This is a genomic window from Streptomyces yatensis, from assembly GCF_018069625.1.
GTDB classification, from domain to species: domain Bacteria; phylum Actinomycetota; class Actinomycetes; order Streptomycetales; family Streptomycetaceae; genus Streptomyces; species Streptomyces yatensis.
The window spans coordinates 10,022,118-10,135,104 of sequence record NZ_CP072941.1 but is presented as its reverse complement, the minus strand read 5'-3'; the positions used below and the strand labels follow the sequence as shown (position 1 = coordinate 10,135,104).

Sequence of the window (112,987 nt, the reverse complement as noted above, 5' to 3'; positions counted from 1 at the left end):
TGACGGTGACCTCGGCGGTCGCGGTGTATCCGTCAATACCCCCCTGCTTCCACGGCTTGGCCTCGCTGACCTTGATCTTGGGCTTGTGGTCCGCACCCCCGTACGCGGCGAAGCCCCAGTTGCCCGCCCAGTTACGAGCGTTCTCCTGGAGGGTGCCCTCCTTGCCGCCGCCTGTGGTGCCGACGGTGGCGAGCTGCCCCTTGCCCGCCTCACCGACGGCCTTGGGGTTGGGACTCGAAGCGCAGCCGCCCTCACGGTAGTTGGCGGCCGAGGTCATGACGACGATCGGCTGGCCGTTCTCGTCCGTGTAGGAGAGGGCCGTGTTCTCATCGAATACCCGCCACTTCTTGGCCTTGGCCGGCACGTCATAGCGGAAGTGGTGCTTCTGCGCGGTCTGCGTCTGCCATCCCGCGACCGACGGCTGATCGCCCGCAGGGCCCGACGGGGCGGAGGACGGGGACGACCCCGCCGAGGGCGCCTTCGACTCCGCGGCGCTGGTGTCCTTGTCGGTGGCCTCGCCGGTGTCGTCGTTGCATCCGCTCAAGGCGACGGCCATGCCGATGCCGATGGCCGCGATCAGGGTCTTCTTCGTTCGCCGGGAGGATATACGGGTGGACTGCGGGTGCTGAGCGATGGGCTCGATGATCTTTGAGTGAGACATGATCGGCACTCTAAGCCAGTCGCGTTGCCACCCGTTTCCCACGTGGACGACCCACTGCGAGATGGATACCGGCTCGTGACACATCACACGAAGCTGATACGCGCGGCTCGGCTCACGACGTGCCGCTCAGGCCATCGCTCGGCTGGTGCCCTCGCTCGAGCGCCGGTCAGCGGGGGCTGGCCGGGGCGGTCGGGCAGCACGCCGGGGAGACTGCCAGGCGGTCCATCTGAGCTGACCAGACGCAGTATTGATATCTCAAGCAGCACGTGGAGGTTGGATGAATGTGGACAGGTCCATGTACCGGGACGCGACCGAGCTGGCCGAGCTGATCAGGACACGGCAGGTGTCGGCGGTCGAGGTGGTGCGGGCACATCTGGACCGGATCGACGAGGTCGACCCACGGCTCAACGCGATGGTGACGGTGCTCGGCGATCAGGCGCTCGCCGCGGCACGCGCCGCCGATGAGTCGGTCGCGGCCGGCGCCCCGCTCGGGCCCCTCCACGGTGTGCCGTTCACGGTCAAGGACGCGCTGGACGTCGAGGGCGTCGTGACCACGCGTGGCTCCGTGCTCTTCCGCGACCATGTCGCGGCGGCCGACGCGACCGCGGTGGCGCGGCTTCGGGCAGCCGGTGCGATTCCGCTGGCCAAGACGAACCTGCCCGAGTTCTCCTACTGGACCGAAACCGACAACCTGCTCGTCGGCCGGTGCCGCAACCCCTGGGATGTCGAACGAACACCCGGCGGTTCCAGTGGCGGCGAGTCGGCCGCGATCGCCGCCGGGATGTCACCGCTCGGGCTGGGCAGCGATGTCGCCATCTCGGTGCGTGGCCCGGCGCATGACACCGGGATCGTCGCCCTGAAGGCAACCCGGGGAAGAATTCCGATCACCGGACACTGGCCGGAGGTTCCCCGTCGCTACTGGCACGTCGGCCCGATGGCGCGCAGCGTGCGGGACATAGCGACCTCGCTGCGCGTTCTGTCCGGGCCCGACGGAGCGGATGGCGAGGTGCGGCACTCACCGCCCCACACCGACGCCCCGAAGGAGGTGGCCGGGCTGCGCGTCGGCTGGTTGGCCGAGCCCGGATTCGGTCCCGTGGACCGTGAGGTGGCGGCCACGGTCTCGGCCGCGGCCGATGCGCTGCGCGAAGCCGGCTGCACGGTCGAACCCGCTCCCCTGGAAGCCCTGGAGGCGGTGGACGGGACCGAGCTGAGCGCCATCCTGTTCGCCGCGGAGACGGCGCCGTACTTTCGGCGAGTGGCCGCCGGCCGTGAGTCCGAACTGCACACCGTCATGCACCGCACGATCGCCGCTCCCGGGGTGGCGTTGGACGACTACATCGCCGCGCAGCAGCGAGTTGAGGAGCTCGGTTCGCTGTTCGCCGGATACTTCGAGCGCTACGACGCGCTGCTGTGCCCCGTGTGCCCCGTACCGGCCCCGCCTCATGCGCGGCGGACTCTCCGTGTCGGGGACCGGACGGTACCGGCGAGCGGCATCATGCGCGCCACCGTGCCGTTCAACCTCACCGGCCTGCCCGCGCTGTCGTTGCCGTTCGGGGCCACCGGCGACAGGCTGCCGATCGGTGTCCAGCTCGTCTCCCGCTGGTTCGACGAGACGACCGTCCTGCGGCTGGGCGCGGCGCTCGAGTCGGTCAGTCCCGTCCGCCACCGCTCCCCCGGCCTCGCCCGCCGCTGATCCCTCGCCCGCGCACGGCGTCGGCCCCGGTCAGGCCCCGTCAGGCCGCGCCGTCGCGTCGGCACGATCGTCGCCGCCGGTCATCCGGCCCGGTGGACAGTTTCCGTGACGGGCAGGGCGGTCACCAGCCGCTGATGCGATGCCAGACGGCTTGGACGGCGGGTGCGTCGGTCGCCGTCCGGCCACTGTCGATGACGTGGTAGCCGCGGTGTTGTGCGGCCGTGGCGCAGGCGTGGTTGGGCAGGACGCGCAGACGGGTGCCGATGGGCAGGTCGGGCAGGGTGGCGCCGTCGCGGGCGGTGATGGTGCCGTGTTCCTGGCTCGCGGCGCTCATGACCAGGCCGGGGATCGGATGCCCCGCCAGGTCGGTGACCAGGCCGTATCCCTGGTCCTGCGGCTGGGCCGCCGTGCCGCGGTCGCGCGACATCGCCATCCAGCCGCCGTCGGTGACGATCCAGCCGTACTCGGGACGATGTCCGATGACGGTGACGACGACCGACAGCGCGAGGTCGTCGACCTGGCACACTCCGAGACCGGCCATGACCAGGTCGAAGAAGACGTAGTTGCCCGCGCGCAGTTCGGTGACGGCGGTGAGGTCCTCGGCGGCGTGCGCCGTGGGTGTCGAGCCGACGCTGACGGTGGCCACGGGCAGGCCGGCGGCACGCAGTTGCTCGGCGGCGGCGACGGCGGTGTCGCGTTCGTTCTTCGCCGCCAGCCGCTGCTCCTCCGCGGAGTAGGCGAAGTAGGACTCGCCCGCGTGGGTCAGCACACCGTCCAGGCATCCGGCGTCATGCAGGGTGCGACCGATGGCGAGGAGGGCGGGGGCGTCGGTCTTGAGGCCGCCGCGGTGGCCGTCGCAGTCGATCTCGATCTGCGTGGGGATGCCGATGCCGTCCCGACGGGAGGCTTCCGCGACGAAGCCGGCCTGCTCGGTGCTGTCCAGCAGGACGCGGAGGGTGACACCGCGGCGCAACAGGGCGATCACGCGGGGAAGTTTGTGGGGAGCGATGCCGACGGCGTAGGTGATGTCGGTGTAGCCACCGTCGGCGAACGCCTCGGCTTCGGCGAGCGTGGAAACGGTGATGGGGTGGGGCGCGCCGCCGTGCATCAGGGCGGCGACGTCAAGGCTCTTGGCCGTCTTGACGTGCGGTCGCAAGGCGACGCCGAGGTGGTCGGCCTTGGCCGCGAGGCGGTCGATGTTGCGCAGCGCCTTGTGTATGTCGACGACCGCGAAGGGGGTGTCGGGGTCGGCGAGCGTCCTCGCGGTGGTGGAGGGGGTGGAGGTCATGGGGTGAGGTCCGTCTTCTCGAAGGTTGTTCCAGGTCTCCCGGATCGCTTGCACGCCGTCGCCCTGGGCATGGCCCGCGTCCCGCGGTCACATCATCAACGAATCATCAACGAAAATTCCACTTCTAGACGATAGCGCTAGAGCATGTGTCCGGGCGGGCCGTCCAGCAGAAAGGCCGTCCGGCCCGGACAGGTGCGACGCCTCGGCGGGTGGGCGCCGGGATCGCTCCGTCTGGGCCGCCCCGGCCTTGTGCTCAGGAGACGGGCGCGTGGTGGTAGTCCGCGGCGGCGAACCGCCTTGCCCAGCTTGACGAGAGACTCCGGGGCGTCCAGACGTTCCATGACTGCCTCGATGAAGACGCGCCGGTCGCGGTCGCTCCTGGCCGTGTCGAGCGCCGCCGCGAGGGTGTCCTCGGTGTCCGCCCTGGTGGTGATGGCCAGGTCGGGTTACGCCCGGCCGGGCGCGGGCCCGCTCATGGCGGGGTGACGCGAGGGGCTACCGCGGTCACCTGGGCGCCGGACAGCTCGTCGAGGGAACGGCCGCGGGTCTCGACCCGGAAGGCGAAGGTGATCAGGAAGCCCAGGGCACAGGTGGCGGCCACCCCGAACAGCAGTGCGCTTTCCCCGACGGTGGACAGCAGGACCGGGAAGAGGAACGTCCCCAGGGCGGCGCCCAGTTTTCCGCATCCGGCGGCGAAGCCGTGGGCCGCGGTGCGCATCTCGGAGGGGAAGACCTCGGCGGGCAGCGTGAAGGTGGTGGCGTTGGGCCCGAGGTTCATGAACAAGTTGAACAGCCCGAAGCCGACGACGACCATGCCGAGGTGGGCGTCGGCCCCGCCCGGGAGCTGGTTGCCGACGGCCAGGACGCACAGTGCGAAGGCCATCATCAGGCTTGTCGTCGGCGTGGTCTTGGTGGTCATGGTCCTCACCAGGCCGGGAGCGCGTCATGGGCATTCGGGCGCCATCCTGCGGCAGACCGGGCGTCACACGCGGGCGACGGGCGCAACGACGCCCCCCGACGCACGCGGACGGCCCAATGCCTGTGGGGGACTAGGCGTGTGGGCATGGCTGGGCCGGTCGGCCGTACGACGTGGTACGGCCGACCGGCCCAGAGTGGCGTTCGCCGGGTGCCGGGCTCAGGCGGAGGCGAGGCCGGCCTTGAGGGCGGTGGTGAGGCGCACGATGCGCTCGGCCTGGACGCGGGCGGCCTCACGGGTGGTCTGGTCGACGGGGTTGCTGCCCTGGGCGTCGACGTGGGAGGTGCCGTACGGGTTGCCGTCCGCGAACTTGGCGGGGTCGGTGTAGCCGGGGGCCACGATGATGCCGCCGAAGTGGTGGAAGGAGTTGTACAGGGCGAGCAGGGTGGACTCCTGGCCGCCGTGGGTGGTGGCGGAGGAGGTGAAGCCGCTGTAGACCTTGTCGGCGAGCTTGCCCTCGCCCCACAGGCCGCCGAGCATGTCGATGAACTGCTTCAGCTGCGAGGCGACGTTGCCGAAGCGGGTGGGGGAACCGAAGACCACGGCGTCGGCCCATTCGACGTCGTCCGGGGTGGCCTCGGGGATGTCGGCGGTGGCGGCGGCGTTGGCGGCCCAGGCGGGGTTGGAGTCGATCGCGGCCTGCGGGGCCAGTTCGGCCGCCTTGAGCAGGCGGACCTGGGCACCGGCCTTCTCCGCTGCCTGGGCTATCTGCTTGCTGATCTCGGCGATCGTGCCGGTGGAGGAGTAGTAGACGACGGCTACCTTGATCGGGGCGCTCACGGTTGTGGTCTCCGTTCCGTTGGAGTCGTTCGTGCGATTTCGGTTGAAGATGCCCATGCCGGATTTCTTCCTGGTCGGTCCGTGCCCGCCGACCCGGGCACTAGTTGAACCGTAAACCATGCATAGGGCGATCAGCACCCCACTGGCGACGGGAATGATTCGGCTCGCGATGTTGTATAACGTTCAACTACATCACCGGGTCGACACCCCCGGCCGCACGGACAGAAAGGACACCACCATGGCCTCCCAGCTCGACATCCGGCGCGCCAGCGAGCGTTTCCACACCCGCGCCGGCTGGCTCGACTCCCACCACTCGTTCTCCTTCTCGCGCCACTGGGACCCCAAGAACACCCATTTCGGGCTGCTGCTGGTCTCCAACGACGATGTCGTCGCCCCCGGCACCGGCTTCGAGACCCACCCCCACCGGGACATGGAGATCATCACCTGGGTGCTCGACGGCGGCCTCGTCCACCAGGACTCCGAGGGGCACAACGGGGTGATCTACCCCGGCCTCGCCCAGCGGATGAGCGCCGGCACCGGGATCCTCCACAGCGAGAAGAACGACTCCTGGACCCTCACCGGCCGGCCTGAGCACAACGACCCCGTCCACTTCATCCAGATGTGGACGATCCCCGACGAGTCCGGTATCCGGCCCGGCTACGAGCAGCTCGACATCAACGACGAACTCGCTCTCGGCGGCTGGGCCACGCTCGCCTCCGGCATGCCCGGGCACGGCAACCAGCGGGCGATCGGCATCCGGCAGAAGCATGCCGCCCTGCACGTCGCCCGCATCCGCCCCGCCGAGACCCTGGAGATCGTCACCGCTCCCTTCGTCCACCTCTTCGTCGCGCGCGGCAGCGCCGAGCTGGAGGGCGCAAAGGCGCTGGCCACCGGTGACGCGGTCCGTGTCACCGGCGCGGAGGGCCAGCGCGTCACCGGCGGTCCCGACGGCGCCGAGGTGCTCATGTGGGAGATGAACGCCGCGGTCTCCATGGCCTGAGCCCGGCGCCTCGGGCCTCCGTCACCCCGCGAGCCCGCAGCTACGCAGGAGGCTCGCCGACCGGGACGTCGTCCGTCCGCGGTGCGGCTTCGGGATGGCGGGGCGGGACGACACGCGGCCGTCCGCTCCTGCCGAGGGTGTTGCGGGTGCGGCAGTGGAAGGCGAGGAGGGCGATGAGGGCGGCGGCGGTGAACCATCCGGCCTGGATGGCGAGGTACTTCGGAAGCGGAGTGGTGGAGAACCCGGCGCCGGTGGCGGCCTGCATCGCACCGTAGGAGGGCAGATAGCGCACCACGCCGCCGTCGGAGCTGGAGCTGTAGAGGGGATTTTGCAGGGCGAGGTCGATCACGCTGGTCATCACGATGGCGAACATGCCCTCCACCTCGCGGCGCAGCAGTGAGCCGAAGGCGACGCCCAGGGCGCCATAGGTGATGCCGGCGCAGAAGAGGGCGGCGGCGAGCAGGACGGGCTGTTCGGGGGCCCAGAAGGTGCGGGTGAGGAGGGTCGCGTAGGCGGCCACGGCGGCGGAGGCCAGCGTCAAGGAGGTGAGTTTGGCGAGGACGAGATGGCTGCGGGGGTAGCCGGCCAGGGCCAGTCGGCGGTCGAAGTGGCCGCCCGCGAAGGAGGCCGCGAACATCATGAAGCCGACGATCAGGGTGACGGCGTTGAGTGCGCCGGTGATCTCGGTGAGCTGGTTGCCGTGCGGGGTGAGCAGCCGGCCGGTGGCCCGCAGCCGGAAGCGGGTGTTGGTGCTGGGCACGGACCAGAACGCGAGCGCGGTCCACACGGGGATGAACAGGGCGATGAGGACCATGGCGAAGCGGTTGCGCAGGTGCTCGATCAGCGCGTAGCGGGCCGCCGTGAGGAAGAGGGTGCGGTTGCGGCGTAGGGCTCGGGGAGGTGTCATGCGGTGGGCTCCGCGCTCTGCGCGTGCAGACGGCCCCCGTCCAGGCGCCACAAGGTGTCGAGGCGTTCGGCGTCGTAGGCGAGGTGGGAGACCACGAGGACCGAGCGGCCGTCCTCGCGCAGCCGGGTGGCCAGGTCCCAGAACCGCTGGTAGGTCTCCCAGTCGAAGCCCTGGTAGGGCTCGTCCAGCAGCAGGGTCCGCGGGTTGTGCATGAGGGCCAGGGTGAGGTTCAGCTTCTGCCGGGTTCCGCCGCTGAGGACTCCGGCGCGTTCGTCGGCGTACTCGCTGAACCGGAGTGCCTCCATGACCTCTTCGGCTCGCACCAGGTCACTCAGGCCGTAGGCGACCTTGAAGTACTTCAGGTGCTGGCGGACGGTGAGCGCGTCATTGAGGACGGCTGCCTGCGGGCAGTACCCGAAACCGCCGTAGTGGCGGACCGTGCCGCGATCGGGGGCCAGTTCGCCTGACAGGATCCTCAGCAGGGTCGTCTTGCCCGCACCGTTCTCCCCGACGATTCCGGCCAGTACACCGGGGCGCAGTCGCAGGTCGACACCGCCCAGCACGGCACGCCGGCCGTAGGCGTGGTACACGCCGGTCACCTCCATCGAGGGCCTCCTCCCCTTGGCGTTCCGCTATAACGAGCGGGCGGCGTCGAGGGCACGGTGAGGACCCGGAATCCGGGCCGCGCTGTCATCCGATGAGGTGGGGCCGGTGAACAGCACCCGGAGAGCGGGGTGCGGACGTCTAGGTTTCCGGCATGACCATCTCCGCGTCCCGTCCCCCGGCACAGGACCCTTCGCAGGCCGCACCGCGGCACACCGCCGGTCCAGCGCCCTTCGGCCTGCCGCATCCTTCGGCCGGTGCCGAGGCGTGGTATCTCAACGGGCATCTGCGCGACGAGAGCGGCGACGAGTACACGTGGATGATCAGCGTGCTGAAACACCACGACCTGCGGGACCCCGCGGCCGGTCCCGGGTACGGCGTGGTGTCCACCTGCTCGGGCCCGGCAGGGGTCTCCCACGGCGCCTGGCTCACGCCCACCATGCACCGCGCGGTCCGCGAGGCGCTCCGCGGCGACACCGCGCAGGATCACCGGGTCCGCGAGGCGCTGGCGGAGGCCCTCGCCGAGGGCCCGCTGCTGCCCGACCGGCTGCTGGCCGAGCCGGTGGTGGCGTCGGCCGACACGCTGAACATGTCGTTCGGGGACGTGGCCGCGCTGCGCCGCGAGGAGGACGGCGGATTCCGCCTGGCCTTCCAGGCAGGGGAAGACTTCGAGCTTCTGCTCACCCCCGTCAAGGCCGCGGTACCGCAGTTCGACGCCCAGGGGCGCTATCCGGGGCGGCTTCCGACCGACGCGGACGCGATGACGTCGTACTTCGTGCCCCGGCTGCACGTCCAGGGGACGCTGCGTCATGCGGACGGCACCCAACGGCGGGTGGCGGGGCACGCCTGGTTCGAGCAGGACTGGGGCAGCACCTACTACGACGTCGAGCGGGCCCCGGGAACGCCGGACCACACCTGGGAGTGGGCCGGTATCCAGCTCGGCAACGGCTGGGAGATCGGCTGCATTCACGCGCGCAACACCGACCCCGCCACGGGTGCCACCACGCCGGCGTCCACCCGGGCCACGGTGGTCGCCCCGGACGGCGGGGTCAGCTACCACGACCTGGACTGGCAGCCAGTGCGCCACTGGACCTCACTGGCCACCCTCAACACCTACCCCACCGCGGTGCGTGTGCGCGTCCCCGACCTCGGACTGGATGCCGAGGTGATCGCTCCGGCGACGGAGGGCGAGGTCCGTACCCTGATCGTCGGACGCGCCTTCTGGGAGAGCCCCGCCACCGTGCGCGGCGTCATGGGAACCACGCCGGTGGCCGGCACGGCGTTCCTGCAGACCCTCCCGACCAACACCATCGGCGATATCGAGCACTACATGCGCCGCACCCACGACATCGCCCGGGCGGAAGCCGCCGCGCTCTATTCCACCGATGCCACCGACGAGACCGCGCTGGGCCTGCTCACCGGCACCAGCGGCGGCACGGACCTGGACACCGCCGCCCGGATCCGCCTCCATCATGCGGTCGCCGCTCCCGTGCTGCACCTGCTCGACAACCCCGGACGCTCCTGGCGCCCCTACGTGGCCGCGGCCGTCCTCTGTCTTCTCGGCGCCGACCCCGAGCGCTACCGGCCGCTGACCGCGGTCACCGAGCTGCTGCATGTCTCGGCGCTGGTCATCGATGACATCCAGGACAACTCGCCCACCCGGCGCGGCCGTCCGAGCGTCCACGAGGTCTACGGCACCGCTCCGGCGATCACCGCAGGCACGCTCGGCTACTACACCTTCGACGCCCTCATCCAGCGCGTCCCGCAGGCCGACGCCGCCACCATGCTGCGCATCTACCGGCTCTATCTGCGAGACCTGCGCGCCGCCCACGCCGGTCAGGCCCTGGACCTCGCCGGGCACCACACCGCGTTCGACCACGCCGTGGCCACCGGTGACGCCCGCCCCCTCCTCGACCAGATCCGCACCGCCCACCGGCTCAAGACGGGCATGCTCGTCCGCAGCACCGCCGAGGTCTCCGCGATCCTCGGCGGCGCCGAGGAGACCCAACTCGACGCGATCTGCGCGTACTTCGAGGCCGTCGGCATCGCGTACCAGATCACCGACGACGTCTTCGACCTGTACGGGCAGTGCACCCCCGACGAATACCAGCAGGGCATCACCACCCGCTCCCCCGCCGAAGACCTCCGCAACGGCGAGGTCACCTACCCCGTGGCCCACGCCACCGGCCTCCTCGACACCGCCGGCCGCCAACGCCTGCGCGACGCCCTGCGGCAGCGCTCCGACACTGGTGCGCTCCAGGCGTCCGACCTGCTGATGCGCAGCGGAGCCCTGGACGCGTGCATGGCCGAGGCCCGCGAACTCGTCGACACGACCTGGGAAACCCTCGCCCCCCTGCTCCCGCCGACCCCGCACAAGGCCATGGTGCGCGCACTGGGCTGGTACGCCGCCCAACGCGAAACCGACCACACCCCCCGGACGACGGCCCTTGGATGACCGCGGAGCAGTCCGCGAACAGGCCGAACGTACCGCTCCACATGGTGTCCCTGGGGCTCGGTGCCTCCCTTGACAGCGGTATTCGGACCGAAACACACTCTTTCAACTAGCCAGAATATGATGCTGGCCAGACCAGTTACCTCAGAAGACCCAGCGTCGGGCGAGGAACAGCGGCCGCGGTTGGAGGAGCGATGGCAGGAGCATGTTGCGCCCCCACATCAGGGGGCGATGGGGAGATGCCCGAGCCGTCCGCCGTGCGGCTCCAGGCGCCGGATCGGGACCGGGCGCAGGGGCTGCGCGCCATGCTGCGCATCCCCGGGGGGACGTATCTGATGGGAGGCGACGACGCCGACGCGTTTCCCGAGGACGGTGAAGGCCCGGTCCGGGCGGTGCGGCTGTCGCCGTTCCTCATCGACGCGACCGCTGTCACCAACAGGCAGTTCGCGACGTTCGTGCGCAGCAGCGGCTACCGCACCGATGCCGAGCGCTACGGCTGGTCCTTCGTGTTCTACGCACTCGTCCACCCCGACGCCCGGCACCTGGTGCGCGACGGCACGGTGGCGGAGGCACCCTGGTGGCTCGCGGTGGACGGGGCGTGCTGGCGGGCGCCCTACGGGCCGGGGTCGTCCTGGACCGAGCTGTCGAACCACCCCGTCGTCCATGTCTCCTGGCGTGACGCGTCCGCCTACGCGACATGGGCGGGCAAGCGGCTGCCCACGGAGGCGGAGTGGGAGATGGCGGCGCGTGGCGGTCTGGAGCGCGCCCGCTTCCCGTGGGGGGATGAGCTCCAGCCCCGGGGGCAGCACCGCTGCAATATCTGGCAGGGACAGTTCCCGCAGGTCAACACCGGCGAGGACGGGTATCTGGGCACCGCGCCGGTCAAGACCTACCGGGCCAACAACTTCGGCGTGTACAACACCTCGGGCAATGTGTGGGAATGGTGCTCCGACTGGTGGAGCACCACATGGCACGCGGCCGACCGCCCCGAGACCCGCCGGGATCCGGCCGGACCTCCCGCCGGTGAGGCGAAGGTGATCCGGGGCGGCTCCTACCTGTGCCACGCGTCGTACTGCAACCGCTACCGGGTCGCCGCGCGCACCTCCAACACACCCGACAGCAGCACCGGGCACATGGGGTTCCGCTGCGCGGCGGATCTGCCACCGCCACGCTGACGGACCGCCGGCACAGCGCACCCATGTCCCTGCAAAGGAGCGTCCTGGATGACCAACGCCTCTCCGCATCCGCCGTCCGCGAGCGGCACATTCCACGGCAGGATCGGCACGACCTACGAGGAGTCCACTCCGTGGTGGCCCGAGCAGCCGGCGCCGCCCGAGGACACGCCCAATGTCGTGGTCATCGTGCTCGACGACGTCGGCTTCTCCGACCTCGGCTGTTTCGGCTCGGACATCGAGACCCCGGCCATGGACGCCCTGGCCACCGGCGGCCTGCGCTACACCAACTTCCACACCACCACGCTGTGTTCGCCGACCCGGGCCTCCCTGCTGACCGGCCGCAACCACCACTCGGTGGGCATGCGGATGCTGTCCAACTTCGACACCGGCTTCCCCAGCGGCCGCGGACGGGTCACCAAGGCCGCCGCGATGCTGCCCGAGGTGCTGCGCGACAACGGCTTCAACACCATGGCCGTGGGCAAGTGGCATCTGGCTCCGATGGAGCAGACCACCGCGTCGGGGCCGTACACCCAGTGGCCGCTCTCCCGCGGGTTCGAGCGCTACTACGGATTCCTGGAAGCCGAGACGGACAGCTTCTATCCGGAGCTGTTCTACGACAACCATGCCGTGGCTCCGCCCAAGACCCCGGAAGAGGGCTATCACCTCAGTGAGGACCTGGTGGACCGGGCGATCGAATTCGTCACGGACCAGACGTCGGTCACCCCCGAGAAGCCCTTCTTCATGTACATGGCCTTCGGTGCGGCGCACGCCCCGCACCAGGCGCCGCAGGAGTACCTGGAGAAATACCGGGGCCGGTTCGACCACGGCTGGGACGCCGAACGCGCGACCCGGCACGCCCGCCAGATCGAACGGGGCATCCTGCCGCCCGGCACCGGACTGGCCCCGCGCAACCCCGGAGTCGAGCCCTTCGACGAGCTGTCGGACGACGAGAAGAAGCTGTCCGTGCGCCTCCAGGAGGCCTATGCGGCGATGCTCGACCACACCGACCACCACATCGGCCGGTTCATGGAATTCCTGGAGCGGATAGGCCGGCTGGAGAACACCATCACCATCCTGCTCTCGGACAACGGGGCCAGCCAGGAAGGCGGCCAGAAGGGGTCGCTCAACCCCACCGCGTTCCAGAACGGCCAAGCCGAGGACTTCGACGAGATGGTCGCGCGCATCGACGAGATCGGCACCACGCGCGCGCACGCCAACTACCCCTGGGGCTGGGCACAGGCGGGCAACACACCCTTCAAGCGCTACAAGCAGAACACCCACGAAGGCGGCGTCCGCTGCCCGCTCATCGTGCGGTGGCCCCGGGGACTGCCGCGCACCGACGAGAACCGGCAGCAGTTCCACCACGTCAGCGACATCGTGCCGACCCTCTTCGAACTGCTCGGTCTGCGGGCGCCCGAGATCTACCACGGCATCCCGCAAATGCCGATCCACGGCACCAGCATGGCCTACACCTTCGACGCGCCGACCGCGCCGACGCGCAAGGAGGCCCAGTACTTCGAGATGTTCGGGCACCGCGCGATCTGGCACGACGGCTGGAAGGCCGTCTCCTTCCACCAGCGCGGAACCTCCTTCGACGACGACCAGTGGGAGCTCTACCACCACGACACCGACTTCTCGGAGTGCGACGACCTGGCGCAGGAGCGGCCCGAGCAACTGCAGAAGATGATTTCCCGCTTCTGGGTGGAAGCGGGAAAGTACGATGTGCTGCCCCTGGACGACAACGGCTTCGCCTACCGGGCGAAGATTCCGCGTCCCGGCTCGCCGCGCAGACGCACCACCTTCACCTACTACCCCGGCATGGCCCATCTGCCCGGCGCCGCGGTGCCCCCGGTGATGAACCGCGCGCACCGCATCACCGCGCACGTCGACCGGGCCGCCGCGTCGGACGAGGGTGTCCTGGTCTCCCTGGGCAACATCAGCAGCGGATACGTCCTGTACGTCAAGGACAACCGGCTGGTCTACGAGTACAACTTCCTCGGCACCCGGTACACGGTGACCTCGTCGGAGGAACTCCCGACCGGCCCGGCGGAGCTGACCTTCGCCTTCGACAAAACCGGTGACATGAAGGGCGTCGGACACCTGTACGTGTCGGGCAGGCCGGTGGGCACCGCGGACATTCCGCGGGTCCTCCCCCACTTCCTGGGCTGGCAGGGCCTCGACATCGGCCGGGACACCCTGTCGCCGTCCTCACCCAGCTACGACGGCGAATTCGGGTTCACCGGAAAGCTCGAGAAGGTCGTCTTCACGGTCGCGCCGGACGAAGAGAGCATGGAGCCCTTCGAGCGCATCGACTGATACGGCCTCAGGCCCCTTCCTCCGGGTGGAATGCAGGAGGAAGGGGCCTGAAGGTGTCCGGCGCTCCGGTCAGTTGGGCGGCGTATAGCGTCCGTCGATCGCCGTCCAGCCTCCGTCCACGAAGAGCTGGCTCCCGGTGACGAAGGATGACGCGTCCGAGGCGAGATAGACGACGGCGCCGGCCAGCTCATCGGGCCGCGACCAGCGGCCCAGGGCGCTCTTGGCCGCATAGGCCTCGGACCATTCCGGTACGGCCCTGATCTGCGCGGTCAGCGGCGTTTCCACGACGCCCGGGGCGACGGTGTTCACCCGCACGCCCGACGGTCCCAGCTCGGCCGCCGCGGTCCGCAGCAGCTGGACGAGGCCGGCCTTGGTGGCCGCGTACACCCCCTGCCCCGGTTCGACGGCCACCGCGCGGATCGAGCTGAAGCCGATGATGCTTCCCCCGCCACGTTCGGCCATGCCACGGCCGAACGCCCGCACCAGGTCGAAGGAGGCGCGCAGATTGAGCCCCACCACCCGGTCGAACTCCTCCGCCGTGTAGTCGAGCAGATGCTTGCGCACGTTCGTCGCGGCGGTGAAGACGAGGACGTCGACGGCGCCGAGCTCCTCGGCGGCACGCGCGACCCCCTCGCCGTCGAGCACATCGAGGGCGTACGCCGACATCTCCCGGCCCATCGACGCCGTCTCCTCGGCGGCCGTCAGATCACGGTCGGCGCACACCACCGTGGCGCCGTGCGCGGCGAGGGCCAGGGCGCTCTCCCGGCCGATTCCACTGCCCGCGCCCACCACGACGGCCTTGCGGCCGTCGAGCCGGAACAGACGGGAGTAGCTGTTCACCGCATCGGTGCGGTCGTTGTCTCGCATGGTCCTCACGGCTTCTTCGTCGTCGGACGGATCACTGCCATACGGGTCACGGTGAGCTCTTCGATGGCGAACCTCGGGCCCTCCCGTCCGGCCCCGGAGTCCTTCACACCGCCGTACGGCATGACATCGGAACGGAAGCCGGGAACCTCGTTGACGACCACTCCGCCCACCTCCAGGCGGTCGAGAGCGGCGAACGCGGTGTCCAGGGCGCTGGTGTAGACGCTCGCGTGCAGTCCGTAGCGCGAGTCGTTGACCAGGTCGAAGGCGGTCTCCAGATCGGGTACCGACCGTACGGCGACCACGGGGCCGAACACCTCCTCGTCCCAGACGGGGAGGGCGCGGTCCACATCGAGCAGCACGGTGGGCTCGATCACACCATCGGTGACCGATCCTCCGGCCACCAGCGACGCCCCCGCCTCCACCGCCTCGGCCAGCCACGCGCGCACCCGCTCGGTCGACCGCTTGTCGATGAGTGCCGAGACGCGGGTCTGCGAATCGCGGGGGTCGCCCACGGCCACCTGGGCCACTCGCTCCGCCAAACGGGCCACGAACTCCTTGCGCACGGAGTCCACCACGATGACCCGCTGCACGCTGATGCACGCCTGGCCCGACGCGTAGTAGCCGCCGCGCACCACCGCGTCCGCGGCGGCGTCGAGGTCGGCGTCGGCGGCCACCACCAGGGCGGCGTTGGAGCCGAGTTCGAGCAGCACCTTGGTGGGTGCCGCGTCCCGGGCGATCTGGTGGCCGACGGCGGCGGAACCGGTGAAGGACACCGCCCCGATCCGGCGGTCGGTGGTCAGCGCGATGCCCACCTCGGGGCCCCCGGTCACCAGCTGCACCGCGGCCTGGGGGGCGCCGCCGGCGCGCAGCGCCTCACGGAGGAGGTGCACCAGCCACAGGGTGGCCAGCGGGGTCTGCGGGGCGGGTTTGACGATGATCGGGCAGCCGGCGGCCAGCGATGGGGCGATCTTGTGCGCGGCGAGCAGCAGCGGATAGTTGAAGCCCGCGATGCCCACCACTACGCCGATCGGCTTGCGGGTCCAGAAGCCGAGCAGCCCCTCGCCCGACGGCAGCAGGTCCAGCGGCACCGTCTCCCCGTGCAGCCGGGCCACTTCCTCGGCCGCCGTGAGCAGGGTCAGCAGGGTGCGGTCCACCTCGACCCGGCAGTCGACCAGCGGCTTGCCGGTCTCCAGGACGAGGAGCCGTTCGAAGTCCGCGCGCCGGGAGGTGACCGCCTCGTGGGTGGCGAGCAGCGCCGCCCTGCGTACGTGCGAGGGGAGCCGGCCGACGCGCTCGCGGATCGCGAGCGCCGCGTCGACCGCGTGGCGGGCGAGGGAGGCGTCCCCGATCGGCGCCCCTGCGACGAGCGTCCCGTCGTAGGGGAAACGGACGTCCTCGGTGGCGGGTGCCTCCACCCAGGTGTCGCCGATGGGAAGACCCTCGGGAAACTCCCTCGCCACGGGGCTTTCGCCGGCGGGTTCGGCATGGGTCGTCACGGTTGGTACTCCCGGTTGAGGTCGGCCGCCGACACTCCGGACAGTGCCTTGCCCAGTGTGGGAACGGCGGAGATCAGCCTGCGTGTGTAGGGATGTCGCGGGTCCTCGTACACCTGCTCCGTGGCCCCGCTCTCCACGATCTGCCCGTGGTGCATGACGGCGACCCGGTCGCACACATGGCGGACCACGGACAGGTCGTGGGAGACGAAGACCAGCGTGAGGGACAACTCCTCGACGAGGTCGGCGATGAGGTTGAGGACCTGGGCCCGTACGGACACGTCCAGGGCGCTCACCGGCTCATCGGCCACGATGATTTTCGGACGGGGGGCCAGAGCGCGCGCGATCGAGATGCGCTGCCGCTGGCCGCCGGAGAACTGGTGCGGATACCGGTCGGCCGCGTCGGCTCGCAGGCCGACGGCCTCGAGCAACTCGGCCACCCGCTCGCGGCGGTTCCCGTGGCCCTGCGCGACGAGCGGCTCGGCCACGATGTCGCCGACCCGCATGCGCGGGTCCAGTGAACTCATCGGGTCCTGGAACACCAGCTGGAGCCGCTCGCGGACGAACCGGAGCTGTCTCTCCCGGAGCCCGGTGATGTCCCGGCCGTCGATCGCGACACTGCCGCTGGTGGGGCGGTCGAGCCCGGCCAGGATCCGCAGCAGGGTCGACTTGCCGCACCCCGACTCGCCCACGATGCCGAACCGTTGCCCCGGCGGGACGTCGAAGCTGACGCCGCGCAGCGCGTGCACCGGCGGGCTGGGGTGGCGCAGCGAGGTACGGGGCCGCCGGTAGTCGCGGGTGATGTCGCGGACGCTGATGGCGTCCGCCGGGCCGGTTCCCGGCCCGGGGGCGAGGGGGGCGCTGGTCGGCTGCTCAGCCACGGCCGGCCTCCTGGTTCGTGGGGGTGCCGGTCCCGGACACCGGATGGAAGCAGGCGTAGCCGGAGTCCGGCCCGGTCGCGACCCATTCCGGCCGGGTGGCGCACACCTCGGTCGCCTGGCCGCATCTGTTTCTGAAGACGCATCCGGCGGGGAACTGTCCCGCGGGCGGCACCGACCCGCCGATGGTGACCAGCCGGCCGCGGTCGTCGACCACGGTCAGGTCGGAGGCGCCGATCAGGCCCTGGGTGTAGCGGTGCCGGGGGCGGGTGAACACCTCCCGGACCGGGCCGGACTCGACCACCCGCCCGCCGTACATGACCATGACCCGCTCGCAGGCGGTGGCCACCACGGCCAGGTCGTGGGTGATGAAGAGCATGGCCGACCTGCGGTCCTGCACGCCCCGCACGATCAGGTCGAGCACCCGCGCCTGCACCGTGACATCGAGTGCGGTGGTGGGTTCGTCGCAGACCAGCAGCGCGGGGTCGTTCGCGAGGGCGATGGCCAGCACCACGCGCTGCCGCTGGCCGCCGGAGAACTGGTGCGGGTAGGCATCGGCGGCGACCGCGGGGTCGGGCAGTCCCACCTGGTCGAGGAGCTCCACGGCGGCGGCGCGAGCGGACGCGCGGTCGGGCCTGGTCCGGTGGATCAGCAGGACCTCGGCGATCTGCCGCCCGATCTTCATCGTGGGGTTCAGAGCGGTCATGGGCTCCTGGAAGACCATGGCGATCTCCTTGCCCCGCACCCGGGACATCCGCGCCTCGTCGGCCCCCACGAGGTCGTGGCCGACTCCGGCGAGCCGCACCGAGCCGGTGGCCCGGAGCTCCTCGGGGAGCAGCCCCATGACGCTCAGCGCGGTCAGCGACTTGCCCGACCCCGACTCGCCGATGAGGCCGACCCGTTCGCCCGCCCGGATGGTGAAGTCGACGTCCTCGACGAGCTTGCGGCCGCCCACCGCCACGCCGAGATTCCGCACGGTCAGCACATCGTCGGGAGAGCCGGGAGAGCCGGCGGAGCCCGCCGCGGAGGCCGGTGCCGTCTCAGGTGCCGGGGTCATCGGCGGTCCTCCATCTTGGGGTCGAAGCGGTCGCGCAGACCGTCACCGAGCAGATTGAATCCGAGCACCGCCACCGCGATCGCGATGCCCGGAAACACGGCGAGCCGGGGGGCGATCGACAGCATCTCCTGGCTCTCCTGCAGCATCCGGCCCCAGGACGGGGTGGGGGGCGGGGTGCCGAAGCCCAGGAAGGACAGCGCGGCTTCGGCGAGTACGGCGATGGCGAATCCGACCGACGCCTGCACGATGACCAGACCGCTGACGTTGGGCAGAACATGCCGCAGGGCGATGGCGAACGGCCCGCGGCCCGCCGCGCGCGCGGCGATGACGTATTCGGTCCGCATGACCTGCAGCGTGCCGCCGCGGATCAGCCGGGCGAAATGGGGGATGGACGCGATGCCGATGGCGACCATCGCGACCAGCGTGCCGGCGCCGTACACGGCGGAGAACATGATGGTCAGCAGCAGCGCCGGGAAGGCAAGAATCAGATCGTTGCCGCGCATCAGCAGCTCGCCGCACCAGCCGGGCGCCATTCCGGCGACGATGCCGAGGGGCACTCCGACCAGGGCCGCGACCCCCACCGCCACGAAGCCGACGAAGAGCGTGGTGCGCGAGCCCATCATGATCTGGCTGAACACGTCGCGGCCGAATTTGTCCGTGCCGAACCAGTACTCCGACGACGGCTTCGCCAGCCGCGCCGCGGGGTTCACCAGGGTCGGGTCGTGCGGGGTCCACACGAAGGACAGCAGCGCCATGCCCAGTACGACCACGACGATGAGACCGCCCACCAGGAGGCTGCCCGGCACCCGGCGGCGCCGCCGACGGCCCTCGGGCGCCGCGGACGCGAGCGCGGCTTCCGTGTCCGTAGCGCTCATGACGCACCCACCCTCAGCCGCGGGTCGATCAGCAGATAGATGATGTCCACCAGGAAGTTCACGAGCAGCACCGCCGTTGCGATGATCATGACCACGTCCTGCACCAGGATGAGGTCGCGGTTGGAGACGCTGTCCAGCAGCAGGCTCCCGAGACCGGGGATGACGAAGACCCGTTCGATGACGACGGCGCCCACCAGCAGCGTGGCGAGTTGCAGCGCCAGGACGGTGACCACGGGCACCGCCGCGTTCCGCAGGCCGTGCCGCAGCAGCGCCTGCGTCGGACGGAGCCCCTTGGCCCGGGCGGTGCGCAGATAGTCCTCCCTGAGGACGTCGAGCACGGCGCTGCGGACATAGCGGGTGAGCACGGCCCCCTGCACCACGCCGAGGGACAGCGCCGGCAGCACCAGCTGTTTGAGGAACAGGACCGGATCCTCCACCGGAGGTGTCCAGCCGTTCGCCGGCAGCCACCCGAGCCCCACCGCGAACACGGTGATCAGGAGGATGCCCGCGAGGAAGGCCGGGACGGCCACGCCGATCTGGGACAGGGCCGAGAGAATGAACCCGGACGGCTTGCGGTGCCGCACGGCCATGACCATGCCCAGGGGGATGGCCAGGATGCAGGCGATCACCATCCCGGTGCCGACGAGCCACAGGGTGACCTGGAGGCGGTCGGAGATCTGCGGGCCGATCGGCGCGTGTGAGATGTAGGAGTTGCCCGGGTCGAAGGTCACCAGTCCGTGGATCCAGCTCAGGTACTGGTCCACGAGCGGCCGGTCGAGCCCGAACTCCTCGCGCAGCTGCGCCACCGCGGTGTCGGATGCGCTGGTGCCGAGTGCGACGCGTGCCGGATCCCCCGGCAGGACCGCCATGAACGCGAACACCAGCACGGAGCTCACGGCAAGGCCGGCCAGGAGGATCGCGATCCGCTGCGCCAGACGGACGATCATGGGTTGAGGCCGCCTTTCATGACCGGCCCAGGCCGGTGAGATCCAGTGACTCGGAGACGGTGTTCACCGGCAGCCCGGTGATGTCCTCGTTCGCCACCATCAGGTTCGGGAGCAGGAACAGCCAGTCGGCCGCGGCGTCCTTGGACAGCAGCCGGGCGGCCGCCCGCATGGAGGTGATCTGCTCCTGCTGGGTGCCCTGGTCCGCCTTCTTCAGCAGCGCGCGGAATTCGGGGCTGTCGTAGCGGGTGTAGGAGGTCTTGCTCCCGAACACCGCCTGCATGTCGCGGGGTTCCACATGGCTGATGATGGACATGTCGTAGTCGGCGTTCTTGAACACGGTGGTCAGCCAGGCGGCGGGGAACTCCAGTTGGTCGAGCTTGACCTTGAACCCGGCCTGTTCGAGCTGGCTCTTGACCACGGTGCCGCACGCGGTGGCATAGGGCAGCGTCGGAAGCCGCAGCCGCAGTGTGCGGCCGGCCTGGCCGGACTCCTCGAGGAGCTTCTCGGCCTTGTCGCGGTTGTACGGATAGGCGTTGGTGAGGTTCTGGTACCACGGGTCGGTGGGCGGGACCATGCTGCCGATGAGCTTGCCGCGGCCCGCCCAGCAGGTGTCCATCAGGGCCTTGTGGTCGATGGCGTAGCGGACCGCCTGGCGGACCTTCGGGTTCTTCAGCGGACCCGAGCCATTGTTGAGGGAGAGGACCACCTCGCCGTTGGTCGTGCCCTCGATGACCTTGTACTTCGGGTTGTTCGCGAACCGGTACAGGGAATCCGGGGACTGCATCGTGCCGATCACGTTGATGGTGCCCGTGAGCAGCGCGTTGTTCATGGCCGTCGGGTCCTTGAAGTACTTGAGGGTGACCGACGCGAAGTGCGGCTTGCGCCCCCAGTAGTCATGGCGGCGGCCGAGCGTGATCGAGTCGCCCCGGTTCCACTTCTTCACCACATACGGGCCGGTGCCCACCGGCTCGGTGGCCAGCTTGTCCACGCCGGTGCGGCTGAACATCGCGCCGACGCGGGTGGTCATCCGGTACAGCCAGTCGTTGCTCGGCCTCTTCAGGGAGACCTTCAGTTCGGTGGGCGACACCGCCCGCGCCGTGTCGACGACGTCCATCTGGGCCTTCTGCGCGATGGTCCAGTCGGAGCTGACACGTTCGATGGAGAATGCGGCGTCCTCGGCCGTGAACGGTGCGCCATTGCTGAACCTGGCGTTCTTCACCAGCTCGAACGTGTACGTCTTGCGGTCCTTGGACAGGCTCCACGACGTGGCCAGTTGCGGCCGGATCTTCCCGGACTGGTCCAGCTTCACCAGGTTCTCGTAGACGTTGTTGAGCAGTGCCTGCGAGATGGCGGCACCTTCGGTCTTGGTGAAGTCGAAGTTGGCCGGCTCGGCGGTGAGGCCGATGTTCAGGGCGTTCTTCCCGGTGCCGCCGGATGCCGTGGACCCGGCCGAGCAGGCCGCCAGCAGCAGACATGCGAACGCGGCCGCGAGGGTCCCGGTCCCCCGGGCCGGCCGCCTGGAATCTCTCATAGGTACTACCCCTGGCTTTCCATCGTGTGCAGGACGGCGGATGCCACCTCGGCCGTGCTGGCGTCGCCGCCGAGGTCGGCCGTGTGGTGCCGGGTGTCGCGCAGGGTGGCCGCCACCGCGTCGCGCACGCGGCGAGCCGCGCCGGCGTGTCCGAGGTCGTCGAGCAGCATCGCGCCGGAGAGCATGCATGCCACCGGATTCGCCACACCCTTCCCGGCGATGTCGGGTGCGGAGCCGTGCACGGGTTCGTAGACACCCGGCACGTCCGCGCCCGGAAGGACGTTGGCACTGGGCGCCATGCCCATACCGCCGGCCAGCACCGCGGCGAGATCGGACAGGATGTCGCCGAACAGGTTGCTCGCGAGCAGCACATCGAGGGATCGCGGATCCTGGATCATCCGGGCGGCCATGGCGTCGACCAGCACGGTTTCCAGCCGCACCGCCGGATAGTGCTCGCCGACCTCGCGCACCACCCGGTCCCACAGCGGATAGCCGTAGCGCATCGCGTTGGACTTGGTCACCAGACACAGATGTCCCGACCGCCGGCCGGCCAGGGCGAACGCCTGGTGCGCCGCCCGCTCGATGGCGCGACGGGAGTGCACCGCGACCTCGATGCCGAGATCGTGTCCGCTGCCGGCGTGCGCCATCCCGCCGGCGCCGACGTACTCGCCCTCGGTGTTCTCCCGCACGATCACCAGGTCCACCCCATCGGTGTCGCGCACCTTGGTGGGAACGCCGGGGAACGCGCGCACCGGGCGGAGGTTCACGGCGAGGTCGAGCTGCTGCCGCAGGCCGATGATCAGGCCCCAGACCAGTTCGTGCTCCGGCACATCGGGACGTCCGACGGCGCCGAACAGCACGGCGTCCGCCTGCTTGACGAGGTCGGCCGCGTCGGCCGGCATCGCCGCGCCCTGCCGGAGGTACCGCTCGCCTCCCCAGTCGTACGAGGTCACATCGAGCCGGTGGCCTTCGGCCTCCAGCGCGCTCCGGAGCGCGGGCACGGTCGCCGCGACGACCTCAGGGCCGATTCCGTCGCCCGGTATGACGGCGAGCCGCACCACCTCGGGGTCCCCCGTCATGGACGACACCTTTCTTTGTGACTGGCCTGACCAGTAAGCTCATTTGCCAGGTACCGTGACGACTGAAACTGCTGTTGTCAAGGGTTCGAATTTCCCAGGTATCGCGAGGGGCACCTCCCAGCGGTAACCGGGGGAGAAGGAGACTGCGGGTGCTCACGGAACAGGCCCTGGCCACCATGCCGGCCGTCGAGATGGTGGCCCGATTCGCTGACCGCACGTTGTCGCCGGTCCAGGTCCACGACGCCGTCCAGTCGGTGATCGAGGCGCGCGAGAGCGTGCTCAACGCGTTCTGGGTACGGGATCCGGAGGCGTCCCGCAAGGCGGCCCTGGCCAGTGAGGCCCGATGGGCGGCGGGGGAACCCCTCGGGCCCATCGACGGCGTACCCGTGACACTCAAGGAGAACGTCGCCCGCAGGGGTGTCCCCATGCCCTCGGGCAACGCGGGGACCGAGCCGGTCGTCCCCGAGGCGGACGCGCCCATCACCGCGCGGGTCCTCGAATCCGGCGGGGTGGTCCTCGGGTCGACCGTGATGCCGGACTGGGGCATGCTCTCCTCGGGGGTCTCCAGCCGGCACGGCATCTCACGCAGCCCCTGGAACGCCGCCTGGACCACGGGCGGTTCCAGCTCCGGTGCGGGGGCCGCGGCCGCCGGGGGGTACGGTCCGCTCCACGTGGGCACCGACATCGGGGGATCGATCCGGCTGCCGGGCACCTGGCTGGGGCTGGCCACGCTCAAGCCCAGCTACGGGAGGATCCCGCTGGACGCCCCGTACCTGGGGCGCGCCGCCGGTCCCATGGCGCGCACCGTGGCGGACGCGGCCCTGTTCATGGGTGTGCTGAGCCAGCCGGATCCCCGGGACTGGACAAGCCTTCCGCCGCAGGACATCGACTGGTCGGCGCCGGCCGGCGAGGTGCGCGGACTGCGGGTGGGGGTGCACCTGGACGCCGGCTGCGGGGAGCCGTGCGACGCCGAGGTCCTCGCCGCGGTGAACCGCGCCGCCGCGGTCTTCGAGGCGGCGGGAGCCGTGGTGGAGCCCGTCGAGCCGTTCATGCGCCAGGACCTCCTGGACGACCTGGATCTGTTCTGGCGGGTGCGGTCCTGGAACGACCTCCGCGCGCTGACGCCCGAGGCCGGGCAGCGTGTCCACCCCCACATCATCAGGTGGTGTCAGGGCGGCGCGGACGTGCCGGGCACGCGGGTGCTCGAGTGCTACCAGCAGATCATGCGCATCCAGGCGCGGACCGTGGCGGCGACGGACCCGTACGATCTGGTGCTCTCGCCGGTGGCTCCGGTGGCGGCGTTTCCCGCCGAGCAGCCGATGCCGTTCGCGGGGGATGCGAAGACCATGGCCCACATCGGCTTCACCGCGCCGTACAACATGTCCGGGCAGCCCGCGGCGACCGTCAACTGCGGCTTTACGGCGGACCGTCGACCCGTCGGGGTGCAGATCGCGGGGCGCCGGTTCGACGATCTCGGCGTTTTGAGGGCGGCGGCGTGGTACGAACGGAACCGGCCCGCCGACGCGGTCCCGGACTGGCCGGACAGCGCCCCCGGTGCGCCCACCGGGGAGAAGACGACATGTACCACGCTCGAAGGGAAGAAGCCGTGAGTGACGGTGCACAGTTCCGGCAGGTCTCACCGGTACGGCTCTACCAGCGCATCGTCGAGCAGATCGAGCAGGCGATCGCGCGAGGTGACCTCAAGCCCGGTCAACGGCTGCCGAGCGAACGGGAGTTGGTGACGCAGTTCGGGGCGAGCCGGCCCACCGTGCGGGAGGCCCTGCGCGTGTTGGAGAGCAACGGCCTCGTCCGCTCGCGCCCGGGTGATCCGAACGGGCCGGAGATCCTGCCGTTCTCCCCGGCCGGCCTGACCAAGGAGATGACCCGGCTCGTCCAGTTCGACAATGTGTCGATGGCCGAGTTGATCTCGTTCCGCATGATCCTCGACGGCTCTGCGAGCCTGCTGGCGGCTCGGCTGCGCTCCGAGGAGGAGCTGTCCGCCATGGAGCGGACGCTCGCCGTCATGTCGGACGCGATCGAGGCGGGGTACGAGGAGTTCAGCAAGGCGGATGTGGCATTCCACGAGGCGGTGGCCGTGGCCAGCCGCAACTCCCTCATCGAGGTCTGCAATCAGGTGGTCCGGGGCGCCGTCCTCTCGCTGATCTCGGACAAGGTCGCCCATGCCCGCAACAGCACGGCGCTCATGCGGGAGTCGCTCCGCCACCACCAGGAAGTGCTGGAGGCGATCCGGGTACGGGACGGCCAGGCGGCGGCCCGCATCTCGCGGCGCACGCTCTACGACTATTACGCCGGCTACGTCCCCGAGGACGAACAGGGGCCGCTGCTGGCGCTCGTGGACGACGAGGAGACGTCCACTCCTCGGCCGTAGGCGATCGGGAGGCGCCGTTCACGGCCGGCGACCGGCGTCTCATCCGCGCTCGCGCAGATACGCCTCCAGCTCCGCGGCCCCGTTCAGCATCGCCCGCCCGCGGGCGGACAGCCGACCGTGCCAGCCGCACAGGGTGGCCTGCAGCGGCTCCAGCCCGCCGGCCGCCCGCACCTGGGCGATCAGCGGGGCGATCTGCTCCAGCAGGTAGCCGCCGCGCCGGAGTTGGTGGGCCAGCCGGGCGTCCCGTACGGCTGCCTCGTCGTAGACGCGGTACCCGGTCAGCGGGTCGCGGTGCGGGCGCACCAGCCCGGCACGCTCCCATGTGCGCAGCGTCGCGGGCCCGATGCCGAGCTTTTCCGCCAGCGGCCCGATGAACGTGCCGCCAGAGCTGGACACCGCCGCCGGACCGGACCCCGCATCGGGCTCGGGTGCCGTGGTGCGCTCCAGGTCGCGGAGGGCGGTCTCCACGGCCTTCAGGGTCCGGCGATCGTCGAGGAGCTGGGCGTGGCTCTCGTCGATGAGGCGGAACGCCTCCTCGGGCGAGCCCTGGTTCACGGCCCGCATGATCGACGTCGCCGTCCGGTGGCCGTGGCCGGGCACCAGGGCGAGGAACGCGCGCAGGGCCGCCGCGTGCAGCGAGGTGTAGGTGCGGTAGCCGTGGAGTGTGCGCCCGGCCGCCGGAAGGATGCCGGTCTCCTCGTAGTTCCTGACCGCCTGCGTGGACAGCCCGTGCGCACGCGCCAGATCGACCGGCCTGAGCCGCTCGCCGCTTTGAAGGTTTCGTCCCATGGTTCTGCCGATATCGCGTAGAAGTTTCAACCGAAAGTTCAACGATACCGTTGAAGGCATGGCTACCGACATCAAGGACACCGCCCATGCCGTCGAGGCCGCCGCCGTCATGCGGCTGCTTCCGGCCCGGCCGCGGCTGCTCGCCCTGGGCGAGCCCACCCACGGCGAGGACACTCTGCTCGACGTGCGCAACGAGCTCTTCCGGCAGCTTGTCGAGCAGGAGGGCTACCGGACGATCGCGATCGAGAGCGACTGCCTGATGGGCCTGGTCGTGGACGACCACGTCACCTCGGGCACCGGCACGCTCGACGAGGTCATGGAGCGCGGATTCAGCCACGGCTGGGGCACCTCCGCGGCCAACCGCGAGCTCGTGCGCTGGATGCGCGCGTACAACGACGACAGGCCCGCGTCCGAGCGGATCCGCTTCGCCGGTTTCGACGGACCGCTGGAGATCTCCGGCGCCGCGAGCCCCCGGCAGGCCCTCACCGCACTCCATGGCTACCTCGCGGATCGGGTGGACGCGGACCTGCTCCCCTGCGGCGGGGACACGCTCGACCGCCTGCTCGGCGCCGACGACCGGTGGGCCAACCCCGCCGCGATGATGGACCCGACCCAGTCCGTGGGGCGGTCGGCCGAGGCCCGGGAGTTGCGGCTGCTCGCCGACGATCTGGTGGCACTGCTCGACACACAGATGCCGCACCTGCTCGCGGCCAGTTCGCGGGACGACTGGGACCGGGCGTGTCTGTACGGGCGCACCGCCACCGGCCTGCTGCGCTACCACTTCTGGATGGCCGACACCTCACCGGCCCGCATGACCTGGCTGGTGAGCGTGCGGGACCGGATGATGGCCCACAACCTCCTCGCCCTCGCGGAACGGGGCCCGGCCCTGGTCCATGCCCACAACGGTCATCTCCAGCGGGCGAAGAGCACGACACGGATGGGCGGGATGCCGCTGGAGTGGTGGGGCGCCGGTGCGCTGGTGAGTGCCCAACTCGGCGCGGGATACGCCTTCGTGGCCACGGCGCTGGGCACGATCCGGCACCAGGGAGTGGGTACTCCGCCGCCGGACACCGTCGAGGGACTCCTGTACACGCTCCCGGAGGACCGCTGCGTCATCGACGCCCCGCGGCTGGCCACCGCCCTCGGCGACACGCTGCCCGCGCACCGCGGATCCCCCTGGTTCGGCTACGCCCCGTTTGACCCGGCCCATCTGGCCGGCACTGACGGCATGGTGTTCGTCAAGGACGTTCCGCAGAGCTGACCCGCTCTACTTCTTCGGGCTGAACGCGGCCCAGGGGCCGAGGGCGAACCCACCGCTCGTCCGCCGGACTTCCAGGGCGCCCGCACCGCCGAAGTGCGCCGGGACGAGCAACTCTCGTTCATCGGCTGCCCGCCCGAGAATCCGGCGGCGGCTGGCCACCGCTTGTTCCGGGGCCAGGCAGGCGTCGCTGTTGCAGCAGGGCTGGAGAATCTGCACCGGGCTGTGCAGCAGATCTCCGACGAAAACCGCCCGGTCGCTCCCGGAGGCGAGCCGCAGCACGGACGAACCGGGGGTGTGGCCGGGCGCGGACTCCAGGGTGAGGTGTTCGTCGATGCGGTGGCGGCCGTCCCAGAGCACGGCCTGTCCGGCCCGGTGGATGGGCGCGATGCTGTCTTCGTAGATCAGGCGGTCGACCTCCCGCAGCCCGTTCCCCTGCGCATGGCCGGGGCCGTAGTGGGAGTCGTCGGCGGCCGGGATGAGGTATTGGGCGTTGGGGAACGTCGGCACCCACTCCCCGTCCGCGTCCACGGTGTTCCAGCCGACGTGATCGACGTGGAGATGGGTGTTGACGACGACGTCGACGTCCCGCGGGCGCACACCGGCCCTCGTCAGAAGACCGAGGAAATCACCCTGGCACTGGTGGAAGAACGGCGCCATGCCGGGCCGCTCGCGCCCGTTGCCCGCTCCGGTGTCCACCAGGACGGTCCGCCCACCGCTGCGCAGCACCCACGTCTGCAGGGCAACCACCGTCCGGTCGCTGTCCGGCTCCCAGTGGTCCGGTGCCAGCCAGTCCTCGTTTTCCTTCCACACATCGGCGGTGGCTCCCGGGAACATGCCGGAGGTGGGCAGGAACGGTCTGTGCCACTCAATGATCCGGATGACCTCGACATCCCCCAGCACCATGCTCTGCACCCGCTCGTTCTCATTCATCATGTGCTCGACTCTAGGAACGGCCGAACGATCCCCTCAATGCGCATGCGGCTCAGCGAAATACGCATCCGTCTCATGTCTCATACGGGAGCTATCCTCGGCGCATGGATGTGGTGAGCGACGCGATCTCTGCCGTGCACCTCGGCCATCCGCGGTCCCACCGGGTGCGGACGAGTGGGAGTTGGTGCGCGCGGCTGGACCCGTATGACGGTGCGGGCTTCTACGTCGTCGTGAAGGGCTACTGCTGGCTGTTGACCGACGGCGGCACCGTGGTGCCGCTCGGCGTGGGTGACGCGGTGCTGCTGCCCCATGGCACGGGCCATGTGATCGCCGACTCCCCCGTCGATGCGGCGGTGGCGAAGGAGAAGGCGGTGCCGTTCGAGCAATGGCTCGTGGCGGAAGGGCCGCGGGCCCGGCCTGATCGCTACAAGCCTGATCACTACGAGCCTGATCACTACGAGACCGAGATGCTCTGCGGCACGTACTGGCTCGACTGCAGCCGTATGCACCCGCTGATGGCGGAGCTGCCCGAGGTCGTCCACCTTCCCCGCCGAGTAGGCGGCCACCTCGAACTCCGTGCCGCGATCGACCTGCTCGCCGGTGAGCTGGACGAGAGCCGGCCCGGCTCCTGCGTCGCGCTGCCGAACCTGCTCGACCTCCTCCTCGTCTACATGATCCGCTCCTGGATGGCCGAGACCACCTGCGGCGCCTGGCCCGGCGCACTGGGCGACCCGGTGACGGCCGCCGCCCTGCGGGCGATGCACTCCAACCCGGCCGCGCCATGGAGCATTGACCGCCTGGCGGCGGAGGCGGGCGTCTCCCGGCCCACCCTGGCGCGCCGGTTCACCACGCTCGTCGGCCGCCCTCCGATGACGTACCTCACGTGGTGGCGCGTGATCCTTGCCGCCACCTTGCTCCGAGACACTCCCGATACCCTGGCCACCATCGCCGGCCGGGTCGGCTACGGCAGCCCGTACGCGCTCTCACACGCCTTCGAGAGGGAGTTCGGCACGACACCGGGGCGGTATCGGGCGCAGGCCGCGGCAAGGCCGTCTCGTGAGCCCAACAGGGTGTCGCAGGCAGGGAGTTGAGTTGGACAGCGCACAGGACGCGCAGGACACGGCCAAGCGGCTGCGAGCGATCGGGGACGAGCTGTCGGATCGTTTCTACGAGCGGGCCGACGTGGTGCGGACGCTGGTGGTGACGCTGCTCGCCGGGCAGCACTCGCTGGTGCTCGGCCCGCCCGGAACGGCGAAATCCGAGATGGCCCGGGAACTCACGGGCCGGATCGAGGGGGCGTCCTACTGGGAGATCCTGCTGTCGAAGTTCACCGCGCCGACGAGGATGTTCGGTCCCATCGACGTCGCCGCGCTGGCCCGGGGTGAGTACCGCCAGGTCTACGACGGCCGCGCCACGACCGCGCATGTCGCGTTCATCGACGAGATTTTCAAGTGCTCCACGGCGGCGCTGAACGAGACGCTGGGCTACCTCAACGAGCGGATCTACCACCCCGAGAGCGGCGGCGAGCCGATCCGCTGCCCCTTGATCGGGGCCATCACGGCGAGCAACGAACTGCCCAGCGGCGAGGATGCGGCCGCGATCTACGACCGGCTGCTGGTGCGGATCGAGGTCGGATATCTGGAAGACCCCTCGAACTTCGCCGCGCTGGTCCGCTCCGCCGTCAGCCGCCCGGCGGCACCGGCCCGGACCACCGTCGAGCTGGCCGCCTTGCGGCACGCCGTGACCGAGGCCGTCCCGGCCGTCGTGGTCCCCGACGCGATCGTGGACGCGGTGTGTACGCTGCGGGCCGCCCTGCGCCGTAAGGAACTCGTGGCCTCCGACCGCCGCTGGCGGCAGGCGGTGGGTCTGCTCCAGGCGTCCGCGTACCTCGATGGCCGTCCAGCGGTCGCCGAGACCGACCTGACGGTGCTGACCCACGTGTTGTGGAACTCCCCCGCCCAGCGTCCGACCGTCGAGCGCGAGGTGCTGCAACTGGTCAACCCCGACGCCAAGGAGGCGCTCGACCTGGCCGACGCCCTCGAGGAGCTGGAGGCCCAGCTCGACGCCATGGCCGGGCAGTCCCGCGAGGCGCTGAGCGAGTGGGTCATCAAGAAGGCCCACAACCAGCTCGCTATGGCGGGGAAGCGGCTGGAGAAGCTGCGCCAGGACGCGGCGAGCGCGGGCCGCTCCACGGCCGCCATCGACCGCGTCACCGGCCGCCAGCGCGCCGTCCGCGCCCGCGTCCTCACCGAGGCCCTCGGCGTGGACGCGAGCACGGTGCAAACCCAGCTCTGAACACCGGGGGCCAGGAGCATGGACGAGACACCGGACCGGACAACGGGCCGGCTCGACGAGCTGGCGAGCCGGGCCGGGACATGGCTGGGCCGGTCCGCCGCCGCTCCCGAGCGGCACACCGCGGCCGTGATCGCGGACCGGTTCGACCGGATCACCTGGCGAGACACCTACGAGCAGTCGGCCGGACTGCGCGAGGTGGCCGAGGAGCTGAACGGGCGTTACCACTACACCACCGACCTTCTGACCGATGTGTTCCTGGCCGCCTACAAGGTCGGTCCGCGGCTGCGCGAGCGCGCGGAGATGGATCCCTCCCGGCTGGTCAACCACCAGGTCATCACCTCGCTGGTGGCGTCAGTGGAGTTCGCCGAGCTGCGCCGGGAGACGGCCGGCGATCCCTACGCCGCCGCCATGGCCGTGCTCGCCCAGGCCGCCGCGTTGCGCGGGATGCTGGAGCGCTCGCGGACGGCCCAGGAGCGGGCCGAGCGCGCGAAGCGGGCCCAGCGGGACGCCGAAGGCGTGGCGGACGCCGTGAGCGAGGCGCTCCAGCGGGCCGCCGACGAGGCGGCCTGGTCCAACGGGGTCGGCACCGTCCCGGCCCCGGCCGCCGACGCCGTACAACGCGCGATCGCGGCAGCCGAGACCGCCGACGCCGCAGCGCGGCAGGCCGCCCAGGACGCCGCGCGGGCCCTGGCGGCCGCCCGCGGCATCCGTGCCGCCGCACGGAACGCGGCGGCGAAGGCCGCCCGGGCCGTGCGGGAGGAGGCCGCGCTGATGCGGGCATGGGGCGTTGGCCCCGGCGAGCTGGAGCGGATGCCGTTCGACCGGCGCGCCCGGCTCGCCGAGCGGCTGCGCAGCGGCCGTCTCGCACGGTGGGCCGAGCTGATCGGCCGCTTCCGGCAGATGGCCGGCGGTGAGCGCGCCCGTAAGGTGGAGAACGCCACCGGGGAGCTGGTCGGCGTCACGCTCGGCGATGACCTCTCCCGCGTCATCCCCTCCGAGCTGGCCAATCTCGGCCTGCCCGACCTGCGTGCGGTGTTCGCCGCCCGCTACGCCGCCGGGGAGCTGATGGTGTACGACACCCAGGGGGAGCACACCACCGGCCGGGGCGCCATCATCGCGTGCGTGGACACCTCGCACTCCATGTACGAGGCGGGGCCCGGCGGAGTCACCCGGGAGGCGTGGGCCAAGGCGTGTGCCCTGGCGCTGCTGGATCAGGCCCGTCATGCCAAGCGTGACTTCGTCGGCATTCTGTTCTCCGCCGCGGACAAGATCCAGGTGTTCCGCTTTCCGTCCGACCGGCCCGCCGGCATCGCCCGGATCCTCGACTTCGCGGAGACCTTCCTGGGCGGCGGCACCAGCTATCAGACGCCGCTGACAGCGGCCCGCGAGCTGCTGGCGGAGGAGTTCAACGACACCGCCCGCACGCGCGGCGACATCGTGATGATCACCGATGACGAATGCGGCGTCACCGAGGAATGGATGCGCGGCTGGAACGACGCCAAGCATCAGTTGGGCTTCCGGGTCTTCGGCGTGGCCATCGGCGCCCCGCGCGCCGCCGAGGCCGGCTCGGTCCTGGAGGCCCTGTGTGACAACCTCCGCTCCATCGAGGACCTCACCGAGGTCCACGCGGCCGCCGACCTCTTCCGCGTGATCTGACCCGGCCTTGGAATTCACTGGTGGCCCAGGTGCTCGCCGAAGAAGCCGGCGAGCTTCTCGAGGGCGGGGTCCACGTACTGCTTCTTGTCGTAGAGGTCGACATGGCTTGCGCCGTTGATCCAGTGGATCTCCTTGGGCCCGATGGCCCGCTGGAACGCTTCGACGCTCATCCAGGAGGTGACGGCGCGGGCGCCGACGATCATGAGCAGAGGGCGTTGCCCGATCAGCGGGATCGGGGTGAAGGCGTCGAAGGTGGCCATCTTGTCGATGCTGGTCCAGGTGAAGAAGCGCGCCGAGCGGGCGTGTCCGGCTCGCGGGGTGCGGTAGTAGTCGAAGCCCTCGGCGCCGTGTTCTCCGCCGAGCGCGCGGGCCTGCTCGGCGGTGTCGGGGAAGAGGGTCAGGACCGGCGGCGCCTCACCATGAGCCTCGGTGGTGCGTGCGTGCGCCGCGGCAGCCAGCATGCCCTGGAACACGGACGGGTCCTGGGTCCCGTCGGCCCCCAGGCGGAACTGGCGGGCGATGTCGACGGCACTGACCGTGGCGACGGCCTTGATGCGGTGATCGCTCGCGGTGGCGGGCAGTGCGTAGCCACCGGAGGCGCAGATGCCGAGTGCGCCGATGCGCTCCGCGTCGACGTCGCCGCGGGTGGTGAGGTGGGAGACGGCCGCCTTGAGGTCCTCGACGCGGTGGGCGGGATCCTCCAGACCGCGCGGCTCGCCGCCGCTCTCGCCCTGGTGGGCCGCGTCGAAGGCGAGGGTGACGAAACCCCTCTCGGCCAGGCGCCGCGCGTACAGACCGGCGGCCTGCTCCTTCACACCGCTGCCGGGGTGGCCGACGACGATCGCCGGGCGCGGGCCCGGTGCCGGGGTGTCGGGAAGGTAGAGGTGGCCGGCGAGCGGGATGCCGGCACTGTCGAAGGTGACGTCGGTCTTCGCCACGGGATGCTCCATGAGTGCTCTCTCGGCGGGGCCGCACCTGTGCGGTGGGCTCCGCGCCCGGCACACCGCCGGGCACATGTCCACCCTCGGCGCGGCTCCGGGCACGCAAAAGGGGCACGTTCCTGGCTGGGAAGAAACCTGCCCCCTCACCATGGGTGCCGCTCACGCGAGAATGGGGAGCATGACTCCGGCACCCGCTCCCCGCGATCTCGGAGCCTTCCTCAAGGCTCGCCGAGCACAGCTGGCTCCGCGGGATCTGGGCCTGCCCGAGACCGACTCGCATCGCAAGGTCGCGGGACTGCGCCGCCAAGAGGTCGCCCAGCTCGCGGCCATCAGCGTCGACTACTACACCCGGCTGGAACAGGGCCGGGTCCGAGCATCCGTATCGGTGCTCGCCACCCTCGCCCGCGCGCTGCGCCTCGACGACGACCAGCAGAAGTACCTCTACGAACTGGCCGGCAGGTCCGACGCGCGGCCGCGCCGTCGACGGGCGCCCGCGCAGCGCATGCGACCCGCCATGCGGCGCCTGCTCGACCAGCTCACGGGCTCCCCCGCCGTCGTTCTCGGCAAGCGGATGGACATCCTGGCCTGGAACGTCGCCGCCGCGGCCCTGTTCACCGACTTCTCGCTGACGCCACCGGGGCGGCGCAACTACATCCGCCTGCTGTTCACGGATCCGGTCGTCCGCGCCATGCACCGGGAGTGGGAGCACGACGCCCGCGACGCCGTCGCCGCCCTGCGCATGGAGGCCGCGGCGGATCCCGACGACCCCGAGCTGGCCCAGCTCGTCGGCGAGCTGTCCGTCCAGGACGCCGACTTCCGCACCTGGTGGGCCGAGCACCGCGTCAACAGCCTCAGCTACGGCACCAAGCACTACCGGCATCGGCTGGCCGGTGACCTGACACTGGACTGCGATGTCTGGAGCAGCCCCGACGGCTCAGGGCAGCGCCTCATGGTCCTCACCGCCGAGCCCGGCACCCCGTCGCACGATGCCCTGCGCATCCTCACCGCCTGGACGGCCGCGTAACGCCGCAGGACGCGCGCACACCTTGGATTCCAAGGGAGAAGGCCGGTTCGAATCGTGAAACAACTGTGCCGTTTGTTCACGTTCCCGGCCTGACTCGTTGGCCATCGGCAGGTTGTCCGGACGAGTGGGCCGATCACAGTTCCCGGTGTGAGTGCGACCAGGTATCTGGAGATCGCGGAGCAGTTGTCCGCCGAGCTGGCCGAGTGCGCCCGTGGCACACGGGTCGCCAGCGAGGCCGAGATCGCCCGGCGGTTCGGCGTGGGCCGGGCCGCCGCACGGGCGGCCGTTCAGGAATTGGAGCGCCGATTCGTCGTCCGCCGGACCCAGGGGTCGGGCACGTTCGTCAACCGGCGCATCGACTACGTCATCTCGCGCAGCGTCCCGCCGTCGTGGTCCACCACGATCGCCGCGGCGGGCGCCACACCTCGTGCGCTGGTCAAGTCGGTGCGCACGATCCCCCTGCCCGCGGGGCTGGCGGACAGGTTCGAGCGGCCCGCCGGGTCGCCGGTGCACGAGGTGGTGCGCGAGTTCTACATCGACGACCTCCTCGCCTCCTGGACCCACGAGTGGATCCCGGTGGACGAGGTGCCGCACCTGGATCTGGCACTGCACGCGGTCGACTCCGTCGATCTCGTACTCCGCCAGACGGTGCGGGTGCGGCCGATGCGGGCCTGGTGCCGGGTCAGCATCGACGTGCCCCCGGCGGAGGTCCTGCGGGTCCTGCGCATGGAGAGCAGCCAGCCCGCCTGGCTGGTGGAGAGCGTCAGCCGGGACGAGGCGCTCGGCAACGTCCTGATGTGCAGCCGTACCTGGACCCGTGCCGACGCCGTCCGGGTCGTGGTCGAACTCGACGAACAGGCGGCCACCGGTGACGAGGTCGCCACACCGCGGAGAGTTGTCACACCGCAATGAACCAGGAGAACCAGGAGAAGCAGTGACATACGTCATGAGCAGGGAGCATCGCTGTGCCCTGCTGGCCGAGGCCGAGAGGGCCGAACTGATCGAACTGGCCGATGCCTGCATCGCCGACGGCGCGCAGGTACGGGTGCTGGTGGGGCCCGAGGTCGGGTGCGTGACCGCGCAGGTCCGCGAGCCGGTCCTGGAGCAGCGGTTCCTGCTCGGTGACGTGCTGGCCTGCCGGGCCGAGGTGGAGCTCGCGGGCCACCGCGGCTGGGCCATGCGTCTCGGGGACGACCGCGCGGCCGCGCTGGCCGCCGCGGTGCTGGACGCCGAGGCGCAGTGCGGCCGCCCCCGGACCGCCGAGATCGACCTGCTGTGCGAACGCGTCGCGGAGCGCCGCGAGCGGCGGGAGAGCCAGGAGTGGGCGGAGCTCGCCCCGACCGTCGTCGCATTCGAGGAGCTGACGTGACCGCCGTGGAAACAGAGCCGGCACCCGCCGCCGGCGCCGCCGGAACCGCGGAACTGGTGACCGCGGCCAAGCTGGGCCCGGCCCAGGCCCAGGGCGTCTTCCGCGCCGTGCTCGACGCCCTGGCGCGGCCGGGCACGGTGACCCGGTTCCCCGCGGACGCCCCCGGCGCGGTGCCGCCCGCGCTGCTGCCGGTCCTCGCGCTCGCGGACCTCGGCACCGGTGTCCGCGTCCTGGAGGATGAGGGCTCGCACCGCTGGTCGGACGTGGTGAGCGTGGCCACCAACGCCCCCGCGGTGCCGCTGGAGGAGGCGCGGCTCGCCGCCGCCGTACGGCCCGTCACGGCGGAGGAGATCCGGCGGCTGGCCCGGGGCACCGCCGACGCGCCGGAGGACGGCGCCGTGCTGTGTCTGCCGGTGGCCGCGCTGGAGGGCGGGCCGTCCACCTGGCGGCTGTCCGGGCCCGGCGTGCCGGGTGAACGGGACATCGCCCCGCAAGGCGTGCCGGACGGGTTCGTGGCGGCGCGCGCCGAGGCCGTCGGCGGTTTCCCCGCGGGGGCCGATCTGCTGCTCGCCACCCCCGACGGCCGCGTCATGGGCCTGCCGCGCAGCACGACCGTCACGATCGTGGCCGATGCCACGACCGGCGCCGTGGCCGATGCCGTGGCCGAGGAGGAGGACTGATGGGGTACTCGGGAGCACGCGGAGGACTCGAGGCGATTCTCGCCGCCGAGGACCTGGTCCGCCGCAAGCGGGACCACGCGCCCGCGCCGTGGTCGTCCACCGAGCAGATCACCGCCCGGTTCCGGCTGGCCGTCGACCGGGTGATGGGCGAGGCCGGGCTGTACGACGAGCCCACCGCGGCCGACGCCTTCCGGCAGGCCGAGGGGGACACCCTGGAGGCATCGCACCTGCTGCGCGCGCAGCGGTCCACCCTGCCGCGGCTGGCGGTCAGCGAACCCGTCGACCCGGGCGAGATGACCGTGATACGCCGCATCGTGCCGGCGTTCCGCGAGCCCGACGGACCGCAGCTGCTCGGCCGCACCTCCGACTACACCGGCCGCCTGCTGGAGCGGCCCGACGGCCGGCCGGAGCCGGACCAGGAGGACCACGCCGGGACGAGTTCCGCGGAGCGCACCGAGGAGCAGCGCAGCCCCCGCCGGTTCATGGACCTGCTGCGGAAGATGGAGCTGCTCGCCGAGGGGCGCACCACCGACGATCCGGAGCCGCACGACATCACCCGCAAGCCCGCCCGGCCGCCCGCCGACCGCTCCGCCGTCCTGGCCGCCATGGCCCGCGCCGAATCCGGTGCGCTGGTGGCGCTGTGGTACCGCTCGATCCTCGGGCCGGACGGCGATGTGCACGAGATCACCCTGGGCGAGCTGCGGCACGGCCGGCTGCCGCTGCGGGTCCGCCACCCGCACACCGGGAACCCCGTCGCCGTAGGCGAGTTCCGGGTCACCGAGGCCGAGGCCATCGAGGACCTGGACGGTGCGGACGAGGACCGTACGCGCTTCGACATCGGCTACGGCCTGTGCTTCGGGCACAACGAGCGCAAGGCGATCGCCATGGCCAACCTGGACATCGCCAACCGCCGGTTCGGCCGCAGCGGGCCGCTGGAGCAATTGCTGCTGCTCACCATCGACGGCCTCGACTCGGGCGGCTTCCTGGAGCACCTGAAGCTCCCCCACTACGTCACCTTCCGCTCGATGGTCGAGCGCAAGCAAGCCATGCGGGCCGCCGCCGAGGCGGGAGAGGACCCGCCCGCGCGGGCCGCCGAGCCCGCCGGAAAGGACTGCCGATGAGCACGACGTACGACACACCGCAGGTGTCCGGGATCGGCGCGCTCGTCGCCGAGGCGGACGCGGGCAGCCCGCCTGCCGGGATCCTCGACGAGGACGCCAAGCGGGAGATCCGCCGGGCCGCGCTCGCCGCGGTCTGCGTGCCCGGCTACCAAGTCCCGTTCGGCTCCCGGGAGATGCCGGTGGCGCGCGGCTGGGGCTCGGGCGGACTGCAGATCACCCTGGGGGTGATCGGCGCCGAGGACACCGTGAAGGTGATCGACCAGGGCGATGACGCCGGGGTCAACGCCACCAATCTGCGCCGGATGATCGCCGGGACCACCGGGTGCGGCGAGTCCGCCGACACCCGGGAGGCCACGGTCGTACAGACCCGGCACCGCATCCCCGAGGAGGCCCTGGGCGCCCGGCATGTGCTGGTCTACCAGGTGCCGGTGCCCGAGCCGCTGCGCGGTGTGCAGAAGTCGGTGGCCGAATGCGCGCGGATGCACGCCGAGGGCGACTACTCCGCGATGTGGGTCAGCCTCTACGAGGACATCGTCCGCAACGGCATGATCACCGCGAGCACCGGCTACCCGGTGCTGGTCGGCGGCCGCTATGTGATGGCGACCAGCCCCATCCCGCGCTGGGACGTGCCACGGCTCCACGAGGCCGAGCACCTCAATCTCTTCGGCGCCGGCCGGGAGAAGCGCATCTACGCGGTGCCCCCGCACACCGAGGTGCGGCCCCTGACCTTCGACGACGTGCCCTTCGAGGTCGAGCACGAGCCGGGCGGGCGCTGCAAGTTCTGCGGCAGCGACGACGTCTACCTCGTCAACGCCGGTACCGAGGGCGCCTTCGCCTGCAGCGACACCGAGTGGTGCGCGCGGGTCCAGGCCGGGGACGCCGACACCGGCGCCCACCGGGAGCGCGCCCCGCTGGCGCTGCTGCCCGATCCGGCAGTCCGCGCGGGTCGCCGGGGCGCGCCCGTGACCCCTGCCGTCGCGACGGACGACGCGCCGGCGCCCGCCCGCAGGACCCGGGCCGACGGTCCCGAGTGGGCCCTGCGCGTCGACGGCATCGGCAAGGTGCACGGCGCGGGTGGCGCGTCGGCCGTACCCGGCACGGGTCCCGAGCACGCCACCGCGATCAGCCCGTCCACCGGTGCGGTGGTCGCCGCCTGGGACGTCTCCTTCGACGTGGCGCCGGGCGAGGCCCTGGGCCTCATCGGCGAGTCGGGCTCCGGCAAGTCCACCGTGCTGCGCTGTGTCATCGGCGACGAGCCGGCCACGGCCGGACAGGTCCACCTGGCCTCGGTGGACGACGGCGCGTCCGAGGTGCTCGCGCTGCCCGCGGCCGTACGGCGGCGGCTGCGGATCGACTCGATGGCCGTGGTCTACCAGGACCCGGCCGCCGGGCTCGACCTGCGCGTCTCCGCCGGCGGCAATATCGCCGAGCGGCTGACCGCGGCGGGCTGGCGCGGCTATCACGCCATCCGGCGCCGCGCGGCGGAGCTGCTGGACCGGGTCGAGGTGCCGCTGTCCCGCATGGACGACCCGGTGCACACCTTCTCCGGCGGCATGCGGCAGCGCGTGCAGATCGCCAAGGCTCTGGCCACCGAACCGCCCGTCCTGCTGCTCGACGAGCCCACCACCGGTCTGGACGCCTCCGTCGCCGCCGGTGTGCTCGATCTGCTGCGGAGCCTGCTCGCCGAGCGGGACGTGGCCGCCGTGGTCGTCAGCCACGACTTCTCGGTGATCGAGGCGCTGACCGACCGCACGCTGGTCATGCAGATGGGCCGGGTCGTCGAACAGGGCCTGACCGACCAGCTCTTCCACGATCCCCACCACCCCTACACCCAGCGGCTCGTCGCCGCCGCCCGGAGGTGAGCCCGGTGAACACCACCGCCGACTCCACCCACTCCCCATCCGAGAACCAGGGCACCGTGCTGTCCGTACGCGCCCTGTACAAGTCCTTCACCCTGCACAGCATCGACGGGCGGACCGTGCCGTCGCTGCGCGGGGTCGACCTCGATGTGCACACCGGCGAGCACGTCGCCCTCGCGGGCCCCAGCGGTGCGGGCAAGTCCTCGCTGCTGCGCTGTGTGTACCGCACCTACCTGCCGGACTCGGGTTCCGTACGGCTGCGCACGCCGGCCGGGACGGTCGAGCTGACCACGCTGCCCGACCGGGAGATGGCCCGGCTGCGCGGCCGGCAGTTCGGCTATGTCTCACAGTTCCTCGCCGCACCGCCGCGCACCGGCCCGCTGGAGGTCGTCGCGGCGACCGCCCGGCGGCGCGGGCTCGACCGGGGCGAGGCGAGGGAGGCCGCCGCGGCCGCGCTGCGCCGGCTGAACCTCGACGAGACGCTGTGGGACGTCGACTGCGGTGTCCTCTCCGGCGGTGAGCGCCAGCGGGTGAACCTCGCCGCGGGCACGGTGCAGCCGCCCCGGCTGCTGCTGCTCGACGAGCCGGTCTCCGCGCTGGACCCGGCCAACCGGGAGGCCGCGCTGGAGCTGGTGGACTCGCTGGCGGGGCAGGGCGTCGCCGTCCTCGCCGTCTTCCACGACATGGACGCCATCCGGCGGCTGGCGTCCCGGGTGGTATTCGTCGGGGACGGACGGATCGCCCGGCAGGGCGCGCCGGAGCAGATGCTGGAGGCCGCGGCATGAACACGGGACTGGTGAGCAGCGGGCCGGCCGAGGCGCCGGCCCAGGGCTGGACGCTGGGCGGCCCGCCCCGGGACTATGTGCTGGGGCACGTACGGGCGGTGCTGCCGGACCGGCTGCTGGACGACGCGCTGGTCGCGGTCCGGGACGGCCGGATCGCGGCGGTCGAACCGCACCCGGCCGGTGTGGAGGCCGATGTCGACGGCCAGGGGATGCTGTGCCTGCCCGGTCTGGTGGATGTGCACAGCGACGGTCTGGAGAAGGAGCTGCTGCCGCGCCCCGGGGCCGAACTGCCCATGGAGTTCGCGCTGTTGTCCTTCGAGGGCAAGCTGCGCGCGGCGGGTGTGACGACGGCGTTCCACGGCGCGGCGTTCGAGGAGAGCGGTGGCCGCGGGATGCGCCGCACCCTGGAGAGCGCACGGCGGATCTGCGCGGCCGTGGAGAGCCGTGGCGACGACGGCCTGGTGGACCACCGGATCCTGCACCGGCTGGACATCCGCTGCCCGGAGGGTCTGGCCGGGCTGCGGCAGCGGCTGGCGGAGATCGGTGGCGCCGCCCGCGGGCCGGTCCTGGTGTCGCACGAGGACCACACGCCGGGCCAGGGGCAGTACGCGGACCGCGGCTACTACGAGCGGTATCTGGTCGGCACCCGCGGGGTCACCGAGGAGGAGGCCCGCGTCTACGTCGACCGGCTGATCGAGGACCGGGACGGCCGGCTCGACGTCCGCGAGGAGGCGCTGGAGTGGCTCGGCGAGCAGGCCGGGGCGGGCCGGATCCGGCTGCTCGGCCACGACCCCAGCTCGCCCCGGGAGATCGAGGAGCTGTGCGACCGGGGCGGCTCGGTCGCGGAGTTCCCCACCACGACGGCGGCCGCGAAGGCCGCACGCGAGCACGGCATGCCGGTCGTGATGGGCGCGCCGAACGTGCTGCGCGGCCACTCCCACAACGGCAACGCGTCCGGCCGTGAGCTGGTCGGCCGCGGCCTGGTCACCGCGCTCGCCTCCGACTACCTGCCGTCGGGGCTGCTCTCGGCGGCGCTGCTGCTCGCCGAGGACGGGCTGGCGTCGCTGCCCGAGGCGGTCGGCCTGGTCACCGGCGGCGCCGCGGACGTGGCCGGGCTCCCGGACCGCGGCCGGCTCGTGCCGGGTCTGCGGGCCGATCTGGTGCTGGCCGAACCGGGCCGCCCCTGGCCCGTCGTCGCGGCCGTCCTGCGCGCGGCCCCGGGAGCCCCGGGAGCCTTTGGAGGTGACGCGGCATGAGCGGCCGGATCCCCTGGCCGGTGCCCCAACCGCACCTGCCCTCCGGCGTCCACCCGGCGCTGGCGGAGGCGACCCGGGCCGCCACGGACGCGTTCCGCGCCGCGCGCGAGGCGTACGACCGGGCCCAGCTGGCCGAGAAGGTGCAGGTCGGCGCGGACGGTACGCCCACCATGCGGCTGGACATCCTGGTGGACACCGCGATCGCCGAGGTCGTCAACGCCCACCGGATCAATCTGCTCAGCGAGGAGCTGGGCCATATCGACAACGGCTCCGCCGTCACCCTGGTCACCGACCCGGTGGACGGCACGGCGAACGCCGCCTCCGGGGTCCCCCTGTCCGCGTTCGCGGGCGTCATCGCCGTGGACGGGGTGCCGAAGGAGGCGCTGACCAGCTGGCTGGACACCGGGCGCTGCTGGCACACGGTGGCGGGCCGGCCGTCGCCGTACCGCACGAACGGCCGCACCGAGCTGGACGGCGCGGCGGTGAGCCTGCTGCGGCCGCAGGCGCATATCGCCGACGCGTGGTGGCGGGTGGCGACGCGGGCGGCCAGGATCCGCATCCTGTCCACGAGTTGCCTGGAAGCGGTGCTGGTGGCCGAGGGGTCGACGGACGCGTTCGCCGACGCCGGCTCCGACACCCACCGGATCGTGGACCTGGCGGCCGCGATGGTGACGGTCCCCGCGGCGGGCGGCGCGGTGATCGATGTGCACGGGCGACCGCTGGAGATCGACCCCGACCTCACCCGCCGCTGGTCGGGTGTGGTCGCGGCGACCCCGCGGCTCGCGGAGGAACTGGCGGAGACCATCCGCGGAACGGAGGACCGATGACCGGCGGGATTCCCGCTGCCCCGCTCACGGGCGAGGAGCTGACCGCACTCGTCGACGGCCTCGCGGGCCTGCCCTACGGCGGAGAGGCCGTCGACCAGCGGACCCACGCGCTGCAGACGGCCTGGCTGGCGAGGGACGCGGGCGCGGACGACGAGCTGGTGGTGGCCGCGGCGCTGCACGACATCGGCCGGGCCCGGCCGGTCCGGGCCGAACACCCGGGCCTGCCGCACGAGGTGGCGGGCGCCGAGTTCGCCCGGCGCCGGGTGAGCGAACGGGCGGCGTGGGTCATCGCCCAGCACGTACCGGCCAAGCGTTATCTGGTGGCGACCGATCCGGCCTACCACGCCCTGCTCAGCCCGGCGTCGATCGCGTCCCTGAAGGTCCAGGGCGGCCCGATGGACGAGCACGAGGCGACGGAGTTCGCGGCGCATCCGCTGTCCGCGGACGCGGTCGCGCTGCGCCGCTGGGACGACGCGGCAAAGGACCCGGACGGCCCGCGGCTCACGATGCCGGAACTCCTGGCGGCCCACGCCCGCTGCGTCGAGGCGCGGCGGACCTGACGGCGGCGCCCCGGGAGCAGCTGCACCGAGGCCGCCCGTCGCCGGTCGACTGGGAGAGGTAGTCGCCGACGGAGGCGCCGAGCGGGCGGGTGAGGCGTAGGCGATCCAGAAGCGCCACACCGCGTGGGTTGGACGACGGCACAACGTGCGAGGGAGTCACATCGCCAGTGGCAGCCGCAGGACCAGCCGGGCTCCCGGGCCATCGCCCTCCACCGCCACCCGGCCGCCATGATGAGTGGTCACATCCCGCACGATGGCCAGCCCCAGCCCGGAGCCGCCGACGTCCCGGCTGCGGGCGTCATCCAGCCGGGTGAACCGTTCGAAGACCCGCTCTCGGTCGACGGGTGCGATACCGGCACCGTCGTCCTGGACACTCAGCACCGCCTCCTCACGCGCGGTGTCCAGGGTGACCTCCACCCGGTGGCGGGCATACCGGACGGCGTTGTCGAGCAGATTGCGCACGGCCCGGGACAGGGCGTCCGCGTCCCCGCGGACACGGGCGGGGCGGATGCGGCCGCGGACGACGGCCACACCGGGGCGGACGTGCAGCCGCCCCACCTCGGCCCGCACCAGGTCGTCCAGGTCGACATCGGCCGTGAGCGCGGTAGCCGGAGTGGCGTCCAGACGGGCCAGCCGTACAAGGTCGTCGATGAGCCGGCCGAGCCGGACCGTCTCCTCCAGCAGATCGGGCAGCCGGGCCGAGAAGTCGGTCCGGGGGTGGCGGGCGGCGGTCTCGAGTTCGGCCCGTACGGCAGCCACCGGGCTGCGCAGCTCGTGCGCGGCGTCGGCCACGAACTGCCGCTGATGAGCGGTGGCCTCGTCGAGCCGCGCCAGCAGATCGTTGAGGGTGGCCCCCAGCCGCCTCATCTCGTCGGCGGCCGGCGGCAGATCCAGCCGACGGTGCAGATCGGTGGCGGTGATCTCCGCGGCTTGGCGGCGCAGCCGCTCCACCGGCACCAGCGCCCGCCCGGTGATATGCCATCCGGCGGCGGCGAGCAGGGCCGTCAGTACCGGAAGGCCCACTGCCAGCTCGGCGACCAGCTCATCCACGCTGTGGTCGGCCTGGGCGGTGGCGAGCCCCACGTACACGGTCTTGGGGGCGTGCGTCGATCCGGCCGACACGGTGGCGACGCGGTAGGTCCCCTGGTCGCCCAGCGGGACCCCGTCGGCGGTGCGCACCGACGGTTCGCCGCCGGGGTCCGGTTTCAGCGTCCGGAACAGCGCGGGTTCCCCCGTGACGTTCCCGGACGCCGCGATCACCCGGCCCCGGTGGTCGACGATCTGGGTCACGTCGTCACCGGTGCCGGAGGCGGGCAGCGGCCGCACCGCCCGGCCCTTGTCCAGGTCGGCTGCGATGATCAGCGCACGCTGGCGGGCGCTGTCGTCCAGGCTGCGGATGAGAGAAGCGTGCTGGCTGACCACCAGCAGCGCGCCCGCCAGGAACAGACCGAGCGCGGTGACGAGCGTGGCGGCGAGTGTCAGCCGTATCCGCAGGCCCAGCCCGCGCCAATGGGGGAGCCGGACGCGCGTCCCTGATGTCGCCGGGACCCTGCGGGGGGCCAGGGGCACGGCGGGGGTCTCCATGGGTCACCTGCCGTCGGCCGCGAGGCGGTATCCCGCCCCGCGGACGGTTTCGATCGACCGCACCCTGAAGGGAGTGTCGATCTTGCGTCGCAGATAGCCGATGTAGACCTCGACGACATTGGGGTCCAGATCGAAGTGCTCGGCCCAGACATGGGTGAGGATCTCCTGTTTGCTCACCACCTGGCCCTCGTGGCGTACCAGATATTCGAGCAGCGAGAACTCACGGGTGGTCAGCTCGATGGGAGTACCGGCGCGCACACAGGTGCGGCCTCCCGGGTCCAGGAGGAGGTCCCCGACGCTCAGGACCGGAGGTCTGGGGCTGTGGCCGCGCCGGATCAGGGCGTGCAGCCGGGCGGTCAGGACGACGTAGGAAAAGGGTTTGGTGAGGTAGTCGTCCGCGCCGATGTCCAGCCCGTCGGCCTCGTCGTACTCGCCGTCCTTGGCGGTGAGCATCAGTACGGGGGTCCAGTCCTCGGCGGCCCGGAGCCGCCGGCACACGTCGTAACCATTGACCCGCGGCAGCATGATGTCCAGCACGATGGCGTCATAGGCGGTCTCGCCGACTCTGTACAGCCCCTCCTCCCCGTCGGTGGCGAGGTCCACGGCGAATCCCTCGGTGGTGAGCCCATGGACCAGGGCGCGCCCCAGCATGGGATGGTCTTCGACGACGAGGACACGCATATTGCACCTTCCCCTCCCCCTACCCCCCAAATGGTCTTTTTCAGCGTAAGGGGGCCGCGGGACGGCGAGCTGAGAGCCCGCTGAGAGACCCCGGAGCGTCCGTGACCTCCGTCACTCCACCTCAGGCTCCTCTCAGCTGCCCCGGCGCAGGATGAGCGTGTTCCGGATGGAAGGTCCGTCCGGTGCCGAAAGCGAAGGTTGAACATGAACACGCGCAAGAAGGCAGCCATACTCGCTGCGTCCGCCGTAGCCATCGTCACGACCGTCATCGGTGGCGGTACCGCCATGGCGGCCACGCAGCCGTCCCACCCCTCGTCCTCGGTGTCCGCCACGGCGCAGAAGCCCACCCCTCCGGGCCCCTCCCCCTCGAAGAGCGGCGGCGAGCACGAGAAGAAGGGCGAAAACGAGCAGAAGGGCGAGAGCGAGAAGAAGGACGAGAGCGAGCAGAAGGGCGGCCAGGAGGACGGCTCCGGCGGTCACCACGACTCCGGCTCCCGGACCAACCACGAGTCCGAGGGCGACGAGTAGGAAGAAACCCCGGACCTCACCCGAGGCGGGCGGTCGTCTTCGGCCGCCCGCCTCATCCGGTGACGGCTCACTCCGGTGGCGGCGGTGGCTCCATGACCGGCAGCAGCAGGGTGAAGGTGGTTGGCGCCGTCCGGGCGAGGGTGAGCCGCCCCCCTGCCGCCTCGGCCATTTCCCGTGCCAGCGTCAGCCCGATGCCACTGCCGGCCCGCGATGTCGTCGCCCCCCGCTCGAAGACGGCTCGCCGGTCGAGCGTCAGCGAGCCCTCATCGGACACGTCCACGGCGACCGCGACGCCCATCTCGCGCACCGTGACCTCGACCGCGCCGCGGCCGTGACGCAGGGCGTTGTCCAGCAGGACGTCCAGGATCTGTTCGGCGGTGCGGTCGGGGATCCACAGATCTTCCCCGCCGGGCTCGACGCCGAAGTCCAGACGACGGCCCTCGGCGGCGAATGTGCCGTGCCAGCGGCGCTCCACCCCCTCGACCACCTCGGCAGTGGGCCGGGCGGTCGCGGGAACGCCGGGGTGCGACGCCCTGGCCAGCCGCAGCACCTCGTCCACCGTCTGCTGAAGATGCCGGACCTGCTCCAGGGCCTCGGTCACCGCCGCTCGCAGATCCGCGTCGGGATCGGCGGCGGCCGCGTCCAGACCCAGCTGCAGACCGGCCAGCGAGGTGCGCAGCTGATGGGAGGCGTTGGAGGTGAAGTGACGCTCGTGCTCGAGCCATCGGGCCAGGCGCTCGACCATGGTGTTCTGGGTACGCGCCACCTGGTCGATCTCGGCGATCGCGCTGCCTTCAGCGCGCGCGGTCAGATCCCCGTCCGCCACCGCTCCGGCCTTCTCCGAGAGCGCCTCCAACGGTGCGGTGAGCGTGCGCGCCTGCCGGCGTGCCACCACGACGGCCGTGACCAGAGCCACCAGGGCGGTGCCGGCCAGGCCGAGCCAAGCCAGGATGACGCGATACCAGACCTGAGATGTGCCGGTCGAGGCGCGGACCACACCGATCACCTGCTCCCCGGTCGCTATGGGCACGGCCACCACGAGCTGGTGGTCGGCGCGCCCCCGGGCCGCCGCCCCACCCCGGGCCGCCCGGGCGATCGCGTCCGCCCTCCTGGGACCACTGCCGTCGCGCAGCCGCCCGGAGAGGTCGTACACCCCGACATCGGTCCCCCGCTCATGGGCGGGGAGTTCCACCTGGTCGCCCGCCACGAACTGCGGGGGCACATGGATGGCGGCCGCCAGGGCCACGCGTTCCAGCTCATCGCGCTCGTCCGCGAAGAAGGACGTCTGGATCCCGAGCGCCAGCGGCGTGGCGAGGAGGACGAGTGCCACCAGCACCGCCGCCACTGCCACCCGCATCACACGCTGTCTCATTCGCCCATCATGAGCGCGGGCGCGCCCCGGCGAGGCCGAAGCGAGGATGTCACCGGCCGGTTTTGCCGTCGTCTAACCGTCGTCATCGCGAGCGTTTACCGCCTCCTCCCTAGCGTCGGAGACCACCAGCGGTTCGCCTATGTGGAGGACACCATGAACAAGCGGGCCATCCTCGCCCTTCCCGCCGTCGTAGCGCTGACCACCGGGGTGGTCGCCGGCTGCTCCGGCTCCGGCGGGGGCTCCCACAGCGGTTCCAAGGCCCCTTCCGGCTCGTCGTCCACCCAGCGGACCGGCCCGGCCCCCGCCGAGTCCAACCCGCCGGGCGACATCCCCGACGACCAGGTGTACGTCGCCTATCGGCCGCCCGCCGGCGGGTTCACGGTCAAGGTGCCGGAGGGCTGGGCCCGCTCCTCCACCCCCGGGACCACCACCTTCACCGACAAGCTCAACACGGTCGAGGTCGCGCAGAGCTCCACCGGGACCGCGCCCACCGTCCAGTCGGTGAGGGCGGGCATGGTCCCCGCCCTCCGCAAGCAGGCCACGCACTTCGCCCTGGGCGGCGTCACGACCGTCCACCGGAAGGCCGGACAGGCCGTCCGGATCACCTACCGGACGGACTCGGCCCCCAACCAGGTGACGGGCAAGAGCGTGCGGGACTCGGTGGAACGTTACGTGTTCTTCCACAACGGCCGGCAGGTCGTTCTGACGCTGACCGGCCCGACCGGCGCCGACAACGTCGACCCCTGGCGCATCGTCAGCGATTCGCTCCGGTGGCAGTGATGACCACCGCCTCCACAGCAGCCGCACGGACCGACGGGGCGGCCGCCCTCGAGGCCAGGGAGCTCTACCGGTTCTTCCGCACCGGAGAGGAGGAGACCCTCGCGCTGCGCGGGGTGTCCCTCCATGTGCAGCGCGGTGAGACCGTCGCCGTCGTCGGGCCTTCCGGTTCGGGCAAGTCCACTCTGCTGGCGTGCCTGGCCGGGCTGGACGAACCGGCCGGAGGTGATGTCCACGTCGGCGGGGAGCGGATCAGCCACCGCCCCGAGGCCCAGCGGGCCCGGCTGCGCGCCCGCCGCATCGGGGTCCTGCTGCAGTCCGGCAACCTCATCGCCCACCTGGACGTACGGGAGAACATCCGCCTCGCCCAGGCGGCCGCCGGACGGCGCCGTGGCGGTGCGTCCGATATCGCCGCCCTGCTCGACGGGGTGGCCCTGCGCGGCCGGGCCCACGCCCTGCCGCATCAGCTGGCCGGTGGTGAACTGGCCCGTGCGGGGCTGGCCGTCGCCCTGGCCAACGACCCCGATGTGCTCCTCGCCGACGAGCCCACCGGCGAACTGGACGGACGGACCGAACAGCGCGTGCTCGACCTGCTCAAGAGCCGGGCCGACGCCGGCCGCGGCGTTCTGGTCGTCACCCACAACACCGAGGTCGTCGGCTTCGCCGACCGTGTGCTCGTCCTGCGCGACGGAAGGATCCAGCCGTGAACGCCCCCGGCACCGGCACCCCCCTCATCGACACCCTCGTCGACTGCCGCGACGCCGCCCGCACCTACGGCCAGGGCGAGCACGCCGTCGTGGCGGTGCACGGCGCCACCTGCCAGGTGCGGGCCGGCGACCGCATCGCCATCATGGGCCCCTCCGGGTCCGGCAAGTCCACACTGCTGCATCTGATGGCCGGGCTGGAGCGGCCCACCAGCGGGGAGATCGCCTGGCCTGCCCTCGGCCACCCCGCCACGGCCCGGGACATCGGCGTGGTCTTCCAGTCCCCGAGCCTGATCCCGGCCCTCGACGTGATGGAGAACGCCGCGCTGCCGCTGGTGCTGTCGGGCACCTCGGAGTCCGAAGCCCGCCGCCGCGCGCTGTCCGCCCTCGACGCCGTCGGCGTCGCGGACCTCGCCGACAAGCTGCCCGAGGAACTCTCCGGTGGACAGGCGCAACGGGTGGCGGTGGCCCGAGTGCTCGCGCTACGCCCGAGGGTGGTCCTCGCCGACGAACCCACCGGACAGCTCGACCACGCCACCGGACGCCTTGTGGTGGACGTCCTGCTGGACACGGCGGCCGAACTGGGCGCCGCGCTCGTGGTGACCACCCACGATGCCACCGTCGGCGAACGCCTCACCGAGCGCTGGCCCATGCACGAGGGGCGGCTGGCCGCCACGGGTCCCGCTCCCGCCGCCTCCGGACCGCGCACCGCGCCGCGGGCGCGGCCGAACGCGACCCAAGGAGAGACGTCGTGATCATCACCTGGCTGTCCGGGCTCGTCCGGCGCCGCAGTGGCCGGCTCCTCGCCGCCGCGCTCGGCATCTCGCTCGCCGTGGCACTGGTCGCCGCGCTCGGCTCCTTTCTGACCGCCTCCAAATCCACCATGACCGACCGCGCGGTGCGTTCGGTCGCGGTCGACTGGCAGGTCCAGATCCAGCCGGGCGCCAAACCGGCCTCGGTGCTGCACACCGTACGGTCCGCACCCGGCACACACACCGCGCTCCCCGTCGGATTCGCGCACAGCACCGGTTTCCACGCCAAGACCGGCGGATCCACCCAGAGCACCGGCCCGGGGGTCGTGCTCGGCCTGCCACCCGGCTACCGCACCGCCTTCCCCGGCGAGATCCGGCAGCTCACGGGCAGCGCTTCCGGGGTGCTCATCGCCCAGCAGACCGCGGCCAATCTGCATGTCGCCCCCGGGGACACCGTCACCATCGGCCGCCCCGGAGGCGGACCGGCCCATGTGAAGGTGGCCGGAGTGGTCGACCTGCCCCAGGCCGACTCCCTCTTCCAGAAGGTCGGCGCCCCTCCCCAGACCCAGCCCACCGCGCCACCCGACAACGTCATCCTGTTGCCCGCCGCACAGTTCACCAGCACCACGGCGCCCATGAAGGCCGCCGACCCGGCCGCGGTCGCCACACAGATCCATGTCGCCCGGGACGCCCGGCTGCCCGCCGACCCCGCCGCCGCGTACACCGCGGTGACCGGCGCCGCCCACAACACCGAGGCGCGCACCGCCGGCGGCGGGCTGGTCGGCGACAACCTCGGCGCCGCGCTGGACAGCGCCCGCCAGGACGCCCTCTACGCCCAGATCCTCTTCCTCTTCCTCGGCGTGCCCGGGGCAGTGCTGGCCGCACTGCTGACGGCGGCCGTGGCCGGCGCCGGCGCCGGGCGGCGCCGGCGGGAACAGGCCCTGCTGCGCACCCGCGGACTCGGCCTCCGCCAGATCGCCGGCCTCGCCGTGACCGAGGCCACCGCCGTCGGCGTCACCGGCGGGCTGCTGGGCCTCGGCATCGCCGCGGGCGTGGGCCGGGCCGTCTTCGGCACGGCGTCCTTCGGCTCCACTGCCGCCTCCGCGGCCGGCTGGTTCGCGCTGGCCCTGCTGCTGGGGCTGGTCATCGCCGCTGTGGCCGTCCTGGTGCCCGCGGTGCGCGACCTGCGGCAGGGCACCGTCGCCGAGGCCCGCCGGGTGGTGGGCCGGGCCGGCGCCCCGAGCTGGATGAAGTTCTACCCGGACCTGATCCTGCTGGCCGTCTCCTACTTCGTCTTCCGCGCCTCCAGCTCCAACAACTACTCCCTGGTCCTGGCGCCGGAAGGCGTCCCCACCATCTCCGTGTCCTACTGGGCCTTCCTGGGACCGGCCCTGCTCTGGGTCGGCTCCGCCCTGCTGCTGTGGCGGCTGGTCGCGCTCGCCCTCACCCACGGACGCCGCCCACTCGCCCGGCTGGTCCGGCCGCTCACCGGCACTCTGGCCGGAACCACCGCGGCGAGTCTGTCCCGGCAGCGCCGCCCGCTGGCACGGGCCGTCGTCCTGCTCGCGCTGGCCCTCTCCTTCGCCGCGTCCACCGCCTCGTTCAACTCCACCTACCGGCAACAGGCGGAAGTCGACGCCCGGCTCACCAACGGCGCCGATGTGACCGTGACCGAGTCACCGGGTTCCCACGCCGGGCCCAGCGCGGCCAACCCTCTGGCAGCCGTCCCGGGGGTGCGCCACGTTGAACCGCTCCAGCACCGGTTCGCCTACGTCGGAGCGGATCTGCAGGACCTGTACGGGGTTCGGCCGTCCACCATCACCTCCGCCACCTCCCTCCAGAACGCCTACTTCAGCGGTGGCAGCGCCAAGAGCCTGATGTCCAAGCTGGCCGCCCGGCCGGACTCTGTCCTGGTCAGCGAGGAGACCGTCAAGGACTTCCAGCTGGCCCCCGGCGACACGCTCAAGCTGCGGCTGCAAGACGCCCGCACCAAGACGTTCCACACCGTGCCGTTCCACTACGCGGGCATCGTCAAGGAATTCCCCACCGCACCGCGCGACAGCTTCTTTGTCGCCAACGCCGGCTACATCGCCAAGACCACGGGCAGCGACGCGGTCGGGACATTCCTCGTCGACACCGGAGGCGGCAACCAGAAGGCCGTCGCCGCGCGGCTGCGCCACCAGCTCGGCACCAGTGCGAAGGTCACCGACATCACACAGACCCGCTCCGCCGTCGGCTCCAGCCTCACCTCCGTGGACCTGTCCGGGCTCACCCGGATCGAACTCGGCTTCGCTGTCCTGCTGGCAGCCGGCGCGGGCGGCATCGTCCTGGCCCTTGGCCTCGCCGAACGCCGCCGCACCTTCGCCATCGCCACCGTCCTCGGCGCCACCCGCCGACAGCTGAAGGGGCTGGTCTTCAGCGAGGCAGCCGTACTCACCGCGGCGGGGCTGGCCGGGGGCGCGCTCATCGGCTGGGCCCTGACTCAGATGCTCGTCAAGGTGCTCACCGGTGTGTTCGACCCACCACCGGACACCGTGGCCGTGCCCTGGCCGTATCTCGCCCTGACCCTGGCGGCAGCCTTCGCGGCCATCGTCGGCGCTGCCCTGAGCGGCGTCCGCAGATCCACCCGGCCGGCCGTGGAAGAGCTGCGTGAACTCTGACAGCGGACCGTCCGCGCGCCCCAGGACAGCCACCCGCCCTACGCTTCTGAGCATGCGGACGACAGGGGTCAAGGACTCGGTATCCATACTGTTCATCGAGGACGACGAGGTCATCGGGCGGCATGTGGAAGCAGGTCTGCGCTCCCACGGCTACGCCGTGACCTGGACCCGGACCGGCGGCTCCGGCCTGGCCGAGGCCGACCGGAGCCCCATCGACGTCGTCCTCCTCGACCTCGGCCTCCCCGACATGGATGGCATCGACGTGGCCCGGCAGCTGCGCGACGAACACCCCGACGTCCTCATCCTCATCCTGACCGCCCGCAGTGAGGAGATCGACGTCATCGTGGGCCTGGACGCGGGCGCCGACGACTATCTGGTCAAACCCTTCAGCCTGACCGTGCTGCTCGCCCGTCTCCGCGCCCATCTCCGCCGCCGCCCGCCCGCCCCGGCGGGGCCGGGCGAACCGGTCCGGATCGGGGGTCTGACCGTGGACATCGCCGCACGCCGCTGCCTCCTCGGCGATCGGGAGGTCGAACTGCGCCCCAAAGAGTTCGACCTCCTCGCCATCCTGGTCCGGCATCCGGGGGAGGCGGTCTCCCGTGAACTGCTCATGGCGGAGGTGTGGGACGAGAACTGGTTCGGGCCGACCAAGACGCTGGACGTCACCATGTCCTCGCTGCGCCGCCGACTGCAGGTCGCTGCTTCTGCCGCACACGCGCCCGTGGCTCTGCCCGCCCTCACCACCCTGCGGGGACACGGCTACCGGCTCGACCCGCCCGGGCCGCCGGATGGCAACTGACGCCTTGTCAGTGTCCGGGTCACAGATCGCCGTCGTTGCAGGTCGGGGTCGTGTTCCGCAGTGCACTCCGGTGACGTCCCGTCAGGTGCGGGGATCAGTTCGTGGGACGCACCTTCGCCAGTGAAGCGGTCGTGAAAAGGGCGCGCAGGTCGTCGAAGGCGCGGGAGAGATGCGCGTCCAGGCTCTGCGAGGGGTCTTCGATCCAGGCCCCGGCCGCCTGATGAAAGGCGGCCCAGCCGGTCTGAGCGGCCAGGCCGGCCAGCCGGTCGGCGACACCGCGCTGCCGCAGCGCCTCCGCCACGGCTTCGGTGAGCGACGCGGCCTTGGCCAACTCGCGTTCGCGGAGCGCTGGTGTCCTGGCGATGACTTCCAGCCGCGGTTCGGAGAACGGGCGGTTCTCCTCCAGGATCCGTCCGGCTTTCCGGAAGGCGCGGAGCAGTATCTCGAGGGGCCGCAGACCGTCGGGCGCTTCGGCCACGGATTGCGTCAGCTCGGCGCGCAGGTCGGCTTCGCCGTGGAAGAGCACCTCGCGCTTGTCCGGGAAGTGCCGGAAGAACGTGCGCTCGTTGACTCCGGCCCGGGCGGCGATCTCAGCCGTGGTGGTCTGGTCGAACCCCCGCTCCCGGTACAGCTCCAGCGCCGCCTGCTGAAGGCGGCGGCGCGCTTCCAGTCCGCTCCGTGGCACTCCCCGAGCCTATCGCGTCATGTCAGTGACCGACACCACATTGCGCCAGTCACTGGCACTACGCGTAGAGTCAGCGACTGGCGCTACGTAGTGCCAGTCACTGACGTTAAGTGGGAGAGTGTTCATGCATGTCTTCGTCACCGGTGGTTCCGGCCTGACCGGCCCCGCCATCGTCACCGAGCTCGTCGCGGCCGGGCACACCGTCACCGGCCTGGCGCGCTCGGATGCCGCCGCCGCCCGGCTGGCGTCGCTGGGCGCCACCCCGCACCGCGGCTCCCTGGACGACCTCGACAGCCTGCGGAGCGGCGCCGAAGCCGCCGACGGCGTCCTGCACATGGCCTTCGGCGGTGACTTCGCCGACCCCGACGACATGATGCGGCGCGACCGGACCGCGATCGAGACGCTCGGCCGAGCGCTGGCGCACTCGGGCAAGCCGTTCGTCAGCACCTCCGGCACGCTGGTCATGCCCCTCGGCCGGGAGAGCACCGAGCGGGACGAGCCCGACCCGGCCGGGATCGCCGGATTCCGGATCCCGGGCGAGCGCGCTTGCCTGGGCTTCGCCGCCCAGGGAGTGCGCGCGAGCGTGGTCCGGCTCGCCCCCACCGTCCATGGCCCCGGGGACTACGGCTTCATCGGCATGCTCGTCGCCACCGCGCGCAAGACCGGCATGTCGGCCTACGTCGGCGACGGCGGCAACCGGTGGCCCGCGGTGCATCGGCTCGACGCGGCGAGCCTGTTCCGCCTGGCCTTGGAGAAGGCCCCCGCGGGCAGCGTGCTGCACGGGGTGGCCGAAAGCGGCGTCACCTTCAAGAGCATCGCGCGGACGATCGCCCGAGCCCTCGATCTGCCCGCGGTCTCGCTGACCCCGGACGAGGCCGCCGGGCACTTCGTCAGCCCGTTCATGGCCACCGTCTACGGCATCGACGCGCCCGTCTCCAGCTCGTACACCCAGGAGCTGCTCGGCTGGTCACCCACCCACCCGACACTCATCGACGACCTGGAGCACGGAGACTACCTCGTCACGCCGGCGTCCTGACCGCCTCGCGCAGGGCGGACTGGAGGTCAGCGGAACCAGACCAGTACGGGGACGCGGATCTCGCGGAGTTCGGGGAGTACGACGTATTCGAAAACGATCGGCTCCCCGCCGATCTGCAGGCTGTACCGGGCGCCGAGGTCGTCCATCGGGTCGCCGGGCGGCCGCCGGTCGCGGTCGATCGCGCCGCCGACTTCGAGGGCCAGCGCGCTCAGGAAGTTCACCACCTTCTTGGAGAGGTCCGGTGGCATGTCGAGCAGCGTCTGTGCGGGGATCTCCTCGGTCCACACCGCCCAGCCGCGGCGCGGCTGGGCGGTCATCGGCTGATTCCCTCGAGCTGGTCGGCGAGGTCCTCCACGGAGACCAGGCGGGTCCCGGCGGCGGCGTTGGCACGGCTCTCCGCCGCGCCGGGGGCGCTGTCGAGCATGGCCGCCTTCCACCACTTGCGCATGATGCCGGGAACCGTCTCCTCTTCGGCGGCCAGGACCTCGGCGTAGAACTGGGCCCGGTTCGCCCCGGTCAGCGCATCGCCGATGCCGTTGATCGTGTTCGGGATCGCCGGGATCCTGCGGTCGGTGGGGTGTTCGGGCTGTGCGCTCATCTCCGAGTTCCCTTCCCCGCATCGGGTGTGACGTTCCGCGGCCCCAGTCGAGACGCCTTCGCTCGGGCTCGGGTCATTCTCTCGCAGGACGGGTGCCCCATGGGGCTCCGTGGGAGATCAGGGTAGTCGGTGGGGGCGTACGGGAGCGCGGCACCGCGAACGCCGGCACCGCGCCGAAGCGGATGGAGTTCCCGCTGCCGGAGGCTCAGACCACCCCGGATCCAGCGCCGCGGATGAGATGGACGGCGAGCTGTGTTTCGGTATTACTGGTGTTGACGGCATGGATGAAGCCGTGGGCTGTGCGGTAGCGCCCGGTGCCTCCGGTGATGGCCAGGGTGATGTCACCGGGACCCGCACCGGTGATGGCGAACACCCCCTGCACGGTGAGCTGGCCCTCGGACAGCGAAAGGGTGATCTGACACTGCACGTCACTCGTATCCATGGGGTTGGTACGGGTCACCGTGCAGGCCTCGTCGAATCGGCCCACCGTGACGTCGGAACGCAAGAGGTCCCCGCTGACGATGAGTTGGTCCCCTTGGCTGTTCCCGGGAGGGGCCACGTCGACGGAGTTGGTCTGCGTGGGCCTCGCCGTCAGAAGGAAGACTTCTTCACCATGGCGAGGCGGCAGGGGGCCGGTGGTGTCGGCGGCCGGCGCGGCGGCCGCCGCCAGAGGCGCACAGCAAAGGGCAGCCGCCAGACCGGCTGCCGCGCTCAGAACAGAACGTTTGACGTGGGGCATGGTGCTTCTCCCGCGAGGGCATGGGGCGGCCGGTGACCTCGTGCCACCTGAGGTGCCGATTCCCAGGTCAGCATCTGGTGGGTGGCGCGCCACAGCTACTTCAGCTGGGCATCCAGGTGATCACTGGCCGGCGGTCGCAGAAAAAGGCGGGCAGAAAGCCCCTGGGCGCCGCTTCACGAGACGCAACGGAGGAGGTCAGGGCGTCCGGGGCGGCCGCGCGGGGGCGGGCGGGCGAGTTCCGGTTGTAGATATATGCGATTGTGTCGCGCGGAACGCGTGCTTCCGCGCTGCGGCCGTGCCACACTGAGGTTGGCCCTCACCGCATCCCCCGTCGGTGAGGGCCACTTTCGTTTTCCGGCCCCTGGTAGACGGCGATGAAGCATTAATTCCGCTCTGCCCGCACTGCCGTGCCCCTTTCAGACGCGAACGCGGGTAGGGACTCCCCCACCTCGCTCCGGGGGCTTGCCGGAGTGATTGAGGCCGACGCCGCATGATCCGCTGTATGCATCATCGTGCGAAAGAAGGCGGATAGGTGAAGGCTCGAATCGGATATTCCGCTTGGGTGGCGGGTGTGGTGCAGTTCTTCGCGGTCCATTGGTTCGTCGAATCGGCCTGGGCGCGACCGTACAGTTGGGCAAGGAACAACATCAGCGACCTGGGAAACGCTCACTGCGCTCTGCAGTCCGATCCCGAGCCACGCTATGTCTGCTCGCCCGAACACGCCGCGATGAACGCGTCGTTCATCACACTGGGAACGCTGCTCGTCGTCGGCACCGCCCTGACTGGCGCTCTATGGCGCCGAGGCTCCACCTCGGCCGTGACCCGATGTCTGTTGGCCGGTGCCGGCGTCGGTTTTGTGCTGGCCGGGCTGGCGCCCGCTGACGTCCATGAGAACCAGCACGTCCTGGGCGCCCTGCTCATCATGGGAACGGGCAACATCGGTCTTTTTCTGACGGGAACCAGGCTGGCGGAAGATGTTCCGGTTCCCCTGCGCCGGCTGACCACTTTGCTGGGAATCACCGCGCTGACGGCCTTCGGGCTCTTTCTCTCCGGCCACTATCTCGGGCTCGGTATGGGAGGCATGGAGCGGGTCGCGGCCTTTCCTCTTCTGGCGTGGGCGCTGGTGGTCGGCGGCCGTGGTCTGTTCCGCCGGAAGACCCGCCGTACGCCGGGCACCGCGCCGGAAATGCGTAGCGCCCGGGCGCCCCAGGGACAATGAGACATCAGTTGTGGCGCTTGCTCCAACGGCCATTCGGGCAGGGTGCGTTGATCCGAACCGGCTCCCCTAAGATCGCCTGACCGGCCGTACGGATTCGAGGAGGCGCTCGCCAGTGGTATTCCAGGTGCGTGGTGTCGTCCTGCCGGAGCGGGAAGAGCGGTCCTTCTGGATTGACGGGGACCGGCTACGGACCGACCCCGTCCCCGGCGCGGAGCTCGTCGTCGACGGCGGATGGCTGCTGCCCGGCCTGGTCGATGTGCATACGCACCCGGGCACCGAGGACGTCGACGTCCCGTTCAGCGATGACACGCTCCGCCGGCACCTGACCGAGCATCGCGACTCCGGCGTACTGCTGGTCCGGACACCCGGGTCCGCCGCGCGCATACCGAGCTGGGTGGACGAGGAGCCGGAGATGCCTCGGGTGCGCTCAGCCGGACGGTGGCTGGCCACTCCGGGCCGCTTCTTCCCCGGCTTCGGGCGTGATGTGAGTGAAGCGGATCTGGTGCGGGCGGCCGTCGAGGAAGCCAAGGCGTCCTCGGGCTGGTGCAAGGTCATCGCCGACTGGAAGTACGACGAACCGGCGCTGCCCCAGGACGTCCTCACCTCCGTGGTGCACGCCGTACACGCGGTCGGCGGCCGTGTGGCCGCCCACTGCCAGACCGCCGACGGCAGTCGCCGTGCCGTTCAGGCAGGCGTCGACAGCCTGGAGCACGGCATGCACCTGGACCCTGGCCTGATCGATCAGATGGCTTCCCAGGGCACCGCGTTCGTCCCGACGCTGAGCGTCTTCGGCGCCGGAGCCGACCGCAGGCGCGCCCAGGAGCCGAGCGCCCGTCGCGACTGGTGGTTGGCCGGCTGGGAAGGCATGCTGCCGAACGTCAGGGCCGCGTGCGAAGCCGGCGTCACGGTTCTGGCAGGCACTGACAGCTTCCCCTGCGGCAGGGTCACGTCGGAGGTCGAATGGCTGATACGCGCCGGGCTGTCGGCGGAAGCAGCTCTCGGTGCGGCGTCGTGGGCAGCCCGAGCCTGGCTGGGGCTGCCCGGACTGGTCGAGGGAGGCCCCGCCGACCTCGTCGCCTATGACACCGATCCGACTCTCGACAGCTCGGTTCTGGCCCATCCCAGCCGCATCATTCTGCGTGGCCGGGTCATCGCCTGAGGGGCCGGCTGTCAGAGGTGGGCACGGCCCGGAGCGGCGCCTACCGCAGCGCCGGGACCGTTCGTGACACCCGCAGTTCCGTGAGATACCGCTTGGTGACCCGGCCTCCGTACCGCCCCTCGATCAGCCGGGCGATGCACTCCAGCAGCCCCTCCCTGGCCTGCGGCGGCAGCGCCCGGTGGCCGGAGTAGGTCCGCAGCACCGCCAGGTACTCCGCCGTGGTGTACGTCAGGTCCCACGCGTAGCGCCGGAAGCCGACGGGTCCGAAGCGGCCGCTGCGGTCTCGAAGTCCGCCGTCACGATCTCCACCGCTTCGAACCCGGCCAGCTTGCGCCGGGCGACGGCGGCCATGTCCGCGCCCAGTTCGACGGCCGTGATCCGGCAACCGCGCTCGGCGAGCGGCAGGGTCGCCTGGCCGGTGCCCGCCCCCACCTCGAGGACACGACAGCCGGGCCCGGTGCCGGCCACCTCGGCGAGGTCGTCGAACAGCTCGGGCGGATACCCGGGCCTGGCCCGGTTGTACAGCTCCGCGTCCTCGTCGAAGATCCGGCTCAGCTGGACACGGCGCGTTTCATCGGGCCTGTCGTCGCGCATGGCAGCACACTAGGGCCTGACCGGCGCGGATCCGGCACGGATCACCTCCACAAGAGCGGCTGCTAGCGTCCTGCCGTGTGAACGACAGTGTGTACGTGGGCAATGCGGGCAAGGATGCGGCGCTGGACCGGGGGTGGCTCCTCGGACACTTCAAGGACGTCGGCGATCCGCGCCACAGCGAGTCCGTGGAGATCAAATGGGGCGTCCACCCGCGGGGCGACGAGCGAGCGCAGTGGGTGAAGGGCGAGGAACGCACAGCGCTTCTGGTTCTCATCAGCGGACAGTTCCGCGTTGAACTGCCCGGGCGCAGCGTCCTTCTGGAAGAGCAGGGTGATTACGTCGTATGGGGGCGCGGAGTCGACCACTCATGGTTCGCGGAGGAGGAGTCGGTGGTACTGACTGTTCGCTGGCCGTCCGTGCCCGGCTACGCGGTGGCGGAGGGGAGCGGGGCACGACCGCAGAGCTGAGCTTGAAAGAGCGTTCCGGCGGTTGATACCGCTCAACCGCGTGGCGTCAGTCGGGTTTGGGTCGCCGCCGTGCGGGCGAGGTCGCGGCGGATGTACCACTCGGTGGACACCAGTTTCGCCCGCTCGGTTGGCGGGAGTGCCGCAAGCCGGCCCGGCAGCGCTCCCCGCTCCACTTCGGTGCGGTGGGCGAGTACAGCGCCGAGCTTCTGTTCGAGCCAGGGACTGGCATCAACCGTCGCGGTGACCCACTCATCGGGGACGCTGTACATCGCCTTGTCTCCCCGGACCAGGTGTGCGCCCAGCGCCTGCGCGGCCGAGTGTGGGTGCGTGGCCAGGTAGAGGGCGCTCGGCTGCCAGGGCGCGCCGGTGTCCGGGTAGAGCCGGTCCAGCCCGGCGGCCTCGACTGCGAGCGTGGTCACCCGGTGGGTGTGGAGGTGGTCCGGATGGCCGGTCAGCCCGCCATAGGCGTCATGGGTGACGACGATGTCCGGTCGGAACGCCCGGATGTGCGTGACCAGCCGACGCACCGACTCATCGAGCGGCGCGTCGCAGAATCGGACGCCGCCCGGAGCCGAGTGTGGGGCCCGGGCGTCGGCGTAGCCGAGCATCCGTGGCTCACCGGCGCCGAGGATGTGGAGCGCCTCGGCCAGCTCCGCCGCGCGTGGGGTGTCCTCTGCCCAGGTCGCCGTGACGACGGCGGTTCGCGCTCCCGCGGCCGCGTGCTGGGCGAGCACGCCACCCGCCGACAGGGACTCGTCGTCCGGGTGCGCGAACACCGCGAGGAGGCTCGGATGTGGCATCGTCGGGTCACCTTCCGGTGGGAGTGCTGGGATCGGTGGGCTCGGCGGGTTCAAGCGCCGCTTGCGTCCCGGTGGGGTGGGCCTGCGCCTTGGCGATGGCCTGGGAGATGACCTCCTGCGGGGACAGGCCCGTGTGCTCGACCAGCGATCCGAGCAGTACGGCTCCGAGCAGCGCGGAGCTCTGCCCCAGCTGGGTGGCGAGCCCGGTGAACTCGTCCCAGCCCGCGATCATCTGCTCGACATCCCCCGTCTTGGTCGCCCGGACGAAGGTCGCTTCGGCTGCCTCGAGTACATCGCGGTAGAGCTCCGCCGGCGGCTCCTCGCTGGGCGCTCCGCCTCCGGTCGTTCCCCGGTGCACATGGAGCATGGCCGTGCCGACCCGGTGATGGAATTCGAGTCGGCGGGCGTTCATGTCGCTCGGCGCCTCGCGCTCGTACAACCGCGCCGTGCCGTCGCCACTTGCGGTGGCGAGGAGAGTGCCATCAGGTGAGAACGCCACCGACCGCACCCAGTCGGCGTGGCCGGTGAGGGGGGCGCCGACCGGTGTGCGGGCCTGCCGGTCCCATAGTCGCACCGTGTGGTCATCGCCTCCGGTGGCGAGAAGCGCGCCGTCAGGGGAGAACGCCACCGCGTAGAGCCAGCTGACGTGTGCGGTGAGGGGGCCGCCGACCGGAGTACGGGCCTGCGGGTCCCACAACCGCACCGTGCGATCGCCACTCGCGGTGGCGAGGAGGGTCCCATCGGGAGAGAACGCCACCGACCGCACCCAGCCAGTGTGGCCGGTGAAGGGATCGCCGACCGGAGTACGGGTACGTGGGTCCCACAACCGCACCGTCTGGTCGCCGCCTCCGGTGGCGAGGAGCGTCCCGTCGGGAGAGAACGCCACCGCGTGGACCGCGCCGGTATGGCCCGTGAGGGGATCGCCGACCGGGGTACGGGTGCGCGGGTTCCAGAACCGCACGGTGCGGTCACCGCCTGCGGTGGCGAGGAGGGATCCGTCGGGCGAGAACACCACCGACCGGACCGTGCTGGTGTGGCTGGAAAGCGGGTCGCCGACCGGCGTGCGGGTGTGGCGGTCCCACAACCGCACCGTCCGGTCATCGGCTCCGGTGGCAAGAAGCGCTCCATCAGGGGAGAACGCCACCGCGTAGACCGCTCCGGTGTGGCCCATGAGGGGCTCGCCAACGGGCGCGCGGGTGCGCGGATCCCACAACCGCACCGTCCGGTCGCCCCCTCCGGTGGCGAGCAGCGCGCCATCGGGAGAGAACGCCACGGACCGGATGGTGCTGCTGTGACCGGTGAGGACAGCGGATCCCGGGGAGAACGATGCGATTGCGGAGGGCGCAGGTGGATCGTCAAGAGGCTGACCGGGCGGGAGACCGTCTGCCGCCTCCCTCGGCGGTGGCTGGGGTGGCGTCGCCTCGGCCGATGCCGGTGTGGGAGCTTCAGCCGCAGGCGGGTCACCTTCCGCCGGTGCTACTGCGGCCGGTGTTCTGCGGCGTGTCGGCTTCGCGGCGGCGATGGCCGTCCAGCGGATACGCCACGTGTCCAGCTCATGGGACCGGTTTCCGGGCGGCTCGCATTCCGCTCCCCACTCGTCCCATGACATCAGGGTGCGCACCAGCCACATCAGCTTGTCCCGGCTGACGTACCGGCCGCTGAACGCCGCGCTTTGCGTGGAGATCGGTAAGGACGCCTCCAGCCCGAACATGCGCGCCGCGCGTGCCTCGATCGAGCGCAGTGACGGATTGCCTCGCCGCAGGCGCAACTGCGTGAGTTCCGCTGCCTGTTGGCGCAGCAGATCGTCATATGTACCAGTGCTGACCGCCGCCTGGTGCTGCCGCGTCACGTCCACCGTTCCCCACGTTCCCCCACGTGTTGCCGTGGAGAGCCAGGGTAGAGCCCTGGCCACGGAACGGTACCGAACTTGCCGGAACACCGCCGAACGGTCCACGGCACGGGGGAAGCGTTCGACCGAACACGGCTGCCGTTCGGTGGTGTCGACCCGCTGATCAGACTTCTGCGGAGTTGTTCGATCCCTGCAGGTGAGGGCGGCGGGCAGGCTCAGAGTGGGGGCATGACCAGCACTCAGCCGCCGCAACCGGTCCATTCGTCGCCGAACGATTCCGCCCCGGCGGAGCCGTTCCTGTCCGTTCACACCACCGTCGTCCTGCTCACCGCGCTCGTCATCGGCCTCGTCATCGGTGGCCTCACCGCCCTCACCGGCGTGTCCGTGCCCGCCGCCGTGATCGCCGGACTGACCAGTGCGGGCGCCGGCGTTCCCGTTCTGCGCACACTGATCCGGTGATCCCGCGTGGCGCGGTGCCGGGTCCGGCTCAGTGTGCGTCGGCCACCAGCTCCTGGTGGACGAAATCCACCAGCAGTTCGCGCATGGTGCCGATGGTCATGCCGGGCACTCCGGTCAGCACCTGGATCGCCGCGCCGTCGGTGAGCGCGGTCAGCCGCAGTGCGACGACGTGCGGGTCGGCGTCCGCGCGGAAGACTCCCTGCCGCTGGCCGCGCTGCACGATCCGGCGGACGGTCTCCTGCCAGCGTGCGTAGTACTCGTTGTGGGCGGGGCGGAACTCGGGGCGGATGGTGGCCTCGGCCCAGTACTGCAGCCAGATGGCCCACTCGTCCCGGACCTGGCCGACCCGTGGCAGCTGCATGTCGATCAGCTTCAGCAGCCGCTCGTGTGCGTTGTGAACGGCGCGCAGCTGGGTGGACTGGCGCGCGAACGCCCGGTCGACGCAGTACTTGAGGGCCTCTGCCAGTACGTCGTTCTTCCCCGGGAAGTAGTAGTGCACCGTGCCGGTGCTGGTGCCGCAGACCTTGGCGATGTCGGAGATGCGCACGGCGTGGAAGCCACGCTCGGCGATCAGCTGCCACGTGGCGTCGAGGATCCTCGCCCTGCGGTCTTCGTCGGTCCTGGGCTCCGTCTTCGTGCCGGTGCTCACATCGTCTCTCCATTCCTCGGTCCTGGCTCCCCGTCCGCGCCAGGGCTCAGCGTCCGGTCATGGCGCTCAGCGTTCGGTCATTCTGACCGAAGCGTCAACTCCTCGGCAAGTCCCGCGAACACGGTGAACTCCCGTTCTTCCCTGGGAATTTTCTCGCCGTACCCCCTTGACGCCGGTCTCGGTCGGAAGGCTAACTGACGCATCAGTCAAACCTTTGGCTCACAGATCGAGGAGGCTCTGTGCGGACTGATCAACCCGCGCCGCCGGGCAGCGGACTACGGCCGGATGTCCACACCGGCAAGGTCGCCCTGGTGACCGGCGGAGGCACCGGCATCGGCCGGGCCACCGCACTGGACCTGGCCGCCGGCGGAGCGCGCGTCGTGGTCTGCGGGCGCCGCCCGGAGCCCCTGGCGGAGGTCGCCGAGGAGATCGAGGCCCTCGGCGGCTCCTGCGTCACGGTGTCCGCGGACATCCGCGAGGAGGGCGGTGTCACCAGGGTCGTCGACCACGCACTCGAGGCGTTCGGCCGCGTCGATGTCCTGGTCAACAACGCGGGCGGACAGTTCACTGCGCCCGCCGAGGAGATCAGCCCGGGCGGCTGGCGGGCCGTGCACCGGCTCGCCGTCGACGCCACCTGGGCGATGACCCGGGAGGTCGCCCGCCGGGCGATGATTCCACAGCGCTCCGGCGCCGTGTTCTTCATCGCCTTCTCTCCGCGCCGCGGCATACCCGGCTTCGCCCATGCCGCCTCCGCACGGGCCGCGGTGGAGAACCTGGCGGCCGGGCTCAGCCTGGAGTGGAGCCGGTACGGCATCCGCACCGTGTGCGTGGCCCCCGGCACCATCGCCACCGGGGGCCTGGACGACCACTACACACCGGAGGACCGGGAACGCTGGGAGCGGTCGGTGCCGCTGGGCAGACTCGGCCGGCCCGAGGACGTCTCCGGGCTCATCTCCTTCCTCGCCTCCCCCCAGGGCTCCTACGTCACCGGCACCACCGTTGTGGTCGACGGCGGAGCGGACGCCTGGGGCGCCGGGCACCCCGTGCCCGGCCTCGCCACACCGGAACCCGACCTCCCCACGCCGGACTCGTCCCCTAAGGACCACCCATGACCCTCTCCGCCACTGAGCGGCGCGTTCCGGAACGCGATCTCGGACCGCTGTTCTCACCGAACGCGGTCGCCGTCATCGGAGCCAGCAACGACCAGACCAAATGGGGCAACTGGATCAGTGTGCAGGCGCTGCGCATGCGGCAGCGGCGCCCGGTGTACCTGATCAACCGCCGTGGTGAGCCGGTGCTCGGCGAGCGTGCCTACCGCTCCATGGCCGAACTCCCCCAGCGCGCCGACCTCGCGGTGATCGCCGTTCCGGCGGCCGGGTTCGAATCGGCGGTCGAGGACGCGCTCGCCGCCGGGGCACGTGCCATCGTCGGCATCACCGCGGGCTTCGCGGAACTCGGCATCGAGGGCGAGGCGCGGCAGAAGGCGCTGGCCCGGCGGGTGCGCGAGGCGGGTGCCGTGCTGCTGGGCCCCAACTGCCTGGGCGTCCTGGACAGCGGCAGCGAACTGTATCTTTCCTCCAATCCCCTGCCGCCCGGCCCGGTGGGCCTGATCTCGCAGAGCGGCAACATGGCCCTGGAGCTCAGCCGGATCCTGGCCGAGCGGGGGCTCGGCTTCTCCCGCTTCGCCTCCCTCGGCAACCAGGCCGACCTCACCGTCGCCGATCTCATCCGGGCCTACACCGTGCACCCGGAGACGAAGCTGATCGCGGTGTACAGCGAGGACTTCGGCGACGGCCGCGACTTCGTGGGGGCGGCCGCCGAGGCCACCACGATGGGCAAGCCCGTGGTGCTGCTCACTGTCGGCGCCAGCGAGGCGTCCGTACGCGGGGCCAAGTCGCACACCGGGGCGCTGGTCAGCGACAGCTCGGTGATCGACGCGGCCTGCCGGGCCGCCGGGATCGACCGGGTGGCCAGCCCCCGTCAGATGGCCAGCCTGCTGGAGGCGCTGCATCTGTTCGGCGCGGCCCCCGCCCGCAGGGTTGCGGTGCTCGCCGACGGCGGTGGCCATGCCTCGGTCGCCTGTGACCTGGCCGAGCGGTACGGGTTGTCCGTACCGGAGTTCGATTCCGAGCTGTCGCGGCGGCTGCGAGACCATCTGACGCCGTCGGCGGGGGTGGGCAACCCGGTGGACCTCGCGGGCATGGGTGAGCGGGACGTCACCTCCTTCGCCCGGGTGCTGGGCGATCTGCTCGACGCACCGGACACCGACTCGGTCCTGATCACCGGCTACTTCGGCGGCTACGGCGAGTACAGCGCCGCCCTCGCCACCTCCGAGATCGAGACCGCCGCCGAGATGGGCGAGCTGGTACGCGACCGCTGCAAACCGGTGGCCGTTCACACCATGTACCCCTACAGCGACGCCGCCGAGGAACTGCAGCGCCGCGGTGTCCCCGTCTTCCGCGCCATCGAGGAAGCGGCACGCAGCCTCGGGATGCTGGCCCGGCGCACCCCCGCCGACCCCGCGCTGCGGCCCCTGCCCGACCCACTGCCGCCTGTGGCGGACGACGGCTACTGGAGCGCACGGGAGCTGATCCGCGCCGCGGGTGTGCACTTCCCGGCGGCGCGCCTGGTCACGACCGTGGACGAGGCCGTTAAGGCGGCCCGCGAGATCGGCGGCAGGGTCGTGGTCAAGGCGCTCGGCCTGCTGCACAAGTCCGACTCCGGCGGTGTCGCGCTCGGGCTGGAAGGCGATTCGGCGGTCGGCACCGCCGTGGCCGACATGGCCGAGCGGCTGTCTCCACCGGGGTACTGCGTCGAGGCCATGGCGGATCCGCGCGACGGTGTCGAATTGATCGTCGGTGTCCGGCGCGACCCCCGCTTCGGGCCGGTCACCATGCTCGGCCTCGGCGGGGTCACCACCGAGGTGCTGCGCGACGTGGCCTTCGCGCTCGCCCCGCTCACCCCCGGGCAGGCCCGTGAGCTCCTGGGCCGGCTGCGCTCCGCGGCCCTGCTGCACGGCGTGCGTGGCCGCCCCGCCGTCGATCTCGATGCACTCGCCCACACCATCGCCGTCATCACCGAAGTGGCGGCGGCCCATCCGGAGATCTCCGAGCTGGAAGTCAACCCGCTGCTCGCCACTCCGCGCGGATGCCAGGGCCTGGACGCCCGCATCGTCCTGGGCTGACGCCTACACGGCTGACACACACAGCTGACACCCACCGGCTGACACCCACACGCAAGAGCGCTCGCTCGCGCCACATCAACTCGCTCGCGCCACGTCGACGGAAGGCGCGCGCCATCGACAGGAGGAAACACCGTGGAATTCGCCCTCAGCCCCCGTCTGGCCGAACTGAAGCAGCGTGCCGCCAGCCTGACCGGCAAGATCATGCAGTTCGAGGACGAGTGCGAGGCCAACAACGGTCTGCCGCCCGAAGCCCACGCCGTCATCCGCGACGAGGTGCTCGCCCATGGCCTGCAGGCCATCAACATGCCCGCCGACTGGGGCGGCGCGGGCCTCACGATCCTGGAACAGGTCGTCGCCCAGGACGAGTTGGGCAAGCTCACCAACGCCCTGTGGGACGCGGTGTGGCGGCCCGCCAACTGCCTCAGCGCCTGCACTCCCGAGCAGCGCGAGCGCTACCTCGTCCCGGACATCGAGGGCCGCCGCCGCGACGCGGTGGCCATCACCGAGGAACACGCCGGCTCCGACCCCTCCCGGATCCGCACCACGGCCACCCGGGACGGCGACGGCTACATCCTCAACGGCGAGAAGTGGTTTGTGACCGTCGGCGACGCGGCGGACTTCCTCATCGTCCTCGCCTATGTGCGGCCGGACAACGAGCCGACGATGTTCCTCGTCGACAAGGACACCCCCGGCGTCTCCGTCAAGCGCACCCCCCGCTACACCCACACCTTCGTCTACGAACACCCCGAGTTCCTCTTCCAGGACGTCCGGGTCGGCCCGGACGCCGTTCTCGGCAGGATCGGCGAGGGGTACGACCTGACCCGCGACTGGTTCACCGAGGAACGGCTGATGATCGCCGCGCGCACCATCGGCGCCGCCGAGCGCGCGCTGCGGCTGGCCGTCGACTGGGCCAAGGAGCGTGAGCAGGGCGGGGATGTGCTGATGAACCGTCAGCTGATCCAGGGGATGATCGCCGACTCGGTGACCGAGATCGCCACCAACCGCGCCTTCACCCACCAGGTGGCCTGGGAGTTCGACCAGGGTGGCGACCGCAAGACCCTGCACGCCAAGGCCGCCACCGCCAAGCTCGCCGCCTCCGAGGCGTCCAACCGGATCGTCGACCGCTGTGTGCAGATCTTCGGCGGCCGCGGCTATATGCGGGACATGCCGGTCGAGCGGCTGTGGCGGGAGCTGCGGGTGGACCGGATCTGGGAGGGCACCTCCGAGATCCAGCGGCTGGTCATCGCCAACGAGGTCGGCAAGCGCGGCCTGGACGACCTGCTGTCCTTCACCGCCGGGAGCTGACCGGCGCCATCCGGCGGCAGGGGCCGTACGGCCACGCCCACGGCCCCTGCCGCCGGCCACCCCACTGTCGCCGCCGCTCGACCAGGTGGCGCGGCAACGACCGTCAAGCAACCAGGCAGGAGAAGCCAGCGCCATGACCATCACCGACACAACGCCCACCGCCTCCCCGGACGCCGGCACCGTGGAGATCGAGCGCACCGGCGAACACCACGACATCGCCGTCCTCACACTGCGGCGCGAGCGGAAGCTCAACGCACTCTCCACCCATATGGAGTCCGTCCTGCTCGACGCCCTGCACGGCCAGGAGGTGCGCACCAGCCGGGCCGTGGTCGTCACCGGAGTGCCGCGCGCCTTCTCGGCCGGGGCGGACACCGGCGAGCTGCGCGAGATGACCCCCGAGAGGATCGCCGAGTACTACCGCTCCTCCGGCGCCGTGTACGAGACGTTCGCCGCCCTCCCCCAGCCCACGGTGGCGGCCCTGTCGGGCTACTGCATCGGCGGCGGACTGGAACTGGCGCTGGCCGCGGACATCCGGGTGGCCGACCCGGACACCGTCTTCGGCCTGCCCGAGGTGGGCATCGGCATTCTGCCCAGCTCCGGCGGGGTGACCCGGCTGGTGCGGGAGGTCGGACCGGCCCGCACCCGCGATCTGGTGCTGCGCGGCCGCCGCTTCGGGGCGCCGGAGGCGTACGCCTGGGGGTTGATCGGCGAGATCGCCGAAGGGGGCGGCGTGCGGGAGAAGGCGGTGGAGATCGCCACGGAGCTTGCCGCGCAGCCACCGCTCGCCGTCTCGGTCGCCAAGCAGGTGATCACGGCGGCCACCGATGCCCCACGCGAGGCGGCGTTGCTGCTGGAGCAGCTCGCGTACGCCGCGCTCAACCGAACCGGCTGAACCGGTCCGCCGCGACCACGACCGTCAGGGGGGATCCGCAACCACACGCCCATCCACACTCGCGCCCGGGAGAAACCGCATGGCAGTCAGCACCAGCAAGGAGACCGAGACACCGGACACGCCGGGCGCCGCCCGGCACCGGCCGGTCATCGAGAGCCGGTCGATCGACTATGTGCCCCTCGCCGAACGCCACGGCAAGGTCTGGCACCTCTTCCCCGTGTGGTTCGCCGGGGACGCGCATCTCGCCACCATCGCCACCGGCGCGATCGGGGTGGCGCTCGGCGGGAACCTGATCTGGACGGCCATCGCCATCGTGCTCGGCAATGCGCTGGGCACCTTCTTCATGGCGTTCCACTCCACCCAGGGCCCGCAGCTGGGGCTGCCCCAAATGGTGCAGTCCCGACCGCAGTTCGGGTTCGTCGGGGCGCTGCTGGTGTGGGTCGTGGCACTGGTGACCTACATCGGCTACACGGCCTTCAACCAGGTGCTGGTCGGCTCGACGATGGACCACCTGGCGGCCACTCCCCCGTCGGTCAGCTACATCGCCTACGCCGTGATCGGCATCGTGCTCGCCGTCGTGGGATATGACTTCATCCACAAGGCGTCCCGGTGGCTGACGTATCTGACGGGCGCGGGCCTGGTCGTGTTCTCCGTGGGCATCGTGGTGGTCGCCCCCTTCAGCGCGGACCAGCTCGATCTGAGCGCCTTCACTCTCGCTCCCTTCCTGATCCAGCTGTTCCACGCCGCCGTCTACCAGCTCTCGTGGTCCATCTATGTCTCCGACTACTCCCGCTATCTTCCGCCGACGGTGGGGGTGCGCTCCTCGTTCTGGTGGACGTATCTGGGGGCGGGCTTCGGTGGCGCGTGGATGATGCTGGTGGGGGCGGTGGCCGCGGGGCTGTTCCCGAAGCTGGGCCTGGTGGATGCCGTGGTCAAGGCCGGTGACCAGCTGTTCTCCGGTTTCGGTGTGGTGCTGTTGCTGTTGTCGGTGATTCCGCTGTTCACCATCGGCACCCTCAACTTCTACGGCGGCAGCCTCACACTGCTCTCCAGCATCGACTCGGTGAAGCGGGTCCCGCTGACCCTGGGGACCCGCGTCGCCACACTGGTGGTCATCGGCGTGGTCTCCACCGGGCTCGCCTTCAGTGCCAACGATGACTTCCTGACCACCTTCGGGGACTTCCTGATCGTCCTCGGCTACCTCTTCACACCGTGGACCGCGGTCAACCTGATCGACTTCTATGTGGTGCGGCGTGGCCGCTACTCGATCCGCGAGATCTTCAATCCCCATGGCATCTACGGCCGGTGGAACTGGCGCGGGCTGACCGCCTATGGCGTCGGCTTCGCCTCGATGCTGCCGTTCGCCGTGATCGGCGACGCGGAGGGGCCGCTCGCACACTGGGTCAAGGGCGCCGACGTCACCATGCTGGTCGGACTCGCCGTGTCGTCCCTGCTCTATCTGGTGCTGTGCCGCTCGCTCGACATCGACGCCGAGCGCGCCGTCATCGCGTCCGCCGACGCCGGTCTCGACCCGGACCACGCCGGACACCAGGCGGAGGCCGGACACCACGCATGATTCGCCGGTGAGAAGAAAAGAAATGGGCGATCCATGCCATTCACCACAAAGATTGCCTGTGATCCACATCACAGGCAACATCTCCGCACCCCTGTGGAATGATGCCACCGTTATTGGCATCGGATGACGGTATGGCGCATCGCATCTTCAATGTTTTGGCCAGCCGTAACCGGGGGAGACAAGAATGCCGACGATGATTGTCATCGGACACAGGGACGGTCTGGACCAGGCACTGCGGCACCGGGGCTTGGATCCCTTCTATATCGTGCAGGCCCCCGTGAACACACCAGAGGGCCGACGCTTCAGGTGTGTCACCGACATGGAGAACGCCCAGGAGATACTGCGCGCGGTGCTCTCCGCGCATCTCGATGATGTAGCAGGAGTGCTGACCGTCCATGAAATGGGCGTCTTCGGGGCAGCCTATCTGCGGCAGCAGTTGGGCCTTCCCGGCAACACCGACTCGAAGGCAACGCTCTATTTCCGGGACAAGTACCTGCAGAAGAACAAGTTGCCGCCGCGGGTCAAACGAGCACGCTGCCGATATGTGCCCGTCGGCACCTCCTTCACGGATCTTGCCAACGACCTGGGGGACGTCTTCGTGGTCAAGCCGGCGACCGGCGCCGGCGCCCTTCGCACCAGCATCGTCCGGTCCCCGGACGAGTACGCGCAGGCCCTGAGGCCGTTCTCCGGGCAGTCGGATGTCGAGATCGTCGCCGAGTCCTTCATAGACGCCCCGGAAGTCTATATGGACGGCATCTGGAGGAACGGCGAGCTTCAATGGTCGTCCATGAGCCGCAACCACATATCACCGCTGAGTGCCGTACAGGGCGGCGTCCTGGCCGCCCACATATTGGACAGAAGGCGGTATACATCGCTGTTCCAGCAAGCGGAGACGCTCGCCGGGCAGGCACTCACAAGCCTTGACGCACCGGATTGCGTGTTCCACATGGAAGCGTTCACGGAGGAATCGGGACTGACGTTCGGTGAATGCGCCATCCGTCTCCCGGGGGCGCTCTCCCCTCAGGTCAACAAGCTGACATTCGGGGTCGATCTCTTCGACGTCGAAATCAGCCTCGCACTCGGGGAAGAGGTGACCCAGCCACCGGACAGCGGCGACCCGGATCGCTTCTACGGCTACCTCCTTCTCCGTCGCCCGAAGAGCGGCAATCTGACGCGGAGAGACTTCGAACGCCACTTCTCTTTCGATGAGATCCAGTATTCTTCGTCACCTGATGCCCCGGTCGGGCCGTACGGCCGCGTGGGACAGGCGATCGTATCCGACGAGGATGAGCTGAAGCTGCAGCGGACGATCGAGGACATCGTGCGATTCAACGAGGCCGGCAGCGGATAAGAGGGAAGACCATGGCGGACGAGCAGGGCAAGGCGCCGGACAGCACCGCCGTGCGGGTCGCCCTCTGGCGGGCGATGCATGTCCAGGTCGACCCACCGCCACATGTGCTCGACGACGAGATCGGCCTGCGGCTGGCGGCCCCCGACGACGGCTGGCGCCGCCGCCCCGATATGGATCCGCACGCCACCAGTGGGTTCCGGGCGGCCGTTGTGGCCCGCGCCCGTTTCATCGAGGACCTGGTCGCCGAGCAGGCCGACCGCGGCGTCACCCAGTACGTCACCCTGGGAGCCGGCCTGGACACCTTCGCCCAGCGCAAGCCGGAGATCGCCTCCCGGCTGCAGCTCTTCGAGGTCGACCAGCCCGGCCCCCAGGAGTGGAAGCGCCACCGCCTGGTCGAACTCGGCTACGGCATCCCCGACTGGCTGCACCTGGTGCCGGTCGACTTCGAGGCAAGCGAGTCCTGGCTGGAGCGGCTCACCGCCGCCGGCTTCGACCCCGGCCGGCCGGCGGTCATCGTCTCCACCGGCGTCACCATGTACCTCACCGAGGAAGCCACCGCGGCCACCCTGCGTCAGATCGCCGGGCTCGCACCCGGCTCAACGCTCGCCATGACCTTCCTGCTGCCGGACGAACTCCTCGACGACGCCGATCGCCCTGGCCTCAGAGCGAGCAAGGAAGGCGCGCAAGCGGCCGGAACGCCGTTCATCAGCTTCTACACCCCGCAGGACATGCTGGCGCTGGCCCGCGCATCCGGCTTCCAGGACGCCCGGCACCTGCCGGGAGCCTCGCTCGCCGAGCGCTACTTCGCCGGTCGCACCGACGGCCTTCGTCCGTCCAGCGGAGAGGACCTGCTGCTGGCCAACACCTGACCGCCCCGTCAACGCTGGAGGATGACCGTGGGTGGAGTCAGCGCGCCGCAACGAGCGTGCGGCGATAGCGCGTACCGGGGCGCCCGGCCACGGTGACGTCCCCCACGACAGTGAATCCATTACGTTCGAGCACGGTCTTCGAGGCCACGTTGTCCAGGGTGGTGACCGCGGTGAGGGTGGAAAGGCGGTACTCCGTGGCGGCCAGGCGGCACACTTCTCGCACCGCGGCGGTTGCCACCCCACGGCCCGCGGCGCGCTCGCCGATCCGGTAGCCGAGTTCGGCGTCGCCTTCCTCGACATCCACGAGATTGACGCGGCCGACCAACTCCCCCCGGTCGTCCATGACGACATGGAAGTGACACACACCGTCATCCTGCTCGGCGAGCCGGGCACGGAGAAGGGAAGCGAACTCCGCGAAGTAGGCGTCCCCGCGGTCGGGGATCGACCGAGCGAAGTACTCGCGGTTCTCGCGCTCGAAGGCCAGCAGGGCAGGCGCGTGGTCCGCCCGGAGCCGTTCCAACGTCAGCATGCCCAAAAGCATACGTTCCCGTGGTCGCGCCCAGCCGCCGCGGGCCGGGAGCGCGGAGGGTCACGCCACGCGGAAACCGGGCCAGTTCACCCCTCGGATCCTTGAGCGCGCTGTGCGGATATCGAGCCCGAGGACATTCCGTGGGGAATTCTCCCCGGGTGTCGCGCCCAAGGAAAGAAAACCACAATCTGCCTGTGCATCATGGCTATCCCTCAAGTATGCGGGCCCAGTAGCCTGTTGTTCCTGACACGACTGTCGTGCTTGGGAGGCTGAGAGCCAGTGATCGTACTCGGTTACAACGGATTCAGCAGAGGTGCGGAACTTTTCGGGCGTCTCTACGGGGCAACTGGTGTCGGCCGTAATCTCTTGGTGGGTCATGACGCCGCGGCGGCTCTGGTGATCGACGGCGAGTTGGTGGCGGCGGTCGAGGAGGAGCGGCTGAGCCGGGTCAAGAAGACCTCCGATTTCCCGGCCAACGCAATCACATGGTGTCTGAACTCCGCCGGCGTCGACATCGACCAGGTGGACGTTTTCGCTTTCCCCTGGCGGTTTTCGCCGACCGTGGCCGAGCAGATGATTTCGGAGATATGCGACTCCGACATGCCGGTCACGGCCAAGTTCGACGCTCTGCGCAGCACGGGCGAGCTCTACTCGGACATGCTCGGCCGGGACGCGGTGTACAACGACTTCGTCCAGCGGACCGGGTACGAGCTGGATCCCAACAAACTCACCCTGGTGCCCCATCACCTGGCCCATCTCATGTGCGGCGCCTATCTGGCCGGCGGGGGCGACGCCGCCTTCCTGGTGAGCGACGGCCGGGCGGAGACCCTGTCCGCCGTCATGGGCGAGCTGCGGAACGGCGTGGTCCGTCTGTTCGACGAGAGCGCGGTCCCGATGACCAGCTCGCTGGGGGTGGCGTTCGGGAGGATCACCCGCTACCTGGGGTTCGTCCCGAACAACGACGAGTACAAGGTGATGGGCCTGGCCGCGTACGGCCCGCCGCCACAGCACAATCCGCTGCTCGAACGCGTGGTGCGGCTGCATGAGAACGGCTCGTACACCCTCTCCATCCCCCGGGACATCGGGGCCTACTACGCGCTGTTCGACGACCTGTTCGGCGGCGACAGCGAGAAGCGCGAGCAGTTCGACTTCCGGGTGAAGGTCGCCGGGATCGCCCAGCACATGGTCGAGGCCATCACCGCTCACCAGCTGCGCACGCTGACCGCGGCCTCCAGCCTGGACACCCTGCTCTTCGAGGGCGGTCTGGCGCTCAACTGCGTGGCCAATACGAAGATGCTGGAGCGGTCGCCGTTCACCGGAATGGAGGTCAGCTTCGGGGCCAGCGACCCGGGGGTCGCCATGGGCGCGGCCGTGTACGCGGCCGGCCTCAGGAACCGGCCCGCCGACGCGGTCACCACCCCCTACCTGGGACCTTCGTACGACGAGAGGCAGGTCCTGGACACCCTCGCGGAGTACGCGGACCGTATCGAGTGGCAGGAGGAGCCCGACACCACATCGGTCACCGACAGGACGGCGGAGCTGCTGGCCGGGAAGAACGTCGTGGGCTGGTTCCAGGGCCGGGCCGAGTTCGGGCCGCGCGCCCTGGGCAACCGCAGCATCCTCGCCAATCCGGCCTTCCCCGACATCAAGGACATCATCAATCTCCGGGTGAAACACCGGGAGCCGTTCCGCCCGTTCGCGCCGGTCATCCTCGAATCCGAGGCGCCGCGCGTCTTCGAGATGGGCAAGAAGACCTCGTCCCCCTATATGACGTTCGTCTTCCCGGTGCGGAAGGAGTACCAGGAGCGGATCCCCGGTGCCTGCCATGTGGACGGCACGGCGCGGGCCCAGACGGTGGACGAGCGGCAGAACCCCGCGCTCGCCCGGCTGTTGCGGGCCTTCACGGCGCGCACCGATGTGCCCTGCCTGCTCAACACCTCGTTCAACGTGGCCGGTGAGCCCATCGTCTGTTCGCCGCGGGACGCGTTGGAGTGCTTCCTCGCCACCGAAATCGACTACCTGGTCATCGATCGGTTCGTGGTCACCAAGAAGGAAAGCTGAGTGGCCGGCCCGCGGGAACTCCCTCTCCCGCGGGCCGACCACCCCTCACGCTATTCAGAGCTGAATAGGCTCGTTCGGTCCATCCTTTGTCTCGATGGTCAGGAACGACAGAACCTCATCGCCGATATTCTTCAGGTCATGAAGGTGGTATCGCCCATCGGGGCAACAAAAATGCCGAGACTGTCCTCGGACATAGGAGATCTCGTGAGTGGTGCCATCGCTTGAGTGCTGACGGGCCCGGCCGCTGGTGAGTGCTATCCAGAAGTAGTCCAGCACATGCCGATGGACGGGAATCCGCTCTCCCGGTTGAAGGGAGGTCTCCCAGATGCGCAGCGAATCGGTCTCCTTCACCAGCGACTGGCCGATCCTGCCGTTATGGGCGTTGGTGTCGAATTCCTTCCGCAGCTGCGGACTCCAGCGAGCGAACCCTTCGGCCACGACGGTGCTCGACAGGGCGAGATCGGAACGAGATTCATTACCCACGAACGGGATCCTTTCGGCTGAACGATGTGGCTCACACGGCGGAGGAGAGTGCGTCCAGCAGGGCGGTGTTCGCACGCCGATCGCCGATGGTGATGCGGCAGGTGTCCGGGATCGCGCGCCCGGTGTCGGCGACGACGATCCCCGCCTCCCGAAACTGCTCCATGACGCGCTCGTGCTTGTGCAGTCTGACGAACAGGAAGTTGGTCTCCGAGGGGAACACCCGGTCCACCGCCGGGTGTTCGGCGAGCACCGAGGCCATCCGGTCACGCTCGGCGCGGATGCGCTGAATGCCGTCGAGCACCGGCCTCGCGTTGGTCAGCCGATCCCGCACGGCGTGCTGGGAGGCGTTGGTGAACCCGAAGGGCACCTGCACCCGCCGCAGCGCTTCGACGATGCCGGGCTGGGCCAGGGCGATTCCGCACCGGGCGGCGGCGAGCCCCCATGCCTTGGAGAGCGTCCTGAGCACGATGAGGTTGCCGTGCTCTTCGACCAGCCCGGCGTACGAGGGCTTCTCGCTGAACTCGACATAGGCCTCGTCGATCACCACCAGCCCGCGGCCGCGGACCACCAGGTCGAGTACCTGCTCCGGATCGAGCCTGGTCCCCACGGGGTTGTTGGGATCGCACAGGATGGTCACCCGTGGATCGGCCGCGAGGATGGCCTCGGTGTCGAGCCGGGACATGTCGTCACCGCACAGCGGCACATCGACCACGGGCAGGCGCAGGAGGTGCGCGAAGTGGGCGTAGAGCGGAAAGGTGGGCGACGTGACGCAGACGCGCTCGCCGGGTGACGCCAGCGCCGCCAGGAGCAGCATGACGCCGTCGACCGCGCCGCTGGTGAAGAGCAGGTGATCCGCGCTCAGCGCATCGACACCGTCGTGGCCGGGCAGCGACGAGATCGTGCTGAGGTAGGTGTCGGCCAGCTCTGTCAGATCGAGGTGCGGATACTCGGCCCCGGCGCCCAGGAACGGACTGGTGTTGCTGGACAGGTCGATCGTGTCGAACCGCGGCACCTGGCGGAAGCGGGCCGGGCCCGGGACCGGTACACCGGTGACGGGGGAAGCCGCGAACTCCGACAGTGCCTGCTCCGCTCCCTCGGCCGCCGGGGCCGCGAGGCCGGGCGCCCGCAGCCAGTGGTCGAGCGGGATGAACAGATCGGCTCCGAGAGGGCGCATGCGGTGGGCGTCCCCTCGGCCGAGGTGGACCCACTCCAGGCCAAACCGCCGGGCGTGGCAGTACAGCTCGTACAAGGTCGCCAGGTGGAGGTCGTGCCGTGCGGCGGGATCGTCGTGGCCGGTGGCCTGAGTGAGGTAGTAGAGCCCCCGGCCGTTGTGGGATGTGGTGATGAGTCCGGCCTGGACGACGGTCTTCTCGTCACGGCGTACGAGCATCTCCGTGCGGTCCGCCAGTGGGCCGTGTGCGAGCGTGTCGAGGGCGTCGGCGCTGTACAGGTTCGCCTCGCCGCCGTGGCGCTCCGTCCGGAGCCGGTGGAGTTCCACGAAGGCGTCCTTCGCCCAGGGATTCCCGTCGAGCTCGGTCAGCGGGATCCGCTCCCAGGTGATGTCACAGGAGACCGCGTGGTGGTGGCGGCGGAGATCGTGGAGTCGCCCGGCACCGACGCGGGCCCGCAGGACCTCGTCCACCTCGCCGGGCAACCGGACGACACACTCGCTCCGGGTGGCGAGGGGCACGAGACCCGCCGCCCGCAGCGCGCCGGTGTCATCGCCGCGGCGCACATTCGGCACCAGAATCTGGGCCACGTTCAGCTCATCGGCGCGGCGGGCCAGCTCATCGAGGGTGTGGGGGGCGGGGACGGGGCTGGTCGGGTGGTACGGGGTCCCACCGCCCACCAGGGTGGGGCGCTCGAGCACGGCGGGGTCCAGGACGGCGAACGCCTCGGCGTCCTGGCCTAGTTGGGCCAGGGAACACACCGGCTCCCGGGACCCGAGGGCAGCGGACAGCACCTGCTGAAGCGCGTCGATATCGGCGGACCTGCGCATGCTCGTTCTCCACTCCTCTTCGTCACTGGGACGTCTCGGCTCCGTGCGCATCGACGTAGTCATCGATGCGGTCGCGGTACTCCTCGAACAGGTCGGCCATGGTGCGGGCGATACCGGTCTTCCAGCCGACGGAGCAGTCCCCGATCAGGTCGCGGCGGACGCCGTGGTCGAAGGTGGCCGTCTCCCGGCTGTAATCGCCGCGGTCCAGTTGCACCGGCACTCCGGTGAGCTCGGACATGTACTCCAGCAGATCGGTCATGCCGACCGCCTCGTCACCGCCCCAGTTCACGACCCGCGCGGGCGCCTGCGCCACGTCCCACAACAGCGGTACCTGACGGACCACGTCGTCGGTGTGCAGCAGATCGCAGTAGTTCTGCCCCTCGCGGGGCACCGCGCAGGGCTGCCCCTTGCGCATCTGATTGAAGAGGATCATGGGCACGCCACCGTGGCCGTACGGGCCGTAGGCGATGTTGAGGCGGGCTATCACCGTCGGCAGGGCGAGTGCTTCGGCCAGACCGCGCGCCACCCCCTCCGCGGTGATCTTGGCGATGGGGTAGGTCGGCAGCCACGGCGCCGCCCCGCCCAGCGGATCGCTCTCCCGGTACCGATGGGTCCGATCGGCTCGGTTGTAGACCACCCCGGACGAGACGTACAGGAACGACTCGGCCGCGGCGCAGTGCGTCATCAACCGTGCGGTGCCGACGGCGTTGACGCGCGCGGTCTCCTCGAAGTCCTTGCCGTCGCCCCGGTGCACCGCCGAGTGCAGCACATGGGTGAAGTCCCGCGGCAGGCCCTCCAGGTCGTCGGTGGCCATGTCCCAGACGGCGGTGTGGGCGCCCGCCTCCTGGAGGGCCTTGCGGGCGCTGTGGTCGCCGAACCGGCCCAGACACCACACCTCGTTGTCGAGGGCGAGCGATTCGGCGACGGGCCTCGCGACCTGTCCGGTCCCACCGGTGATGAGAATCTTCTTGCCTTGCATGATCGGCGGCTCCTGGTGGTGTCAGCGGTTGCCTTCTGCACGTCTCAGCCGAGCGCGCGGGCCAGTTCCTGCCGCAGGATCGCCTGGAAGGTCTGCACATGCTGCGGGCTCATCAGGGTGTAGTGCTCCCCGTCGACCTCGATGTAGGTGTTGGGGTCACGGGTGAACTCGTCCCAGTGGCTCAGCTGGCCCTCCAGCCATTCCTCCTTGGTGCCGCGCAGCGGGGTGCAGTAGAAGACCCTCACCTGGCCGACCGAGCCCGACGGTTCGTAGGTACGGCCCAGATGCACCATGCTCTGCGCGAGATGCACCCAGGCGGTGAACCGTTCGACGGAGAGGTCCAGTTCGGTCAGGCGCCGCTTGGGCGCGTGGTCGATGAGATGGGCCAGCTGATCGGCCTCGGGCAGCGGTCGGAGGGTGGCGGTCAGCCGCTCGATGTCGGAGGCGTCGATCAGCTCGAGGAACAGCGCCAAATTGATCGCGCCGTCGGTGAAGGTGATCTCGTTCATGCGGTCGGAGATCCGCGGCGGCAGGTTGAAGACACCCACGAAGTCGACCTGGTCACCGTCGGCTTCCAACCGCTTGGCGATCTCGAACGCCACCGCCCCGCCGTAGGAGTACCCCGCGACGGCGTAGGGGCCGCTGGGCTGCGCCCGCCGGATGGCCGCCACATAGGTGGAGACCATGTCGGCGAACGACTCGAAGTGGGTCTCGCCCTCCCCGAAGCCACGGGCCCGCAGTGCGTAGAAGGGCCGCTCACCGGTGAAGTACTTGGCGAGGTTGACGAACACCAGCACCTCCCCCAGGCCCGGATGGACACAGAAGAGTGGCGTCCCGTCTCCGGTGACCTGCAGTGGCACCAGCGGATCGTAGGTGGCGTCTCCGGTGGCACCCTGTCCGGCGGTCAGCCGGCCGGCCAGCGCTCGTACGGCCGGGGCCTGCAGGAGCGTGGACATCGGCACGTCCTCGATGCCGAACTCGGTCTGGATCTCCAGCTTGAGCCGCAACACGTCCAGCGAGGTTCCGCCCAGGTCGAAGAAGCTGGCGGTCGACGACACCGTGCTGGTGTCCAGGACGCGTGCGTAGATGGCGGCCAGTGCGGTCTCGACATCGCCCTCCGGGGCCACGTGGCCGCCGAGGAACCGCGCGGTCACCTCGTCCGAACGACGGGCCGCCTCGTCCAGGCTCCCGTCCTCCACGGCCGTGCGCAGCCGCGACCGCTGGACCTTGCCGAGGTTGCCACGGGGGATCTCGTCCTCGGTGACGGGGAGGATCAGCTGAGGACGGAATCCCCAGTGCATCACCGTGGAGCTGCGGATCGCCACGATGGTCCGGTACACGGCGGTCTCGTCCGCGGCACTTCCGGCCGGGACGAACGCGATGGCGAGCTGCTCGGTGTCTGCCCCCGCGGGACGTATCGGGAACGCGGCCACCTGCCCGCGCTTCACCCCGTCCAGCTCGTCCAGGACCGCTTCCAGGTCGTGGCTGTAGTAGTTGACGCCGCTGACGATGATGGAGTCCTTGCTGCGGCCGACCAGCATCAGCCGGCCCTCAGAGTCCAGGTGGCCCAGGTCTCCGGTGCGGAACCAGCCGTCGGGGGTGAACGCCTGCGCGGTGGCCCGGTCATTGCCGAAGTAGCCGTCGGAGACCATCGGGCCGTGCAGCTGCACCTCCCCCGGCTCGGACGGTCCGGGCCGGTCGGTGGCGGCCAGCACCTTGCCGCCGTCGTCGGTGATGCGAATCCGCAGGCCCCGCACCGGGCGGCCCAGCGGGGGAAACTCCGTGGCCAGGTCACGGGTGGCGAAGTCGCGGTTGAACACGCTGCCCGCACATGTCTCGGTCATCCCGAACGCGGGCACGATCACATCGTCGCGCAACCCGTAGAGGGAGAGCGTGTCCAGGAACGCCCGTACGGTGGCGGTCACGGTGGCCTCGCCGCCGGAGATGATGTGCCGTACGTGCGACAGGTCCACCTCCTGCCGCGAGGCGGGCCGCCCGGCAAGGGCCTGGTTGATCTGCCCGAACAGGAAGTTGGGGGTGAACGTCACTCGCACCCGGTGGGCCGTGAGCAGCCGGAGGAACTCCACGGGGTCCGCCAGCACCGTGGCCGGCGTCGTCATGACCTGTCCGGCGCCGTTGAACATCGGCAGCAGATGCGCCTCGATGGCGGCGATGTGATCGACCGAGATCCAGTTCAACGAGGTGTCGTCGGGCCCGAGTTCCAGCGCTCCCGCCTTACCTGCCTGGGCCGCCAGCAGATTGGCGTGGGTAAGCCTGACCGCCTTGCTCGATCCGGTGGACCCGGAGGTGAGCATCAGCAGGGCGAGATCGTCCGGCGCGGCCACATGGTGCTGATCGGGCCCGACCACGGCATGGCTCAGCTCCTCGACCGTCACGCTCCGCAGCCCGACATCGGGCAGGTCACCGTGGGCCGTCTTGGACATGACCACCAACGGGTCGCCCAGGAGTGTGCGCAGGTGCTCCAGCTGGGCCTGCCACCGGGAGGGGTCGGCCGGCGGTGCGATCGGGCACGGCACGGCGCCGGCGAGTACGCACCCCCAGAAGGCGCGGAAGAAGGGCTCCGGATCGTTGGCCGCGATGAGCACCCGGTCGCCCGGGGAGGTGCCGCGGTCGCGCAGCCCCTGCGCGATCCGGCAGGCGCACTCCCGCAATTCCGCGTAGGACAGGAACGGGCCGCCGATGAAGACGACGCCTCGAGTCGTGTCGGATGCCGCGCGCTGGAGGAGCTGCGGGAGTGTCGAGGCATGACGTTGATCCGGCATGGGGGAAGTCCTCCGATCAGAAGGGACGGAAAACCATGGCGAGCGGGCTTGGGGCGCGCCGCAGCAGGGCAACCGGAGTCGGGTTCGCACAGTGACGCCGGCGGTGGGTGCGGATCCTGGGCGGGGCGCGGTTGAATGCGGCTGGGGCGGAGCTTGGCGCCTTCAGCACGCGTGATCGAGACGAGGCGATTCCGTTGCTGCCGGGTGATCCCCGGCCGGTGGCTCGGTCCGGACTGGCCGGAAGGTCAGATGGAGCCGACCTCGTTGAATCGCACGATGTCCTCGATGGTCTTCTGCAGTTTCAGCTCATCCGGGTCGGATAAGATGGCCTGTCCCACGCGGCCGTACGGCCCGATCGGCGCATCCGGCGATGAATCGTAATCGATCTCATCGAAAAGGAAGTTGCGCTCGAAATCCTTTTGGGTCACATGGCAGCCGTCGGGGCGGCGCAGCAGGATGTATCCGTAGAAGCGCTCCGGCGTACCGTGGCCCCGCAGGGCTCCAGCCGCCCCCTCCCCCAGCGCGAGACTGATTTCGACGTCAAAGAGATCGACGCCGAAGGTCAACTTGTTGACCTGAGGGGACAGCGCCCCCGGGAGGCGGATGGCGCACTCGCCGAAGGTCAGTCCCTCTTCTTCCGTGAACGCTTCCAAATGGAATACGCAGTCAGGTGCGTTCAGGCTGCCGAGTGCTTCCCTCGCGAGCGTCTCCGCCTGCTGGAACAAAGACGAATGCCGCCCCCTGTCCAGGACGTACGCGGACAGGATGCCGCCCTGTGCGGCCGTGAGCGGTGAGGTGTGGTAGCTGCTCATGGACGACCATTGGAGGTCTCCGTTTTCCCACACGCCGTCGAGGTAGACCTCCGGGGCACTCACGAAGGACTCGGCGACGATCTCGACGTCCGACTGACCGGAGAACAGTGCCAGAGCCTGTGCGTACTCCTCCGGAGAACGGACGATGTTCGTACGGAGCGCGCCGGCCCCGGTCGCCGGCTTGACCACGAAGACGTCTCCCAGGTCATCGGCGAGGTCCGTGAACGACGTACCTATGGACACCTGCCGGCAGCGCGCTCGCTTCACCCGGGACGGCAGCTTGCTCTTCTGGAGATACTTGTCCCGGAAGTAGAGTGCCGTCTTTGAATCCGTGTTCCCGGGAAGGTTCAGCTGCTGCCGCAGATAGGTTGCTCCGAAGACGCCCATTTCATGGACACTCAGCACCCCTGCCACATCGTCGAGGCGCGCGGAGAGCACCGCTCGGAATATTTCCTGGGCGTTCTCCATGTCGGCGACCCGGATGGATCTCCGGCCCTTCGGCGGGCTCGCGGGCGCCTGGACGATATAGAAGGGATCCACGTCTCGGCGCCGCAGTGCCTGATCGAGATCGTCTCTATATCCGATAACAATCATCGTTGGCATTGGCGCCTCCCCGTTACGGCCAGCCAAAACTTGAAGAAGTCATTTGCCGTACTACCGCCCGAAATGGATTCGGGTGGTCCCGTGGATCGGTGTTGTCTCGCGATGAGCTACTTCGTCGAGGCCAGCACCGGTGCATCGTTTCACAGAGATACGAAAATGTGATCCATTGCGGATGAGCTTGTGATGCAAGTCACAAGTTGCGCAATGGAGTTGAAATGGAATTGCTCATTCCATTCGTGTTCGCGGAGGGCATTCACCATGCCGGTCATGCCTCATATAGCACTACATGGAGAAATTGGGGTCGGCGGTACAGTCCCGCAATGGCAAGTGGGCGCTTACGCCGTTGCCACGGCGTAAGCGCCCACTGTGCGGTCCGCCGCTCAGATCGCGGTGAAGCCGCCGTCCGCCGCGACCACGGCGCCCGTGATGAAGCTGGAGCGCGGCGAGACGAGGAAGCAGAGCACTTCGGCGATCTCCTCGGGCTGGGCGACCCGGCCGAGCGGCTGGGCGTCGGCGAAGGACGCCAGATACGCGCGGCTGTCGGACCGGAACGTGTCGAGGAAGTCCGTCTCGATGACACCCGCGGCCACGATGTTCGCCCGGATTCCCAGCGGCCCGCCCTCGACGGCCAGGACCTTGGTCAGCTGGGCCAGGGCACCCTTGGAGGCGCTGTACGCGGCGCCCTGGGGCAGTGCGACGGTGCATGTGTAGGAACCCGTGCTCACGATGGCTCCCCCACCGCTTTCCCGCATCACGCGAAACGCCTCGCGGGCGAAGAGGAACGACCCCCGGGCGTTGACCGCCATCACGGTGTCCCAGTCCTCTGCCGTCGTCTCCGTGACCGGTTTGTTGAGGGTGCGCCCGGCGTTGTTGACCAGGATGTCCAGGCCGCCGAAGGCATCGACGGCTGCCCGCACCGCGCGGTGGGCGGTGGCCTCTTCCGTGATGTCGCCGACCAGGGGGTGAACGCCCGGGAAGTGCTCTGCCAGTTCCCTCACATCGTGGCGCTGGTCGACGGCGACGATGTGTGCGCCGCGGCTGTGCAGAAGCCGGACGGTCTCCTTGCCGACGCCGCGTGCCGCCCCCGTGACCAGGGCGATCTTGCCCGTGAACTCCCGGGAATCAGCGGGATGCGTGGCTGTCGTCATGGTGCTGTCCTTCGTCGATGCCACCGTGGGAAGCGGCGGTGGCGGGGTGGGTGGTGTGCGCTCGGGCGTTGCGGATGAGCGTGGTGGCGGCCAGACCCGCGAGGACGGCGCCGACGATGACCGCGATGGCCGGGACGTATCCGGCCAGTGGATCCGTGGTGTTCGCCCGCTGACCGGCGTCGGCCACCGCGGTGACGACGGCCAGCACGACGGCGCCGCCGATCTGCATGGAGGTGTTGAGCAGCGCCCCGGCGAGGCCCTGGTCCCGGTCGGGTACACCGGTGACGGCGCTCATGTTCAGGGCGGGGAACGTGGCGGCGGTGCCGAGGCCGTTGAGGACCATGACGGGCAGGACCACGGAGACGAACGAGGAGTCGGGTCCGATCCGGAAGAACATGGCGTACGACGCGGCCAGCAGCAGCATTCCGGCCGCGATCATACGGTGGGCGCCGAACCGGGCCGCGAGACGCCCCGCGAAGGGCGCCACCGCGCCGTTGACCAGGCCGAGGGGGACAAAGGCACCGGCCGTCTCCAGGGGTGTCCAGCCCAGCACGTTCTGCAGATAGAGGGTGGCGAGGAACGCGAAGGAGGTGTACGCGCCCCACATCGCGAAGATCGTCAGGTTGGCGCCCACGCTCTGGCGGCGGATGAGGAAGGACAGGGGCATCAGGGGTGTGTCGGCCCTGGCTTCAATGCGCACGAACAGTGCGAGCAGGAGGGCTGTCGCCGCGAACAGGGCGATGGTGCGCACCGAGGTCCAGCCGTGCTCCGGTGCCTGTGCGATGGCGTAGACACACAGGAGAAGCCCGCCGCTGACGGTCAGCGCCCCGGCGACATCGACCTTGCCCCGCCCGGTCGGCGGCGGGTCCGGCGGCAGCAGACGGCTTCCCGCGATGAGCGCGGCCACCGCGATGGGCACCGGCAGCGCGAACACCAGCCGCCAGGAGACCTCGGTGAGCACACCGCCGAGCACCAGGCCACCGACGAATCCGCAGGCGCCCGCGGTGGCGTACCAGCCCAGGGCTCTGCCGCGCTCGGGGCCTTCCGGCCAGTTGGTGGTGATCAGGGACAGCGCCGCCGGGGCGAGGAACCCGGCGGCCACGCCCTTGATCAGCCGGGCCACGATGAGCAGCCCGCCACTGGGAGCGATCGCCCCCGCCACGCTGACCACCGCGAACACACCGACGGCAGCCAGGAAGGTGCGCCGGCGGCCGAGCAGGTCGGCCGCCCTGCCGCCCAGCAGCAGGAAGCCGCCGTAGCCGAGGGCGTACGCGGACACCACCCACTGCAGGGACGCCGGTGACATGCCCAGGTCGTCCTGGATGGCGGGCAGGGCGACACCCACGTCGGACAGGTCGATGGCGTCCATGAAATGGGCGGCGCACAGGGTCAGCAGGGCGAGCGCGCCGGGCGTCGCGCCGACGGGCCCGGCGGGCCGGGGACCGGTCCGGCCCTCGCCGCCCGGTGGGATCTGTGCCGAGCGGGGGCCGCTGGCCTCCTGCGTCATGCTCTTGCTCTCTTTCGATGGGGGTCGCCCGAGCCGAGCGGTTCGGGGTTGGTGGTTCGGGTCCGTCAGGAGCCGGGGTGCCGCTCGCGGTACAGCACCAGGTGTTCGTGGTGGAGCACGCCGTCGCGTACATCACCCGTCGCGGTGAAGCCGGTGTCGTCGACGTAGTCGATATGGCTGCCCCTGACGGAGTAGCGGCCGGTGTATGCACTGGCGCGCCCGCCACGCGCTTCGTCGTACCGGCCGTCCGCACGCAGCTCCTGGCGGATGTGGCCGTCCGCGGTGACCCACATGCCGACGACGTCGATGTCCGGGGCGTCCGCCGAATCCGTGGTCATGGCACACCTCTCGTTGGTGGGGGACTTTGTCCTGCGCCACCGAGTCTGGGCAGTGCCCACGAGGTCAACCAGGACGCCTTCTGCCTGGGTGCGGCACACCCAGGCACCCGGTCGGGGCGCAACGTAGCCTGAGGTCATGGCTGACAACGACCTGGGAGATTTCCTGCGAGGCAGCAGGTCTGGGCTACGGCCCGAAGAGGTGGGAATGGCGAGTTACGGCACCCGCCGCGTTCCCGGGTTGCGCCGTGAGGAGGTCGCGGTGCTCGCCGGCATCAACGCCGACTACTACACCCGCCTGGAACAGGGCCGGGAGCGCCGCCCCTCCGCGCAGGTGCTCGACGCGCTCAGCCGTGCGCTGCGCCTCGACGACGACGCCCGGGGCCATCTGTACCGGCTCGCCGGCACGGTGCCCGACGACCCCGCCGTCCGCGTGCCCGACCAGGTCAGCCCCGGGTTGCGGCAGCTGATGGACGGCTATCCGCACACGCCTGCCTTCGTGCTCAACCGGACCCTGGACATCCTCGCCACCAACGCGCTGGCCGACGCCCTCTACTCACCGTTCCATCCGGCGGACAACCTGGCCCGCATGGCCTTCGCGGACCCCGCGGGCCGCACCTTCTACCAGGACTGGGACCGGGCGGCCCAGGCCACCGTCGCGAATCTGCGCCAGGCGGCGGGCTACGAGCCGGACAACCCGCGCCTGCACGGGCTCGTGGACACGCTCACCGCGAACAGCGCGGACTTCGCCCGCCTGTGGGGCAGCCACACCGTGCGCGGCAAGACCCAGGAGGCCAAGCGGTTCCTGCATCCCGACGTCGGCCCCCTCACTCTCAGCTATCAGGCGTTCGATGTGAGAGAGGCCCCGGGCCAGCAACTCGTCATCTATCACGCGGAGCCCGGCGGCAGCAGCGCGGAAGCCCTGCGTCTGCTCGGCTCCATCCACGCGACCCGCACCCGGCCCTCCCCGCGCGGTGCGGACCGTACCTGAACGCGTGGCCGGGCACACGCCGCAAGGGTGAGGGGCCGGTCGATGCCGGCCCCTCACGGTCAGTCAATCGGCGTGTTCAGTCGCGCGCGAGCAGTTCGAGCGTGTCGATGACGCGGTTCGAGAAGCCCCACTCGTTGTCGTACCAGGCCACCACCTTGATGTGCTTGCCCTCGACACGGGTGAGGGCGGCGTCGAAGATCGACGAGGCCGGGCGGCGGGTGATGTCGCTGGAGACGAGCGGCTCGTCGGAGTACTCCAGGATGCCCTTGAGCTTGCCGTCGGCGGCGGCGCGGTAGGCGGCGAGCACCTCGTCGCGGCTGACCTCCCGGGAGACCGCGGTGTTCAGCTCCACGATCGAGCCCACCGGGACCGGCACCCGGATCGAGTCGCCCGACAGCTTGCCGTCGAGGTTCGGCAGCACCAGGCCGATGGCCTTGGCGGCCCCGGTGGTGGTGGGCACGATGTTCACCCCGGCGGCGCGGGCGCGGCGCAGGTCGCGGTGCGGGCCGTCCTGGAGGTTCTGCTCCTGGGTGTAGGCGTGCACCGTGGTCATGAAGCCGTGCTCGATACCGGCCAGGTCGTCCAGTACGGACGCCAGCGGGGCCAGTGCGTTCGTGGTGCACGAGGCGTTCGAGACGATCACGTGCTCGGCGGGGTCGTAGGCATCGGTGTTCACGCCGTAGGCGAGCGTGACGTCGGCGCCCGCGGACGGCGCACTGACGAGCACACGTTGGGCACCGGCACGCAGATGGGCGCGGGCGGCATCCGCCGCGGTGAAGCGGCCGGTGGACTCGAGGACGATGCCCACGCCGAGCTCGGCCCACGGCAAGTTGGCGGGCTCGCGCTCGGCGAGCACCTTGATGCGACGGCCGTCGACCACGAGGTCGGTTCCATCGACCTCGACGGAGCGGCCGAGGGGGCCGAGCGCGCTGTCGTACTTGAGCAGGTGCGCGAGGGATTCGGGGGCGGTGAGGTCGTTGACGGCGACCACTTCGAGATCGCTGTCGCGCTCCAGCAGGGCGCGGAGGGTGTTGCGTCCGATGCGGCCGAATCCATTGACGGCGATGCGGGTCATGGAGGTTCCTTTCGTTCCTCCCCCATCGTCGGCACCCGGATCCGGGGCCGACAGCGGCCTGAACGCCACCGTACGCAAGGATCCCGCCAGCCCTCGGCAGGCACGCACACCGCTCGGGAAGCTCAGGCCGAGAAGGTGTGGCGGTACTCCGTCGGGGAGGTGCCGAGAATGCGGTGGAAGTGCAGACGCAGATTCGCGCCGGTGCCGAGGCCGACTCGGTCGGCGATCTGCTCCACGCCCAGATCGGTGCGTTCGAGCAGCTCGCGGGCCAGGTCCACCCGTGCCCTGAGCACCCACTGCATCGGCGTGTAGCCGGTGTCCTCCACGAACCGCCGCGAGAAGGTGCGCGCCGACACCCGTGCGTTGCGGGCGAGCGCTTCGAGGGTCAGCGGTTCGGCGAGATGCGCCAGGGCCCACTCCCGTGTGCTCGCGAACAGGTCGCCGAGCGGCTCGGGCACACTCCGGGGAACGTACTGCGCCTGTCCCCCGCTGCGATACGGCGCCGCCACCAGCCGTCTGGCCACGTGGTTGGAGAGCCCGACGCCCTGGTCGCGCCGCACCAGGTGCAGGCACAGGTCGATGCCGGATGCCGCACCCGCCGAGGTGAGCACATCGCCCTCGTCCACGAACAGCACGTTCTCGTCCACCCGCACGAGCGGATGTCTCTCGGCGAGCGCCTTGGTGTAGTGCCAGTGGGTCGTCGCCCGCTTGCCGTCGAGCAGACCCGTCGCGGCCAGCGCGAACGCCCCCGTCGAGATGGCCGCGAGCCGGGTCCCGCGCTCGTGGGCGGCCATGAGCGCGCTGACGACCGCCGCCGGCGGTTCCGTGGTCGCCGGCTCCCGATAGCCGGGGATGAAGACGGTGTCGGCGTGCTCGAACGCCTCGAGCCCCTCCGCCACGTGATACGAGAGGCCGTCGCCGCCGGTCACCAGCCCGGGCGCGGCGCCGCACACCCGCACCTCGTAGGGCATGCTCGGCCGGTTGGAGAACACCTGCGCCGGGATGCCGACGTCGAGTGGTTTGGCGCCTTCGAGCACGAGCACGGCGACATGGTGGTTCTTCCGGCTCATCGGGCTCCTTCGGCTCTCCCGCGATCGAACGGGCCCCGCTCACACCCGTGACCTCGATGACGACTACCGCGAACATCCTGCCACTGGCCGCCCGGGCAGCTCGCCGTCCAGCACCCAGCTCAGGTCGTGCTCGGTGTGTTCCCGCGACCGGGCGCTGAGCTGGTCGCCGATCCACATCTTGGTGGGGCGTGGCACCCGCGGATGGGCGACAAGTGCTTCCAGGTCCTGGCGGGTTGCCGCGTACGACCGGCGGACCGCGCAGCTCACCAGCCCCAGCGCGTACCGCTCGGGAAAGACGACGTGGTCGGCGTCGTCCTCCGGGCCAGGCTCCTTGAGGTGCTCCCACAGCGTCCGGTAGACGGCCGGAGAACCGTGGTCGAAGACGCTGTCCATCGCGCCACGGAGCGCCTTCGCGAGGTGGTTCTCCGCGGCGCGGCCCTGCTGCGAGGCCACGGCCGCGCCGATGACCCGGATCAGCAGCTCGGCGGCGGGTGCCGCGCCGTGTGCGGTGCTGAGCCGGCGCACCAGCTGGCCGAGGCCGCTGATCAGCCCGGCGTCGGTCGGTGGGGCGAAGGCCAGGTCGAGGGCCATGGTGAGGGCCGAGGGGGTGAGGGGGCCGGATTCGCAGGCGGCGTGGAGCAGGGCCTTGCGGGCGGCGTTCCGGGTACTGGCCGATGCGTCGTCGAGAGGGGGGATGTCTCCCGTGGCGTCGAACACCAGCTCCGAGAGGAAGGTGTGTGCCGTGGTGTACTGGGCGGGTCCGCGCGCGGCGACGGTTCCCACGAGCCCGAGGAAGGCCGCCCGGGCCTTCTGGTCGGAGAAGGTGCCGTAGCGCGGCAGGAGTTGGGGCAGATCGGGCACGGGGAGGGTGCCGGCCGACACGGAGCACTCCCAGAGCGTGAGTGCCTGGCGCTGCCGCTTTCCGCTGTTGCCCTCGGCGATCTCGTCCGCGATCAGCCCGGTCAGGGCCGGGGCCGCGGCCCGTAGCGCCCCCAGCACCCGTTCGTGGGCGAGGGGCGGCAGCGGGCCGGTGCCCTTCTTGGCCCGGCCGGTGGTGAGGGCCTCCAGGAGCACGGTGTCGGCGTCCATGAGCGCCAGGTTCACCAGCAGGCCGATGTGGCGCTCGGTGTGCGGACCGGAGTCCGTGACGGCCCGGTGCAGGGAGCGGCGGACGAGGTTCCGGGCGGCCGCGGGGGCGGTCGTCGCCTTCTCGATCCGGCTCACCGCGGTGGGGTGGCCGCCGAGCGCGGCCGGCAGGAGGAGCGTGGCCAAACCGTCCCCGGACAGCCACAGGTCGGAGTCGGCGTCCCAGCCGGAGTGTTCCAGGACCTGCCGGACGCGGTGGGGGGGAACGTCGCGGTGGGCGAGGATCCGGCGGGCGACCAGTGCCCGCCGCTGTGGGGGCGTGACCGGCTGGTTCTCGGGGCAGGGCAGGGCCTTCAGCATGACCGCGAGCCGGTGGACGAGGCTCTCCGCGGCGGCGCAGTCGGCGCGGAGCAACTGGGGGAAGACCATCCGGTGCTGCAGTGCGTGGAGCGCTGCTTGCCCGCCGATCTCCAGACAGCGGTCGAGGGTGGCCTCGATGGCCCAGTGGCCGTGCGGCAGCGTGGCCAGGACCGCTGTGGCGGCGATGAGTCCGGCGTTGCCCACGGTGTCGTGGTCGTCCGCTTCGAGCAGCGCCACGGCGTGGTCGAGGCGGTGCGTCCAGGGATGGGTCCCGGGAGCCGGACCGCCGTCGGGGCCGTGACCGGCGTCGGCGGGGAGCCCGTGGTCACCGGGGAGTCCGTGGTCGTGGGTCCATGAGGCGGCCAGCACCCTGGCCAGGGCCGATTGGAAGAGCTCGACGTCGTACGACTTCGGCGCGACGCGCACCCGCTGGAGACGCTCCTGGACGGCGGCTGCCCACTCCGGCGAGCCCAGTGTCTCCCAGTGCCGGGCCCACAGGGTCATGACGCCGGACGCCAGCTCCGCCAGCCCCCGGGACAGGGCGAAGTCGAGCATCTCCATGAGGCCCTTCCGGGCGGATGCCACATCGACGTGTGACGTCAGCACGAGCAGCCGCGGCAGGACCTCGATGCCCGCGCCGCCCGTACGGCGCCCCGTCAGTTCCCGTACGCAGCCCCAGTCGGCCAGGGCGGCGTGGACCGTGAGCGCGTTCTGGGCGGCCAGCCGCTCCAGCGCTTCGAGCACGGCCTCCCGCAGGCTGGGTTCCTTCCTCTCCCACAGCCCGCGGAGCTGCGGCAGGAGGGCGTCGACGTCCGTGTCGCGTACGGTCGGGGCCAGGACCGCGTACCGCCGGGCGACACCGTGCGGCGCCGTCGCGAGCAGCGGCTCGACGGACACGCCCACGGCCGGGTTCCGCGCCGCGACGGCCACGGCGACGGTGTGCAGGATGACGGCGTCCGCGTGGGCCGCCATCCGCATCAGCGTGTCCCGTACCGGGCCCCGATATCTCTCGGACCCGGCGGCGAGCATGAGGAGCTGTTCGAGGATCGCCCCGACGAAGAAGTCACGGGGATGCGACCCGACCCACTCGCACAGCGACAGCAGCGCCCGTGCCCCGCTGAGGTGCAGCAGGCCACGCGCGGCCGCGTACTCGAACATGGTCTGGTGGAAGAAGTGGATACCGTCCGAGGCTCCCCTGGCCAGCACACCCCGGTCGATCAGCAGCTCCAGGGACGACCGGACACGGGCCGGTTCGTACGACGGGGAAGGGCGTGGGCCGCCGTGTGCCGAGGTGAGCCGGTCGACCAGCTCCTCGCGTGACAGCTCGGTCCGGCCGGCCGACATCAGCACGACGGCGATCGCGCCGGTGAGTGCGGAGAGGTCCTCCGGCGCGGTGGCGCTCCGGTTGCCGTGATGGCGGCGGTCGGTGACGACCCGGTGGTCCCAGTAGCGGCGGTAGAGGCCGGTGGCGTCGATCTCGGCGCTGGGGAACGCCCCGTCGTCCCGGGCGAGTTCGAACAGCAGCCGCAACTGGAGAGGGCTTCTGCACACCTCGCGCACCGGCAGTCCGCGGGCCACGGGCTCCATCAGCCTCCGTACCCGTGCCTCGTCGTCCCGGGGAACGGCGTCGGGGCAGTAGAGCGCGGCGTGTCCACGGATGGCGTGGGGGATCTCGCTGTCGTCGTACGGGCCCAGCGACATCCGGACGAAGCCGGTGCGCAGCCGGTTCGCCTCCTCCGGCCGGGAGGTCAGCACCAGGCGGACACCGGCGGCGGCGAGGTCCTCGCACAGGTCGAGCAGCGCCATCTCGTGGTAGTCGTCGTGGAGCAGCAGATCGGCGGTGTCGAGGAGCACGACCGGTGTACGCCCCCGCGTCCGGGCGTGCGTCGCCCCGGACACCACGGTCGCGGGGGCCAGCATGGGGGTTCCGGGGGCGCCGCTCACGGGGCGCAGCAGCCAGGCGGCGTTCACCAGGAAGACCTCGGCGTCCTCCAGGGCGGTCAGATCCCGCGCGAGGCCCCACAACAGGCTGCTCTTGCCGTTCCCGGCGTCCCCGGTGACCAGGACCGCCTTCGGATCACCGTCGTAGAGGGCCTCCACCAATCGGTCCTGGACGGCGCGCCGCACATAGAGTCCGCCGCTGAGCTGTGGCGGGGAGCCGGTTCCGCGGCCCGGGCGGGGGGAGTCCACGAGATCCAGGTCGTCGGAGAACCTCTGTGCCCAGCGCTGGAGTTGGCGGTGTGCGGCCGGGCCGGTGTCATCCGGTGGGGTCCCCGCATCCGGATGCGGGGCCGGAGCGGATGGCGGAGCGGGAGCCGGAGCCGACGGCCCGTCCGGGAATCCTTCCGGCGCCGGGTCCATGGGTGTCCCCGGCCCGAGTGGGGCCGGGTCGCCGCCGGGCGGCAGCTCACGGAGGACGGCGAAGGCGAAGGCGGCGGCGTTGCGGGCGGCGCGCGACTGCCAGCCCTCGGCATCGGCGTCGTACTTCTCCCCGTCGGCCCGGTCGCTGATACCGCGGACGATCAGGGCGGGCAGCGCGGCGTTGAGGTGGGCGGCCTGCGCGACGCCCGCGCCCTCCATCTCGATGGCGGCGGCGTCCTGGTAGTTCCGGCGCAGTTGCCGTCGCAGCGCCGAGTCCGCCGAGTTCAGGACGACCTCCCCGGCGGCCACGGGCTTGAGGTGGACGGCCGGACGGGAGGCACCGGGCGGGCCTTCCGGCAGCAGCCCGGTCCAGGAACCGGACCTGCGGGCGAAGCGGGCGAGCTGGTCGAGTTCCTGACGCACCGGCCAGACCCTCGGGCGGGAGTGGAACTCGCCGTCCTCGTCCTTGCCACCGTGGTACGCGTACACATGCGTGGCCACGACGACGTCCCCGAGCTCGATATCGTCCTTGAGCGCCCCGGCCACCCCGACGAATGCCACGGCGCGCGGGCGGAACATGGCGATCGCCCGCTCGGTCAGCACGGCCGCGCCCTGGTTGCCCTCGCCGAGCTCGGCAAGCGCCACCCGCCACGGCGTACCGTCGAGCCGTCCCACCTCGAACACGGTGCCGCTCGGGTGGAGTTGTGGCCGCGGATCGGCCAGGTGTGCCCGAACCGCCTCGTACTCCACGTCCAGTGCGGTCAGCACGACAAGCGAGTCGCTGTGCTGCCCGGTGCTCTCCACGTTTCCCCCCGGCCACGGTCGACCCTGGTGCGGCCCGCGGGCGAAATGCTACCGTCCGCCGGACTCCGGGGGCTGCGGCCGGCGGGAGAGGTGAACGGCGACGGGTGTACGAGTCGCCGGACGCGCCGGTACCGCCGGGTGGCCGCGGATGCTTGGATGCGCGGTATGGATCTGTCCCGTACGGGCGCTTCCGCCCCGAGGCCGACGGCCGTGCCTTTCTTCGACCCCGAACTGGGTGCCGCGCTGGAGTCCTTGGGCAACGGGCCCAGAGAGCCGGTCACTCCCGCGAATCTGGCGGCCCGGCAGGAGCGGGATGCCGCGACCCGCCCCCGGCCGACGGCCGAGGACCTCCGGGCCGATGGCCGTTTCGACGTGGCGGAGCTCACCGTGCCGGGGCTGCGGGACGGCCCCGATGTCACGCTGGTGAGTGTGCGGCCCGCCGGGCGGGAAGGACCGCTGCCGCTGCTGTACTACCTGCACGGCGGCGCGATGATCATGGGCAACGCATGGTCGGTGCTGCCGCGGATCCTGCGCGAGTGGGTCCTCCCGCTGGACATGGCCGTCATCTCGGTCGCGTACCGGCTGGCACCGCGCACGCGGTATCCCGGACCGCTGGAGGACTGCTACGCGGGACTCCTCTGGGCCACCGGGCACGCCGCCGAACTGGGCATCGACACGGACCGCGTCATCGTCGGCGGGAAGAGCGCCGGTGGCGGGCTCGCCGCGGCCCTGGCCCTGCTGGTCCGTGACCGCGGCGGTCCCGGCATCCTCGGGCAGTTGCTGCTGTGCCCGATGCTGGACGACCGCGGGTGCACGTTCTCCAGCCACCAGATGTCGGGCCTCGGGATGTGGGATCTCATCTCCCATGAGACCGCCTGGAAGGCGCTCCTGGGTGACCGCTACGGCGCGGCGGACCTGCCGCCCTACGCGGCCCCTGCCCGCGCCACGGACCTTGCCGGTCTCCCTCCGGCGTTCATCGACGTCGGCTCGGCGGAGATGTTCCGCGATGAGGACGTGGCGTACGCGAACGCGATCTGGCGGGCGGGCGGCCAGGCCGAACTGCACGTATGGCCCGGTGCCTATCACGGTTTCGACGGCTTGGCGCCGCGGGCGGCCATCAGCAAGGACGCACGCGACGCCCGGACCCGCTGGCTGAGGCGCCTCCTCGCGCACTCCAGGAGCACAGAGCCGGGGTCCGGGGGATCCGCGGGCCCCGGGGCAAAAGCAGTGGACACCGCGTACCCCTGCGGTGAATGGTGAGGGTATGAACCAGGAGGAGATCTGGGACGTCGACGCCGCCCAGCGCTATGACACGCCCGGTACGGGCATGTTCGCGCCCGAGGTCCTGGAGCCGGCCGTGGACCGGCTGGCCGAGCTCGCGGACGGCGGAGCGGCACTCGAATTCGCCATCGGCACCGGCCGGGTGGCCGTCCCGCTCGCCGAACGAGGGGTCCCTGTCACCGGGATCGAGCTGTCGCTTCCGATGATCCGTCAACTGCGCACCAGGGCGGACGAAGCGACGATCCCCGTGATCGTGGGCGACATGGCGACTTCCGCGGCTCCCGGGGAGTACACACTCGTCTATCTCGTCTACAACACCATCTCCAACCTGCTCACCCAAGCCGAGCAGGTGGAGTGCTTCCGCAACGCCGCCCGCCATCTCGCGCCCGGTGGCAGGTTCGTGATCGAACTCTGGGTGCCCGAGCTGCGCAAGCTCCCGCCGGGCCAGACCGCCACCGTCTGTCAAACCGAGCCCGGCTATATCGGGCTGGACACCTACGACGTACTGCACCAGCACGTCGTCTCACACCACTTCCGGTTCGACGACGGCAAGCAGGCTCGGCTGACCCGCAGTCCGCACCGGTACATCTGGCCGGCCGAACTCGATCTCATGGCTCAGCTGGCCGGATTCGAGCTGGAGACCCGGCATGCGGACTGGTCAGGCGCCGAATTCACCGCCGAGTCGCGCTCTCACGTCTCCGTCTACCGCATCCCGCCGAACTGAGCAAGAGCTCCGCGTCGACCCGGAGCAGTTACGCCTTCGTGGGCGGGTTCGTGGAGTCGGCCAGGGACTCCAGGGCGGGCAGCGCGGTGTACAGCGCCCGCTGCTCCTCGGGGCTCAGCGTCTCGATCCGCGCGGCGAGCCGGGCGGCGGCCTCGTGGCGCACGGTGTGGAGGAGCTGACGGCCGGGGTCGGTGAGCGCGATCAGGCTGGCACGGCGGTCCTCGGGGTCGGGGGTGCGCTCGATCCAGCCGGAGGCGTCGAGCAGATCGACCATGCGGGACGTGGTCGGCAGGGCGATGCCCAGCCGGGTCGCGAGGGCGCTGATGCGCATCGGGCCGTGGGTGTCGAGCGCCCCCAGGGCCGCCTGGCGGGTGGGGGTGAGATCGCCGTGTTCGCCCCGGGTGCCCCGCAGGCCGGGGAGCAGATGCTGAAGGGCGGAACGCAGCCGTTCGGCCAGCTCCGCCGATTCCGGAACGGCGGGACTCGGGGTGTTGGCACCTGAGGTGTCAGGGCCCGGGGCGTTGGGGCCTGGGGCGTTGGGGCCCGGGGCGTTGGGGCCCGGGGTGGTGGGGTCGAGCGCGGTCATCTCGGCTCCTCGGGTGGTGGTCCCGTTCCCCCGCCGGGTGACGACGGAGGCGATGACGGATGCGGGGGCGGTGGCCCGGACTTCGGCGGGGGCGGTTGCCGGGGCGCGGGCGCCGGGTGGCGGGAAGTGTCCGCGACGTCCTCGGTACCGGCGGTGTCCGCGGTGCCGCCCCGGGCGGCGGCCACCCCCGCCGGGGCAAGCGGCTTCGGCCCGCCCTTGTGCACATACCGCCCGCCGCGCAGCAGCGATGCCACGGCGGCCACCAGACAGGCCACGATGGCGAAGTCGAACGCGGCGGACAGGCCCTGGGAGAACGGCGGGGAGATCAGCGCCGGGAAGAAGCCGCGCCCGGTGAGATAGGCCGCGTGGTGGGCGGGCAGATGGTCGAGCACCTGCGGTCCGAGCAGCGTTCTGACCGGGTTGTAGCCGAGCAGCGAGGCGAACAGCACCCCGACCGGCGGCAGGGCCGCGACCCGGGCCGCGTCGGCGGCCGGGACACCTTCCGCGGTCAGGCCGTGGGTGAGGGCGCCGGGGAGCGAACCGGCGAGCCCGGCGATCATCAAGGAGAAGAAGATGCCGATGGACAGGACGGTGGCCGAGTTCTGGAAGGTGGTGCTGATTCCGGCGCCCACCCCGCGCTGGTCGGGCGGCAGGCTGTTCATGATGGCCGCCCGGTTCGGCGAGCTGAACAGGCCCATGGCGATCCCGTTGACCAGCAGGATCGCGGCGAACACCGGATAGCCGAAGTCCACCGGCAGCTCCTCCAGAGCCACGAAGGTGGCGGCGGCCAGCAGCATCCCGCCGGTGGTGAACGTACGGGCACCGAACCGGTCGGAGGCCCAGCCGGAGAACGGTCCCGCGATCAGGAACCCGATGGTCAGCGGCAGCATATAGATGCCCGCCCACAGCGGGGTCTCCTCGAAGCCATAACCGTGGCGGGGCAGCCAGATGCCCTGCAACCAGATGATCAGGATGAACATCAGGCCACCGCGTCCCAGTGCCGCCAGCAGACTGGCCACGTTTCCGGCGGTGAACGCGCGGATACGGAACAGACCCAGGTGGAACATGGGCTGCGCGACCCGGTTCTCGATCACGCAGAACAGGCCGAGCACCGCCACTCCCCCGGCGATCGCGGCGATCACCCAGGGGTTGCCCCAGCCCATGGTGTGACCGGCGTAGGGCTGGATGCCGTAGGTGATGCCGGACAGCACGGCGATCAGGCCGATGGCGAAGGTGATGTTGCCCCACCAGTCCAGCCGGGCCGGGGTGCGCACTCCGGTGTCCCGCAGCTTCAGGTACGCCCAGACCGTGCCGAACAGCCCGATGGGGACCGAGACCAGGAACACCAGGTGCCAGTCGAGCGGACCGAGCAGCCCACCCAGGATCAGTCCGATGAAGGACCCGGCGATCCCCGCCACCTGGTTCAGCCCCAGGGCGAGACCACGCTGATCGGCGGGGAAGGCGTCGGTCAGGATGGCGTTGGAGTTGGCCATCAGCATGGCGCCGCCCACACCCTGCAGCACCCGCATCCCGATCAGCCACAGCGCGCCGGAGGTGCCCTGCAGCCAGGTCACGGAGAGCAGCACGGAGAACACGGTGAAGACCGCGAACCCCAGGTTGTACATCCGCACCCGGCCGAACATGTCCCCCAGCCGCCCGAAGCTCACCACGAGCACGGCGGTGACCACCATGTAGCTCATGATCAGCCACAGCAGCAGGCTGGTGTTCCCGGGGCGCAGCGGATCCACGCCGATGCCACGGAAGATGTCCGGGAGCGCGATCAGCATGATCGAGATGTTGATCGTCGCGATCAGGACGCCCAGCGTGGTGTTGGACAGGGCGATCCACTTGTACCGCGGCCCCGGGCCGCCATCGCCGTAGGACGGAAGGGCCCCCTCAGCTCCGGCCCTGCGCCGCTCGGTCGTCCAACCCACCGAGCATCACTCCCGTCGGGAGTTGGTTGCTTGACATCAACCAAGCTAATCCCGATATGGCCTATCGCCAAGTGGGGTCGGGCTGAGCACGTAGCGACCGGCCCAGGCGGCGAGCACGGTGGCTACGTACCGCGTGTCGGCCGGATTGGTGAGCAGGTGGTTGGCTCCGTCGAGGGCGACGAAGGACTTGGGGTGGCGGGCGGTGTCGAAGATGCGCCGCGCGTTGTCCACGCCCACCAGCTCGTCCGACGGCGAGTGGAACACCAGCAGCGCGGCGTCGAGGTGCGCGATGCGTTCGGCCTGCGGCTGGGCGCCGATGTCGTCGAGGAACTGCCGCCGGATACGGAACATGCGGCCCGCCAGGGAGACCTCGGCCTGGCCCTGCCGCTCTATCTCCGCACGGTCGCTCCCGAGCAGGTGCAGCACATGGTCGGGGCTGAAGGGTGCGGCGATCGTGGCCACCGCTCGTATCCGAGGGATGCGGTGTCGCGCGGCGAGGACCGCCGCACCGCCGAGCGAGTGGCCGATGAGGAGGGTGGGGGCCTCGAAGTGGGTTCGCAGGTACTCGTCGGCGAACACCAGATCGTCCACGTTGGAGCTGAAGTGGGTGTTCCCGAAGTCTCCTCCGGAGCCGCCGAGGCCGGTGAAGTCGAAGCGCATCACCGCGATGCCGAACTCGGTCAGCGCGCGTGAGATCCGGGTGGCCGCGACCTGGTCCTTGCCGCAGGTGAAGCAGTGGGCGAAGAGGGCGTACGCCCGCGGCTCGTCCTCGGGCAGTTCCAGCCGCGCGGCGAGTACCGCCCCTTGCGACCCACGGAACTCGACCTTCTCGCTCCGCATCGTGCGCATCCGTCCCTCAGCTCTGTGGACCTGTGTGGTGGCGCCGGTAGTGGCGGGCGACGCGCACGCGGTTGCCGCACGCCGGGGAGCACCATTCCCGGCGCGCATGATGCTTGACGAAGAAGAGCAGGCAGTTGGGGGCCAGGCAGGGGCGCAGACGCTCGCGGTCGGGGCCGGTGAAGAGCTCGACCGCCTGGTGCGCGATGAGCTGTACGGCAAGCTCCGCGGCCGTCCCGGGGCCGCGGTAGGCACGTGACGGTGGCCCGTCGGCGGGCCAGACGAGCTCGGGCCAGGCAGGTGCGAGGGCGTTCAGCGTGGTGATCGCTTCCGGTCGTGCCAGTTCCGGCGCGGTGGCCGGAGGGCGCGGGTCCTCGGTCGTCTCCGCGGCCAGCTGTCGCAGCGCGTCACGCAACGCCCGGAGTGTCCCGGCGACCGGGCGCACCGCGTCCTCATCGAGCCGGCCGGCCTCTATCACGGTCTCGGCTCCGAGCCGGCCGGCCACCGCGCGCAGCCAGGCCGCGGCGCCGACGTCGCTGTCGAGGGCGTCGTGGGTGTGGCCGCGGTCGGCGGTGACGGTGTTCATCAGCTCAACCGGCAGCGGTTCACCCAGCAGCGGCGCGCTCGTGGGCACCCCCTCGGTCACCATGCCTCCACCGTACCACCGAGCTAATGGGTAGCAGCCGATCCAAACATTTGGCACCTGAGGGAATGGCGCTCCACACCCCTCGCCCGCCCCCGTCCGCCAAGGCCTCGCCCTGGCCACCGCCGAGTACGGCCGCCGCACCAGGCCGCCTGACGCCCCCGGCCGTGCGGGCCGCCCCTCCCTCGACGGCCACGGCTCAGCGGTCCAAGGACCGGCACGGCCTCCGCTCCTCCGGCCCCCGCTCACGGCACAGTGGTGGCATGGACGCAGACGACAGAAGCACCTTGGCCCGCGGACGTGTGGCGACCAGGCTTCCGGCCCAGGACCTCGATCGGGCGCGGCGTTTCTATTCCGAGCGGCTCGGTATGGAGCCGGTCGACGAACGGCCCGGTGGGTTGCTGTATCGCTGCGGAGGCGCGGAGTTCGTGCTCTTCCGGTCGACGGGAGCCTCCCCCGGCACATTCACTCAGATGGCGTGGGAAGTCGACGACATCGAGACGGCGGTGAGGGAGCTCAGACGACGCGGCGTGGTGTTCGAGGACGTCGATGTGGCGGGGTTTCGGACGACGGAGGGGATCGCCGAGATCGAGGGCAACTACCCCAGCAAGGGTGCGCGGGGTGAGCGCGGGGCCTGGTTCCGTGACAGCGAGGGGAATTTGCTGGGCGTCGGCCAGTTGGTCATGTGACGCGAACACCTGGGCCTCACCCCAAGGCCCACCGCCCGGGTGCGCGGCCACCCGCACACAGTCCCGCCGCTGCCCCGCCGTCCGTCTGCCGTACCCACTTTTTTGTGGGTACTTGGCAGCGACGGACGGCGGAGCGAATCTTGTTGCGGGCGGTCGGAGGGCCGCCGGATCGGATGAGACGGAGGTGGCGTTGCGTCAGGGGTCCGACCGGGCCTCGGCCAGCTTCTCCAGGCGGCGGTGGCCCCAGTCGGACAGGGGTGCCAGCGCCTCGGAGAGGTCACGGCCGAACGCGGTCAGGGAGTACACGGTCTTCAGGGGCAGCACATCGTGCACGTCCCGGTGCACCAGCCCGTCACTCTCCATCTCACGGAGCGCCTGAGTCAGCACCTTCTCGCTGAGGCCCGGCAGCCGCCGGCGCAGCTCGCCGGGACGATGCGGTCCGGACTCCAGCGCCCAGAGCAGGGCGGTCTTCCACTTGCCCTCGATCACGACGATCGCGGCGGTCACTCCGCAGACATTCGTGTCCTGAGCACGACTGCGTGTCATCTTCGCTCTGTGTCCTTCGAGTTATCAGTTACGCGTATATCCGTATGGGAGTTGAAGTTTCATGTCTATGCACTCCGAACATTCTGCCGTCACCGTGCTCGGTCTGGGTCCGATGGGCCGCGCCCTGGCCGGTGCGTTCCTGGACGCCGGGCTGCGGACCACGGTCTGGAACCGGACGCCGGGCAAGGATGAGGAGCTGATCGAGCGGGGGGCGGTCAGTGCGCGATCGGCGGAAGAGGCCGTCACCGCAAGTGAGTTGACCGTGGTCTGCGTGGTGAACTACGACGCGTCGGACGCGATCCTGCGGCGGGACACGGTCACCGACGCACTCAAGGGACGCACCGTGGTGAACCTGAGCGCGGACACTCCGGACCGGGCCCGGGACACCGCGGACTGGGCGGCCGGCCATGGCATCCGATACCTCGACGGCGCGATCATGACGCCGACCACCACCATGGGAACACCTGCCTCGGTGTTCATCCACAGCGGCCCCGCGGAGCTCTACCAGGAGCACCGGCCCGTGCTGGAGGCACTGCCCGGTAGCCACACCCACCTCGGCGAGGAGATCGGCCGGGCAGCGGCGTACGACATCGCGCTGCTCGACATCTTCTGGACGGCGATGGCGGGCTACGCGCACGCCCTGGCGGTGGCGCGGGCGGAGGGGATCAGCGCCCGGGAGTTGGCGCCCTTCGCCAAGGGCATCGGTGCGATCCTTCCGCCGCTCTTCGAAGAGACCGCGGAGGAGATGGACCGCGGCACCTTCTCCGGTGAGGGCAACCCGATGACCTCGGGCGCATCGACCATGGCCCATATCGTCCACACCTCCGAGGCGCACGGCATCGAGGCGGGGGTGATGCGCGCGGCCGAGGGCATGACCCGCCGCGCCATCGGGCTGGGCCATGGCACGGAGGGGTTCATCCGCGTCGCCGAGGTACTGGGCCGACAGCGGTAGTCGAGAGGGACGCGGCCAGATTGGCATCCGGCATTCAGCGGCGCGACGACACGTCAGATGGTCCGACTTCCTGGACGTGGAGCGACACGTCGATCCGGCCCGGGCACCCGGGCGCGTCACCCCCTGCTCCCTACAAATCGACCTCGATGTAGTCGATGTCGGTGAACTCCACCAGCAGGCCCTGGGCGCGGCGGCCGCGGTCCTTGAAGTAGATCTCCTGCAGGCCCTCAGCGGCGATGTCGAGCAGTTGCTGTTCGGGGGCGCCCTGCTCCTGGGCGTCGAAGAGGCGGGCGGCGTACTGCGGCGGCAGCGCCTGGGTGATGTGGCGCAGCCGGGCGTCGTCGGTGGTGCCGGGGGCGGCGGTGTAGCCGAAGCGGGCGCGGGTGTCGAGGACGATGCCGCCGGTGGTGGCGGCCTGTTTCTTGGCCCTGGCGCGGATCTGCGGCTGCCACCGCTTCCTCACCTCGCGCTCCATCCGGGCGGCGAGGGGCTCGCGGGGCCGCTTGAGCTGGTCCTTGACGTACCGCTCGACGGTGCGCTGGGAGATGCCGAGCAGGTCGGCCACCGGCCGGGTGCCCTTGAGCTGCCTGACCAGATAGCGCATCCGCGCACCGGCCGACTTGGGGACGGGGCGGGTGAAGGTGCCTTCCACCGCCTTGTCCAGGCTCTCCGCGAGCTTGCCCATCGTCGCTACTCTCCGTTGTCCGGGGCGGTGACGTGGCCGTCCTTGATGTACCGGGCAAGGTTGAGGTCATCGCCGTGCTCCTCGCGCACGCCCTCGGCCCACAGGGTGGTCTGGGTGCCTTCGTGCTTGACCATTCCCGGACTCACTCCGATCCGGAAGCCGCCCGGCAGCGGCTTGCCGTCCTTGTGGGGCAGGAAGTCCAGCGGGCCGGGCCCGTCCGAGGGGTAGACGGCGCAGTCGGAGAGGACGGCCACCGGGTACTGGCCGGTGGCCTCCGCCGTCTTGAGCATCTTGCGGTGCATATTGACCCGCGCCTTGGAGATGACCGCGGCGCGGATGTCGGGCCGCCAGGTCGGGCGCTGGAGCGCGGGCCAGGGCTGACCCGGGCGCCAGCCACCGCCGCGGGGGCGTTCGCGCAGCTTCCCGATGCCGCCCTTGACGGTCGCCTTGATCGCCGAGAGAACGATCGCGATCTGCGGATCGGCCCGCCGGTGGCCGTCCATGGCGGTCAGGAACTCCCGCGGTCCCATGCCGGCGGTGACTCCCAGGTCGGCCATGGTGGCGATATAGGCGTCCCGCAGCCGAGTGTACCAGGCGTCCAGGTAGCGGCCGTTGTCCGGGCGGAGGTACGCCTCGATGGGGGCGACGCCGTAACCGAGTTCGGCGGCGTAGGCGACGGTCGGCGTGGCGTACCAGGCGGGGCCCGTCGGCCGCTCCCCGGTCGGGGTGAAGGGGCTCGGCAGGCGCGGATCCAGTTCGACGTGGGAGAGGTCCACCAGCCATGAGCCGGGGATCTTCGGGTCGAACGGCGGCCGCTTGGCGTGCACGGGCTCGCCGAGGCCGAAGACGGTGCCGTTGGCGGCCGCGGCGAAGGCCATGTTGACGTCGATGCCCACCACATAGCGCTTGGCGCACTCGTCGTCGGTGAGCGGGCGCGCCCAGTCGTATGCCTCCTCCACCAGCACCTCGTCGGGGGTGCGCTGGTGGAAGCGCGGAAGATGTGCCAGGAGTGGATGGCCGTCCGGGGCCTCGGGCGGGGCGCACTCCACCGGCCGGGTGCCCAGCGAGCCGGGGTTGTGCTCGCCGTGCCGCCGGCCGGCGCTGTCCGGCTCACCGGCGCGGGTGGGCGGGTGCAGAGCGGTCATCAGCTCCAGGCCGGTGACGGCGGTGGAGCCACAGGGCGTCATGACGCGGTCGGCGTAGGTGCCCAGCAGGTGCGCCAGATCGGCGGGCGGCAACTGCGCGGCCTCCCCCCAGGAGCGCGTATCGAGCGCCTCCCAGCCCAGGACGCACAGCTGGACGCAGGCGCGCCGCGAGCCCTCGGCGGGACGGTAGATGCGCGCCCACGGGCCGAGCCCGCGCCGGGTGAGCCGCCAGTCGGCCCGCTCCAGTTCCTCGACGACCTTGTGGCCCTCGGACAGCCTCCCGGCCCGCCGCTCCTCGTCGGTCAGCCGGGCCGGGAGGCCGAGGCGCAGCGCGGCCGCGTCCGTGAGCACCAGAACGGGGTCGGCGTCCCTGCCGTTGCGGTTCAGCCGCGGTGCGCCCAGCCGCGCCTCGGCCAGAGTCCACTCCACCAGCGACGGGAGGGACTTGGCCGGGATGTCCAGGACCAGCCCGCCGGGGCAGTACGCACAGACCTGGCCGTCCACGACATCCACGACGGCCAGCGGGCCGTGGGCGAAGCGCGGGTCCGCGGCGGGGGTGGCGGCGGTGGTCCCGGCCGCCCCCGCTACCCGCGCCATCGCGTCCGGGCGCCGCGATGCGGACGGCCGGGGCGGGCGGGCCCGCTGTGCCGGGGCCGTGGCGAGTTGCCGGGTCGTGTCCTGTGCGGCGGCCTCCCCGGGCCGTTGGGGACTCCGCTGGGGGGAATGGCCCTGGCCGGGGGGCGGGGTCTGCGCCGGTGTCGGCTGGGCGGGCGGTGACGGCTCGGGGGCGGCGGGTGCCGCGCCCGCCGCGGGGGCGGGGAAGCGGGCGGCCAGGCCCTTCAGCAGCCGGGCGTACGCGGCGCGCTTCGGCTGCCGCGGCTCGGTCTTGCCGGATTCCCAGTTGCCCACCGCTTCCCGGCGGATGTCCAGCGCCTTGGCGATCCCGGCCTGGCTCAGCCCCGCGGCCTCGCGCAGCCTCTTGCGCTCCGCGGGTGCCGGCAGATCGTCCTGGGCGACCTGCTCCAGCAGCGCGTCGACAGCGCTGAACAACTCGTCCTCAGCGGGCACAGGGCTCACCTCCGGGCAAACCCTATCCCCATCGCTCTCCGCAACGCACATGTCATCGCGCACCCAATCACTCCTGTCGCGAACGCGGTGGGGGCGCGGAGGCTGGGGACCTTCCGGGCCGGGGAGTTCCGGCCCGGAGAGATCGCGGGGTCAGCCGAAAGGCACGGCCGACCCCGCGATCGAGGCGAAGGCGAGCTGATTAATCGTCAACACACTTGGGGTACTTCGAACCGCGGTTGCAGTCGTGATAGTCGTACTTGCTGACGCGGAACTTCTTCTCGTCTCCGCCCTTGGCCGGATCGACGACCAAGTAGAACTTCTTTCCGTCCTTGACCTTGTCGGAGACCGTCCCATCAGGGCCCCGGTCGAAATCCTGCGCGCAGCCGGCGAGCGAGGCAAAAGCGGTCATTACCAAAAGGGCGGCGGCAAGGCGACGCATAGGGATGCTCCGATCAACTTGGGGACCGGCACAGTCTAAGAGAGACGCACCATCGCCAGAACCGCCGGGGACGCGCGCACCCAGCAACGACGGCACGTCCGGCAAAAGCACCGAAGAAGCACCAGAAAACACCCCCATCCCCTCCACCAAAGCACCACACCACACGCCCGATCTACTCGCGTCAGCACTCGGAGGGGCCGCGGGGAGGTGAACGGGCAGCATGCGCGGAACGCCGCTTCAGGGACACATGTTCCAAAGAGTTCGATATCCCTTCCCCTGGTCGCTCGCTGACCGTCAGCCCCTTTTCTGCTGACGTTTCTTGCGCGAGCGGCCCGCCCCCGCCCACGGATTGGCATCGGCGCGCAGCCCATGCCGCTGTTACGCGTTGGTGACAGTGCGGACAGATCCGTAACGGTGCGGTAGGACAACTCACGGGCCGGGTGGCGGGTCGTAGTGACCGGGAAATCAACCCGCGGCACTTCACCGACAGCACCGAACACCATACGAACGGGGAACCAATGACTCACCTCAAGCGCGCCCTGGCCATCGCGGCAGTGACCGGCGCGGGAGCGGCCGCCCTCATGGCGGCAGCGCCCGCGGCCTCCGCGACCGCCGCGCACGTTGCGTACAACGGCGCCTGCGGCTCCGGCTATAAGGTCGTCAACTCCACCGAGGTCGGGGACAAGGGCACGGCGTATCTCACCTACAGCTCCGCCACGGGCAAGAACTGCCTGGTCGCGATCCGGAACGTGGCCGGCGAGCCGGTGCCGATGACCATCTACCTCTCGCGGAGCGACACGGAGATCCACGACATCTACGACAGCGGCAACTACCGCTCCTACGCGGGACCGATCTATGTGAGCGCACGAGGCACCTGCGTGGACTGGTGGGGCTGGATCGACGGTGTGCGCTTCGAGAAGGCCGAGACCAACTGCGGCTGACACGCTGCGATCGACGCCCGACCGACCGACCCGGTGCCCCGCACGCGATGGCGTGCGGGGCACCGCTCTGCGACCGGGCGGTACGGGCTACGTGATCACCCACTGCGGTCACCCTTATGTGGTCACCCCTATGCCGCAGTCACCTTTATGCGGTCACCTTGGCGAGGAACGCCGCGACGTTCGCCACGGTCCGCTGGATCTTCTCCTCCAGGGTGAGCGATTCCTGAGGCCGTGAGCCCGCGCCCGCGTCCTTCTTGCCCCGCACATAGAGCGAACAGGCGAGGTCGCTGCATATGTAGTCGCCGACCGAGTTCCCCTGCTGCCTGGCCTTCCCGGCCTTCGCCGCGACCATCAGGGAGACGCCGCCCGTGTGGGCCGTCAGGCACATCGAGCACATGCTGCGCCGCGCCTGCCACGAGGCGGGGCCGGGGCACCGCAGCGCAACGGCGATCGGGCGGGCGTCCAGTTCGGTGACCAGGTAGGCGCGGTCGGGCGCCTGAGGATCTCGCCAGCCGAGGAAGTCCAGGTCGCCCCAGGGCCGGTCGGCCAGGTCGCGCGGGACGGACAGGCGCTTCGCCTCGCCCTTGCTGCAGTTCACGAACGCGGCACGGATCTCTTGCTCAGTCAGCGGCTTCATAGAGCGCAGGCTAATTTGCCTAAAGGTGTTAGGCAAATGCATAATCAGTTATGCCGAAGGAGAGGAAGGGCATGGGACGGGTGGGACTGACCACGGAACGGCTGACCCAGGCGGGAGCGGAGCTGGCCGACGAGCTCGGCTTCGACCAGGTGACCGTCTCCGAGCTGGCAAGACGGTTCGACGTCAAGGTCGCGAGTCTCTACTCGCACCTGAAGAACGGCCAGGACCTCAAGACCAGGATCGCCCTGCTCGCCCTGGAGGAGCTCGCCGACCGGGCCGCCGAGGCCCTGGCCGGGCGGGCCGGAAAGGACGCCCTGACCGCCTTCGCCAACGTCTACCGCGACTACGCCCGCGAGCATCCCGGCCGCTACGCCGCGGCCCAGCTCAGGCTCGACCCGGAGACGGCGGCCGCCAGCGCCGGTGTCCGGCACTCACAGATGACGCGGGCGATCCTGCGCGGCTACGACCTGGCCGAGCCGGACCAGACACACGCGGTCCGGCTGCTGGGCAGCGTCTTCCACGGCTACGTCAGCCTCGAGTTGGCAGGCGGGTTCAGCCACAGCGCCCCCGACAGCCAGGAAAGCTGGTCGCGGACCCTGGACGCCCTCGACGCCCTGCTGCGGAACTGGCCCGCGCCCTGACGCGGTGCGCGCCCTGACGCGGTGGCACGGCAGCACGCAGGGGCACGGCAGCGTGCCGTAGGCGGTCAGCCTCGCGGCGCATGGGAGCGTCGGCGCGTCGGCGCAGCCGATCCATCCGTCCGTCCGCCCCATATCCACCCATCCATCCATCCACACATCTGTGATCAACAGGCTGGGGCCATGCACACCACCGAGCACGACTGGATCACCACGCCCATCACCGCGGACATCCTGCGGGGCGCCCTCGACCTGGAGCACACCGCGCACGGGGTGCTGCCGCACCGGCTGCCCGCCTGGGCCCGCGCCCAGTACGCCGACGGGCAACTCGCCATGGCGGAGGCTCAGCCCTCCGGCGTACGGCTGGTCTTCCGGACCCGGGCCACCGCCGTCGAACTGGACACGCTGCCCACCAAGCGGGTCTACGCGGGCGCCCCGCCCCGCCCGGACGGCGTGTACGACCTGCTCGTCGACGGCCGCCTCGCCGGGCAGTCCACGGTGACCGGCGGCAACACCCTGGCCATCGACCTGGCCACCGGCGCCGCCGAGAGCCACCCCGGTCCGGTCGGCACCCTCCGCTTCACCGATCTGCCCGACGGCGTGAAGACCGTCGAGATCTGGCTGCCGCACAACGAGACCACCGAACTCGTCGCCCTGCGCACCGACGCCCCCATCGAGCCCGCCCCGGACCAGGGCCGCAAGGTGTGGCTGCACCACGGCAGTTCGATCAGCCACGGTTCCGACGCCGCGAGTCCCACCGCCATCTGGCCCGCGGTCGCCGCCTCCCTCGGCGGCGTGGAACTGATCAACCTGGGCCTGGGCGGCAGCGCCCTGCTCGACCCGTTCACCGCCCGCACGATGCGGGACACCCCCGCCGACCTGATCAGCATCAAGATCGGCATCAACCTGGTCAACGCCGACCTGATGCGGCTGCGCGCCTTCACCCCGGCGGTGCACGGCTTCCTCGACACGATCCGCGAGGGGCATCCCACCACCCCACTGCTGGTCGTCTCCGCCATCCTGTGCCCCATCCACGAGGACACGCCCGGCCCCGCGGCCTTCGACATGAGCGCGCTCAGCGCCGGAAAGCTGCGGTTCCAGGCCACCGGCGACCCCGCCGACCGCGCCGCGGGGAAGCTCACGCTGCGCGTCATCCGGGAGGAGCTGTCCCGGATCGTGAAGCAGCGGGCGGCCGATGACCCCCACCTCCACTACCTCGACGGCCTCGACCTCTACGGCGAGGCCGACGCCGAAGAGCTGCCGCTGCCCGACGAGCTCCACCCGGACGCCGCCACCCACCGCCGCATCGGGGAACGCTTCGCCGCGCTGGCCTTCGCCGACGGTGGTCCATTCGCGGACCGCAGCGCCTGACGCCGGGCTCCGTCCGGTACAACGGGAAGGTCTGGAACGACGGGATGGTCCGGCGCTGCGACAGGAGGAGCAGCCTCCACGGAAAGAAGCATCGGCTCTGCAGGAGGAAGCCGTGATGGTGGGTGCGGAACACCGGTGCCGACGCGCGGGGCGGCCGTGATGACGCCCGATGTGTGGGTACGCGTGAGCAGCGCGACGTTCGGCAGCCGAATGGTGCGCGCCGACATCATCGAGCAGGTCAGATGGGACAGGAAGACGCCCCAGCACCTGGTCCTGACCCTCCACAACGGTGACGAGGTCCGTCAGGACGTACGGGCCGGTGCGCCTGTCGACGACATGGACGACACCGAGGGTCCCGACCTCGCCGAGCACCTGGTGAGCGCGATCGCCAGGGCCTCGGACCGGCCCGGTGGCCACATGCTGGACCTGCGGCGCGATGAGACCACCGGAGGTGTGGAGTGGTTCCGGACACCACTGGTGGACAAGCCCTGGGCGGGGTGAGCCGCGCGGCCCCGGCTTGCCCGGGCTTCCCCCCGGCCGCCCCGCCCCCTGCTCCACCGGGGAGCCAGGCCCTACCCTGGTGGCCGTGCACATCTGCTTCGTCTGCAGCGGGAACATCTGCCGGTCGCCGTCCGCCGCGCTGGTCTTCGCCGAGCATCTGCGCCGGGCCGGACTCGACGGCGCGGTACGGGTCACCAGCGCGGGCATCGGCCCCTGGCACGCCGGTGAGCCCATCGATCAACGGGCCGGGGAACTGCTGGCGCGGCACGGCTATCCGGTCGAGCATGTCGCGGCCCAGATCGGTGCCGAGCACAGGGACGCCGATCTGTTCCTGGCGATGGACCGCGGCCACGAGAAGGCGCTGCGCCGGCTGGTCGACGATCCGTCCCGGGTCAGGATGCTGCGGTCCTTCGACCCGGACGCGACCGATGACCTGGATGTGCCCGACCCGTACTACGGCGGCCCGGAGGGGTTCGACGAGGTGCTGGCCATGATCGAAGCCGCGATGCCCGGCCTGCTGGCCTGGGTGCGCGAGCGCCTCGGCTCATGAGTGCCCGTCCGGCGGCCGAGGCGGGCGAGGACCCCGGGGCCGCCGCGGCCCGCCTCACCGGCCGCCCGGTGACCGGCCGGCGGCGGCTGTCCGCAACGCTCACCGAAGTCACCCTCGACGGCGGGCAGACAGTGATGGTCAAACGGGGCGACGGTCCCGGCGCGGCACCGGCCGAAGCGGCGGGGCTGCGCTGGCTGGCCGACGCGGGCACGGTCCGCGTCCCGGTGGTGCACGGCCACGACCAGGACTGGCTGGTCACCGACCAGGTGCCGGTCGGCAGACCGGGCACCCGGGCAGCGGCCCGGTTCGGCCGCGACCTGGCCGCCCTGCACGCCGTCGGCGCGCCCGCGTTCGGCGCCCCGCCGCCCGACGGACCCACGGACGCGTACATCGGGCTGGCCCCGATGCGCAACGTCCCGGGCTCCGACTGGCCGCGCTGGTACGCCGAACACCGGGTGCTGCCCTATCTGCGCCGCGCCGTCGACGACGGTACGGTGCGCCACGGCGAGGCCGAGGTGATCGAGCGCGCATGCGAGCGGCTGCCCGAGCTGGCCGGACCCGCCGAGCCACCCGCCCAGCTGCACGGCGACCTGTGGAACGGCAATGTCCTGTGGGGCACCGACGGACAGGCGTGGCTGATCGACCCGGCCGCGCACGGTGGCCACCGGGAGACCGATCTGGCGATGCTCCACCTGTTCGGCTGCCCCCATCTCGATCAGGTGCTGGACGGCTACCAGGACGTGGCGCCGCTCGCGGAGGGCTGGGCCGACCGCATCGGGCTGCACCAGCTCTTCCCCCTGCTGGTGCACACCGTGCTGTTCGGCCGCGGCTACGCCGGGCAGGCACTCACGGTGGCCCGGGCGGCCCTGGCGCGCTGACCCGCGGCAATCCCGCGTGCTGCCCCGGCGCGCCGACCCGTGGCAATCCCGCGTGCGGCCCTTCCGGAATTCCGCTGGGGAAGGACAGGATCCGATCCCAGGAAGCCTGCGGGCCACTCCCACCGGAATTTCACCCCCCGCTCCGGAAACCGATGCGCCTGGTGGCCCGTCTTGGGGTGCGGAATCGAACGGACGGAAAACCATGGTGGAGCAGGCGGACAGCGGCGCGGCGTCGCCGGTGCGGGCGGCGGCGCCCCGGCGGGTGGTACGCCGGGTGGCGCGCTGGGCTCGGGGCGGGTCGCCGTGGACGCGGGGGCGGGTGCTCGCCGGACTGGCGGTGCTGACGGCCGGGCTGCTGGCGTTCCACCGGGCGGTGCCCAACTCCGTGGCGCGCCTAAGCAGTTTGCTGGAAGCGTTCCTGCCATGGCTCGGCCTGGTGGTCGTGGTGCTGCTCGGCCTGGCGCTGCTGCGCCGTTCGGCCATCGCGCTGCTGGCCCTGCTCCTGCCGGTGGCGGCCTGGACGTACCTCTTCGGCGGGCTGCTCCTGCCCGCGGCGAAGCCCGGCCCGCATGACCTGGTCGTGGTGCAGCACAACGTCAGCGACGAGAACACCGACCCGGCGGGTACGGCCCGCACCCTGGCCGACGCCGGGCCCGATCTCATCGCGCTGGAGGAGCTGGTGCCCGCCGCGCTGCCCCTCTACGAGAAGACCCTCGCCCCGGACTACCCGTACCACGCCGTCCGGGGCACCGTCGGACTCTGGTCGAGGCATCCGCTCACCGACGCCCGGCCGTTGGACATCAAACCCCGGGGGATCACGGAGACATGGAGCCGCGGGCTGCGGACCGTGGTCCGTACGCCGCGGGGCGAGATCGCGGCGTACGTCGCGCATCTGCCGTCGGTCCGCGTCGGGGCGAGTGGCCTCGCGTCCTCCTGGCGTGACGAGAGCGCCGGCCTGTTGGGCAAGGCCATAGCCGCCGAGAAGCGGAATCGGCTGATCCTGCTGGGCGACCTCAACGGCACGGTCGACGACCGTGGGCTGGCCCCGCTGACCTCACGGATGAACGTCGCGGAGCGGGGCCTGGCCTTCAGCTTCCCCGCGGGTTTCCCGCTGGCCCGGATCGACCAGGTCATGGCCCGTTCGGCGGCTGTCCGCCAGATCCGCACCCTGCCCGCCACCGGCAGCGACCACCTGCCGGTCGCCGCCCGGATCGCCCTGGGCTGAAGCCGCGTCACGAACGGTGGCAGCGAAGGGGTGACGGCCAGTCGGGCGCCTCCTCGGGAGCGGTCCCAGGGCCCGCGGGTTAGAAATGCCGCGCAGGAATCCCCGACACAGGAGGTCCAACTGATGGGTATCGGTAGGCGCTGGACGACCGCGACGGCCGCCGCGACCATGACTCTGGCGGGCACACTGGGACTCGGGCTGATGGCGCCGGTGGCGCAGGCCGCCGCCCACGGGCCGTGCTACGACGGGCGGTGCACGACCACCGTGTCGAGGCCCACCAACATCACGGTCGACAGCCACCGGTTCGGCTTCGGGAAGCTCCGGATCACCCACATCAGCTCCCGGTCCGTGAAGATGTCGGCCACCACTACGGGCGGCGCGCGCCTGAGCGGCAGCACCAGTCCTGGCGGCACCGTCAGGCTCAACAGCCTGAGCATCCGGGTGCAGTCGGTCAGCGGCCACAAGGCCAAGCTCGTCCTGTCACGGGCGTCCTGACACACACGTCCTGACATGGGCATCCTGACGCGGGCGTCCTGAGTTCCCGTCCAACCACGATCACTTTCCCGTGAGGTGAGTGGTCAGGCGGGTCAGCAGGGGCACACAGTCGCGCAGCCGCCGCTGTTCATCGGGGCTGAGCGCGTCGCCGATGGCGGCGCCCAGCGAAGTGGCGCGCTGCGCGCGCTCTTGCCGGAGGCGAGCGCGGCCCGTGTCGGTGATGTCCAGCAGGAGCTTGCGGCCGTCGCTGGGATGAGGTTCGGTACGCACCAGCCCGGCGCCGAGCAGTTCCTTGACGGACTTGGCGGCCGACTGGTGGGTCACGCCGCGCCGGTGCGCGAGGTCGGCCGTGGTCTGCGGGCCGCCGCGGTCGAGGTGGCCGAGGATGGCGGCTTCACCCGAGGGCATGGTGTCGGCGGCCCGCACGGCACGGACGAGTTCCCCGATGGCCTGCCGCAGGTCTTCGGCCAGTGCGTCGTCTTCCATGACCCCACCCTACCCATGTCTTGAATCTGAGTTGTACAACTTAGTTGTACAGTTAAGTTGCACACCCAGGTTGTACAGTTTCAGGAAGGGATCAAGGGGCCCACTATGCGACTCACCAAGTTCGGCCACGCCTGCGTCCGCATCGAGAAGGACGACCGCCACCTGGTCGTGGACCCGGGCGGCCTCACCGAACCGCACGCGCTGGACGGCGCGGACGCGGTCCTGGTCACCCATGAACACGTCGACCACTTCTCCGAGGAGACGCTCCGCAAGGCCGCGGAGAACAACCCGGCCCTGCACATCTGGACCAATACGCCCGTCGCCAGGCAACTGGACGGCCTCGCCTCCCGGGTCACCGCCGTCGGCGAGGGCGAGACCTTCACCGCGGCCGGTTTCGATGTGAAGGTCTACGGCACGTGGCACGCGGTCATCCACCCCGATATCCCGCCCATCGGCAACATCGGCTTCCTCATCGACGACGCCCTCTTCCACCCGGGAGACGCGCTCACCGTCCCGGACGCCACCGTCGACACCCTGCTGCTGCCCGTACACGGCCCCTGGTCCACCACCGGGCAGCTGATCGACTACGTACGAGAGGTGGCCCCGCAGGACACCTACGCCATCCACGACGGCGCCCTCAATGACGTCGGCACCGCCATGGTCGGCGGATTCCTGGGCGACAACGGCCCCGGCATCGGGGCCCGCTACCACCGGCTGGCCGCGGGCGCCTCCATCGACATCAGCTGACGCCGGGATCCCCGCCCTCAGCCCGGCGATACCGCGGGCGGCGCGCTGGTGAGCCGTACGCGAAGCTCCATCGGAAGGGATCGCGGTTCGGTGTCACCGTCGGCGGCCATCAAGGATTCCAGTCGCTGGGCGGCCTGCCTGCCCAGTTCGTCCCGGGCCATCGAGGCCGTGGTGAGGCGGCGCGAACTGGGCAGGTCGTCAACGGAGATGTCATCGCAGCCGATCACCGACAGGTCGTCGGGGATCCGCAGGCCCGACTCCTCCAACGCCGCCATCGCACCGAATGCCACCAGGTCGTTGTACGCGACCACGGCGCTGACACCGCGCTCCCGCACCGCGTCGGCCGCGTCGTAGCCATGCCGCGCCGTATGGCCGCACGGGATGACCGTGACGTC

Annotated in this window: 104 protein-coding genes and 1 pseudogene (2 of these 105 only partly in view); 54 read left to right on the top strand and 51 right to left on the bottom strand. The window is 70.8% G+C overall.

Going from position 1 to position 112,987, the window contains the following annotated elements:
- A protein-coding gene (locus tag J8403_RS42260; protein WP_246586256.1) for a DUF8017 domain-containing protein crosses the window boundary here: on the bottom strand, positions 1 to 661 show its 5' portion. The gene continues 176 nt to the left of window position 1, outside the view; 661 of the gene's 837 nt are visible here — the first part of the coding sequence; the start codon lies at positions 659 to 661; its stop codon lies beyond the left edge, outside the window.
- Positions 662 to 938: 277 nt separating this feature from the next.
- Between J8403_RS42260 and J8403_RS42255 the strand changes: the two genes are divergently transcribed.
- The gene (locus J8403_RS42255) at positions 939 to 2,354 is read left to right on the top strand and encodes an amidase (RefSeq protein ID WP_211127842.1); all 1,416 of its coding nucleotides are present in this window, start codon (positions 939 to 941) and stop codon (positions 2,352 to 2,354) included.
- Positions 2,355 to 2,475: 121 nt separating this feature from the next.
- On the opposite strand, the gene J8403_RS42250 is transcribed toward J8403_RS42255, so the two are convergent.
- The 3 genes from J8403_RS42250 to wrbA form a co-directional block, all read right to left on the bottom strand.
- Positions 2,476 to 3,642: a DSD1 family PLP-dependent enzyme gene (locus J8403_RS42250; RefSeq protein WP_211127841.1), complete on the bottom strand. Its 1,167-nt coding sequence runs from the start codon at positions 3,640 to 3,642 to the stop codon at positions 2,476 to 2,478.
- Between the two features lie 472 nt (positions 3,643 to 4,114).
- Complete coding sequence (locus J8403_RS42245; protein ID WP_211127840.1) at positions 4,115 to 4,561, bottom strand: MFS transporter; 447 nt, start codon at positions 4,559 to 4,561, stop codon at positions 4,115 to 4,117.
- A gap of 216 nt (positions 4,562 to 4,777) precedes the next feature.
- The gene (gene wrbA, locus J8403_RS42240) at positions 4,778 to 5,398 is read right to left on the bottom strand and encodes an NAD(P)H:quinone oxidoreductase (protein ID WP_211127839.1); all 621 of its coding nucleotides are present in this window, start codon (positions 5,396 to 5,398) and stop codon (positions 4,778 to 4,780) included.
- A 238-nt stretch (positions 5,399 to 5,636) separates the two neighbouring features.
- Here wrbA and J8403_RS42235 point away from each other — a divergent pair, with 238 nt between their 5' ends.
- Positions 5,637 to 6,398 (top strand): pirin family protein, encoded by a 762-nt coding sequence (locus J8403_RS42235; RefSeq protein ID WP_211127838.1) that lies wholly within the window; start codon positions 5,637 to 5,639, stop codon positions 6,396 to 6,398.
- Between the two features lie 40 nt (positions 6,399 to 6,438).
- On the opposite strand, the gene J8403_RS42230 is transcribed toward J8403_RS42235, so the two are convergent.
- Positions 6,439 to 7,305: an ABC transporter permease gene (locus J8403_RS42230; protein WP_211127837.1), complete on the bottom strand. Its 867-nt coding sequence runs from the start codon at positions 7,303 to 7,305 to the stop codon at positions 6,439 to 6,441.
- Positions 7,302 to 7,910, bottom strand: coding sequence for an ABC transporter ATP-binding protein (locus J8403_RS42225; RefSeq protein WP_211127836.1), 609 nt, complete (start codon positions 7,908 to 7,910; stop codon positions 7,302 to 7,304). Before J8403_RS42225 ends, J8403_RS42230 begins: the two co-directional genes overlap by 4 nt.
- Positions 7,911 to 8,062: 152 nt before the next feature.
- Between J8403_RS42225 and J8403_RS42220 the strand changes: the two genes are divergently transcribed.
- From J8403_RS42220 to J8403_RS42210, 3 genes are all read left to right on the top strand, one after another.
- Positions 8,063 to 10,363, top strand: a complete 2,301-nt coding sequence (locus tag J8403_RS42220) for a polyprenyl synthetase family protein (protein WP_211127835.1) — start codon at positions 8,063 to 8,065, stop codon at positions 10,361 to 10,363.
- Positions 10,364 to 10,554: 191 nt separating this feature from the next.
- Positions 10,555 to 11,535 carry a formylglycine-generating enzyme family protein gene (locus tag J8403_RS42215; RefSeq protein WP_211127834.1) on the top strand — a complete coding sequence of 327 codons (981 nt, stop codon included), beginning with the start codon at positions 10,555 to 10,557 and terminating at the stop codon, positions 11,533 to 11,535.
- 48 nt (positions 11,536 to 11,583) lie between these two features.
- Positions 11,584 to 13,851: an arylsulfatase gene (locus J8403_RS42210; protein WP_211127833.1), complete on the top strand. Its 2,268-nt coding sequence runs from the start codon at positions 11,584 to 11,586 to the stop codon at positions 13,849 to 13,851.
- A 69-nt stretch (positions 13,852 to 13,920) separates the two neighbouring features.
- On the opposite strand, the gene J8403_RS42205 is transcribed toward J8403_RS42210, so the two are convergent.
- Genes J8403_RS42205 through J8403_RS42170 form a run of 8 tightly spaced genes read right to left on the bottom strand, consistent with a single transcriptional unit; the run spans position 13,921 to position 22,578 of the window.
- On the bottom strand, positions 13,921 to 14,718 hold the full coding sequence (locus J8403_RS42205) for an SDR family NAD(P)-dependent oxidoreductase (protein WP_211127832.1): 798 nt from the start codon (positions 14,716 to 14,718) through the stop codon (positions 13,921 to 13,923).
- Between the two features lie 5 nt (positions 14,719 to 14,723).
- A complete protein-coding gene (locus J8403_RS42200) occupies positions 14,724 to 16,214 on the bottom strand; it encodes an aldehyde dehydrogenase family protein (RefSeq protein WP_211127831.1) in 1,491 nt (496 codons plus the stop codon).
- The gene (locus tag J8403_RS42195) at positions 16,211 to 17,092 is read right to left on the bottom strand and encodes an ATP-binding cassette domain-containing protein (protein WP_211127830.1); all 882 of its coding nucleotides are present in this window, start codon (positions 17,090 to 17,092) and stop codon (positions 16,211 to 16,213) included. Before J8403_RS42195 ends, J8403_RS42200 begins: the two co-directional genes overlap by 4 nt.
- Positions 17,085 to 18,146, bottom strand: coding sequence for an ABC transporter ATP-binding protein (locus tag J8403_RS42190; protein ID WP_211127829.1), 1,062 nt, complete (start codon positions 18,144 to 18,146; stop codon positions 17,085 to 17,087). The genes J8403_RS42195 and J8403_RS42190 overlap by 8 nt, the downstream gene beginning before the upstream one ends.
- The gene (locus tag J8403_RS42185) at positions 18,143 to 19,021 is read right to left on the bottom strand and encodes an ABC transporter permease (RefSeq protein WP_211127828.1); all 879 of its coding nucleotides are present in this window, start codon (positions 19,019 to 19,021) and stop codon (positions 18,143 to 18,145) included. Before J8403_RS42185 ends, J8403_RS42190 begins: the two co-directional genes overlap by 4 nt.
- The gene (locus J8403_RS42180) at positions 19,018 to 19,968 is read right to left on the bottom strand and encodes an ABC transporter permease (protein ID WP_211127827.1); all 951 of its coding nucleotides are present in this window, start codon (positions 19,966 to 19,968) and stop codon (positions 19,018 to 19,020) included. Before J8403_RS42180 ends, J8403_RS42185 begins: the two co-directional genes overlap by 4 nt.
- A 16-nt stretch (positions 19,969 to 19,984) precedes the next feature.
- Positions 19,985 to 21,499: an ABC transporter substrate-binding protein gene (locus J8403_RS42175; protein WP_211127826.1), complete on the bottom strand. Its 1,515-nt coding sequence runs from the start codon at positions 21,497 to 21,499 to the stop codon at positions 19,985 to 19,987.
- A 5-nt stretch (positions 21,500 to 21,504) separates the two neighbouring features.
- The gene (locus tag J8403_RS42170) at positions 21,505 to 22,578 is read right to left on the bottom strand and encodes an isocitrate/isopropylmalate dehydrogenase family protein (protein WP_211127825.1); all 1,074 of its coding nucleotides are present in this window, start codon (positions 22,576 to 22,578) and stop codon (positions 21,505 to 21,507) included.
- Between the two features lie 149 nt (positions 22,579 to 22,727).
- Here J8403_RS42170 and J8403_RS42165 point away from each other — a divergent pair, with 149 nt between their 5' ends.
- Together J8403_RS42165 and J8403_RS42160 are read left to right on the top strand one after the other, a co-directional pair.
- Positions 22,728 to 24,188 (top strand): amidase, encoded by a 1,461-nt coding sequence (locus tag J8403_RS42165; protein WP_211127824.1) that lies wholly within the window; start codon positions 22,728 to 22,730, stop codon positions 24,186 to 24,188.
- Positions 24,185 to 24,967, top strand: a complete 783-nt coding sequence (locus J8403_RS42160) for a FadR/GntR family transcriptional regulator (protein ID WP_246586254.1) — start codon at positions 24,185 to 24,187, stop codon at positions 24,965 to 24,967. The genes J8403_RS42165 and J8403_RS42160 overlap by 4 nt, the downstream gene beginning before the upstream one ends.
- A gap of 39 nt (positions 24,968 to 25,006) precedes the next feature.
- Here the strand turns inward: J8403_RS42160 and J8403_RS42155 are convergent, their stop codons facing one another.
- Entirely contained in the window at positions 25,007 to 25,756 is a 750-nt protein-coding gene (locus J8403_RS42155) for a TioE family transcriptional regulator (protein WP_211127822.1), read from the bottom strand.
- Positions 25,757 to 25,814: 58 nt separating this feature from the next.
- Between J8403_RS42155 and J8403_RS42150 the strand changes: the two genes are divergently transcribed.
- Positions 25,815 to 27,017 (top strand): erythromycin esterase family protein, encoded by a 1,203-nt coding sequence (locus J8403_RS42150; RefSeq protein ID WP_211127821.1) that lies wholly within the window; start codon positions 25,815 to 25,817, stop codon positions 27,015 to 27,017.
- 6 nt (positions 27,018 to 27,023) lie between these two features.
- On the opposite strand, the gene J8403_RS42145 is transcribed toward J8403_RS42150, so the two are convergent.
- Positions 27,024 to 27,950, bottom strand: coding sequence for an MBL fold metallo-hydrolase (locus J8403_RS42145; RefSeq protein WP_211127820.1), 927 nt, complete (start codon positions 27,948 to 27,950; stop codon positions 27,024 to 27,026).
- Positions 27,951 to 28,051: 101 nt separating this feature from the next.
- Between J8403_RS42145 and J8403_RS42140 the strand changes: the two genes are divergently transcribed.
- The 3 genes from J8403_RS42140 to J8403_RS42130 are packed head-to-tail and all read left to right on the top strand — an operon-like array spanning position 28,052 to position 31,898.
- The gene (locus tag J8403_RS42140) at positions 28,052 to 29,038 is read left to right on the top strand and encodes an AraC family transcriptional regulator (protein WP_211127819.1); all 987 of its coding nucleotides are present in this window, start codon (positions 28,052 to 28,054) and stop codon (positions 29,036 to 29,038) included.
- A gap of 1 nt (position 29,039) precedes the next feature.
- Positions 29,040 to 30,242, top strand: coding sequence for an AAA family ATPase (locus J8403_RS42135; RefSeq protein WP_211127818.1), 1,203 nt, complete (start codon positions 29,040 to 29,042; stop codon positions 30,240 to 30,242).
- Between the two features lie 18 nt (positions 30,243 to 30,260).
- A complete protein-coding gene (locus J8403_RS42130; RefSeq protein ID WP_211127817.1) occupies positions 30,261 to 31,898 on the top strand; it encodes a VWA domain-containing protein in 1,638 nt (545 codons plus the stop codon).
- Between the two features lie 14 nt (positions 31,899 to 31,912).
- Here the strand turns inward: J8403_RS42130 and J8403_RS42125 are convergent, their stop codons facing one another.
- A complete protein-coding gene (locus J8403_RS42125; protein WP_211127816.1) occupies positions 31,913 to 32,836 on the bottom strand; it encodes an alpha/beta hydrolase in 924 nt (307 codons plus the stop codon).
- 181 nt (positions 32,837 to 33,017) lie between these two features.
- On the opposite strand from J8403_RS42125, the gene J8403_RS42120 reads away from it, so the two are divergent.
- The 10 genes from J8403_RS42120 (at position 33,018) to J8403_RS42075 (ending at position 42,320) form a co-directional block, all read left to right on the top strand.
- Complete coding sequence (locus J8403_RS42120) at positions 33,018 to 33,863, top strand: helix-turn-helix domain-containing protein (RefSeq protein WP_211127815.1); 846 nt, start codon at positions 33,018 to 33,020, stop codon at positions 33,861 to 33,863.
- Positions 33,864 to 34,010: 147 nt separating this feature from the next.
- Positions 34,011 to 34,775: a GntR family transcriptional regulator gene (locus tag J8403_RS42115; protein WP_211127814.1), complete on the top strand. Its 765-nt coding sequence runs from the start codon at positions 34,011 to 34,013 to the stop codon at positions 34,773 to 34,775.
- Positions 34,776 to 34,809: 34 nt separating this feature from the next.
- Positions 34,810 to 35,232 (top strand): phosphonate C-P lyase system protein PhnG, encoded by a 423-nt coding sequence (locus J8403_RS42110; protein WP_211127813.1) that lies wholly within the window; start codon positions 34,810 to 34,812, stop codon positions 35,230 to 35,232.
- Positions 35,229 to 35,912 (top strand): phosphonate C-P lyase system protein PhnH, encoded by a 684-nt coding sequence (gene phnH, locus J8403_RS42105; RefSeq protein WP_211127812.1) that lies wholly within the window; start codon positions 35,229 to 35,231, stop codon positions 35,910 to 35,912. Before J8403_RS42110 ends, phnH begins: the two co-directional genes overlap by 4 nt.
- Positions 35,912 to 37,033 (top strand): carbon-phosphorus lyase complex subunit PhnI, encoded by a 1,122-nt coding sequence (locus J8403_RS42100; protein WP_211127811.1) that lies wholly within the window; start codon positions 35,912 to 35,914, stop codon positions 37,031 to 37,033. The genes phnH and J8403_RS42100 overlap by 1 nt, the downstream gene beginning before the upstream one ends.
- Positions 37,030 to 38,895 carry an alpha-D-ribose 1-methylphosphonate 5-phosphate C-P-lyase PhnJ gene (locus J8403_RS42095; RefSeq protein WP_211127810.1) on the top strand — a complete coding sequence of 622 codons (1,866 nt, stop codon included), beginning with the start codon at positions 37,030 to 37,032 and terminating at the stop codon, positions 38,893 to 38,895. Before J8403_RS42100 ends, J8403_RS42095 begins: the two co-directional genes overlap by 4 nt.
- A 5-nt stretch (positions 38,896 to 38,900) precedes the next feature.
- Positions 38,901 to 39,677, top strand: coding sequence for an ATP-binding cassette domain-containing protein (locus J8403_RS42090; protein WP_211127809.1), 777 nt, complete (start codon positions 38,901 to 38,903; stop codon positions 39,675 to 39,677).
- On the top strand, positions 39,674 to 40,933 hold the full coding sequence (locus J8403_RS42085; protein WP_211127808.1) for an alpha-D-ribose 1-methylphosphonate 5-triphosphate diphosphatase: 1,260 nt from the start codon (positions 39,674 to 39,676) through the stop codon (positions 40,931 to 40,933). The genes J8403_RS42090 and J8403_RS42085 overlap by 4 nt, the downstream gene beginning before the upstream one ends.
- Positions 40,930 to 41,760 carry an inositol monophosphatase family protein gene (locus tag J8403_RS42080; RefSeq protein ID WP_211127807.1) on the top strand — a complete coding sequence of 277 codons (831 nt, stop codon included), beginning with the start codon at positions 40,930 to 40,932 and terminating at the stop codon, positions 41,758 to 41,760. Before J8403_RS42085 ends, J8403_RS42080 begins: the two co-directional genes overlap by 4 nt.
- Positions 41,757 to 42,320 (top strand): HD domain-containing protein, encoded by a 564-nt coding sequence (locus J8403_RS42075; RefSeq protein WP_211127806.1) that lies wholly within the window; start codon positions 41,757 to 41,759, stop codon positions 42,318 to 42,320. Before J8403_RS42080 ends, J8403_RS42075 begins: the two co-directional genes overlap by 4 nt.
- A 156-nt stretch (positions 42,321 to 42,476) precedes the next feature.
- On the opposite strand, the gene J8403_RS42070 is transcribed toward J8403_RS42075, so the two are convergent.
- Positions 42,477 to 43,904, bottom strand: coding sequence for a sensor histidine kinase (locus J8403_RS42070; RefSeq protein WP_211127805.1), 1,428 nt, complete (start codon positions 43,902 to 43,904; stop codon positions 42,477 to 42,479).
- 3 nt (positions 43,905 to 43,907) lie between these two features.
- Positions 43,908 to 44,585 carry a response regulator transcription factor gene (locus J8403_RS42065; RefSeq protein WP_211127804.1) on the bottom strand — a complete coding sequence of 226 codons (678 nt, stop codon included), beginning with the start codon at positions 44,583 to 44,585 and terminating at the stop codon, positions 43,908 to 43,910.
- A gap of 204 nt (positions 44,586 to 44,789) precedes the next feature.
- Between J8403_RS42065 and J8403_RS42060 the strand changes: the two genes are divergently transcribed.
- Positions 44,790 to 45,113, top strand: a complete 324-nt coding sequence (locus J8403_RS42060) for a hypothetical protein (protein ID WP_211127803.1) — start codon at positions 44,790 to 44,792, stop codon at positions 45,111 to 45,113.
- 67 nt (positions 45,114 to 45,180) lie between these two features.
- Here the strand turns inward: J8403_RS42060 and J8403_RS42055 are convergent, their stop codons facing one another.
- Positions 45,181 to 46,485: a HAMP domain-containing sensor histidine kinase gene (locus tag J8403_RS42055; RefSeq protein WP_246586253.1), complete on the bottom strand. Its 1,305-nt coding sequence runs from the start codon at positions 46,483 to 46,485 to the stop codon at positions 45,181 to 45,183.
- 153 nt (positions 46,486 to 46,638) lie between these two features.
- Here J8403_RS42055 and J8403_RS42050 point away from each other — a divergent pair, with 153 nt between their 5' ends.
- From J8403_RS42050 to J8403_RS42030, 5 genes are read left to right on the top strand one after another with little or no spacing between them, the layout of a single operon-like run.
- Positions 46,639 to 47,265 (top strand): hypothetical protein, encoded by a 627-nt coding sequence (locus J8403_RS42050; RefSeq protein ID WP_211127802.1) that lies wholly within the window; start codon positions 46,639 to 46,641, stop codon positions 47,263 to 47,265.
- Positions 47,265 to 47,969 (top strand): ABC transporter ATP-binding protein, encoded by a 705-nt coding sequence (locus J8403_RS42045; protein WP_211127801.1) that lies wholly within the window; start codon positions 47,265 to 47,267, stop codon positions 47,967 to 47,969. Before J8403_RS42050 ends, J8403_RS42045 begins: the two co-directional genes overlap by 1 nt.
- Positions 47,966 to 48,721, top strand: a complete 756-nt coding sequence (locus J8403_RS42040) for an ABC transporter ATP-binding protein (RefSeq protein ID WP_211127800.1) — start codon at positions 47,966 to 47,968, stop codon at positions 48,719 to 48,721. The genes J8403_RS42045 and J8403_RS42040 overlap by 4 nt, the downstream gene beginning before the upstream one ends.
- Positions 48,718 to 51,378, top strand: a complete 2,661-nt coding sequence (locus J8403_RS42035; RefSeq protein ID WP_211127799.1) for an ABC transporter permease — start codon at positions 48,718 to 48,720, stop codon at positions 51,376 to 51,378. The genes J8403_RS42040 and J8403_RS42035 overlap by 4 nt, the downstream gene beginning before the upstream one ends.
- A gap of 52 nt (positions 51,379 to 51,430) precedes the next feature.
- The gene (locus tag J8403_RS42030) at positions 51,431 to 52,177 is read left to right on the top strand and encodes a response regulator transcription factor (protein WP_211127798.1); all 747 of its coding nucleotides are present in this window, start codon (positions 51,431 to 51,433) and stop codon (positions 52,175 to 52,177) included.
- A gap of 94 nt (positions 52,178 to 52,271) precedes the next feature.
- Here J8403_RS42030 and J8403_RS42025 read toward each other — a convergent pair whose 3' ends face one another.
- Positions 52,272 to 52,862 (bottom strand): TetR family transcriptional regulator, encoded by a 591-nt coding sequence (locus J8403_RS42025; RefSeq protein ID WP_211127797.1) that lies wholly within the window; start codon positions 52,860 to 52,862, stop codon positions 52,272 to 52,274.
- Between the two features lie 124 nt (positions 52,863 to 52,986).
- Here J8403_RS42025 and J8403_RS42020 point away from each other — a divergent pair, with 124 nt between their 5' ends.
- Positions 52,987 to 53,898 carry an SDR family oxidoreductase gene (locus J8403_RS42020; RefSeq protein WP_211127796.1) on the top strand — a complete coding sequence of 304 codons (912 nt, stop codon included), beginning with the start codon at positions 52,987 to 52,989 and terminating at the stop codon, positions 53,896 to 53,898.
- Positions 53,899 to 53,924: 26 nt separating this feature from the next.
- Here the strand turns inward: J8403_RS42020 and J8403_RS42015 are convergent, their stop codons facing one another.
- From J8403_RS42015 to J8403_RS42005, 3 genes are all read right to left on the bottom strand, one after another.
- Positions 53,925 to 54,215, bottom strand: a complete 291-nt coding sequence (locus tag J8403_RS42015; protein ID WP_014057923.1) for a hypothetical protein — start codon at positions 54,213 to 54,215, stop codon at positions 53,925 to 53,927.
- The gene (locus J8403_RS42010) at positions 54,212 to 54,496 is read right to left on the bottom strand and encodes a hypothetical protein (protein WP_211127795.1); all 285 of its coding nucleotides are present in this window, start codon (positions 54,494 to 54,496) and stop codon (positions 54,212 to 54,214) included. The genes J8403_RS42015 and J8403_RS42010 overlap by 4 nt, the downstream gene beginning before the upstream one ends.
- A gap of 205 nt (positions 54,497 to 54,701) precedes the next feature.
- Entirely contained in the window at positions 54,702 to 55,235 is a 534-nt protein-coding gene (locus J8403_RS42005) for an allene oxide cyclase barrel-like domain-containing protein (RefSeq protein WP_211127794.1), read from the bottom strand.
- A 532-nt stretch (positions 55,236 to 55,767) separates the two neighbouring features.
- Between J8403_RS42005 and J8403_RS42000 the strand changes: the two genes are divergently transcribed.
- A complete protein-coding gene (locus J8403_RS42000) occupies positions 55,768 to 56,454 on the top strand; it encodes a DUF998 domain-containing protein (RefSeq protein ID WP_211127793.1) in 687 nt (228 codons plus the stop codon).
- Between the two features lie 112 nt (positions 56,455 to 56,566).
- Positions 56,567 to 57,613, top strand: coding sequence for an amidohydrolase family protein (locus J8403_RS41995; RefSeq protein WP_211127792.1), 1,047 nt, complete (start codon positions 56,567 to 56,569; stop codon positions 57,611 to 57,613).
- 40 nt (positions 57,614 to 57,653) lie between these two features.
- Here the strand turns inward: J8403_RS41995 and J8403_RS41990 are convergent.
- Positions 57,654 to 58,207 (bottom strand): annotated as a pseudogene (locus J8403_RS41990) (methyltransferase domain-containing protein).
- A 77-nt stretch (positions 58,208 to 58,284) separates the two neighbouring features.
- On the opposite strand from J8403_RS41990, the gene J8403_RS41985 reads away from it, so the two are divergent.
- Entirely contained in the window at positions 58,285 to 58,674 is a 390-nt protein-coding gene (locus J8403_RS41985; protein ID WP_211127791.1) for a cupin domain-containing protein, read from the top strand.
- Positions 58,675 to 58,706: 32 nt separating this feature from the next.
- Here J8403_RS41985 and J8403_RS41980 read toward each other — a convergent pair whose 3' ends face one another.
- Positions 58,707 to 59,474, bottom strand: coding sequence for a PIG-L family deacetylase (locus J8403_RS41980; protein WP_211127790.1), 768 nt, complete (start codon positions 59,472 to 59,474; stop codon positions 58,707 to 58,709).
- 7 nt (positions 59,475 to 59,481) lie between these two features.
- Complete coding sequence (locus tag J8403_RS41975) at positions 59,482 to 61,083, bottom strand: WD40 repeat domain-containing protein (protein WP_281428001.1); 1,602 nt, start codon at positions 61,081 to 61,083, stop codon at positions 59,482 to 59,484.
- A 468-nt stretch (positions 61,084 to 61,551) separates the two neighbouring features.
- On the opposite strand from J8403_RS41975, the gene J8403_RS41970 reads away from it, so the two are divergent.
- Entirely contained in the window at positions 61,552 to 61,782 is a 231-nt protein-coding gene (locus J8403_RS41970) for a hypothetical protein (RefSeq protein WP_211127788.1), read from the top strand.
- A gap of 28 nt (positions 61,783 to 61,810) precedes the next feature.
- On the opposite strand, the gene J8403_RS41965 is transcribed toward J8403_RS41970, so the two are convergent.
- Positions 61,811 to 62,431, bottom strand: coding sequence for a TetR/AcrR family transcriptional regulator (locus J8403_RS41965; protein WP_093469995.1), 621 nt, complete (start codon positions 62,429 to 62,431; stop codon positions 61,811 to 61,813).
- A gap of 239 nt (positions 62,432 to 62,670) precedes the next feature.
- Between J8403_RS41965 and J8403_RS41960 the strand changes: the two genes are divergently transcribed.
- From J8403_RS41960 to J8403_RS41930, 7 genes are all read left to right on the top strand, one after another.
- A complete protein-coding gene (locus J8403_RS41960) occupies positions 62,671 to 63,543 on the top strand; it encodes an SDR family NAD(P)-dependent oxidoreductase (protein ID WP_211127787.1) in 873 nt (290 codons plus the stop codon).
- Positions 63,540 to 65,615, top strand: coding sequence for an acetate--CoA ligase family protein (locus tag J8403_RS41955; protein WP_211127786.1), 2,076 nt, complete (start codon positions 63,540 to 63,542; stop codon positions 65,613 to 65,615). Before J8403_RS41960 ends, J8403_RS41955 begins: the two co-directional genes overlap by 4 nt.
- A 132-nt stretch (positions 65,616 to 65,747) precedes the next feature.
- On the top strand, positions 65,748 to 66,920 hold the full coding sequence (locus tag J8403_RS41950; protein WP_211127785.1) for an acyl-CoA dehydrogenase family protein: 1,173 nt from the start codon (positions 65,748 to 65,750) through the stop codon (positions 66,918 to 66,920).
- A 133-nt stretch (positions 66,921 to 67,053) separates the two neighbouring features.
- Positions 67,054 to 67,812: an enoyl-CoA hydratase/isomerase family protein gene (locus tag J8403_RS41945; RefSeq protein ID WP_211127784.1), complete on the top strand. Its 759-nt coding sequence runs from the start codon at positions 67,054 to 67,056 to the stop codon at positions 67,810 to 67,812.
- A gap of 79 nt (positions 67,813 to 67,891) precedes the next feature.
- The gene (locus J8403_RS41940; RefSeq protein WP_211127783.1) at positions 67,892 to 69,388 is read left to right on the top strand and encodes a purine-cytosine permease family protein; all 1,497 of its coding nucleotides are present in this window, start codon (positions 67,892 to 67,894) and stop codon (positions 69,386 to 69,388) included.
- Positions 69,389 to 69,572: 184 nt separating this feature from the next.
- Positions 69,573 to 70,739, top strand: a complete 1,167-nt coding sequence (locus tag J8403_RS41935; RefSeq protein WP_211127782.1) for an ATP-grasp domain-containing protein — start codon at positions 69,573 to 69,575, stop codon at positions 70,737 to 70,739.
- An 11-nt stretch (positions 70,740 to 70,750) separates the two neighbouring features.
- Positions 70,751 to 71,608 carry a class I SAM-dependent methyltransferase gene (locus tag J8403_RS41930; protein ID WP_211127781.1) on the top strand — a complete coding sequence of 286 codons (858 nt, stop codon included), beginning with the start codon at positions 70,751 to 70,753 and terminating at the stop codon, positions 71,606 to 71,608.
- Positions 71,609 to 71,645: 37 nt separating this feature from the next.
- Here J8403_RS41930 and J8403_RS41925 read toward each other — a convergent pair whose 3' ends face one another.
- On the bottom strand, positions 71,646 to 72,137 hold the full coding sequence (locus J8403_RS41925) for a GNAT family N-acetyltransferase (protein ID WP_211127780.1): 492 nt from the start codon (positions 72,135 to 72,137) through the stop codon (positions 71,646 to 71,648).
- A gap of 279 nt (positions 72,138 to 72,416) precedes the next feature.
- Between J8403_RS41925 and J8403_RS41920 the strand changes: the two genes are divergently transcribed.
- Complete coding sequence (locus J8403_RS41920) at positions 72,417 to 74,198, top strand: carbamoyltransferase family protein (RefSeq protein ID WP_211127779.1); 1,782 nt, start codon at positions 72,417 to 72,419, stop codon at positions 74,196 to 74,198.
- Positions 74,199 to 74,252: 54 nt separating this feature from the next.
- Here the strand turns inward: J8403_RS41920 and J8403_RS41915 are convergent, their stop codons facing one another.
- From J8403_RS41915 to J8403_RS41880, 8 genes are all read right to left on the bottom strand, one after another.
- Complete coding sequence (locus J8403_RS41915) at positions 74,253 to 74,681, bottom strand: cupin domain-containing protein (protein WP_211127778.1); 429 nt, start codon at positions 74,679 to 74,681, stop codon at positions 74,253 to 74,255.
- A 31-nt stretch (positions 74,682 to 74,712) separates the two neighbouring features.
- Positions 74,713 to 76,680, bottom strand: coding sequence for an aminotransferase class I/II-fold pyridoxal phosphate-dependent enzyme (locus J8403_RS41910; RefSeq protein WP_211127777.1), 1,968 nt, complete (start codon positions 76,678 to 76,680; stop codon positions 74,713 to 74,715).
- 22 nt (positions 76,681 to 76,702) lie between these two features.
- Positions 76,703 to 77,659, bottom strand: a complete 957-nt coding sequence (locus tag J8403_RS41905; protein ID WP_211127776.1) for an NAD-dependent epimerase/dehydratase family protein — start codon at positions 77,657 to 77,659, stop codon at positions 76,703 to 76,705.
- 44 nt (positions 77,660 to 77,703) lie between these two features.
- Positions 77,704 to 80,442 (bottom strand): non-ribosomal peptide synthetase, encoded by a 2,739-nt coding sequence (locus tag J8403_RS41900; protein ID WP_211127775.1) that lies wholly within the window; start codon positions 80,440 to 80,442, stop codon positions 77,704 to 77,706.
- Between the two features lie 245 nt (positions 80,443 to 80,687).
- Entirely contained in the window at positions 80,688 to 81,857 is a 1,170-nt protein-coding gene (locus tag J8403_RS41895; protein ID WP_211127774.1) for an ATP-grasp domain-containing protein, read from the bottom strand.
- A gap of 380 nt (positions 81,858 to 82,237) precedes the next feature.
- On the bottom strand, positions 82,238 to 83,005 hold the full coding sequence (locus tag J8403_RS41890) for an SDR family NAD(P)-dependent oxidoreductase (RefSeq protein ID WP_211127773.1): 768 nt from the start codon (positions 83,003 to 83,005) through the stop codon (positions 82,238 to 82,240).
- The gene (locus tag J8403_RS41885) at positions 82,980 to 84,512 is read right to left on the bottom strand and encodes an MFS transporter (protein WP_246586252.1); all 1,533 of its coding nucleotides are present in this window, start codon (positions 84,510 to 84,512) and stop codon (positions 82,980 to 82,982) included. The genes J8403_RS41890 and J8403_RS41885 overlap by 26 nt, the downstream gene beginning before the upstream one ends.
- 65 nt (positions 84,513 to 84,577) lie before the next feature.
- Positions 84,578 to 84,850: an Atu4866 domain-containing protein gene (locus J8403_RS41880; RefSeq protein ID WP_211127772.1), complete on the bottom strand. Its 273-nt coding sequence runs from the start codon at positions 84,848 to 84,850 to the stop codon at positions 84,578 to 84,580.
- A 136-nt stretch (positions 84,851 to 84,986) separates the two neighbouring features.
- On the opposite strand from J8403_RS41880, the gene J8403_RS41875 reads away from it, so the two are divergent.
- Entirely contained in the window at positions 84,987 to 85,838 is an 852-nt protein-coding gene (locus J8403_RS41875) for a helix-turn-helix domain-containing protein (protein WP_211127771.1), read from the top strand.
- Positions 85,839 to 85,914: 76 nt separating this feature from the next.
- Here J8403_RS41875 and gap read toward each other — a convergent pair whose 3' ends face one another.
- The 3 genes from gap to J8403_RS41860 all read right to left on the bottom strand — a co-directional run bounded on the left by gap (position 85,915) and on the right by J8403_RS41860 (position 92,594).
- Positions 85,915 to 86,913 (bottom strand): type I glyceraldehyde-3-phosphate dehydrogenase, encoded by a 999-nt coding sequence (gap, locus tag J8403_RS41870; RefSeq protein WP_211127770.1) that lies wholly within the window; start codon positions 86,911 to 86,913, stop codon positions 85,915 to 85,917.
- A 122-nt stretch (positions 86,914 to 87,035) separates the two neighbouring features.
- Positions 87,036 to 87,983, bottom strand: coding sequence for a GlxA family transcriptional regulator (locus J8403_RS41865; RefSeq protein ID WP_093470917.1), 948 nt, complete (start codon positions 87,981 to 87,983; stop codon positions 87,036 to 87,038).
- A gap of 63 nt (positions 87,984 to 88,046) precedes the next feature.
- Complete coding sequence (locus tag J8403_RS41860; protein WP_246586251.1) at positions 88,047 to 92,594, bottom strand: 5'-methylthioadenosine/S-adenosylhomocysteine nucleosidase; 4,548 nt, start codon at positions 92,592 to 92,594, stop codon at positions 88,047 to 88,049.
- Positions 92,595 to 92,804: 210 nt separating this feature from the next.
- Here J8403_RS41860 and J8403_RS41855 point away from each other — a divergent pair, with 210 nt between their 5' ends.
- Both J8403_RS41855 and J8403_RS41850 read left to right on the top strand, forming a co-directional pair.
- Complete coding sequence (locus tag J8403_RS41855; RefSeq protein WP_211127769.1) at positions 92,805 to 93,854, top strand: alpha/beta hydrolase; 1,050 nt, start codon at positions 92,805 to 92,807, stop codon at positions 93,852 to 93,854.
- Positions 93,855 to 93,858: 4 nt separating this feature from the next.
- A complete protein-coding gene (locus tag J8403_RS41850; RefSeq protein WP_211127768.1) occupies positions 93,859 to 94,599 on the top strand; it encodes a class I SAM-dependent methyltransferase in 741 nt (246 codons plus the stop codon).
- Between the two features lie 28 nt (positions 94,600 to 94,627).
- Here the strand turns inward: J8403_RS41850 and J8403_RS41845 are convergent, their stop codons facing one another.
- Genes J8403_RS41845 through J8403_RS41830 form a run of 4 tightly spaced genes read right to left on the bottom strand, consistent with a single transcriptional unit; the run spans position 94,628 to position 98,605 of the window.
- The gene (locus J8403_RS41845) at positions 94,628 to 95,185 is read right to left on the bottom strand and encodes a MarR family winged helix-turn-helix transcriptional regulator (RefSeq protein ID WP_211127767.1); all 558 of its coding nucleotides are present in this window, start codon (positions 95,183 to 95,185) and stop codon (positions 94,628 to 94,630) included.
- A complete protein-coding gene (locus J8403_RS41840; RefSeq protein WP_211127766.1) occupies positions 95,182 to 97,119 on the bottom strand; it encodes an MFS transporter in 1,938 nt (645 codons plus the stop codon). Before J8403_RS41840 ends, J8403_RS41845 begins: the two co-directional genes overlap by 4 nt.
- Before the next feature lie 45 nt (positions 97,120 to 97,164).
- Complete coding sequence (locus tag J8403_RS41835; protein WP_246586250.1) at positions 97,165 to 97,959, bottom strand: alpha/beta hydrolase family protein; 795 nt, start codon at positions 97,957 to 97,959, stop codon at positions 97,165 to 97,167.
- Positions 97,960 to 97,975: 16 nt separating this feature from the next.
- Positions 97,976 to 98,605 (bottom strand): CGNR zinc finger domain-containing protein, encoded by a 630-nt coding sequence (locus J8403_RS41830; protein ID WP_211127764.1) that lies wholly within the window; start codon positions 98,603 to 98,605, stop codon positions 97,976 to 97,978.
- Positions 98,606 to 98,862: 257 nt separating this feature from the next.
- On the opposite strand from J8403_RS41830, the gene J8403_RS41825 reads away from it, so the two are divergent.
- On the top strand, positions 98,863 to 99,288 hold the full coding sequence (locus J8403_RS41825; protein ID WP_211127763.1) for a VOC family protein: 426 nt from the start codon (positions 98,863 to 98,865) through the stop codon (positions 99,286 to 99,288).
- A 195-nt stretch (positions 99,289 to 99,483) separates the two neighbouring features.
- Here the strand turns inward: J8403_RS41825 and J8403_RS41820 are convergent, their stop codons facing one another.
- Complete coding sequence (locus J8403_RS41820) at positions 99,484 to 99,834, bottom strand: winged helix-turn-helix transcriptional regulator (RefSeq protein WP_211127762.1); 351 nt, start codon at positions 99,832 to 99,834, stop codon at positions 99,484 to 99,486.
- A gap of 61 nt (positions 99,835 to 99,895) precedes the next feature.
- Here J8403_RS41820 and J8403_RS41815 point away from each other — a divergent pair, with 61 nt between their 5' ends.
- Positions 99,896 to 100,786, top strand: coding sequence for an NAD(P)-dependent oxidoreductase (locus J8403_RS41815; protein WP_211127761.1), 891 nt, complete (start codon positions 99,896 to 99,898; stop codon positions 100,784 to 100,786).
- 130 nt (positions 100,787 to 100,916) lie between these two features.
- On the opposite strand, the gene tpg is transcribed toward J8403_RS41815, so the two are convergent.
- The 3 genes from tpg to J8403_RS41800 all read right to left on the bottom strand — a co-directional run bounded on the left by tpg (position 100,917) and on the right by J8403_RS41800 (position 104,123).
- The gene (tpg, locus tag J8403_RS41810; RefSeq protein WP_211127760.1) at positions 100,917 to 101,471 is read right to left on the bottom strand and encodes a telomere-protecting terminal protein Tpg; all 555 of its coding nucleotides are present in this window, start codon (positions 101,469 to 101,471) and stop codon (positions 100,917 to 100,919) included.
- Between the two features lie 5 nt (positions 101,472 to 101,476).
- The gene (gene tap / locus J8403_RS41805) at positions 101,477 to 103,735 is read right to left on the bottom strand and encodes a telomere-associated protein Tap (RefSeq protein ID WP_211128695.1); all 2,259 of its coding nucleotides are present in this window, start codon (positions 103,733 to 103,735) and stop codon (positions 101,477 to 101,479) included.
- Between the two features lie 148 nt (positions 103,736 to 103,883).
- Positions 103,884 to 104,123, bottom strand: a complete 240-nt coding sequence (locus tag J8403_RS41800; RefSeq protein WP_014057972.1) for a hypothetical protein — start codon at positions 104,121 to 104,123, stop codon at positions 103,884 to 103,886.
- A 518-nt stretch (positions 104,124 to 104,641) separates the two neighbouring features.
- On the opposite strand from J8403_RS41800, the gene J8403_RS41795 reads away from it, so the two are divergent.
- Entirely contained in the window at positions 104,642 to 105,064 is a 423-nt protein-coding gene (locus J8403_RS41795; protein WP_211127759.1) for a spore-associated protein A, read from the top strand.
- A 145-nt stretch (positions 105,065 to 105,209) separates the two neighbouring features.
- Here J8403_RS41795 and J8403_RS41790 read toward each other — a convergent pair whose 3' ends face one another.
- Positions 105,210 to 105,701, bottom strand: coding sequence for an FBP domain-containing protein (locus J8403_RS41790; RefSeq protein WP_211127758.1), 492 nt, complete (start codon positions 105,699 to 105,701; stop codon positions 105,210 to 105,212).
- Between the two features lie 71 nt (positions 105,702 to 105,772).
- On the opposite strand from J8403_RS41790, the gene J8403_RS41785 reads away from it, so the two are divergent.
- The 7 genes from J8403_RS41785 to J8403_RS41755 all read left to right on the top strand — a co-directional run bounded on the left by J8403_RS41785 (position 105,773) and on the right by J8403_RS41755 (position 111,359).
- Positions 105,773 to 106,342 (top strand): TetR/AcrR family transcriptional regulator, encoded by a 570-nt coding sequence (locus J8403_RS41785; protein ID WP_211127757.1) that lies wholly within the window; start codon positions 105,773 to 105,775, stop codon positions 106,340 to 106,342.
- Between the two features lie 180 nt (positions 106,343 to 106,522).
- Complete coding sequence (locus J8403_RS41780; RefSeq protein ID WP_211127756.1) at positions 106,523 to 107,710, top strand: GDSL-type esterase/lipase family protein; 1,188 nt, start codon at positions 106,523 to 106,525, stop codon at positions 107,708 to 107,710.
- A gap of 183 nt (positions 107,711 to 107,893) precedes the next feature.
- Positions 107,894 to 108,211: a hypothetical protein gene (locus tag J8403_RS41775; RefSeq protein ID WP_211127755.1), complete on the top strand. Its 318-nt coding sequence runs from the start codon at positions 107,894 to 107,896 to the stop codon at positions 108,209 to 108,211.
- 85 nt (positions 108,212 to 108,296) lie between these two features.
- A complete protein-coding gene (locus tag J8403_RS41770; protein WP_211127754.1) occupies positions 108,297 to 108,761 on the top strand; it encodes a low molecular weight protein-tyrosine-phosphatase in 465 nt (154 codons plus the stop codon).
- Entirely contained in the window at positions 108,758 to 109,639 is an 882-nt protein-coding gene (locus J8403_RS41765; protein WP_211127753.1) for a fructosamine kinase family protein, read from the top strand. The genes J8403_RS41770 and J8403_RS41765 overlap by 4 nt, the downstream gene beginning before the upstream one ends.
- A gap of 202 nt (positions 109,640 to 109,841) precedes the next feature.
- On the top strand, positions 109,842 to 110,864 hold the full coding sequence (locus J8403_RS41760; RefSeq protein WP_425519875.1) for an endonuclease/exonuclease/phosphatase family protein: 1,023 nt from the start codon (positions 109,842 to 109,844) through the stop codon (positions 110,862 to 110,864).
- A 123-nt stretch (positions 110,865 to 110,987) separates the two neighbouring features.
- Positions 110,988 to 111,359 carry a hypothetical protein gene (locus tag J8403_RS41755; protein WP_211127752.1) on the top strand — a complete coding sequence of 124 codons (372 nt, stop codon included), beginning with the start codon at positions 110,988 to 110,990 and terminating at the stop codon, positions 111,357 to 111,359.
- Between the two features lie 60 nt (positions 111,360 to 111,419).
- Here J8403_RS41755 and J8403_RS41750 read toward each other — a convergent pair whose 3' ends face one another.
- Positions 111,420 to 111,845 (bottom strand): MarR family winged helix-turn-helix transcriptional regulator, encoded by a 426-nt coding sequence (locus J8403_RS41750; protein ID WP_211127751.1) that lies wholly within the window; start codon positions 111,843 to 111,845, stop codon positions 111,420 to 111,422.
- Positions 111,846 to 111,950: 105 nt separating this feature from the next.
- Between J8403_RS41750 and J8403_RS41745 the strand changes: the two genes are divergently transcribed.
- Entirely contained in the window at positions 111,951 to 112,592 is a 642-nt protein-coding gene (locus J8403_RS41745; protein ID WP_211127750.1) for an MBL fold metallo-hydrolase, read from the top strand.
- A 17-nt stretch (positions 112,593 to 112,609) separates the two neighbouring features.
- Here the strand turns inward: J8403_RS41745 and J8403_RS41740 are convergent, their stop codons facing one another.
- Positions 112,610 to 112,987 carry the final stretch of a LacI family DNA-binding transcriptional regulator gene (locus J8403_RS41740; protein ID WP_246586248.1) on the bottom strand. It continues 612 nt past the right edge of the window, so only the last 378 of its 990 coding nucleotides appear in the window; its start codon lies beyond the right edge, outside the window; it ends in the stop codon at positions 112,610 to 112,612.

Excerpts from the sequence above, each read along its gene's own strand:
- J8403_RS42185 (WP_211127828.1), bottom strand. The coding sequence starts at position 19,021 with ATGAGCGCTACGGACACGGAAGCCGCGCTCGCGTCCGCGGCGCCCGAG.
- J8403_RS41875 (WP_211127771.1), top strand. The coding sequence starts at position 84,987 with ATGGCTGACAACGACCTGGGAGATTTCCTGCGAGGCAGCAGGTCTGGG.
- J8403_RS41785 (WP_211127757.1), top strand. The coding sequence starts at position 105,773 with ATGGGACGGGTGGGACTGACCACGGAACGGCTGACCCAGGCGGGAGCG.
- J8403_RS41945 (WP_211127784.1), top strand. The coding sequence starts at position 67,054 with ATGACCATCACCGACACAACGCCCACCGCCTCCCCGGACGCCGGCACC.
- J8403_RS41975 (WP_281428001.1), bottom strand. The coding sequence starts at position 61,083 with ATGTCATGGGACGAGTGGGGAGCGGAATGCGAGCCGCCCGGAAACCGG.
- J8403_RS42120 (WP_211127815.1), top strand. The coding sequence starts at position 33,018 with ATGACTCCGGCACCCGCTCCCCGCGATCTCGGAGCCTTCCTCAAGGCT.
- J8403_RS41865 (WP_093470917.1), bottom strand. The coding sequence starts at position 87,983 with ATGAGCCGGAAGAACCACCATGTCGCCGTGCTCGTGCTCGAAGGCGCC.
- J8403_RS41910 (WP_211127777.1), bottom strand. The coding sequence starts at position 76,680 with ATGCGCAGGTCCGCCGATATCGACGCGCTTCAGCAGGTGCTGTCCGCT.
- J8403_RS42250 (WP_211127841.1), bottom strand. The coding sequence starts at position 3,642 with ATGACCTCCACCCCCTCCACCACCGCGAGGACGCTCGCCGACCCCGAC.
- J8403_RS42225 (WP_211127836.1), bottom strand. The coding sequence starts at position 7,910 with ATGGAGGTGACCGGCGTGTACCACGCCTACGGCCGGCGTGCCGTGCTG.
- J8403_RS41885 (WP_246586252.1), bottom strand. The coding sequence starts at position 84,512 with ATGACGCAGGAGGCCAGCGGCCCCCGCTCGGCACAGATCCCACCGGGC.
- J8403_RS42140 (WP_211127819.1), top strand. The coding sequence starts at position 28,052 with ATGGATGTGGTGAGCGACGCGATCTCTGCCGTGCACCTCGGCCATCCG.
- J8403_RS42070 (WP_211127805.1), bottom strand. The coding sequence starts at position 43,904 with ATGGAGACCCCCGCCGTGCCCCTGGCCCCCCGCAGGGTCCCGGCGACA.
- J8403_RS41795 (WP_211127759.1), top strand. The coding sequence starts at position 104,642 with ATGACTCACCTCAAGCGCGCCCTGGCCATCGCGGCAGTGACCGGCGCG.
- J8403_RS41930 (WP_211127781.1), top strand. The coding sequence starts at position 70,751 with ATGGCGGACGAGCAGGGCAAGGCGCCGGACAGCACCGCCGTGCGGGTC.
- J8403_RS42245 (WP_211127840.1), bottom strand. The coding sequence starts at position 4,561 with ATGACCACCAAGACCACGCCGACGACAAGCCTGATGATGGCCTTCGCA.
- J8403_RS42155 (WP_211127822.1), bottom strand. The coding sequence starts at position 25,756 with ATGGGACGAAACCTTCAAAGCGGCGAGCGGCTCAGGCCGGTCGATCTG.
- J8403_RS41905 (WP_211127776.1), bottom strand. The coding sequence starts at position 77,659 with ATGCAAGGCAAGAAGATTCTCATCACCGGTGGGACCGGACAGGTCGCG.
- J8403_RS42095 (WP_211127810.1), top strand. The coding sequence starts at position 37,030 with ATGAGCACGACGTACGACACACCGCAGGTGTCCGGGATCGGCGCGCTC.
- J8403_RS41745 (WP_211127750.1), top strand. The coding sequence starts at position 111,951 with ATGCGACTCACCAAGTTCGGCCACGCCTGCGTCCGCATCGAGAAGGAC.
- J8403_RS41970 (WP_211127788.1), top strand. The coding sequence starts at position 61,552 with ATGACCAGCACTCAGCCGCCGCAACCGGTCCATTCGTCGCCGAACGAT.
- J8403_RS41980 (WP_211127790.1), bottom strand. The coding sequence starts at position 59,474 with ATGCCACATCCGAGCCTCCTCGCGGTGTTCGCGCACCCGGACGACGAG.
- J8403_RS41815 (WP_211127761.1), top strand. The coding sequence starts at position 99,896 with ATGTCTATGCACTCCGAACATTCTGCCGTCACCGTGCTCGGTCTGGGT.
- J8403_RS42045 (WP_211127801.1), top strand. The coding sequence starts at position 47,265 with ATGACCACCGCCTCCACAGCAGCCGCACGGACCGACGGGGCGGCCGCC.
- J8403_RS42215 (WP_211127834.1), top strand. The coding sequence starts at position 10,555 with ATGGCAGGAGCATGTTGCGCCCCCACATCAGGGGGCGATGGGGAGATG.
- J8403_RS42130 (WP_211127817.1), top strand. The coding sequence starts at position 30,261 with ATGGACGAGACACCGGACCGGACAACGGGCCGGCTCGACGAGCTGGCG.
- J8403_RS42020 (WP_211127796.1), top strand. The coding sequence starts at position 52,987 with ATGCATGTCTTCGTCACCGGTGGTTCCGGCCTGACCGGCCCCGCCATC.
- J8403_RS42055 (WP_246586253.1), bottom strand. The coding sequence starts at position 46,485 with ATGAGACAGCGTGTGATGCGGGTGGCAGTGGCGGCGGTGCTGGTGGCA.
- J8403_RS42015 (WP_014057923.1), bottom strand. The coding sequence starts at position 54,215 with ATGACCGCCCAGCCGCGCCGCGGCTGGGCGGTGTGGACCGAGGAGATC.
- J8403_RS41850 (WP_211127768.1), top strand. The coding sequence starts at position 93,859 with ATGAACCAGGAGGAGATCTGGGACGTCGACGCCGCCCAGCGCTATGAC.
- J8403_RS42255 (WP_211127842.1), top strand. The coding sequence starts at position 939 with ATGAATGTGGACAGGTCCATGTACCGGGACGCGACCGAGCTGGCCGAG.
- J8403_RS41790 (WP_211127758.1), bottom strand. The coding sequence starts at position 105,701 with ATGAAGCCGCTGACTGAGCAAGAGATCCGTGCCGCGTTCGTGAACTGC.
- J8403_RS42180 (WP_211127827.1), bottom strand. The coding sequence starts at position 19,968 with ATGATCGTCCGTCTGGCGCAGCGGATCGCGATCCTCCTGGCCGGCCTT.
- J8403_RS42205 (WP_211127832.1), bottom strand. The coding sequence starts at position 14,718 with ATGCGAGACAACGACCGCACCGATGCGGTGAACAGCTACTCCCGTCTG.
- J8403_RS41830 (WP_211127764.1), bottom strand. The coding sequence starts at position 98,605 with ATGGTGACCGAGGGGGTGCCCACGAGCGCGCCGCTGCTGGGTGAACCG.
- J8403_RS41765 (WP_211127753.1), top strand. The coding sequence starts at position 108,758 with ATGAGTGCCCGTCCGGCGGCCGAGGCGGGCGAGGACCCCGGGGCCGCC.
- J8403_RS42080 (WP_211127807.1), top strand. The coding sequence starts at position 40,930 with ATGAGCGGCCGGATCCCCTGGCCGGTGCCCCAACCGCACCTGCCCTCC.
- J8403_RS41825 (WP_211127763.1), top strand. The coding sequence starts at position 98,863 with ATGGACGCAGACGACAGAAGCACCTTGGCCCGCGGACGTGTGGCGACC.
- J8403_RS41755 (WP_211127752.1), top strand. The coding sequence starts at position 110,988 with ATGGGTATCGGTAGGCGCTGGACGACCGCGACGGCCGCCGCGACCATG.
- J8403_RS42210 (WP_211127833.1), top strand. The coding sequence starts at position 11,584 with ATGACCAACGCCTCTCCGCATCCGCCGTCCGCGAGCGGCACATTCCAC.
- J8403_RS41760 (WP_425519875.1), top strand. The coding sequence starts at position 109,842 with ATGGTGGAGCAGGCGGACAGCGGCGCGGCGTCGCCGGTGCGGGCGGCG.
- J8403_RS42075 (WP_211127806.1), top strand. The coding sequence starts at position 41,757 with ATGACCGGCGGGATTCCCGCTGCCCCGCTCACGGGCGAGGAGCTGACC.
- J8403_RS42235 (WP_211127838.1), top strand. The coding sequence starts at position 5,637 with ATGGCCTCCCAGCTCGACATCCGGCGCGCCAGCGAGCGTTTCCACACC.
- gap (WP_211127770.1), bottom strand. The coding sequence starts at position 86,913 with ATGACCCGCATCGCCGTCAATGGATTCGGCCGCATCGGACGCAACACC.
- J8403_RS41940 (WP_211127783.1), top strand. The coding sequence starts at position 67,892 with ATGGCAGTCAGCACCAGCAAGGAGACCGAGACACCGGACACGCCGGGC.
- J8403_RS41935 (WP_211127782.1), top strand. The coding sequence starts at position 69,573 with ATGCCGACGATGATTGTCATCGGACACAGGGACGGTCTGGACCAGGCA.
- tpg (WP_211127760.1), bottom strand. The coding sequence starts at position 101,471 with ATGGGCAAGCTCGCGGAGAGCCTGGACAAGGCGGTGGAAGGCACCTTC.
- J8403_RS42230 (WP_211127837.1), bottom strand. The coding sequence starts at position 7,305 with ATGACACCTCCCCGAGCCCTACGCCGCAACCGCACCCTCTTCCTCACG.
- J8403_RS42010 (WP_211127795.1), bottom strand. The coding sequence starts at position 54,496 with ATGAGCGCACAGCCCGAACACCCCACCGACCGCAGGATCCCGGCGATC.
- J8403_RS41780 (WP_211127756.1), top strand. The coding sequence starts at position 106,523 with ATGCACACCACCGAGCACGACTGGATCACCACGCCCATCACCGCGGAC.
- J8403_RS41750 (WP_211127751.1), bottom strand. The coding sequence starts at position 111,845 with ATGGAAGACGACGCACTGGCCGAAGACCTGCGGCAGGCCATCGGGGAA.
- J8403_RS41800 (WP_014057972.1), bottom strand. The coding sequence starts at position 104,123 with ATGCGTCGCCTTGCCGCCGCCCTTTTGGTAATGACCGCTTTTGCCTCG.
- J8403_RS42030 (WP_211127798.1), top strand. The coding sequence starts at position 51,431 with ATGCGGACGACAGGGGTCAAGGACTCGGTATCCATACTGTTCATCGAG.
- J8403_RS41880 (WP_211127772.1), bottom strand. The coding sequence starts at position 84,850 with ATGACCACGGATTCGGCGGACGCCCCGGACATCGACGTCGTCGGCATG.
- J8403_RS41890 (WP_211127773.1), bottom strand. The coding sequence starts at position 83,005 with ATGACGACAGCCACGCATCCCGCTGATTCCCGGGAGTTCACGGGCAAG.
- J8403_RS42190 (WP_211127829.1), bottom strand. The coding sequence starts at position 18,146 with ATGACCCCGGCACCTGAGACGGCACCGGCCTCCGCGGCGGGCTCCGCC.
- J8403_RS42145 (WP_211127820.1), bottom strand. The coding sequence starts at position 27,950 with ATGATGAATGAGAACGAGCGGGTGCAGAGCATGGTGCTGGGGGATGTC.
- J8403_RS42220 (WP_211127835.1), top strand. The coding sequence starts at position 8,063 with ATGACCATCTCCGCGTCCCGTCCCCCGGCACAGGACCCTTCGCAGGCC.
- J8403_RS42175 (WP_211127826.1), bottom strand. The coding sequence starts at position 21,499 with ATGAGAGATTCCAGGCGGCCGGCCCGGGGGACCGGGACCCTCGCGGCC.
- J8403_RS41820 (WP_211127762.1), bottom strand. The coding sequence starts at position 99,834 with ATGACACGCAGTCGTGCTCAGGACACGAATGTCTGCGGAGTGACCGCC.
- J8403_RS41845 (WP_211127767.1), bottom strand. The coding sequence starts at position 95,185 with ATGACCGCGCTCGACCCCACCACCCCGGGCCCCAACGCCCCGGGCCCC.
- J8403_RS42065 (WP_211127804.1), bottom strand. The coding sequence starts at position 44,585 with ATGCGTGTCCTCGTCGTCGAAGACCATCCCATGCTGGGGCGCGCCCTG.
- tap (WP_211128695.1), bottom strand. The coding sequence starts at position 103,735 with ATGTGCGTTGCGGAGAGCGATGGGGATAGGGTTTGCCCGGAGGTGAGC.
- J8403_RS41955 (WP_211127786.1), top strand. The coding sequence starts at position 63,540 with ATGACCCTCTCCGCCACTGAGCGGCGCGTTCCGGAACGCGATCTCGGA.
- J8403_RS42150 (WP_211127821.1), top strand. The coding sequence starts at position 25,815 with ATGGCTACCGACATCAAGGACACCGCCCATGCCGTCGAGGCCGCCGCC.
- J8403_RS41925 (WP_211127780.1), bottom strand. The coding sequence starts at position 72,137 with ATGCTGACGTTGGAACGGCTCCGGGCGGACCACGCGCCTGCCCTGCTG.
- J8403_RS42060 (WP_211127803.1), top strand. The coding sequence starts at position 44,790 with ATGAACACGCGCAAGAAGGCAGCCATACTCGCTGCGTCCGCCGTAGCC.
- J8403_RS41900 (WP_211127775.1), bottom strand. The coding sequence starts at position 80,442 with ATGCCGGATCAACGTCATGCCTCGACACTCCCGCAGCTCCTCCAGCGC.
- J8403_RS42100 (WP_211127811.1), top strand. The coding sequence starts at position 35,912 with ATGGGGTACTCGGGAGCACGCGGAGGACTCGAGGCGATTCTCGCCGCC.
- J8403_RS41835 (WP_246586250.1), bottom strand. The coding sequence starts at position 97,959 with ATGCGGAGCGAGAAGGTCGAGTTCCGTGGGTCGCAAGGGGCGGTACTC.
- J8403_RS42085 (WP_211127808.1), top strand. The coding sequence starts at position 39,674 with ATGAACACGGGACTGGTGAGCAGCGGGCCGGCCGAGGCGCCGGCCCAG.
- J8403_RS42005 (WP_211127794.1), bottom strand. The coding sequence starts at position 55,235 with ATGCCCCACGTCAAACGTTCTGTTCTGAGCGCGGCAGCCGGTCTGGCG.
- J8403_RS42050 (WP_211127802.1), top strand. The coding sequence starts at position 46,639 with ATGAACAAGCGGGCCATCCTCGCCCTTCCCGCCGTCGTAGCGCTGACC.
- J8403_RS42170 (WP_211127825.1), bottom strand. The coding sequence starts at position 22,578 with ATGACGGGGGACCCCGAGGTGGTGCGGCTCGCCGTCATACCGGGCGAC.
- J8403_RS41895 (WP_211127774.1), bottom strand. The coding sequence starts at position 81,857 with ATGCCAACGATGATTGTTATCGGATATAGAGACGATCTCGATCAGGCA.
- J8403_RS42110 (WP_211127813.1), top strand. The coding sequence starts at position 34,810 with ATGAGCAGGGAGCATCGCTGTGCCCTGCTGGCCGAGGCCGAGAGGGCC.